Annotated in this window: 107 protein-coding genes, 3 tRNA genes and 1 pseudogene (2 of these 111 only partly in view); 70 read left to right on the forward strand and 41 right to left on the reverse strand. The window is 65.2% G+C overall.

All coding sequences use genetic code 11. From position 1 onward, the window contains the following. Both J0J06_RS04530 and purF read right to left on the reverse strand, forming a co-directional pair. Positions 1-241 carry the start of an SDR family NAD(P)-dependent oxidoreductase gene (locus tag J0J06_RS04530; RefSeq protein ID WP_294040146.1) on the reverse strand. The gene continues 461 nt to the left of window position 1, outside the view, so 241 of the gene's 702 nt are visible here — the first part of the coding sequence; its start codon is at positions 239-241; its stop codon lies beyond the left edge, outside the window. Positions 242-243: 2 nt separating this feature from the next. After that, positions 244-1,689, reverse strand: coding sequence for an amidophosphoribosyltransferase (gene purF / locus J0J06_RS04535; RefSeq protein ID WP_294040147.1), 1,446 nt, complete (start codon positions 1,687-1,689; stop codon positions 244-246). Between the two features lie 121 nt (positions 1,690-1,810). Between purF and hisI the strand changes: the two genes are divergently transcribed. From hisI to J0J06_RS04555, 4 genes are all read left to right on the forward strand, one after another. Next, positions 1,811-2,173 (forward strand): phosphoribosyl-AMP cyclohydrolase, encoded by a 363-nt coding sequence (hisI, locus tag J0J06_RS04540; protein WP_294040148.1) that lies wholly within the window; start codon positions 1,811-1,813, stop codon positions 2,171-2,173. Positions 2,174-2,376: 203 nt separating this feature from the next. Further along, positions 2,377-2,697, forward strand: a complete 321-nt coding sequence (locus tag J0J06_RS04545; protein WP_294040149.1) for a hypothetical protein — start codon at positions 2,377-2,379, stop codon at positions 2,695-2,697. Between the two features lie 37 nt (positions 2,698-2,734). Beyond that, a complete protein-coding gene (locus tag J0J06_RS04550) occupies positions 2,735-3,157 on the forward strand; it encodes a MerR family DNA-binding transcriptional regulator (protein ID WP_294040150.1) in 423 nt (140 codons plus the stop codon). Positions 3,158-3,159: 2 nt separating this feature from the next. After that, the gene (locus tag J0J06_RS04555; RefSeq protein WP_294040151.1) at positions 3,160-4,962 is read left to right on the forward strand and encodes an acyl-CoA dehydrogenase C-terminal domain-containing protein; all 1,803 of its coding nucleotides are present in this window, start codon (positions 3,160-3,162) and stop codon (positions 4,960-4,962) included. Here J0J06_RS04555 and J0J06_RS04560 read toward each other — a convergent pair. From J0J06_RS04560 to J0J06_RS04570, 3 genes are all read right to left on the reverse strand, one after another. Then, the gene (locus J0J06_RS04560; RefSeq protein WP_294040152.1) at positions 4,959-6,299 is read right to left on the reverse strand and encodes a cell wall hydrolase; all 1,341 of its coding nucleotides are present in this window, start codon (positions 6,297-6,299) and stop codon (positions 4,959-4,961) included. The genes J0J06_RS04555 and J0J06_RS04560 overlap by 4 nt on opposite strands. Before the next feature lie 102 nt (positions 6,300-6,401). Continuing rightward, complete coding sequence (cysK, locus tag J0J06_RS04565) at positions 6,402-7,322, reverse strand: cysteine synthase A (RefSeq protein WP_294040153.1); 921 nt, start codon at positions 7,320-7,322, stop codon at positions 6,402-6,404. Further along, entirely contained in the window at positions 7,319-8,599 is a 1,281-nt protein-coding gene (locus tag J0J06_RS04570) for an MFS transporter (RefSeq protein WP_294040154.1), read from the reverse strand. Before J0J06_RS04570 ends, cysK begins: the two co-directional genes overlap by 4 nt. Before the next feature lie 155 nt (positions 8,600-8,754). On the opposite strand from J0J06_RS04570, the gene pdhA reads away from it, so the two are divergent. The 11 genes from pdhA to J0J06_RS04625 all read left to right on the forward strand — a co-directional run bounded on the left by pdhA (position 8,755) and on the right by J0J06_RS04625 (position 23,623). After that, positions 8,755-9,804 carry a pyruvate dehydrogenase (acetyl-transferring) E1 component subunit alpha gene (gene pdhA, locus J0J06_RS04575; protein WP_294040155.1) on the forward strand — a complete coding sequence of 350 codons (1,050 nt, stop codon included), beginning with the start codon at positions 8,755-8,757 and terminating at the stop codon, positions 9,802-9,804. Further along, positions 9,804-11,210, forward strand: coding sequence for a pyruvate dehydrogenase complex E1 component subunit beta (locus tag J0J06_RS04580; protein WP_294040156.1), 1,407 nt, complete (start codon positions 9,804-9,806; stop codon positions 11,208-11,210). Before pdhA ends, J0J06_RS04580 begins: the two co-directional genes overlap by 1 nt. A gap of 195 nt (positions 11,211-11,405) precedes the next feature. After that, the gene (locus J0J06_RS04585) at positions 11,406-13,577 is read left to right on the forward strand and encodes a PAS domain-containing sensor histidine kinase (RefSeq protein ID WP_294040157.1); all 2,172 of its coding nucleotides are present in this window, start codon (positions 11,406-11,408) and stop codon (positions 13,575-13,577) included. Continuing rightward, a complete protein-coding gene (gene tsaE, locus J0J06_RS04590; RefSeq protein WP_294040158.1) occupies positions 13,577-14,017 on the forward strand; it encodes a tRNA (adenosine(37)-N6)-threonylcarbamoyltransferase complex ATPase subunit type 1 TsaE in 441 nt (146 codons plus the stop codon). The genes J0J06_RS04585 and tsaE overlap by 1 nt, the downstream gene beginning before the upstream one ends. Next, positions 14,014-14,997, forward strand: coding sequence for a phosphotransferase (locus tag J0J06_RS04595; RefSeq protein ID WP_294040834.1), 984 nt, complete (start codon positions 14,014-14,016; stop codon positions 14,995-14,997). Before tsaE ends, J0J06_RS04595 begins: the two co-directional genes overlap by 4 nt. Continuing rightward, complete coding sequence (locus J0J06_RS04600; protein ID WP_294040159.1) at positions 14,994-15,755, forward strand: nucleotidyltransferase family protein; 762 nt, start codon at positions 14,994-14,996, stop codon at positions 15,753-15,755. The genes J0J06_RS04595 and J0J06_RS04600 overlap by 4 nt, the downstream gene beginning before the upstream one ends. Further along, positions 15,748-18,702, forward strand: coding sequence for a double-strand break repair protein AddB (gene addB / locus J0J06_RS04605; protein WP_294040160.1), 2,955 nt, complete (start codon positions 15,748-15,750; stop codon positions 18,700-18,702). Before J0J06_RS04600 ends, addB begins: the two co-directional genes overlap by 8 nt. Next, positions 18,689-22,120, forward strand: a complete 3,432-nt coding sequence (addA, locus tag J0J06_RS04610) for a double-strand break repair helicase AddA (RefSeq protein WP_294040161.1) — start codon at positions 18,689-18,691, stop codon at positions 22,118-22,120. The genes addB and addA overlap by 14 nt, the downstream gene beginning before the upstream one ends. A gap of 48 nt (positions 22,121-22,168) precedes the next feature. Next, positions 22,169-22,492 carry a thioredoxin TrxA gene (gene trxA, locus J0J06_RS04615; protein WP_294040162.1) on the forward strand — a complete coding sequence of 108 codons (324 nt, stop codon included), beginning with the start codon at positions 22,169-22,171 and terminating at the stop codon, positions 22,490-22,492. Positions 22,493-22,539: 47 nt separating this feature from the next. Next, positions 22,540-23,217, forward strand: a complete 678-nt coding sequence (locus J0J06_RS04620; RefSeq protein WP_294040163.1) for a lysoplasmalogenase — start codon at positions 22,540-22,542, stop codon at positions 23,215-23,217. Continuing rightward, positions 23,192-23,623 (forward strand): DUF488 family protein, encoded by a 432-nt coding sequence (locus tag J0J06_RS04625; RefSeq protein WP_294040164.1) that lies wholly within the window; start codon positions 23,192-23,194, stop codon positions 23,621-23,623. Before J0J06_RS04620 ends, J0J06_RS04625 begins: the two co-directional genes overlap by 26 nt. Here J0J06_RS04625 and J0J06_RS04630 read toward each other — a convergent pair. Further along, positions 23,613-23,963, reverse strand: coding sequence for a DUF952 domain-containing protein (locus J0J06_RS04630; protein WP_294040165.1), 351 nt, complete (start codon positions 23,961-23,963; stop codon positions 23,613-23,615). The genes J0J06_RS04625 and J0J06_RS04630 overlap by 11 nt on opposite strands. Beyond that, complete coding sequence (gyrA, locus tag J0J06_RS04635) at positions 23,960-26,674, reverse strand: DNA gyrase subunit A (protein ID WP_294040166.1); 2,715 nt, start codon at positions 26,672-26,674, stop codon at positions 23,960-23,962. The genes J0J06_RS04630 and gyrA overlap by 4 nt, the downstream gene beginning before the upstream one ends. 236 nt (positions 26,675-26,910) lie before the next feature. On the opposite strand from gyrA, the gene J0J06_RS04640 reads away from it, so the two are divergent. Next, on the forward strand, positions 26,911-28,191 hold the full coding sequence (locus tag J0J06_RS04640) for a hypothetical protein (protein WP_294040167.1): 1,281 nt from the start codon (positions 26,911-26,913) through the stop codon (positions 28,189-28,191). Between the two features lie 51 nt (positions 28,192-28,242). Here the strand turns inward: J0J06_RS04640 and J0J06_RS04645 are convergent, their stop codons facing one another. Further along, positions 28,243-28,710, reverse strand: coding sequence for an Lrp/AsnC family transcriptional regulator (locus J0J06_RS04645; protein ID WP_294040168.1), 468 nt, complete (start codon positions 28,708-28,710; stop codon positions 28,243-28,245). Between the two features lie 178 nt (positions 28,711-28,888). Between J0J06_RS04645 and J0J06_RS04650 the strand changes: the two genes are divergently transcribed. Then, positions 28,889-30,523: a HAMP domain-containing sensor histidine kinase gene (locus J0J06_RS04650; RefSeq protein ID WP_294040169.1), complete on the forward strand. Its 1,635-nt coding sequence runs from the start codon at positions 28,889-28,891 to the stop codon at positions 30,521-30,523. A gap of 1 nt (position 30,524) precedes the next feature. Beyond that, the gene (locus tag J0J06_RS04655) at positions 30,525-31,544 is read left to right on the forward strand and encodes a polysaccharide deacetylase family protein (RefSeq protein WP_294040170.1); all 1,020 of its coding nucleotides are present in this window, start codon (positions 30,525-30,527) and stop codon (positions 31,542-31,544) included. Here the strand turns inward: J0J06_RS04655 and J0J06_RS04660 are convergent. Beyond that, positions 31,523-31,599, reverse strand: a tRNA-Ile gene (locus tag J0J06_RS04660). The two genes, J0J06_RS04655 and J0J06_RS04660, sit on opposite strands and share 22 nt — an antisense overlap. A gap of 171 nt (positions 31,600-31,770) precedes the next feature. On the opposite strand from J0J06_RS04660, the gene J0J06_RS04665 reads away from it, so the two are divergent. Next, positions 31,771-31,847: transfer RNA gene (locus tag J0J06_RS04665), tRNA-Pro, on the forward strand. A gap of 68 nt (positions 31,848-31,915) precedes the next feature. Here J0J06_RS04665 and J0J06_RS04670 read toward each other — a convergent pair. Together J0J06_RS04670 and J0J06_RS04675 are read right to left on the reverse strand one after the other, a co-directional pair. Continuing rightward, positions 31,916-32,170, reverse strand: coding sequence for a hypothetical protein (locus J0J06_RS04670; RefSeq protein ID WP_294040171.1), 255 nt, complete (start codon positions 32,168-32,170; stop codon positions 31,916-31,918). An 80-nt stretch (positions 32,171-32,250) separates the two neighbouring features. Further along, positions 32,251-33,654, reverse strand: a complete 1,404-nt coding sequence (locus J0J06_RS04675; RefSeq protein WP_294040172.1) for a M20/M25/M40 family metallo-hydrolase — start codon at positions 33,652-33,654, stop codon at positions 32,251-32,253. 187 nt (positions 33,655-33,841) lie between these two features. Between J0J06_RS04675 and ettA the strand changes: the two genes are divergently transcribed. Beyond that, positions 33,842-35,521, forward strand: a complete 1,680-nt coding sequence (gene ettA, locus J0J06_RS04680) for an energy-dependent translational throttle protein EttA (protein ID WP_294040173.1) — start codon at positions 33,842-33,844, stop codon at positions 35,519-35,521. 67 nt (positions 35,522-35,588) lie between these two features. After that, the gene (locus tag J0J06_RS04685) at positions 35,589-36,308 is read left to right on the forward strand and encodes a sterol desaturase family protein (protein WP_294040174.1); all 720 of its coding nucleotides are present in this window, start codon (positions 35,589-35,591) and stop codon (positions 36,306-36,308) included. A gap of 6 nt (positions 36,309-36,314) precedes the next feature. On the opposite strand, the gene J0J06_RS04690 is transcribed toward J0J06_RS04685, so the two are convergent. The 4 genes from J0J06_RS04690 to J0J06_RS04705 form a co-directional block, all read right to left on the reverse strand. Further along, positions 36,315-36,584 (reverse strand): acylphosphatase, encoded by a 270-nt coding sequence (locus J0J06_RS04690; RefSeq protein WP_294040175.1) that lies wholly within the window; start codon positions 36,582-36,584, stop codon positions 36,315-36,317. A 207-nt stretch (positions 36,585-36,791) separates the two neighbouring features. Beyond that, entirely contained in the window at positions 36,792-37,175 is a 384-nt protein-coding gene (locus J0J06_RS04695) for a DoxX family protein (protein WP_294040176.1), read from the reverse strand. Between the two features lie 76 nt (positions 37,176-37,251). After that, the gene (gene greB / locus J0J06_RS04700) at positions 37,252-37,737 is read right to left on the reverse strand and encodes a transcription elongation factor GreB (protein ID WP_294040835.1); all 486 of its coding nucleotides are present in this window, start codon (positions 37,735-37,737) and stop codon (positions 37,252-37,254) included. Positions 37,738-37,740: 3 nt separating this feature from the next. Beyond that, the gene (locus J0J06_RS04705; protein ID WP_294040177.1) at positions 37,741-39,723 is read right to left on the reverse strand and encodes a lytic transglycosylase domain-containing protein; all 1,983 of its coding nucleotides are present in this window, start codon (positions 39,721-39,723) and stop codon (positions 37,741-37,743) included. Between the two features lie 78 nt (positions 39,724-39,801). Here J0J06_RS04705 and dapA point away from each other — a divergent pair, with 78 nt between their 5' ends. The 5 genes from dapA (at position 39,802) to J0J06_RS04730 (ending at position 46,344) form a co-directional block, all read left to right on the forward strand. Then, positions 39,802-40,686, forward strand: a complete 885-nt coding sequence (dapA, locus tag J0J06_RS04710) for a 4-hydroxy-tetrahydrodipicolinate synthase (RefSeq protein ID WP_294040178.1) — start codon at positions 39,802-39,804, stop codon at positions 40,684-40,686. Between the two features lie 30 nt (positions 40,687-40,716). Then, on the forward strand, positions 40,717-41,202 hold the full coding sequence (smpB, locus tag J0J06_RS04715; RefSeq protein ID WP_146571008.1) for an SsrA-binding protein SmpB: 486 nt from the start codon (positions 40,717-40,719) through the stop codon (positions 41,200-41,202). 143 nt (positions 41,203-41,345) lie between these two features. Then, a complete protein-coding gene (locus J0J06_RS04720) occupies positions 41,346-43,376 on the forward strand; it encodes a M13 family metallopeptidase (protein ID WP_294040179.1) in 2,031 nt (676 codons plus the stop codon). A gap of 208 nt (positions 43,377-43,584) precedes the next feature. Next, the gene (locus J0J06_RS04725) at positions 43,585-45,987 is read left to right on the forward strand and encodes a response regulator (RefSeq protein ID WP_294040180.1); all 2,403 of its coding nucleotides are present in this window, start codon (positions 43,585-43,587) and stop codon (positions 45,985-45,987) included. A gap of 12 nt (positions 45,988-45,999) precedes the next feature. Next, positions 46,000-46,344, forward strand: a complete 345-nt coding sequence (locus tag J0J06_RS04730) for a response regulator (RefSeq protein WP_294040181.1) — start codon at positions 46,000-46,002, stop codon at positions 46,342-46,344. On the opposite strand, the gene J0J06_RS04735 is transcribed toward J0J06_RS04730, so the two are convergent. Then, positions 46,341-46,856, reverse strand: a complete 516-nt coding sequence (locus tag J0J06_RS04735) for a phosphoribosyltransferase (RefSeq protein WP_294040182.1) — start codon at positions 46,854-46,856, stop codon at positions 46,341-46,343. The genes J0J06_RS04730 and J0J06_RS04735 overlap by 4 nt on opposite strands. Then, on the reverse strand, positions 46,856-47,875 hold the full coding sequence (locus J0J06_RS04740) for an adenosine deaminase (RefSeq protein WP_294040183.1): 1,020 nt from the start codon (positions 47,873-47,875) through the stop codon (positions 46,856-46,858). Before J0J06_RS04740 ends, J0J06_RS04735 begins: the two co-directional genes overlap by 1 nt. Positions 47,876-48,056: 181 nt before the next feature. On the opposite strand from J0J06_RS04740, the gene recA reads away from it, so the two are divergent. The 3 genes from recA (at position 48,057) to J0J06_RS04755 (ending at position 50,877) form a co-directional block, all read left to right on the forward strand. Then, positions 48,057-49,142, forward strand: a complete 1,086-nt coding sequence (gene recA / locus J0J06_RS04745; RefSeq protein WP_294040184.1) for a recombinase RecA — start codon at positions 48,057-48,059, stop codon at positions 49,140-49,142. A gap of 281 nt (positions 49,143-49,423) precedes the next feature. Then, on the forward strand, positions 49,424-50,254 hold the full coding sequence (locus tag J0J06_RS04750) for a trans-aconitate 2-methyltransferase (RefSeq protein WP_294040185.1): 831 nt from the start codon (positions 49,424-49,426) through the stop codon (positions 50,252-50,254). Further along, complete coding sequence (locus tag J0J06_RS04755; protein ID WP_294040186.1) at positions 50,251-50,877, forward strand: glutathione S-transferase; 627 nt, start codon at positions 50,251-50,253, stop codon at positions 50,875-50,877. The genes J0J06_RS04750 and J0J06_RS04755 overlap by 4 nt, the downstream gene beginning before the upstream one ends. A gap of 3 nt (positions 50,878-50,880) precedes the next feature. On the opposite strand, the gene J0J06_RS04760 is transcribed toward J0J06_RS04755, so the two are convergent. Continuing rightward, positions 50,881-52,188, reverse strand: a complete 1,308-nt coding sequence (locus J0J06_RS04760) for a dicarboxylate/amino acid:cation symporter (RefSeq protein WP_294040187.1) — start codon at positions 52,186-52,188, stop codon at positions 50,881-50,883. Between the two features lie 77 nt (positions 52,189-52,265). On the opposite strand from J0J06_RS04760, the gene J0J06_RS04765 reads away from it, so the two are divergent. Both J0J06_RS04765 and alaS read left to right on the forward strand, forming a co-directional pair. Further along, positions 52,266-53,531, forward strand: coding sequence for a Xaa-Pro peptidase family protein (locus tag J0J06_RS04765; RefSeq protein WP_294040188.1), 1,266 nt, complete (start codon positions 52,266-52,268; stop codon positions 53,529-53,531). Positions 53,532-53,574: 43 nt separating this feature from the next. After that, positions 53,575-56,214 (forward strand): alanine--tRNA ligase, encoded by a 2,640-nt coding sequence (gene alaS / locus J0J06_RS04770; protein WP_294040189.1) that lies wholly within the window; start codon positions 53,575-53,577, stop codon positions 56,212-56,214. Here alaS and J0J06_RS04775 read toward each other — a convergent pair whose 3' ends face one another. Both J0J06_RS04775 and J0J06_RS04780 read right to left on the reverse strand, forming a co-directional pair. Next, positions 56,215-57,978, reverse strand: coding sequence for a cation:proton antiporter (locus tag J0J06_RS04775; protein ID WP_294040190.1), 1,764 nt, complete (start codon positions 57,976-57,978; stop codon positions 56,215-56,217). A 243-nt stretch (positions 57,979-58,221) separates the two neighbouring features. Beyond that, positions 58,222-59,445, reverse strand: a complete 1,224-nt coding sequence (locus tag J0J06_RS04780; protein WP_294040191.1) for an NADP-dependent isocitrate dehydrogenase — start codon at positions 59,443-59,445, stop codon at positions 58,222-58,224. 222 nt (positions 59,446-59,667) lie between these two features. Here J0J06_RS04780 and J0J06_RS04785 point away from each other — a divergent pair, with 222 nt between their 5' ends. Together J0J06_RS04785 and J0J06_RS04790 are read left to right on the forward strand one after the other, a co-directional pair. Beyond that, the gene (locus J0J06_RS04785; protein WP_294040192.1) at positions 59,668-60,387 is read left to right on the forward strand and encodes a phosphatidylserine decarboxylase; all 720 of its coding nucleotides are present in this window, start codon (positions 59,668-59,670) and stop codon (positions 60,385-60,387) included. Next, complete coding sequence (locus tag J0J06_RS04790) at positions 60,384-61,205, forward strand: phosphatidylcholine/phosphatidylserine synthase (protein WP_294040193.1); 822 nt, start codon at positions 60,384-60,386, stop codon at positions 61,203-61,205. The genes J0J06_RS04785 and J0J06_RS04790 overlap by 4 nt, the downstream gene beginning before the upstream one ends. Here J0J06_RS04790 and J0J06_RS04795 read toward each other — a convergent pair. After that, positions 61,162-61,455: a hypothetical protein gene (locus J0J06_RS04795; protein WP_294040194.1), complete on the reverse strand. Its 294-nt coding sequence runs from the start codon at positions 61,453-61,455 to the stop codon at positions 61,162-61,164. The two genes, J0J06_RS04790 and J0J06_RS04795, sit on opposite strands and share 44 nt — an antisense overlap. A gap of 273 nt (positions 61,456-61,728) precedes the next feature. On the opposite strand from J0J06_RS04795, the gene rpsB reads away from it, so the two are divergent. The 13 genes from rpsB (at position 61,729) to J0J06_RS04860 (ending at position 73,672) form a co-directional block, all read left to right on the forward strand. Beyond that, a complete protein-coding gene (gene rpsB / locus J0J06_RS04800) occupies positions 61,729-62,553 on the forward strand; it encodes a 30S ribosomal protein S2 (protein WP_294040195.1) in 825 nt (274 codons plus the stop codon). Positions 62,554-62,664: 111 nt separating this feature from the next. Continuing rightward, positions 62,665-63,597, forward strand: a complete 933-nt coding sequence (gene tsf / locus J0J06_RS04805) for a translation elongation factor Ts (protein ID WP_294040196.1) — start codon at positions 62,665-62,667, stop codon at positions 63,595-63,597. A gap of 203 nt (positions 63,598-63,800) precedes the next feature. Beyond that, positions 63,801-64,529: a UMP kinase gene (pyrH, locus tag J0J06_RS04810; protein WP_294040197.1), complete on the forward strand. Its 729-nt coding sequence runs from the start codon at positions 63,801-63,803 to the stop codon at positions 64,527-64,529. A gap of 3 nt (positions 64,530-64,532) precedes the next feature. Beyond that, positions 64,533-65,090, forward strand: a complete 558-nt coding sequence (gene frr / locus J0J06_RS04815; RefSeq protein ID WP_294040198.1) for a ribosome recycling factor — start codon at positions 64,533-64,535, stop codon at positions 65,088-65,090. 5 nt (positions 65,091-65,095) lie between these two features. Next, positions 65,096-65,830 carry an isoprenyl transferase gene (locus tag J0J06_RS04820; protein WP_294040836.1) on the forward strand — a complete coding sequence of 245 codons (735 nt, stop codon included), beginning with the start codon at positions 65,096-65,098 and terminating at the stop codon, positions 65,828-65,830. After that, positions 65,827-66,636 (forward strand): phosphatidate cytidylyltransferase, encoded by an 810-nt coding sequence (locus J0J06_RS04825; RefSeq protein WP_294040199.1) that lies wholly within the window; start codon positions 65,827-65,829, stop codon positions 66,634-66,636. Before J0J06_RS04820 ends, J0J06_RS04825 begins: the two co-directional genes overlap by 4 nt. Beyond that, entirely contained in the window at positions 66,633-67,799 is a 1,167-nt protein-coding gene (locus J0J06_RS04830; protein WP_294040200.1) for a 1-deoxy-D-xylulose-5-phosphate reductoisomerase, read from the forward strand. Before J0J06_RS04825 ends, J0J06_RS04830 begins: the two co-directional genes overlap by 4 nt. 1 nt (position 67,800) lies before the next feature. Then, positions 67,801-68,934, forward strand: a complete 1,134-nt coding sequence (rseP, locus tag J0J06_RS04835; protein ID WP_294040201.1) for an RIP metalloprotease RseP — start codon at positions 67,801-67,803, stop codon at positions 68,932-68,934. A 131-nt stretch (positions 68,935-69,065) separates the two neighbouring features. Continuing rightward, a complete protein-coding gene (gene bamA / locus J0J06_RS04840) occupies positions 69,066-71,771 on the forward strand; it encodes an outer membrane protein assembly factor BamA (protein WP_294040837.1) in 2,706 nt (901 codons plus the stop codon). After that, entirely contained in the window at positions 71,771-72,427 is a 657-nt protein-coding gene (locus J0J06_RS04845) for an OmpH family outer membrane protein (RefSeq protein WP_294040202.1), read from the forward strand. Before bamA ends, J0J06_RS04845 begins: the two co-directional genes overlap by 1 nt. Then, positions 72,424-72,900 (forward strand): 3-hydroxyacyl-ACP dehydratase FabZ, encoded by a 477-nt coding sequence (gene fabZ / locus J0J06_RS04850; RefSeq protein ID WP_294040203.1) that lies wholly within the window; start codon positions 72,424-72,426, stop codon positions 72,898-72,900. Before J0J06_RS04845 ends, fabZ begins: the two co-directional genes overlap by 4 nt. A 95-nt stretch (positions 72,901-72,995) precedes the next feature. Further along, a complete protein-coding gene (gene rpmE / locus J0J06_RS04855; protein ID WP_146571061.1) occupies positions 72,996-73,226 on the forward strand; it encodes a 50S ribosomal protein L31 in 231 nt (76 codons plus the stop codon). Between the two features lie 107 nt (positions 73,227-73,333). Continuing rightward, positions 73,334-73,672, forward strand: a complete 339-nt coding sequence (locus tag J0J06_RS04860; protein ID WP_294040204.1) for a PilZ domain-containing protein — start codon at positions 73,334-73,336, stop codon at positions 73,670-73,672. A 126-nt stretch (positions 73,673-73,798) separates the two neighbouring features. Here the strand turns inward: J0J06_RS04860 and J0J06_RS04865 are convergent. After that, positions 73,799-73,888, reverse strand: a tRNA-Ser gene (locus J0J06_RS04865). Between the two features lie 93 nt (positions 73,889-73,981). Here J0J06_RS04865 and J0J06_RS04870 point away from each other — a divergent pair. From J0J06_RS04870 to J0J06_RS04920, 11 genes are read left to right on the forward strand one after another with little or no spacing between them, the layout of a single operon-like run. Next, positions 73,982-75,016 (forward strand): lytic transglycosylase domain-containing protein, encoded by a 1,035-nt coding sequence (locus tag J0J06_RS04870; protein ID WP_294040205.1) that lies wholly within the window; start codon positions 73,982-73,984, stop codon positions 75,014-75,016. After that, positions 75,000-75,857: a septal ring lytic transglycosylase RlpA family protein gene (locus J0J06_RS04875; protein WP_294040206.1), complete on the forward strand. Its 858-nt coding sequence runs from the start codon at positions 75,000-75,002 to the stop codon at positions 75,855-75,857. The genes J0J06_RS04870 and J0J06_RS04875 overlap by 17 nt, the downstream gene beginning before the upstream one ends. A 31-nt stretch (positions 75,858-75,888) precedes the next feature. Then, complete coding sequence (locus J0J06_RS04880; RefSeq protein WP_294040207.1) at positions 75,889-77,052, forward strand: D-alanyl-D-alanine carboxypeptidase family protein; 1,164 nt, start codon at positions 75,889-75,891, stop codon at positions 77,050-77,052. Next, complete coding sequence (gene tmk, locus J0J06_RS04885) at positions 77,052-77,684, forward strand: dTMP kinase (protein WP_294040838.1); 633 nt, start codon at positions 77,052-77,054, stop codon at positions 77,682-77,684. Before J0J06_RS04880 ends, tmk begins: the two co-directional genes overlap by 1 nt. Further along, entirely contained in the window at positions 77,681-78,643 is a 963-nt protein-coding gene (locus J0J06_RS04890) for a DNA polymerase III subunit delta' (protein WP_294040208.1), read from the forward strand. The genes tmk and J0J06_RS04890 overlap by 4 nt, the downstream gene beginning before the upstream one ends. A 17-nt stretch (positions 78,644-78,660) precedes the next feature. Further along, complete coding sequence (gene metG, locus J0J06_RS04895; RefSeq protein ID WP_294040209.1) at positions 78,661-80,181, forward strand: methionine--tRNA ligase; 1,521 nt, start codon at positions 78,661-78,663, stop codon at positions 80,179-80,181. Next, the gene (locus J0J06_RS04900) at positions 80,178-80,969 is read left to right on the forward strand and encodes a TatD family hydrolase (protein WP_294040210.1); all 792 of its coding nucleotides are present in this window, start codon (positions 80,178-80,180) and stop codon (positions 80,967-80,969) included. Before metG ends, J0J06_RS04900 begins: the two co-directional genes overlap by 4 nt. Next, complete coding sequence (locus J0J06_RS04905) at positions 80,966-81,736, forward strand: MBL fold metallo-hydrolase (RefSeq protein WP_294040211.1); 771 nt, start codon at positions 80,966-80,968, stop codon at positions 81,734-81,736. Before J0J06_RS04900 ends, J0J06_RS04905 begins: the two co-directional genes overlap by 4 nt. After that, complete coding sequence (locus J0J06_RS04910; RefSeq protein WP_294040212.1) at positions 81,733-82,335, forward strand: TIGR02281 family clan AA aspartic protease; 603 nt, start codon at positions 81,733-81,735, stop codon at positions 82,333-82,335. Before J0J06_RS04905 ends, J0J06_RS04910 begins: the two co-directional genes overlap by 4 nt. Positions 82,336-82,395: 60 nt before the next feature. After that, positions 82,396-83,175: a nucleoside triphosphate pyrophosphohydrolase gene (gene mazG / locus J0J06_RS04915; protein ID WP_294040213.1), complete on the forward strand. Its 780-nt coding sequence runs from the start codon at positions 82,396-82,398 to the stop codon at positions 83,173-83,175. Between the two features lie 2 nt (positions 83,176-83,177). Next, positions 83,178-83,588: a hypothetical protein gene (locus tag J0J06_RS04920; protein WP_294040214.1), complete on the forward strand. Its 411-nt coding sequence runs from the start codon at positions 83,178-83,180 to the stop codon at positions 83,586-83,588. Here the strand turns inward: J0J06_RS04920 and hflX are convergent. From hflX to dusB, 7 genes and pseudogenes are all read right to left on the reverse strand, one after another. Further along, positions 83,585-84,871, reverse strand: a complete 1,287-nt coding sequence (gene hflX / locus J0J06_RS04925) for a GTPase HflX (protein ID WP_294040215.1) — start codon at positions 84,869-84,871, stop codon at positions 83,585-83,587. The genes J0J06_RS04920 and hflX overlap by 4 nt on opposite strands. After that, a pseudogene (gene hfq / locus J0J06_RS04930) lies at positions 84,868-85,371 on the reverse strand (RNA chaperone Hfq); the annotation flags it as partial. The gene hflX and the pseudogene hfq, both read right to left, overlap by 4 nt. Before the next feature lie 115 nt (positions 85,372-85,486). Continuing rightward, a complete protein-coding gene (locus J0J06_RS04935) occupies positions 85,487-86,857 on the reverse strand; it encodes a sigma-54 dependent transcriptional regulator (protein ID WP_294040216.1) in 1,371 nt (456 codons plus the stop codon). Further along, positions 86,854-89,013 carry an ATP-binding protein gene (locus J0J06_RS04940; RefSeq protein ID WP_294040217.1) on the reverse strand — a complete coding sequence of 720 codons (2,160 nt, stop codon included), beginning with the start codon at positions 89,011-89,013 and terminating at the stop codon, positions 86,854-86,856. The genes J0J06_RS04935 and J0J06_RS04940 overlap by 4 nt, the downstream gene beginning before the upstream one ends. Positions 89,014-89,139: 126 nt before the next feature. Then, on the reverse strand, positions 89,140-90,570 hold the full coding sequence (ntrC, locus tag J0J06_RS04945) for a nitrogen regulation protein NR(I) (protein ID WP_294040218.1): 1,431 nt from the start codon (positions 90,568-90,570) through the stop codon (positions 89,140-89,142). After that, positions 90,567-91,649, reverse strand: coding sequence for an ATP-binding protein (locus tag J0J06_RS04950; RefSeq protein ID WP_294040219.1), 1,083 nt, complete (start codon positions 91,647-91,649; stop codon positions 90,567-90,569). Before J0J06_RS04950 ends, ntrC begins: the two co-directional genes overlap by 4 nt. Continuing rightward, the gene (dusB, locus tag J0J06_RS04955) at positions 91,618-92,616 is read right to left on the reverse strand and encodes a tRNA dihydrouridine synthase DusB (RefSeq protein WP_294040220.1); all 999 of its coding nucleotides are present in this window, start codon (positions 92,614-92,616) and stop codon (positions 91,618-91,620) included. The genes J0J06_RS04950 and dusB overlap by 32 nt, the downstream gene beginning before the upstream one ends. A gap of 77 nt (positions 92,617-92,693) precedes the next feature. Between dusB and J0J06_RS04960 the strand changes: the two genes are divergently transcribed. From J0J06_RS04960 to J0J06_RS04970, 3 genes are read left to right on the forward strand one after another with little or no spacing between them, the layout of a single operon-like run. Beyond that, complete coding sequence (locus J0J06_RS04960) at positions 92,694-93,809, forward strand: bifunctional 2-C-methyl-D-erythritol 4-phosphate cytidylyltransferase/2-C-methyl-D-erythritol 2,4-cyclodiphosphate synthase (RefSeq protein WP_294040221.1); 1,116 nt, start codon at positions 92,694-92,696, stop codon at positions 93,807-93,809. Between the two features lie 10 nt (positions 93,810-93,819). Continuing rightward, the gene (locus J0J06_RS04965) at positions 93,820-94,377 is read left to right on the forward strand and encodes a hypothetical protein (RefSeq protein WP_294040222.1); all 558 of its coding nucleotides are present in this window, start codon (positions 93,820-93,822) and stop codon (positions 94,375-94,377) included. Next, on the forward strand, positions 94,374-94,895 hold the full coding sequence (locus J0J06_RS04970) for a CinA family protein (RefSeq protein ID WP_294040223.1): 522 nt from the start codon (positions 94,374-94,376) through the stop codon (positions 94,893-94,895). Before J0J06_RS04965 ends, J0J06_RS04970 begins: the two co-directional genes overlap by 4 nt. On the opposite strand, the gene J0J06_RS04975 is transcribed toward J0J06_RS04970, so the two are convergent. Together J0J06_RS04975 and lipA are read right to left on the reverse strand one after the other, a co-directional pair. Next, entirely contained in the window at positions 94,838-95,314 is a 477-nt protein-coding gene (locus tag J0J06_RS04975) for a type II toxin-antitoxin system RatA family toxin (RefSeq protein ID WP_294040224.1), read from the reverse strand. The two genes, J0J06_RS04970 and J0J06_RS04975, sit on opposite strands and share 58 nt — an antisense overlap. Beyond that, complete coding sequence (gene lipA, locus J0J06_RS04980) at positions 95,298-96,221, reverse strand: lipoyl synthase (RefSeq protein ID WP_294040225.1); 924 nt, start codon at positions 96,219-96,221, stop codon at positions 95,298-95,300. The genes J0J06_RS04975 and lipA overlap by 17 nt, the downstream gene beginning before the upstream one ends. A gap of 65 nt (positions 96,222-96,286) precedes the next feature. Here lipA and J0J06_RS04985 point away from each other — a divergent pair, with 65 nt between their 5' ends. Then, positions 96,287-96,916 carry a carbonic anhydrase gene (locus tag J0J06_RS04985; protein WP_294040226.1) on the forward strand — a complete coding sequence of 210 codons (630 nt, stop codon included), beginning with the start codon at positions 96,287-96,289 and terminating at the stop codon, positions 96,914-96,916. Then, complete coding sequence (locus J0J06_RS04990) at positions 96,913-97,230, forward strand: hypothetical protein (protein ID WP_294040227.1); 318 nt, start codon at positions 96,913-96,915, stop codon at positions 97,228-97,230. Before J0J06_RS04985 ends, J0J06_RS04990 begins: the two co-directional genes overlap by 4 nt. A 2-nt stretch (positions 97,231-97,232) precedes the next feature. Here the strand turns inward: J0J06_RS04990 and J0J06_RS04995 are convergent, their stop codons facing one another. Further along, the gene (locus tag J0J06_RS04995; RefSeq protein WP_294040228.1) at positions 97,233-98,585 is read right to left on the reverse strand and encodes an FAD/NAD(P)-binding protein; all 1,353 of its coding nucleotides are present in this window, start codon (positions 98,583-98,585) and stop codon (positions 97,233-97,235) included. Between the two features lies 1 nt (position 98,586). Then, the gene (locus tag J0J06_RS05000; protein WP_294040229.1) at positions 98,587-98,832 is read right to left on the reverse strand and encodes a DUF6356 family protein; all 246 of its coding nucleotides are present in this window, start codon (positions 98,830-98,832) and stop codon (positions 98,587-98,589) included. 107 nt (positions 98,833-98,939) lie between these two features. Between J0J06_RS05000 and J0J06_RS05005 the strand changes: the two genes are divergently transcribed. After that, positions 98,940-99,596 (forward strand): heme-binding beta-barrel domain-containing protein, encoded by a 657-nt coding sequence (locus J0J06_RS05005; RefSeq protein WP_294040230.1) that lies wholly within the window; start codon positions 98,940-98,942, stop codon positions 99,594-99,596. Here the strand turns inward: J0J06_RS05005 and aspS are convergent. Continuing rightward, the gene (gene aspS / locus J0J06_RS05010; protein WP_294040231.1) at positions 99,593-101,431 is read right to left on the reverse strand and encodes an aspartate--tRNA ligase; all 1,839 of its coding nucleotides are present in this window, start codon (positions 101,429-101,431) and stop codon (positions 99,593-99,595) included. The two genes, J0J06_RS05005 and aspS, sit on opposite strands and share 4 nt — an antisense overlap. A 104-nt stretch (positions 101,432-101,535) precedes the next feature. Between aspS and rnd the strand changes: the two genes are divergently transcribed. Both rnd and J0J06_RS05020 read left to right on the forward strand, forming a co-directional pair. Further along, entirely contained in the window at positions 101,536-102,711 is a 1,176-nt protein-coding gene (rnd, locus tag J0J06_RS05015; protein WP_294040232.1) for a ribonuclease D, read from the forward strand. Then, positions 102,708-102,989, forward strand: coding sequence for an I78 family peptidase inhibitor (locus J0J06_RS05020; RefSeq protein WP_294040233.1), 282 nt, complete (start codon positions 102,708-102,710; stop codon positions 102,987-102,989). Before rnd ends, J0J06_RS05020 begins: the two co-directional genes overlap by 4 nt. Position 102,990: 1 nt before the next feature. Here J0J06_RS05020 and J0J06_RS05025 read toward each other — a convergent pair whose 3' ends face one another. Genes J0J06_RS05025 through J0J06_RS05040 form a run of 4 tightly spaced genes read right to left on the reverse strand, consistent with a single transcriptional unit; the run spans position 102,991 to position 108,529 of the window. Further along, positions 102,991-104,493 carry a Ppx/GppA family phosphatase gene (locus tag J0J06_RS05025; RefSeq protein WP_294040234.1) on the reverse strand — a complete coding sequence of 501 codons (1,503 nt, stop codon included), beginning with the start codon at positions 104,491-104,493 and terminating at the stop codon, positions 102,991-102,993. A gap of 9 nt (positions 104,494-104,502) precedes the next feature. Continuing rightward, complete coding sequence (locus J0J06_RS05030; RefSeq protein ID WP_294040235.1) at positions 104,503-106,674, reverse strand: RNA degradosome polyphosphate kinase; 2,172 nt, start codon at positions 106,672-106,674, stop codon at positions 104,503-104,505. Then, on the reverse strand, positions 106,671-107,297 hold the full coding sequence (locus J0J06_RS05035) for a chromosomal replication initiator DnaA (RefSeq protein ID WP_294040236.1): 627 nt from the start codon (positions 107,295-107,297) through the stop codon (positions 106,671-106,673). The genes J0J06_RS05030 and J0J06_RS05035 overlap by 4 nt, the downstream gene beginning before the upstream one ends. Further along, positions 107,294-108,529: a heavy-metal-associated domain-containing protein gene (locus J0J06_RS05040; RefSeq protein WP_294040237.1), complete on the reverse strand. Its 1,236-nt coding sequence runs from the start codon at positions 108,527-108,529 to the stop codon at positions 107,294-107,296. The genes J0J06_RS05035 and J0J06_RS05040 overlap by 4 nt, the downstream gene beginning before the upstream one ends. A gap of 64 nt (positions 108,530-108,593) precedes the next feature. Between J0J06_RS05040 and purM the strand changes: the two genes are divergently transcribed. The 4 genes from purM to J0J06_RS05060 are packed head-to-tail and all read left to right on the forward strand — an operon-like array spanning position 108,594 to position 111,265. Beyond that, entirely contained in the window at positions 108,594-109,700 is a 1,107-nt protein-coding gene (gene purM / locus J0J06_RS05045) for a phosphoribosylformylglycinamidine cyclo-ligase (RefSeq protein WP_294040238.1), read from the forward strand. Continuing rightward, on the forward strand, positions 109,693-110,265 hold the full coding sequence (gene purN, locus J0J06_RS05050; RefSeq protein ID WP_294040239.1) for a phosphoribosylglycinamide formyltransferase: 573 nt from the start codon (positions 109,693-109,695) through the stop codon (positions 110,263-110,265). Before purM ends, purN begins: the two co-directional genes overlap by 8 nt. After that, a complete protein-coding gene (locus J0J06_RS05055; protein ID WP_294040240.1) occupies positions 110,262-110,639 on the forward strand; it encodes an MmcQ/YjbR family DNA-binding protein in 378 nt (125 codons plus the stop codon). The genes purN and J0J06_RS05055 overlap by 4 nt, the downstream gene beginning before the upstream one ends. Beyond that, positions 110,636-111,265, forward strand: coding sequence for a hypothetical protein (locus J0J06_RS05060; protein WP_294040241.1), 630 nt, complete (start codon positions 110,636-110,638; stop codon positions 111,263-111,265). The genes J0J06_RS05055 and J0J06_RS05060 overlap by 4 nt, the downstream gene beginning before the upstream one ends. Positions 111,266-111,282: 17 nt before the next feature. Here the strand turns inward: J0J06_RS05060 and ndk are convergent, their stop codons facing one another. From ndk to J0J06_RS05075, 3 genes are all read right to left on the reverse strand, one after another. Then, positions 111,283-111,705 carry a nucleoside-diphosphate kinase gene (ndk, locus tag J0J06_RS05065; protein WP_294040242.1) on the reverse strand — a complete coding sequence of 141 codons (423 nt, stop codon included), beginning with the start codon at positions 111,703-111,705 and terminating at the stop codon, positions 111,283-111,285. A 79-nt stretch (positions 111,706-111,784) separates the two neighbouring features. After that, positions 111,785-112,225, reverse strand: a complete 441-nt coding sequence (locus J0J06_RS05070; RefSeq protein WP_294040243.1) for a DNA polymerase III subunit chi — start codon at positions 112,223-112,225, stop codon at positions 111,785-111,787. Next, positions 112,225-113,682, reverse strand: coding sequence for a leucyl aminopeptidase (locus tag J0J06_RS05075; protein WP_294040244.1), 1,458 nt, complete (start codon positions 113,680-113,682; stop codon positions 112,225-112,227). Before J0J06_RS05075 ends, J0J06_RS05070 begins: the two co-directional genes overlap by 1 nt. 221 nt (positions 113,683-113,903) lie before the next feature. Here J0J06_RS05075 and lptD point away from each other — a divergent pair, with 221 nt between their 5' ends. Further along, positions 113,904-114,671: the beginning of an LPS assembly protein LptD gene (gene lptD, locus J0J06_RS05080; RefSeq protein WP_294040839.1), read on the forward strand. 1,419 nt of this gene lie beyond the right edge of the window; the window shows 768 of its 2,187 coding nt (coding positions 1-768); its start codon is at positions 113,904-113,906; its stop codon lies off the right edge, out of view.

Raw genomic sequence — 114,671 nt, forward strand, 5'->3', positions numbered from 1 at the left:
CCCAGCGCTCGCTCACCGCGGTCGCCAGGCGCGCGATGCTGTCGCTTTCGGCCAGGTCGAGCGGCGCGATCGTCGCGGTGCCGCCGGCGGCGTGGATCGCCTCCTCGACCTCCTCCAATGCACCAGCGGTGCGCGCGGTCAGGATGACGTGTGCGCCCTCTGCGGCGAGCGCCTTGGCGGTGGCGGCGCCAATGCCGCGGCTCGCGCCGGTCATCAGCGCGAGTTGTCCTGCAAATTTCATGATTATTCCGCGGCTTCGTGGAGGGCCAGTTGGTCGATCGCGTCGTGATCGGTCAGGCGGGTGGGGTAGTCACCGGTGAAACAGGCGTCGCAGTAACGCGGACTCATGTCGTTGCGCCCGGCCTCGCCGAGCGCCTTGTAGAGGCCGTCGATGCTGACGAAGGCCAGGCTGTCGGCGTGGATGAAGTCGGTCATCCCCTCGACGCTGAAACGCGACGCGAGCAGCTTTTCGCGCTCGGGCGTATCGACGCCGTAGAAGCAGGAGTTCGTCGTCGGCGGGCTGGCGATGCGCATATGGACTTCGCGGGCGCCGGCCTCGCGCATCATCTCGACGATCTTCAGACTGGTGGTGCCGCGCACGATCGAATCATCGACGAGGATGATCGACTTGCCCTCGATCAGCGCACGGTTGGCGTTGTGCTTGAGCTTGACTCCGAGCCGACGGATCTGATCGCCCGGCTGGATGAAGGTGCGCCCCACATAGTGTGAGCGGATGATGCCGAGTTCGAACGGAATGCCCGATTGCTGGGCGTAACCGATCGCTGCAGGGACGCCTGAATCGGGGACGGGGATCACCAGGTCGGCCTCGACCGGCGATTCGATCGCAAGTTGAGCGCCGATCGCTTTGCGTACCGAATAGACCGATTGGTCGCCCGCAATCGAATCGGGGCGGGAGAAATAGACCCATTCGAAGATGCAGGGTCGCGGCGCGTTATTGCCGAACGGGCGCAGCGACCGCAGCTTGCCGTCCTCGACGATCACCAATTCGCCGGGATCGATCGAGCGGACATACTCGGCCCCGACGACGTCGAGTGCGACCGTTTCGGACGCGAAGATATAGGCGCCGTCGAGCCGCCCCATCACCAGCGGGCGAATGCCGAGCGGGTCGCGGCACGCGATCATAGCCTGCGGGGTCATGACGATCAGCGAATAGGCGCCCTCAACCCGGCGTAGCGCGTCGATGAACTTGTCGAGCGGGTCGCGGTAGGAACTGGTCGCGACGAGATGGAGGATCACTTCGGTATCGCTGGTCGACTGGAAGATCGCGCCGCGCGCGACGAGATCCTCGCGCAGGAACATCGCATTCGAGATATTGCCGTTATGAGCGACCGCGAAACCGCCGGTTGCGAGGTCGGCGTAGAGCGGCTGGACGTTGCGTAAAGCCGTCTCGCCGGTGGTCGAATAGCGCACATGCCCGCACGCCACGTCACCGCGGAGCGCGCCCATCACTTCCTCGCGGTCGAAATTGCCGGCGACGTGGCCCATCGCACGGTGGCTGTGGAAGTGTGAGCCGTCCCAGCTGGTGATGCCGGCGGCTTCCTGCCCGCGATGCTGAAGCGCGTGGAGGCCGAGGGCGACCAGCGCCGACGCGCCGTCCGCGCCGGACACGCCGAATATACCGCATTCCTCGCGGAGCTTGTCGTCCTCGAACGGATTGGTCGTCAGCATGTCGGGTCCGGATGCGGTGGGCGCTCGGCCATATAGTGACGGCGATCTCATTTGTCGCGTGTTTGTCATCATTTCCGCGCGCATTTTGTCGGAGGCGCTTGGGCGGCTAGGGATACGAAGCATGACCGACTCGCGCGATACCGGGCTGACGCTCGACCCCAAATGGGATGCCAACGGGCTAGTGACGGCCGTCGTCACCGATGGCGATTCGGGCGAAGTGCTGATGGTCGCACATATGAACGCCGAAGCATTGCGAGCGACGATCGACAGCGGCGAGGCGGTGTTCTGGTCGCGCAGCCGCGGCGAATTGTGGCGCAAGGGCGCGACGTCGGGCAACACGATGCGCGTGCGCGAAGTTCGGATGGATTGCGATCAGGATGCGGTATGGCTGATCGTCGATGCGGCGGGTCCGGCATGCCATACGGGCGAGCGGTCGTGTTTCTATCGGCGGGTCGAGGGTGAAGGGCTGGAGCGGGTGGATTGACCTTCCCATCCCGCTTCTTCCGCCTGGGGAGTGCGCTATTATTGGCGGGCCTTCTCACAGCTTGCTCTAGCCAATCAAATCCCGACGCCCGACCGCCGCAATCAAGCCTAGAAGCTGCCGCGATCGAGGCGGGGGTAATTTCCGACCCCGCCAATACCGACCCGACCGGGCTATATTCGCGCGATCGCGACAAGATTTGCGTCGTGCCCAGCGCGACGGCGTTCCGGATCGGCGTCTATGTCGATTACGGCAACGATTACTTCTGCAGCGGATCGGGCGAGGCGACGCGGAGTGGCGAGACGCTGCGCGTCGACCTGACAAGCGCGCCGGGATGTAGTTTTGAGGCGAAGTTCGATGGCGACCGCATCGCGGTCCCGGGCGCCTTGCCCGATGCGTGCCAGAAGGCATGCTCGCGTCGGGCTTCCCTGGCTGGGCTCAATGTTGAACGGTTGAGTGATTCGCCATCGGAGGCCGCGGCGCTGCGCGACGGGCGCGGCAGGATGCTCTGCGACGTCGGCAAGTGAGGTTGACGTAAACGTAAGGCAAGCGTAACTGCTCGCTATGCCCTGGGTGCCGTCCAACGCCGCCATCGAGCCGCTCGCCGACCGGGAGGATTTCTCGATCTCCGATCTGTCGGCGGAATTCGGCGTCACCGCCCGGGCGTTGCGTTTCTACGAGGATGAAGGGCTGATCGCACCCGAGCGCCGCGGGACGCAGCGCATCTATTCGCACCGCGATCGCGCCAGGCTCGCGTGGATACTTCGCGGCAAGCGAGTCGGTTTCTCGCTAACCGACATTCGCGAGCTGATCGACCTTTACGACATCGGGGACGGTCGCCGCACGCAGCGCCAGCGTACGATCGACCGCTGCCATAGCAAGATCGACGCATTGATGGCGCAAAAGCACGACATTGACGCCGCCATCGCCGAACTGACCGAATTTACCGCGCTGCTCGAAACCGCACGCGACAACGACAAGGACTGAGGATGCCCCAATATACCCCCCCGGTGCGCGACACGCGCTTCGTGCTCGATCATGTGCTCGGCCTCGAGCGCTACGCCAACCTGCCCGGTTTCGCAAACGCCACGCCCGACACGGTCGATGCGGTGCTGGAGGAAGGCGGCAAGTTCGTTGCCGAAGTGCTGTTCCCGCTCAATCACTCGGGCGACCAGGAGGGTTGCACGCGCCACGACGATGGCAGCGTGACGACGCCCGCGGGGTTCAAGGAAGCCTATGCCAAGTTCGTCGAATCGGGCTGGGGCACGCTGAGCGCGCCCGCTGCGTTCGGCGGGCAGGAGATGCCGCACGTCATCTCGACCGCGTTCCAGGAATATATGATCTCCTCGAACATGGCGTTCGCGATGTATCCGGGGCTGACGCACGGCGCGATCGCCTCGCTGCTGGTGAAGGGCTCCCCGGAGCAGCAGCAAATGTATGTCCCCAAGATGGTGTCGGGCGAGTGGGGCGGCACCATGAACCTGACCGAGCCGCAGTGCGGCACTGATCTCGGCCTGATCCGCACCAAGGCCGAGCCGCAGGCGGACGGCTCCTACGCGATCACCGGCACCAAGATCTTCATTTCGGCGGGCGAGCACGACCTGACGAGCAACATCATCCACCTCGTACTGGCGAAGACGCCGGGCGCGCCCGACAGTTCAAAGGGAATTTCGCTGTTCGTGGTGCCGAAAATCCTGGTCAACGCGGACGGGTCGCTCGGCGAGCGCAACGCGGTCCAGTGCGGCTCGATCGAGCACAAGATGGGCATCCACGGCAACGCGACCTGTGTGATGAACTATGACGGCGCGAAGGGCTGGCTGGTCGGCGAGGAAATGAAGGGCCTCGCCGCGATGTTCATCATGATGAACGCCGCGCGGCTCGGCGTCGGGCTGCAGGGTTTGGCGGTTGCGGAGACGGCGTTCCAGAACGCCGTGCAATATGCCCATGATAGACGCCAGGGCCGCGCGCTAACCGGGGCGCAGGACCCGCAGGAGAAGGCCGACACGCTGTTCGTCCACCCCGACGTGCGGCGGATGCTGATGAACGCCAAGGCGCTGACCGAGGGGCTGCGCGCGCTCTGCCTGTGGGGCGCGCTGCAGGTCGATCTTGAACATGCCGCGGCGACCGAAGAAGAGCGCGAGCATGCCGCCGACCTAGTCGGGCTGCTGACCCCGGTGATCAAGGGCTACGGCACCGACAAGGGCTACGAGATCGCGACCGAGGCGCAGCAGGTCTATGGTGGGCACGGCTACATCGCCGAATGGGGCATGGAGCAGTACGTCCGCGATGCCCGGATCGCGATGATCTACGAAGGCACCAACGGCGTGCAGGCGATGGACCTGGTCGGGCGCAAGCTGGCGCAAAATGGTGGCCGCGCTGTGCAATTGCTGTTCAAGGTGGTGGCGGAAGAAGTCGCCGCGGCGAAGCAGAACGAGGCGACTGCGGCGTTCGCTACGGCGCTCGAAAAGGCCAATGGCGAGCTTCAGGCGGCGACGATGTGGTTCATGGCGAACGGCATGACCAATCCGAACAATGTCGGCGCGGGCGCGCATAGCTACATGCACCTGATGGGCATCGTCGCGGTCGGGCTGATGTGGCTGCGCATGGCCGAAGCGGCGGCGCGGTTGAAGGCGGCGGGCGAGGGCGATGCCGCGTTCCTCGACGCCAAGCTGACCACGGCGCGCTATTTCGCCGAGCGGATCATGCCCGATGCCGGCGCGCTTCGCCGTAAGATCGAGGGCGGGGCGGAGACGGTGATGGCTCTCCTGCCGGAGATGTTCGCGGCGGCTTAGGGCTTGGCGGGCGTTGGCGTCGCAACGGGTCTAGGCGCCGGTTCCTTGCGCCGCACGCCTTCCAGTCCGTCGGCGGCGACCGGCTTGAGCGTGAAACTGGCCGAGGTCGACGCGGCGGCGGATGTAGTCTGGGCGTTCGTCGCCGGCTTCGCGGGGGACGGCCCCAGGCTCGCCGTTGCGGTGCCCAACACTTGCAGCTTCATGCATTCGCCCTTGGTCGCGCGCTTGAATTCGGCGCAATTCCACAGCGCCTTTTCATAGCCGCGCGCCTTGTCGCGCAGATAGCTGAACGCCATCGTCGCGATCTGTCCCTGGCCGAGCGGCAGCGCCTTGGGCGTCTTGGCCTTGTCGGTCCACGCCATAAGCTTGCAATAATCGCGCGTGCCGCATGCCTTGGTGGCGACTTGCGGGAACGAATCCGCTCCCGCGCGCGGATCGAGCGTGACGAGGAAGCTGTTGGGATCGATCGAGGTCGCGCCGGGACCGCCAGCGCCGTCGTTCAGCGTCGCGGTATCGATCTCAGCCGGGTTGACCTCCGCCGTCGCCAGCGCAGCTCCACCATGCGCCGCCGAAAAGCCTTCGAGCGCGGCAATGCCCGGTTCGAAACCCGATACGATACGCAGGAACGCGGCAGGGGTGCCCCACCATCCGGTCCAGCGGAAGAACAGGTGTGTATTGACCGCCGTCACCTTGTCGAGGCTCGCGCTCCAGTACGGTACGACCCAGTCGGTGTGGTAGTGCGTCGACAGGCCGACCTTGGCGTAAACCGATCCGTTGAGCGCCGCCGCCGCCACGGCGCGTGCGCGCGTCCAGGCCGCGGGGCTGGGTCGCCAGCGGCTCATCGCGCCGTCGCACGCGAACGAGAACTGGCACCCGGTCGAGCGTTCGGATCCCTGGAAGATCACGCCGCACACCGACTTCGGAAAGGCAGGGTGGCGGACTCGGTTGAGCACGACCTGCGCCACCGCGCGTTCGCCCTCGGTATCATCGCCCGCTTCGTAGAGCACGCCGACCGCAAGGCAATCGATCGCCCGGGCCCGCGCATTGGCGTCGCCCGAAAAGACGAACGGCCGCGCGGGCGGGTTCGGTCCGGTGACAAAAGGCACGGCGTCGTTGAACGCCTTTGCGTCTTCCGGTGCGACAGCTTGTAATTCGACCGGTTCGACCGGGGGCAACTCGGTCTTCGGCACGACCCGTTCCGCGAGCTTCACACGCGGCACGGGACGGACATGCGGCGCAAAACGGACCACTAGCAACGGCCCCGCCACGACCACGAGCGCCAGCACCGCGAGAATCGCGCGCAGGACAAATGGAGTAGAGGTGGTAGAATCGGTCAAGGATCAGCCCGTCTGGGGATGCGCCGGAACGCGCGCACGGCTTTAGCGCAATCGTCGAGCGATCCCAAAACTCCCGAACGTCGCGATCGTTCCGCTAGCGAATCAGCTTTCCGGCAGGAAGTCTGGCACCGACAGATAGCGTTCGCCGGTGTCGTAGTTGAACCCAAGCACGCGACTGCCGGCGGGCAGCTCGGGCAATTTCTGCGCGATCGCAGCCAGCGTCGCGCCCGAACTGATGCCGACCAGCATTCCTTCCTCGGTAGCCGAACGGCGCGCCATGTCCTTGGCGACTGCCGCGTCGACCTTGATCACGCCGTCCAGGGCCTGGGTGTGGAGGTTTGCCGGGATGAAACCCGCGCCGATGCCCTGGATTGGGTGGGGGCCGGGCTGACCTCCGGAAATGACCGGCGACAGTTCGGGCTCCACCGCGAACACCTTCAGGTTCGGCCAGGCCTTCTTCAGCGTCTCAGCGACGCCCGTGATATGTCCGCCAGTCCCGACCCCGGTGATCAGCACGTCGATCGGCGAGTCGGCGAAGTCGGCGAGAATTTCCTGAGCTGTTATACGGTGATGCACCTCGATGTTCGCGGGATTTTCAAACTGTTGCGGCATCCACGAGCCCGGCGTCGCCTCGATCAGTTCGAGGGCGCGCTCGATAGCGCCCTTCATGCCCTTTTCGCGCGGGGTAAGGTCGAACGTCGCGCCGTAAGCTAGCATCAGCCGGCGACGCTCGATCGACATGCTTTCGGGCATGACGAGGATCAGCTTGTAACCCTTGACCGCGGCGACCATCGCCAGCCCGACGCCGGTATTGCCGCTGGTCGGTTCGATGATCGTGCCGCCGGGTTTCAGCTTGCCGTCGCGCTCCGCCGCTTCGACCATTGCCAACGCGATGCGGTCCTTGATCGATCCGCCGGGGTTCGATCGTTCGGACTTGATCCACACCTCAGCGTCGGGGAACAGCTTCGACACGCGAACGTGCGGGGTGTTGCCGATCGTTTCCAGGATAGTGTTGGCCTTCATGGCTGCGTGACTCCCTTGTCCGGCGTGAGATCGACCATTTCGGGCGGGTCGAATGTCTTTGCAAGCCTGAGTTCCGGAAACAGCCGAGACCAGACGAGCGTAATGACGATCGCCGCGATTCCCCCGAACGCTACCGCGCCGACCGGGCCCAACAGCGATGCCATCAGCCCGGTTTCCGCTTCGCCTAGTTCGTTGGAGGCGGAAATGGTCAGCTGGCTGACTGCGCCGACGCGGCCGCGCATCGAATCTGGCGTGTGCAACTGGATCAGCGAGGATCGGACATAGACCGACACCATGTCCGCAGCTCCGGCGACGACCAAGGCGGCCACGCTCAGCGGAAACCAGGTCGAAAAACCGAAGGTCAGGATCGCGATGGCGAAAACGATAACGGCGACCAGCATCTTGACGCCGACGTTCGACTTCAGCGGGCGAATCGAAAACCAGATCGACCCCGCCGACGCGCCGATGCCCATCCCGGCGGCGAGCAGCCCGAGCCCGCTAGCCCCGACGTGCAGGATGTCACGCGCGTACACGGGAAGCAGAGCGACCGCACCGGCGAGCAGCACCACGAACAGGTCGAGCGTGATCGCCGCGAGCACCAGCCGATTGTCACGCACATACGCGAACCCATCCAGGATCCGTTGCAGCGGATGGCGGTCCTTCTCAGCGGGCGGCTGCGGCACCTTGCCGATCAGGAAGATCGTGCCCAGCGCGACCATTAGCATCCCGGCGATCGCGCCATAGGCTAGATCGGGATGAAGCGCGTAGAGCACGCCGCCGAGGCTCGGGCCGGCGATCGTTCCGGTCTGCCACGCGATCGACGACACCGCGATCGCCGTCGGCAAGCTTTCGCGCGGGACCAGATTAGGGGCCAACGCGCCATACGCCGGACCGGAGAACGCACGCACCACACCGACCACCGAGGCGGCGGCGAATAGCACCGGCAGGCTCAACGCACCCGCGCTGGTCAGCAGTCCGAGCAATGCCGCGTTTGCGACGAGTACGGTTGTCGTGATGCGCACGATCCAACGGCGGTCGAACGTGTCCGCCGCTAGGCCGACAACTGGAGTCAGCACGAACAGCGGCACGAACTGCACCAGCCCGATCATGCCGAGCATGAACGCAGCCTGCTTGATGTCCATGGTCTCGCGGGCAAGGCCATAGACTTGCCAGCCGATCACCATACCTTGTGCGCTGACCGCGATCGTGCCGAGGAAACGCGACAGCCAATAGGCCCGGAAATTGGCGATCCTCAGGGGATGGTCGGCAGGAAGCATTGTCCGTGGCCTTAGGCGGCGGACGCCCCCTTGGGCAACCATGGCAAAGCTTCACGGGCGAATTGATCAGCTATGCCGCAGCGCACGATTGAAACCCGGCGCGCAACCAGCCTATAGCGCCGGCTTTCTCCTCCCCAAGGAAACGAGGTTTCGCCTTGGCCAAGCCAGCCGCCAAAAAGCCGTCCGCACCGCCCGCCACGCCCAACCGGGAACGCCCGGACGAGCCACAGCCATACAAGGCGTCGAAGGCCGAACTGCTCGATTTCTACAAGCAGATGCTGCTGATCCGCCGGTTCGAGGAAAAGGCCGGGCAGCTCTACGGCTTGGGATTCATCGGCGGCTTTTGCCACCTGTATATCGGGCAAGAGGCGGTCGCTGTCGGATTGCAGTCTGCGCTCGACGGCGAGAAGGATTCGGTGATCACCGGCTATCGCGACCATGGCCACATGCTCGCCTATGGCATCGATCCCAAGGTCATTATGGCCGAATTGACCGGGCGCGCCGCTGGCATTTCGAAGGGCAAGGGCGGGTCGATGCACATGTTCTCGACCGAGAAGAAGTTCTATGGCGGCCACGGCATCGTCGGCGCGCAGGTGTCGCTCGGCACCGGTCTGGCATTCAATCACAAGTACAGCGAGGATGGCGGCGTCTGCCTCGCGTATTTCGGCGATGGTGCGGCGAACCAGGGCCAGGTGTACGAATCGTTCAATATGGCGGAGCTGTGGAAGCTGCCGATCGTCTATGTGATCGAGAATAACCAGTACGCGATGGGCACCAGCGTGAATCGCGCGTCGTCGGAGGATCAGCTCTACCGCCGCGGCGAATCCTTCCGCATTCCGGGCATCCAGGTCGATGGCATGGACGTGCTGGCGTGTCGTGGTGCCGCCGAGGAAGCGTTGGCTTGGGTCCGGGCGGGCAAGGGTCCGATCATCCTGGAGATGAAGACCTATCGCTATCGCGGCCATTCGATGTCCGACCCGGCCAAGTATCGCAGCCGTGACGAAGTCCAGGCGGTGCGCGAAAAGTCCGATCCGATCGACCATGCGAAGAAGCTGCTCGAGGAAATGGGCGTCAAGGAGGACGAGTTGAAAGCCGTCGAGGCCGAAATCCGGAAGCAGGTCAACGAAGCGGCGGACTTCGCCGAGCAGACGCCCGAGCCGGAACCCGGTGAGCTGTATACCGACGTGCTGGTGGAGTCGTACTGATGCCGATCGAGATCAAGATGCCGGCGCTGTCGCCCACGATGGAAGAAGGCACGCTCGCCAAGTGGCTCGTCAAGGAAGGCGATACCGTCAAGTCCGGCGACATCATGGCCGAGATCGAGACCGACAAAGCGACGATGGAATTCGAAGCTGTCGACGAAGGCACGATCGCGCAGATCGTCGTGCCGGAAGGCACCGACAACGTGAAGGTCGGCGCGGTTATCGCGTTGCTCGCGGCTGAGGGTGAGGATGCCGCTGCGTCGGCGCCTGCCAAGGTCGAGAAAGCCGAGGAGCCTGAGGTCAAGGAACAGGCGGCAGAGAGCGGCGCGCCCGAACCGCACAAGGTCGAGACCGGTGCGCGGCAGATGTTCGAAGCGGCCAAGCGCGACGCCGAGGTCGTCGACCCCGCGATCCCGACGGGCACGGAGATGGTCAAGACGACCGTCCGCGAGGCTCTGCGCGATGCCATGGCCGAGGAGATGCGCAAGGACCCGCGCGTCTTCGTCATGGGCGAGGAAGTCGCGCAATATCAGGGCGCGTACAAGGTCACGCAGGGCCTGCTCGACGAATTCGGCGACAAGCGCGTAATCGACACGCCGATCACCGAATATGGTTTCGCCGGGGTCGGCACCGGCGCGGCGATGGGCGGTGCGCGACCGATCATCGAGTTCATGACGTTCAACTTCGCAATGCAGGCGATCGATCACATCATCAATTCGGCGGCCAAGACCAATTACATGTCCGGTGGCCAGATGCGCTGCCCGATCGTGTTCCGTGGTCCCAACGGCGCCGCGAGCCGCGTCGGTGCGCAGCATTCGCAGAATTACGGGCCGTGGTATGCCAGTGTCCCCGGCCTGATCGTGATCGCGCCCTACGATGCGGCGGATGCCAAGGGCCTGTTGAAGGCCGCGATCCGCAGCCAGGACCCGGTCGTCTTCCTCGAAAACGAACTGCTCTACGGCCGCAGCTTCGACGTGCCGGCGCTCGACGATTACGTCCTGCCGATCGGCAAGGCGCGGATCATGCGCGAGGGCAAGGACGTGACGATCGTCAGCTATTCGATCGGCGTCGGCGTCAGCCTGGAAGCGGCGGACGAGCTGGCGAAGGAGGGGATCGAAGCCGAGGTCATCGACCTGCGCACGCTCCGCCCGCTCGACAAGACGACGGTGCTTAAGTCACTCGCCAAGACCAACCGCCTGGTTGTCGCGGAGGAAGGCTGGCCGACCTGCTCGATCGCGTCCGAAGTCGCGGCGTTCGTGATGGAGGAGGGGTTCGACGACCTCGACGCCCCGGTTCTGCGCGTCACCGATGAGGACGTGCCGCTGCCTTATGCGGCGAACCTGGAGAAACTTGCGCTGATTTCCGCCGACAAGGTGGTGAGTACAGTGAAGAAGGTGTGCTACCGCTGATCCGACTTCGGTTCGGATAGGGAGGCGGCGCTGAGTTCTGGCGCATTAGGGCTAGTTGGAGCGGGTCTCGCGCTGGCGATCGTCGGCGCGTGCTGGATTCTCTATACCGGCCTGCGCGCGAAAGCGTCTGCGCGTGCGACGGCGGTCGGCAACGACAAGCTTGCGGCGTTACTGGAGTCGTCGCCCGCTCTGGCCATGATCGTGCGGCCTGATGGGCGGATCGACCTCTCCGATCGGCTGGTCGACTGGCTCGGTCTGTCATCGCCGCCGCGGTTCCTGGCGGACATGGCGGGTCCCGGCGCCGGATTGACGGGCGACGATGCCGGCGCGCTCGGCGATGCGGTCACGGCGGCGCAGAAGGCGGGCGAGCCGTTCGCCATGGCGATCCGGCCGCAGGGTTCGTCGCGCATGCTGACCGTACAGGGCCAGCGGGTGCCGCGCGAGGCCGGGGTCGATGGCGGGGTGGTCGTGTGGTTCTTCGACGCCACCGAAACCCAGGCGCGGATCGGCGAATTGCTGGGCCAGACCGCGCAACTGACCGATGCGTTCGCGGCGCTGAAGGGGCTGATCGAGGCCGCGCCCCTGCCGATGTGGTATCGCGGGCCGGATCTGCGGCTGGCGATGGTCAATTCGGCCTATGTTCGTGCGGTTGAGGGGCAGGATGCGCGCGATGTCGTGACGCGGGGGGTCGAACTGATCGAAGGGGCCGGCGCTGGCGGTCCCCTCGCCAATGCGGGTCGGGCACGCGATACCGACCGGCCGTCGATCGCCAATGCCCCCGCGACGATCGGCGGCGCGCGCAAGATGCTGCGCGTCCATGACGTGCCGCTGCCCACCCCGCCGGGCGGCGTCGCCGGTTTCGCGATCGACATCGACGAGCTCGAACAGGCGCGAAGCGGAATCAAGCGCTTCGCCGAGGCGCAAAGGGCGATGCTCGACCGCTTGTCCGCCGGAGTCGCGCAATTCGCCGCCGATCGCTCGCTCAGCTTCAGCAACGAACCCTTCATGCGCATGTTCGCGATGCGCGGCGAATGGCTGGCCGACCGGCCCGAATTCGATCGCGTGCTCGAGCGCATGCGCGAGGCCAAGCGCTTGCCGGAGGTGCGCGATTTTCCGGGCTGGAAAGCGGAGCGGCGCGACTGGTTCCTGGCCGCGACCGGCGCGATAGAGGAAAGCTGGACGCTGCCCGGTGGCGTGCACCTTCGTGTGGTCGGGCATCCGTTGCCCGATGGCGGGTTGCTGCTGATCTTCGAGGACCGCACCGAACAGGTCCAGCTAGCCAGCGCGCGCGACACCTTGCTTCGCGTGCGCACGGCGACGTTCGATAATCTGTTCGAGGCGATCGGCGTGTTCGCGGGCGACGGGCGGCTGCAGATCTGGAACGACAAGTTCCGCACGATCTGGGGGTTCGAAGAAGAGTTCCTGGCGACGCACCCGCGCATCGATTCGCTGGTCGCCGAAGGGTCAGGGCTGCTCGCGCAACCCAATCGGGCGGGCGTCATCGCCGAGCTGGTCCGGTCGGCGGCTGTAGGCCGGACGCAGCGGGCGGGTCGCGTCGCCTTTGCCGACGGGCGTCATTTCGAATTTGCCGGGGTGCCGCTGCCCGACGGCAACGCGCTGTTCACGATGCTCGATATTTCCGACAGCCGCCGCGCGGAACAGGCGCTGCGGGACCGCAACGAAGCGCTGGAGGCGGCAGATCGGATCAAGACCGCGTTCGTCGCCAGCATGAGCTACGAACTGCGCACCCCGCTGACCTCGATCCGCGGGTTCGCCGAGATGATGGGCGAGGGCTATGCCGGCAAATTGCCCAAACAGGCCGACGATTACGTCAACGCAATCCTCGAATCGGTCGCGCGTCTGTCGGCGTTGGTCGACGATGTCCTCGACCTGACCGAAGGCGAACAGAAGATCGATCGCGCGGATGTCGATCTCGAAACGCTCGCCGCCGCCGCGGCCGAAGCCGTTGCGCCCGCCGCCAAGCGCAAGTCGATCGACTTTGCCATCGAAGTCGCACCCTCGACGGGAACGGTGAACGGCGACGCGAAGAAGCTGCGCGAGATGATCGAACACTTGCTCCGTCACGCCGTCGCCGGGGTTGGCGAGCGGGGACGCGTGTTGCTGCACACCGACGGCGACGCGAAGGGCGCGCGGATCGTCGTGTCGGACGATGGCGCGGGGATGGACCAGGCCGCGGTCGATCGCGCGTTCGACCGTTTCGCCGAACCGGCTTTCCGCGATGAGTCGCGCGCACTGGGGCTTGGCCTGCCGATCGCCAGGCAAGTCGCGGAGGCGCACGGCGGCACGATCAAGCTGCTCTCCGAACCAGGATCAGGCACGCTGATCACGGTCGAGTTACCGCGATAGTGCGTCTCGCGACGCCGCAGGACAGCGAAAATTTGGGCGCGCAACTCGCCACCGTCGTTCGTGCCGGCGATGTCGTCACCTTGTCCGGACCGCTGGGTGCCGGGAAGACGAGCATTGCGCGCGGCCTGCTCGCGGCGCTGGGGCTGGCCGAGGAAGCGCCGTCGCCGACCTTCGCGATCGTCCAGCCCTATGCCCCGCCCGAGACGCGATTGCCGGTCATGCATGTCGACCTCTACCGGATCGAGGATGTGCAGGAGATCGACGAGCTAGGGCTGGACGAGGCGCGAGCGGACTCGGTCCTGCTGATCGAATGGCCGGAGCGCGCGCCGGGGCGCTGGCCCGACGCGCTGGCGCTGAGCCTGGACTTCGCACCGGATGGCGGTCGCGCCTTGACAGTTGAGGTGCCCGCGGCATGGGAAGGGCGATGGCCCCTGACATGAATCCGCCCGCTGGCGCCGCTGCTTTCCTCGCTGGTTTGGGGTGGGGCGACGCCGACGTTCTGCCGCTGGCGGGCGACGCGTCGTTCCGGCGCTATTTCCGCGTCGCCGACCATGGCCGCAGCGCGATCCTGATGGATGCGCCGCCGCCGCACGAGGATCCCAGGCCGTTCCTCGACGTGGCGGAGTGGCTTACGGCGCGCGGCTTTCCGGCACCCGCGATTATCGGCACCGATCTGGCGCAGGGGCTGGTGCTGCTCGAGGATTTCGGCGACGCCCGGATGCGCGAGACGGTCGATGCCGCGCCGGAATCGCTGTTGCGGCTCTACGAAGCGGCGGTCGATATTCTGATCCGCCTGCGCGGCGAACCGGCCGGGCCGTGGAAACCCTATGACCGCAGCGAGCTGCACCGCGAAGCCGACCTGCTGGTCGAATGGTATTGCCCGGCGGTCGGGCTCGACGTCAGTCTCGACGAATATCACGCGGCGTGGGACGCGGTGTTCGAAACGGCGCTGGCGTCCGAACCAGTGACGGTGCTGCGCGACTATCACGCCGAAAACCTGATGCTGATCGGCGGGACCGAGGCGCTCGGCTTGCTCGATTTTCAAGACGCGGCGGCGGGGCATCCGGCGTACGATCTCGTCTCGCTGCTGCAGGATGCGCGGCGCGACGTCGAACCCGCGATCGAGGCGGCGATGCTCGACCGCTATCGCCGGATCACCGGGGTCGGCGAGGATTTCGACGCGGCCTATCACGTACTCGGTGCGCAGCGGAACGCGAAGATCGTCGGCATCTTCACGCGGCTGTGGCAGCGTGACGGCAAGCCGCGCTACCCGGCGCTCTGCCCGCGCGTATGGCGCTATCTCAACGCCGACCTGCGCCATCCGGCGCTCGCCCCGGTCCAGGCTTGGTTCGACACCAACATCCCGCCCGACAAACGCGGCGACCCGATGGAGATCGGCGCGGAGAAAGCCGGAGCATGACCGCGAAGAGGACGCTCGCGATCCGGCCCGACCCCGGCGGCACGGTGCCTGACACCGCGATGGTGATGGCGGCGGGCCTCGGCAAGCGGATGCGTCCGCTGACTGCGACGCGGCCCAAGCCGCTGATCCCGGTCGCGGGCAAGGCCTTGCTCGACCATGTGTTCGACCGGCTGCGCGCGGCGGGAATCAAGCGCGCCGTCGTCAACGTCCATTACCTCGCCGACGCGCTCGAAGCGCATTTGAAGTCGCATGTGAAGGACGTCGAGATCATCGTGTCCGACGAGCGCGACCGGTTGATGGAGACTGGCGGCGGGCTGGTGAAGGCGCGTGAGATGATCGGCGACCAGCCGTTCCTGTGTGTCAACGCCGACAATCTGTGGATCGACGGGCCGGCCGACACGATCAAGCTGCTCGCGTCGCGCTGGGACGATGCGACGATGGACGCGCTGCTGCTGGTCGTGCCGTATGCCCGTGCGCACAACCATCCGGGACGCGGCGACTTTCATCTCGATGCGCAGGGGAAGATCACCGGCCGCCGCAAGCCCGGCCGTGTCGCGCCGTTCGTTTATACCGGGGTCCAGATCCTATCACCGCGCGTGATCCGCGACTGGCCGGAAGGGCCGTTCTCGACCAACCTGTTCTGGGACCGCGCGATCGAGGCGGGGCGCGCCTACGGCTTCGTTCATCAGGGGCTGTGGTTCGACGTCGGATCGCCACCCGCCATTGCGAAGACCGAGGCTCTCCTGATCGATGCCTGAGCGCGGCCTCGCGCTCTATACGATCCCCGCGCAGCGCGCGTTCGCGGACTCGCTGGTTGCGGGACTGATGAAGCGGTACGGCGACGACCCGTTGCGGCTGGCGCGCGGGACCGTGTTGTTGCCCAATAATCGCGGCCGGCGTGCCGTGCAGGACGCGTTCGTGCGCGCGAGCGGCGGCGGATTGCTGTTGCCGCGCCTGGTGACGATCGGCGATCCGTCGCTCGACGAGGCGGCGGGGGCGCTGCTCGATCCCGCCGATGACGATGCGCCGCTACCGCCGGCGGTCGATCCGCTCGCGCGGCGAATGATCCTGGCGCGACTGGTCGGGGAGGCGCGTGCGAAGGCGGGCGATCCGGTGACGACGGACGAAGCGGTGCGGTTGGCTGGTGCGCTCGCCCGGACGCTCGATCAGTTGCTGGTCGAGGAGGTCGATCCGCGCGCGCTTCGCGGCATCGACCTGGCCGAGGCACTGTCGGAGCATTGGGACCGCGCGCGCGAATTGTTCGAACTGGTGATCGAGCGCTGGCCCGTCGAACTCGCACGGATCGGCGCGATCGACGCGGCGGACCGGCGCGCGAAGATGCTGCGACGGCTGGCCGGCCGGTGGAAGAATTCGCCGCCGTCCGGGTTCGTGTGCGCGGCGGGAATCAGCGATCCGGCGCCGGCCGTCGCGTTGCTGCTGCGCCGTGTCGCCGAATTGCCCGAGGGTAGTGTGATTTTCCAGGACCTCGCGCTCGAGATACCCGACGAGGAATGGGACGCACTAGGCCCGCACGATCCCGATCCCGAAACCGGCTTGCGCAGGCGATCGATCGAGACGCACCCGCAATTCCAGCCGAAGCTGTTGCTCGACCGGATCGGCGCGGGGCGCGGCGAGGTGCGGCAGTGGCCAGCGGGATCGGGCCACGACGCGTCGCTGGCGCGTGGGCGGGCGATCGCCAATGCGCTGGCGCCCGCCGATTTCACCGGCAAGTGGACCACGCTGGACGCCGACCGGCGGCGGTTGGCGGGGATCCGCGCGGTGGAACTGGCGACCGCCGCCGACGAGGCGCAAGCCATCGCGCTGGCGCTGCGCGAGGTGCTGGAGACGCCGGGGAGGACGGCGGCGCTCGTTACGCCCGACCGCGCGCTGGCGGAACGCGTCGCCGCGCGTTGCGCCCGCTGGAAGATCGAGATCGACGATAGCGCGGGTCGGCCGCTGGCGACGCGCGCGCCGGGTACGTTGCTGACCGTGCTGGCGGAAGCGGCGGCGCAGGATTTCGCGCCCCAGGCGTTGCTCGCCTTGCTCAAGCATCCGCTCGTCCAGAGCGGTCCGCCGCGCACGCTGTGGCTGGACGGCGTGCGGGACCTGGATCGCGCGCTCCGGGGACCGCGCCCCGCGCCGGGCCTCGACGGGATCGATACGCACCTGCGCGACGGCGAAGAGCGTGAGGCGGAGATCCGTGCGGCGGCGCGCGAAGCGTGGCCCGACATGCGCGTCCTGCTCGAACCCATCGCCAGATGTTTCGGCGATGGCGAACAGCCGCTGGCGGCGATGATCGCGACGCTGCGCGAGACGGCGCAGGCATTGTGCGGCGACATGCTCTGGGCGGGGCCCGCCGGTCGCGCCGCGGCGGAACTGCTGGCCGATCTCGAGGTCGAGGCGGCGAACGGCCCGCCGACCGCCGACCCGGCCAGCGTCGCGCCGCTGCTTCGCACGCTGATGGAGGAAGTCGCGGTGCGGCCGCCGCAGGGTGGGCATCCGCGGCTCGCGATCTACGGCCTGATCGAGGCGCGGTCGCAGACCGCCGACCTGATGATCCTAGGCGGCCTCAACGAAGGCACCTGGCCCGCCATCGCCCAGCCCGACCCCTGGCTCGCACCCCGCATCCGCGCCGAACTCGGCTTGCCGGGGCTGGAGCGCAATATCGGCGTCGCGGCGCACGATTTCGCCAACGCACTCGGCGCGCCAAAGGTGCTGATCACGCGGGCGCGGCGCGATGGGCGTTCACCGACGTTGGCCTCGCGCTTCTGGCTGCGGCTGGAGGCGATGGCGGGCGACCGGTTCGAATACGCGCCCGAACTGGCCGACTGGGCGGCGGCGATCGACGATCCGGGCGAGCATAGTCCTCAACGCCGACCTGATCCGTCGCCTAGAGTGAAAGACCGGCCGCGGCAAATCTCCGTGACCGAAGTCGATCGCCTCAAGGCCGATCCCTATTCCTTCTACGCCCGCCGCATCCTGAAACTGTCGCCGATCGACCCCGTCGATGCAGAGCCGAGCGCGGCGTGGCGCGGGAGCCAGGTACATACCGTCCTGGAAAAATGGTTCGTCGAGGATGACGCCGCGCCGGGCACGCTGCAAATGCGGGCGGCGTCGTTGATCGGCGATGCGCGGACGCATCCCATGATCCGCGCGCTTTGGGGGCCGCGGCTTATGGAAGCGATCGATTGGATCGACGGCGAGGTGGCTGCGAAATCGGGCGAGCGGCGCATCCTGCGGGTCGAAGGGTCGGGCAAGATGCAGCTCGCCGGGATCGACCTGTCGGGCCGGTTCGACCGCATCGACCGCAATGCCGATGGCACGTTGACGGTGGTCGATTACAAGACCGGCCAGCCTCCCTCGACCGCCGCGGTGCGCGAAGGGTTCAGCCTGCAACTCGGGTTGCTCGGCCTGATGGCGCAGCAGGGGGCGTTCGACGGCGTCGGCGGGAGGGCGACCGGGTTCGAATATTGGTCGCTTGCGAAGAAGAACGGGCGGTTCGGCTTTGTCGCGTCGCCGTGCAAGGGGAAGGACCCGGTTCCGCCCGACGAGTTTGTGGATCTCGCACGGCGCAATTTCGTCGGCGCGGCGAAGCGATGGCTGACCGGCGGCGACGCGTTCGTCGCCAAGCTCAATCCTGACTACGCCAACTACGCCGATTACGACCAGTTGATGCGCCGAGACGAATGGTATGGCCGTGAGTAAGCCCGCCGGGAACTTGCCGCCTTTGGTCGCGGAGCAGAAGCGCGCGAGCGATCCGCGTGCGCACGTCTGGCTCGCAGCTTCGGCGGGGACGGGCAAGACGCAGGTACTGGCGGCGCGGGTCTATCGCCTGCTGCTCGGCGGGACCGATCCTGGCGCGATCCTGTGCCTGACCTTCACCAAGGCGGGCGCGGCGGAAATGGCGGGGCGGATCAACGCGCGGCTGGCGGCGTGGGTGCGGATGAAGGACGAGGCCTTGTTCGCCGACCTTCGCGCGCTCGGCGAGGAAGGCGGGCCGAAACAGCAAGCGCTAGCGCGGACCCTGTTCGCCAAGGTGCTCGACGCGCCGGGCGGCGGCATCCGCATCCAGACGATCCACGGTTTCTGCCAGTCGCTGCTTGCGGCGTTTCCCGTCGAGGCGGGGCTGGTGCCGGGATTCCGTCCGCTGGAGGGGCGCGAGGAAGCGCAACTGGCGCACGAAGCGCTGGCCGGCATGCTGGTTGATGCCGAGCGCGACGGCCGCGCCGGACCGACCACCGCGATCGGCGCGCTGAGCAAGGCGCTGGGCGAGGGCGGGGCGGAAGCGTTTCTCCACGCCTGCGCGAAGGCCCCGGATGCGCTGGCGGCGTTGCCGAGGGGGGAGGGGGTCCAGCCGTATATTCGCCGCGCGCTCGATCTGCCGCCCTGCGACGTTGAGGAGGTGATCGCCGAGGGCTGTGCGGCAATCGACGAGGAAGGATTGCGCGTCCTGCATGACTTCAACCTTGCCTGGGGCACGAAGGGTGGTCTTGAGCGCGCCGGGTTGATCCGTGACTGGCTCGAACTTCCGTCGGCCGAGCGTGTCGCCGGGCTGGAAACCCTTCATCGCGTCTGGGCCAAGGCCGACGGCGACATCCGCTCGTTCGCCAAGGGCCAGGCGCCGCAGGATCCCGATTATCCGCTGACCGCCACCGCCTTCTACGACGAATGCGCTGCCTTGCTCGCGCTCCGTACGCGGGCCGCCTATGCCGACCTGCTCGCACAAGGACTGAGCGTCGGGCGCGACTATGCCGAGGCGTATCGGACGGCCAAGCGGCGCGCGGGCGCGGTCGATTTTGACGATCTGATTCGCGCCACGGCCGACCTGCTCGGCCAACCCGGCATGGGCGACTGGGTGCGTTACAAGCTCGACCAGGCGACCGACCATGTCCTGATCGACGAGGCCCAGGATACCAACGCCAACCAATGGGCGATCGTCCGTTCGATCGTGGACGACTTCTTCGCCGGATCGGGCGCCAAGGACCGCAAGGTGCGGACGTTGTTCACGGTCGGCGATCACAAGCAGGCGATCTTCGGATTCCAGGGCACCGACCCGGCATTCTTCAACGCCGCCGAGCATCTGTTTCGCGGATTGGCCGACGTCGCGAGCGACCTGCCGGAATTCGAGCCGATTCCATTCGAGCGCCTGTCGCTTACCGCGTCGTTCCGCTCTACCCGGACCGTTCTGGAGTTCATCGACGCGGCGATCGGGGCGCTTCCCGGAGACGGGATGGGGGCGATCGACCTGGAACTGCACGCCAGCGAAGTGCGCGGCCCGGGCCAGGTCAATCTCTGGTCGCCGACGCTCGCCGAGCTAGGCGATGACGATGGCGAGGAAGGCTGGGTCGCCGACGCGGTGCGTGCGCATGCGACGCGGATCGCGCGGCAGGTGAAGGCTTGGATCGACGATGGCGTCATGCTGGAGAGCAAGGGGCGGCCGTTGCGGCCCGAGGATGTGATGATCCTGGTCAAGCGGCGCGGTGAACTCGCGTCGCTGATCGTCGCCCGGCTCTATGCCGAGGGCGTGCCGGTGGCGGGGGTGGACCGGCTGCGGCTGACCGCGCCGCTCGCGGTGCAGGACCTGCTCGCCGCGATCCGTTTCGTGCTGCAACCGCGCGACGACCTGTCGCTCGCCAGCCTGCTGGTGTCACCGCTGATCGGCTGGAGCCAGGACGAGCTGATGCACGCCGCGATGAAGCGGCGCGGCGGACTGTGGCAGCACCTTCAGGCGACGCAGCCGGCCGAACGGCTCGACTCGCTCAACGCGATGCTGCGCCGCGCCGATTTCACGACGCCCTATGTGTTTCTGGAGGAGTTGCTGACCGGCCCGCTCGACGGAAGACGCAAGTTGTTGCGGCGGCTTGGTCAGGAAGCGCGCGACCCGATCGACGAACTGCTCAACGCTGCGTTGGAGTTCGAACGCGTCGCGATTCCTTCGCTGCAACGCTTTCTCGACTGGTTCGATCGCGGCGATGTCGAGATCAAGCGCGAAATGGAGGAGGCGCGCGGCGCGGTGCGAGTAATGACGGCCCATGCGGCGAAGGGACTGCAAGCGCCCTTGGTCATCCTGGCCGACGCCACCGCTGATCCCGAATCGGGGCCGCGATCGACGATGAGCTGGGACGTGGAGGGAGCGAAACTGCCGATCTTCCGCCCGAGGAAGGACCAGCAATCCGGGCCGTTGGCCGAGGCGATCGAGGCGGCGGACCGGCGCGAACTCGCGGAGCATTGGCGGTTGTTTTACGTCGCCGCGACGAGGGCCGAGGAACGGCTGGAGATTGCCGGCGCGCTCGGTCCCAGGGCCAAGGGCGTGCCGTCCGAGAATAGCTGGTACACTGTCGCCGATACGGCGCTGGTGTCGCTCGGGGCGGGCGAGAGTGCGGCGGCGCGGCGGTCGTTCACAGGCACCGAACCGCAGCCGCCCGTCGCGGCTTCTCCGAAGGTCGAGACCGTCGCCACACGAACCGATTTGCCAGCGTGGGCGCGCGAACCTGCGCCGATCGAATCGCGCCCGCCGCGCCCGCTCGCCCCGTCCTCGATCGGCGAGGACGACGTGCCCGACCCGCCGCCCACGCCAGCGATGCGCGCCGCGGCCGAGCGCGGGCGGTTGATCCACGCGCTGTTCGAGCGCTTGCCCGCCGTCGCACCTGATGTTCGCGCAGCAGCCGCCGACAAATGGCTGGCGAATGTCGGCGCGGTGGGCGATCCCGCGATCCGCAAGGACATCGCCGCGATCGTCTGCGACGTCATCGCCGATCCCGAACATGCGGCCTTGTTCGGCCCCGATTCGCTTGGCGAAGCGCCGATCTCGGCAGTAGTTCCCGGCGGCCATGTCATCGCCGGGACGGTCGATCGCTTGCTGGTCGAACCCCACCGCGTCCGCATGGTCGATTTCAAAACCGGCCGCCGAGTGCCGCTCTCGCTCGACGAACTCCCCGATTTCCACTTGCGCCAGATGGCCGCTTATGCCGAGGCGCTGCGCGTGATTTTTCCCGGCCGCGCGATCGAGGCGGCGTTGCTCTACACCGCCGCGCCGCGTCTGTTCGACTTGCCCGCAGACCTGCTTGATCGCCACAAGCCCGGCTTGGCCGTGACGGAGCAAAGCTTGGCGCAAGGTCGTTGAGCAAGCCGCGCACCGATACTACATTCGGTGGCGAAGGAGATTCCCCCTATGGGTACCGTGGCGATTACCGACGACAGCTTTCAGAACGATGTGCTCAATGCCGACAAGCCGGTGCTGGTCGATTTCTGGGCCGAATGGTGCGGCCCATGCAAGATGATCGGCCCGAGCCTGGAGGAAATCGCCGACGAAATGGGCGATCAGGTGACGATCGCCAAGCTCAACATCGACGATTATCCCGATGCGCCCGCCAAATACGGCGTGCGCGGCATCCCGACGATGATCCTGTTCAAGGACGGCGCGCCCGCCGCGACCAAGGTCGGCGCCGAGCCCAAAGGTCGGATCAAGGCATGGCTCGAGGGCGAGCTGGCCTGAACTGATCGGGGGTTGCGGCGCACGGGGCAGTGGCTCATCGTGCGCCGATGACCTCGAACTTGCCCAGATATTCGTTGCTGTTCGCCGCCGCATTGATCGCGGGGGCGAGTTTCTGGATCGGCGACAAGCAGATCGCGCATGGCGCGGCGGCCATTGCCTGGAAGGGTAGCGGGGTCGCGTTGCTCGCCTTGTGGGCCGCGCTGAACGCGCGCAGCCGCGACGGATGGCAGATCGCACTGGTGCTGGCGCTGGGCGCGATCGGCGACGTGCTGCTCGAACTCAGCAGGGACGCGGGGGCGGCGGCGTTTCTTGCGGGGCACATTGTAGCGGCCGCACTCTATTGGCGGCACCGGCGTACAGTGCAGTCGGCCAGCCAGACCACGCTGGCCGTTCTGCTACTCATGGGCACCCCTTTCATCGCTTTCCTATTGCCTGCCGACCGCGCCGCCGCGCCCTTGTTCGCGATCTATGCCCTTGGCCTCGGCGCGATGGCGGGGAGCGCCTGGGCGAGCAGTTTTCCGCGTTACCGGGTCGGGCTCGGCGCAGCGATGTTCGCCGCGTCCGACTTGCTGATCTTCGCGAAACTGGGTCCGCTCGCCACGTCGCCGCTACCCGGCTGGCTGATCTGGCCGCTCTATTTCGCCGGTCAGGCGCTGATAGCCTGGGGTGCGGTCACGACAATATTACGCTGGAAAGCCGATGACGATCTTCACCATCGGTTATGAAGGCGCGACGATGGAGGCGTTCCTTGCCGCGTTGCAGGCGGCGGGGGTCGAACAGGTGATCGACGTCCGCGCCGTGCCATTGTCGCGCAAGCCGGGCTTTTCGAAGAATGGCCTCGCTGCGACGCTGAAAGATGCCGGGATCGGCTATGTCCATCTGAAGGCGCTCGGCACGCCCAAGCCGGGGCGCGACGCGGCGAAGAAGGGCGACTGGCGGACGATGGAGCGTATCTACGCGAGCCAGCTCGAACTCCCCGAAGCACAAGCGGAGGCGGCGCAGATGCGCGCGCTCGCAGCCGAGAAACGGTCGGCGGTGCTTTGCTTCGAACGCGACCCCCATCAGTGCCACCGCACGATGCTGTTGCGCGAAGAAGGCGAGGGCGTGGAGGTCGTCGACCTTATCCCGTAACAGGCAGCTTCACCGCACCGTCGTCGCTGCGTTCGAGCGGCCCATAGGCAAGCACCGTGTCGAGCGGCATCGCGCCGTAGATGTGCGGGAACAGCGCACCGCCGCGCGATACTTCCCATTTCAGGGTTTCGCCGAACGCGGTCAGGTCGATCGCCGCGACCCACAGGTCGGTTTGCCCGGCGAAATGCTTGTCGACCGTCTCGGTAAGTTGATCCGCGGTCGACAGGTGGATGTAACCGTCCGCCAGATCGACCGGCGCGCCTTCGAACACATCCGCCTCCAGCGCGCGCATCTGTTCGGCGGTCAGCACCTTGTAGGCGGTGGTGGGGCGGTCGCTCACGCTTCCGCCTCGCCATCCTCCATCGGCGCGTCGGTTTCGCCCTCGTCGTCGCTTTCCTCGATCTTCGCCGCCGATACGACATGCTCGTCGTCGGCGACGTTGAACAGCCGCACCCCCGCCGAGCCGCGTCCGATCACGCGGAGCGAGTCCAGACCCATGCGGATCAGTTTGGCCTGGTCGGTGACGAGCATGAGCTGATCGGCCCGCGTTGCCGGGAAGCTGGCGACGACGAGGCCGTTGCGCGCGATATTGTCGATATTGGTGATGCCCTGGCCGCCGCGACCGGTGCGGCGATATTCGTAGGCTGAGGACAGCTTGCCGTAGCCGTTGGCGCAGACGGTCAGGATGAACTGCTCCTTGTTGGCCAGATAGGCGAAGCGCTCGTCGTCCATCGCGCGCGGCTTGCGGGTGCCGTCGGCATCGTCCGGCTTCCAGTCGGCATGGCGCAGATAATCCTCGCGCTCATCCTGATCGGTCACGCCGACCTTGTGGAGGATCGACAGCGAGATCACCTCGTCGCCCTTGCCAAGGCGCATGCCGCGCACGCCCGTCGAGTTGCGCGACTGGAATTCGCGCACGTCGTCGCCGGCGAAGCGGATGGCCTTGCCCTGGCGCGTCGCGAGCAGGACGTCGTCCGATTCATCGAGCAAGGCGACGCCGATCAGCCGGTCGTCCTCGTCCTCGCCCTCGAACTTCATCGCGATCTTGCCGTTCGACGGCACGTTGGTGAACGCATCCATCGAGTTGCGGCGCACCGACCCCTTGGCGGTCGCGAACATAACGTGGAGCTTGGCCCATTCCGCTTCGTCCTCCGGCAGCGGCAGGACGGTGGAGATCGTCTCGCCCTCCGCCAGCGGCAGCAGGTTGATCATCGGCCGTCCGCGTGTGTTGGCGCCGCCTTCGGGCAAACGCCACACCTTCATCCGATAGACGCGGCCCAGCGTGGAGAAGAACAGCACCGGCGTGTGCGTGCTGGTCACGAACAGTTCGGTGACAGCATCCTCGTCCTTGGTCGCCATGCCGGCCCGGCCCTTACCCCCGCGGCCCTGCGCGCGGAAGGTGTCTAGGCTGGTGCGCTTGATGTAACCCTGCATGGTGACGGTGACGACCATCTCCTCGCGCTCGATCAGGTCCTCGTCCTCAATCCCGTCGGCGGCAGCGGCGATTTCGCTGCGGCGCGGCGTCGCGAACTGTTCGCGGACGTCGATCAACTCCTCGCGGAGCACTTCGTAGAGCCGCGCGCGATTGGCGAGGATTTCGAGCAGTTCGGCGATCGACGACGCCAGTTCCTGCAACTCGCCGCCGATCTCGTCGCGGCCGAGCGCGGTCAGGCGGTGGAGACGCAAGTCGAGGATCGCGCGGACCTGGAGGTCGGACAGGCGATACGTGTCCCCGGTAATCTCGGTTTCGACCGCTTCGACCAGCTTGATGTACTGTGCGATCTCGCCGATCGGCCATTCGCGCATGAGGAGCGCGTTGCGCGCTTCGACCGGGCTCGCCGAGCCCCGGATGATGCGGACGACCTCGTCGAGGTTGGTGACGGCGATGACCAGGCCGAGCAACAGGTGCGCGCGGTCGCGGGCCTTGGCCAGTTCGAACTTCGAGCGGCGCGTGATGACCTGTTCGCGGAACTGGATGAACGCCTGGATGAAGTCGCGCAGATTGAGCAGTTCGGGCCGTCCGCCGCGAATCGCCAGCATGTTGGCGGGGAACGATCCTTGCGCCGGGGTATGGCGCCAGAGCTGGTTGAGCACGACCTCGGGTGTCGCGTCGCGCTTCAGCTCGATGACGACGCGCACACCCTCGCGGTTCGATTCGTCGCGGACGTCGCTGATCCCCTCGATCCGCTTGTCCTTGGCGGCCTCGGCGATCTTTTCGACGAGGGCATTCTTGCCCTGCTGGAACGGGATTTCTGTCAGCACGATCGAGCGCTTGTCGCCGCGCCCTTCCTCGATCTTGTAGCGCGAGCGCAGGATGATCGAGCCGCGCCCGCTTTCGTAGGCGGCCCGCGCGCCGGAACGGCCAAGGATGATCGCGCCGGTCGGAAAGTCCGGCCCCGGCACGATCTCCATCAGTTCCTCGGTGGTGATCGCGCCATTGTCCATATAAGCAAGGCACGCGTCGATCACTTCGCCGAGGTTATGCGGCGGGATGTTGGTCGCCATGCCGACCGCGATGCCGCCGGCACCGTTGACCAGCAGGTTGGGGAAGCGGGCGGGGAGGACCGATGGTTCGTTTTCCGACCCGTCATAGTTGGGAATGAAATCGACTGTATCCTTGTCGAGATCCTCCATCAGGAAGCTGGCGGGCTTCGCCAGACGCGCTTCGGTGTAGCGCATTGCGGCGGGCGGATCGGGGTCCATCGAGCCGAAATTGCCCTGGCCGTCGATCAACGGCAGCCGCATCGACCAGTCCTGGGTCATGCGCGCCAAGGCGTCGTAGATCGCGGTGTCGCCGTGCGGGTGATACTTGCCGATCACGTCGCCGACGATGCGCGCCGACTTGCGATAAGGGCGGTTGTAGTAGAATCCACTTTCCTGCGCGGAGAACAGAATGCGGCGATGGACCGGCTTCAACCCGTCGCGCACGTCGGGCAGCGCGCGGGCGACGATCACGCTCATCGCATAGTCGAGATAACTCGTCTTCATCTCGTCGATGATCGAGATGGGGGTAATGTCCGAAGGGTCGGCGAGGATCGTCTCGTCGGTCAAATCTCTGTGCTTTCAGGTGACGTTGCAGTTCAATGACGATCTTAGCCGCTCGGGCGGCGGATGTCACGCGTACGCGCGCCCGCGCGCGGGGGACGACTGACGCACGTTCGCAATCACCCCATTCAATCCGCGTTCAGCCCCAGAACCCCAATTGCACGGCCGACGCGCCTTGAACGTGCCGCTTGCGCTTACTAGAGCGGTGCAGAAGGGCCGGGGCGCCCATGAGGAGAGTTTCGATGAAGAGGATTTCGACCGCTGTGCTGACCACGATGCTGGTCACCGGCGCGGCCGGCGTGACGATGGCGACGCCAGTTTTCGCCAAAAAGAAGGAAGAACCGGCCAAGGGCCCGGCCTACACGCAGGCAGTTGCGATCGCTGCACAGAAGGCGAAGGCCGCGTTTGCCGCGAAGGATATGGCTGCGGCCGAAGCAGCGACCGTGGAGGCGGAAGGTGCCGCCAAGACCGACGACGACCGGTATCTGGCGACGTTCCTGCGCTATGCGCTCGTGTCTCAGAAGATTGCCGATGCCTCGACCGGCACCAATGGGGCGTTTGACCCGACCCCGATGATCGCTCCGCTCGATTCGCTGATCGCTAATCCAGCGACGCCGGCCGATCTGCGCCCCCAGTTCGAATATAGCCGCGCGACTATCGCCTATGACCAGAAGAACTGGGCGCTCGCGACGCAATTGTTCACAGCGGCGCAGACGCACGGATCGACGCAGCAGAATCTGCCGCTCTACCTTGCGAAGGCTAAGATCCAGGGCGGCAATGCGGCGGGCGGCATGGCCGATCTCGATGCGCTCTATGCGAGCGGAAAGCCGCAGACCGAAGATCTCTTTAAATACGCGATCAACACGTCGTATCAGGCAGGGCTACGCGCTGACACACTGAAATGGATACAGCGCTGGGTAACGGCCTATCCAACCGAAAAGACTTGGCGGGACGCGATCGGTTTCTACGCTTTGAGCGCAAAGCCGATGGCTAAGCTCGACAAGCGGCAGCGCGTCGATTTGTTCCGTCTGATGCGCCAGACCAAGTCGCTCGCCGACCAGGCCTATTACGAGGAATATGCCCAGAGCGCCGGTGATATCGGCCTGCCCGATGAAGCCAAGGCGGTGATCGACGAAGGCAAGGCGAACGGGCGGATTCCGGCCGTTCCGAGTTCGGCGATCAAGGGGCTGGCGACCGACGCGGCGGCGCAGATAGCGGCGGAAGGGTCGTTCGATTCGCTCGAGAAGAAGGCTGCGGCGGCCCCGACCGGACCGCTGTCCGCTCAGACCGGCGATGCCTATTTCGGTCGCGGAAATTACGCCAAAGCGATCGCACTGTATAAGCAGGCGCTGTCGAAGGGGGGGGTGAATACGGACGAGGTGAACACGCACCTTGGCATGGCGTTGGCGATTTCGGGCGACAAGGAAGGGGCGAAGGCTGCTTTCACCGCAGTAACGGGCGCGCCGCGCAACGAGATCGCCGCGTTCTGGATGATCTGGCTCGACCATCCGCCGACGAGCTGATTCGTCCGGCTGGGTCCGAAACGGGGCGGTCAGCGATGGCCGCCCCTTTTTTCATTCGTCGCCGACCGGGATACCCGGCTGATGTTTCGACGTGCGAATCGTCAGCGACGTCTTGACGCTGGCGACGTTGGGAGCGGGGGTCAGGTGAGTCGTCAATATGTCCTGGAACGCCCGCAAGTCGCTGGCGACGATCTTCAGGATGAAGTCGATCTCACCGTTGAGCATGTGGCATTCGCGGATTTCGGGAATGGTCGCGACATGCGCCTCGAACGCGGCGAGGTCGCGTTCGGCCTGGCTCCTGAGGCTGACCATCGCGAACACGGTGATGGGATAGCCGAGCGTCGCCGCGTCGAGTTCGGCGTGATAGCCCTTGATCGCGCCGGTTTCTTCCAGCGCCCGGACTCGGCGCAGGCAGGGCGGCGCGGTCAACCCGACGCGGTCGGCGAGGTCCACATTGGTCATGCGGCCATCGTCCTGGAGCAAGGCCAGAATCTGCCGGTCAATGCGGTCCAATGCCATTCGCTTTCTCTCCGGTATTTTTCGGCGCACAGAGCCTTGCTCAAGCATAATAAAATTGCGGGCCGACGCAATCGTCCCACATTGCGACGCGCCAAAATGAACCGTTTAAACTGCGGCCCGACGAGGTTAAGCAATCGTTACGGTGCCGCACGAATAGCGGGCCGGAAGGTGGGGGTCCTTGCGCTTCGACGATAGCCTCGGCACGGTTCTGGGCGCGGACATTGCGACGCCGTTCGGCGCGCAATCGGCGTGGCGTCAGCTGACCGACCTGATCGGGCGCGGCCGAGCCGACGCGACGCCCGATGCATTGGCGCGACTGCGGGCGATCCGTGCTCAGGTACCCGCGACGGTGCGCGCCGCCAGCGCCCGCAACCTGGTCTTCGCCGAGCCGCCCGCCGCATTGGTGCGCCTGTTCGGCGAGGACGAGCCGTCGATCGCCGCGCCGGTGCTGTCGACGGCGCGACTCGATTCCGACGATTGGCTCGCGATCATTCCCGACCTGCCCCCCGCGTCGCGATCGTTGCTTCGCCACCGCCGCGACATGCCGGCGCAGGTGGTCCGCGCGCTCGCAAGCTACGGCGCGGCCGATTTCGCCTTGCCGCAGCCCGATGAACAGCGAGTCGCGATCGAAATCGACGAACCCGCGGCCGTCGTGCCCTTGCCGGCGAACGACGCCGCGCCGCTCGATCCGACGGGGCCGTTCGCCATTGCCGAACTGGTTGCGCGACTCGACGCCTATCAGCGCGATCATGGCGATCTCAACCGGCCGCCGCGACCGATCGCCGAAAGTCCATCGGCGGCGACCGATCGTTTCCGCTTCGAAACCGATGCCGCCGGTACGATTCGCTGGGTTGAAGGAGTACCCCGTGAGCCGTTGATCGGCGTGCGATTGGGTGCAGGGCCGATCCAGGTCGATGGCGTCGTCAGTGGCGCGTTCCGCCGCCGCGCGGCCTTCACCGACGCGCGTCTGGTGATTGCGGGGCAGTCGATCGTGTCGGGGGACTGGCAAATCTCGGCTACGCCGGCGTTCGATCGCGCCAATGGCCGGTTCGTCGGGTATCGTGGAGTCGCGCGCCGCCCGCGCGCTGACGAGCGGGCGGAGCCGATCCGGCGCGGACAAGCCACGGCCGAGGCGTTCCGTGCGCTGGTCCACGAGCTTCGCACGCCGACCAACGCCATTTCCGGCTTTGCCGAAATGATCGAGGCGCAAGTGCTCGGCCCCGCACCGGAGCCCTATCGCGAACGCGCGGCGGCGATCCGCAACAGCACGCGCGAACTGCTCGACGCGATCGACGATGTCGACACCGCGGCGCGACTCGACCAGCAAGCGCTGGTGTTGCGGCCCGGCACGGTTGCGATCGCGCCGTTGCTGTCGCGCGCCGCCGCCGACCTTGAACCGTTGATGCGGCTGCGCGGCGCCGTGGTCGAGGTCGATCGCGGGCCGCCCGGTCTTGGCATTCTGGGTGATGAGATGGCGGTCTCCCGCATCGTCAGTCGCTTGTTGGGCCTTGCCGTGTCGGCCAGCGCCCCCGGTGAGCGGCTGGTCGTCGTGGCGGGGCAGGAAGGCGAGATGGCGGCGCTCGCGATCGATCGTCCGCGTGCTTTCTCAGCGCTTCCCGGTGAGGCGCTGTTCGCGCTCGACAGCGAGGATCAGGGCGAAGGAGCCGCTTTGCTCGGCGCCGGTTTTGCGCTCAGGCTGGCGCGGAGGCTCGCCGTCGAGCTGGGCGGCGGGCTGACGATCGGTGAGGATCGCTTGACTTTGCGCCTGCCCGCGGCGTTGGATCACGACGTGGGGCAGCTTTCCTCCAAGTAACGTGACGGGCGAGTCCCCTTCGGCGCCGGGCTTTCGCCCGCATGCGCCCGCATCCGCGGATCTGATCGACTGGCCCGACGCGTTCGGCACGCGTTTCGTCGTGCTGGTCGATGTCGAGGAGGAGTTCGACTGGTCCCGGCCGTTGTCGCGCGACAACCGCTCCGTCGGCGCGACCGCCGCGCTGCCCGGTGCGCATGCCCGATTCGGCGCGGCTGGCGTTCAGCTGGCGATGATGGTGGATCATCCGGTCGCGACCGACCAGGCTGCGATCGACCGGATCGGCCCGTTGTTGACGGGCGGAAGTATGGTTGGAGCGCAGCTCCATCCCTGGGTCACGCCGCCGTTCGACGAAGCGCTGACGCCGCGCAACAGCTTTGCGGGCAATCTGCCGCTTGGCCTGGAAGCGGCCAAGATCGACCAGTTGACCGAGGCGATTGTCGCGGCGTTCGGGAGCCGCCCGGTCGCGTACCGCGCCGGTCGCTACGGAATCGGGCCGGCGACGTTCGATGTCCTTGCCGATCGCGGCTATCGCCTCGATTGCTCGATGCGTCCGGGGTTCGACTATAGCGCAGAAGGCGGTCCTGATTTCGGCGCGATCGGTAATCACGCGTTCCGGGCTGGGCAACTGATCGCGTTGCCGTCGACCACCGTCTTCACCGGAATGGTGCGACGGGGTGGCCTCGGACTCTACCGCTCGAGCGGCCACGTGCCCAAGGGTCGCGCCCTGCTGGCGCGCACAGGCTTGCTCGAGCGCATTCCGCTGACGCCCGAAGGCATCCCAGCCGCTGCGGCGCTGGAGGCTGTGCGCGTTGCGGTGGGCGAGGGGGTGAGGGTGCTCAGCTTCGCGTTCCACTCACCGTCACTGGCGCCGGGGCACACGCCCTATGTTCGTGACGAGGCCGACCTCGCCGCTTTCTGGCGCTGGTGGGATCGGGTGCTGGCCGAACTCGACCGGCTGGGCGTGCGGCCGTGCGGGCTGGCGGAGTTGATCGACGCGGCTGGTGGGCCCGGCAGGACTTGAACCCGCAACCTAGCCGTTATGAGCGGCCAGCTCTAACCAATTGAGCTACAGGCCCCACCCGCCGCGCGCACGAGAATAGCGTGAGCTATTTTCGAGACGCGCAAGGACGGCCAGCGCAGCGCCGCTGCGGCTGACGGCGCGGCTTTGCCGCGACGGATATCGAAACGCAAGTTTTCGGCGAGCCGCTTGCTATTGCCGGCCGAGCGCGGCAAAGCCCGCCCCGCGTCGGGGAGTGGCGCAGTCTGGTAGCGCGCCTGCTTTGGGAGCAGGATGTCGCAGGTTCGAATCCTGTCTCCCCGACCATCCCGCCTTTCGTCGCACGGCGAGCGTCCCCACAAATGGAAACGCCCGGTGCAATTTCAGATGGACGCTTACTTCTTCTTCGCCGCTTCAGCCTCGGCGCGAATGCTGTCGACGCTGCTGTTGTAGGTTACGGTCGCGGTGTTGGTCGCGTTGACGGCTGCGGCGTTGGCCGCCACGTCCGCTTCGTTGTCGAGCGCGGCGGCCTGATTGGACAGGTCGGTTTCCACCGCATTGGCGGCATTGTCCGTTGTCGGCGCGGGCTTGCTGCAAGCAGCGAGAGTTATCAGGCCGGCGGCGGCGATGGCGAAAGCGAACTTCTTCATACTATGCTCCCGTTGGAAACCAGGGTGCAGGGATTAGCCGCCCCGCGGTCGGGGTCAACTCCGATCAAGCGCAACCGCGCTCAACCGCCCTTGGGCGTCACCTTCTCCCAATTCTCGGGCGCGTTGGCGACGATCCACAGCATCGTCGTCCAGACTGCGACATTCTGGCGGAGCTGATCGCGGTCGATCTTGTCGAGCGTATCCTCCGGCGTGTGGTGCCAGTCGAAATAACGCGTGCCGTCCTGGCCGAGCGTGATCGATGGCCAGCCGAACTTCAGGATCGGTTCGACGTCCGTGCCGCCGCCTGCCGGGTCCTTGCCCCTGACGATTCCCAGCGGAGCGAGCGCCGCGCCGAGCCGGTCGCCGACCGCCTTCGCGCTGTCGGGCAGGTTGACGTTGAAGCGCCAGACATTGTCCGCGCCGAAATCGCTTTCGGAGGCCAGCGCGAATTTCTCGTTGGCGTGCGCCTTGGCATAGGCCTCTCCGCCATAGCCGCCGGGTTCCTCGGCCCCGAACCACACGACGCGGATCGTGCGGCGCGGGCGCGGGCCGTCGAGCAGTCGCTTGGCCGCCGCGGTGGTGATGGCGACACCCGCGCCGTCATCGATCGCGCCGGTGCCGATATCCCAGCTATCGAGATGCCCGCCGATCACGATGACACCGGCGCTCGGATCGGTGCCTGGCACCTCGGCGACGACATTACCCGATTCGGCGTCGGGCATCGTCTTGGGCGTCAGGACCAGCTTCAACGTCACTTTGTCGGTGCGCTTGAAGATGCGTTCGAGCTGTTCGGCGTCGGCGACCGACAGCGCGGCGGCGGGGATCGGCGTCACGCCGGGCGTCCAGTTGGTGCCGCCGGTGTGCGGCCAGCGTCCCTTGTCGCTGCCGATCGAGCGGATGACGATCGCCGCGGCGCCTTTCTTGGCGGCGACGTTCGGTCCGATGAAGCGCGCGGCACCGAAAGCGCCATAACCGCTGCCGTCCTGCGCCGCCTTCATTTGGTTGGAAACGAATGCGATCTTGCCGGTGAGACTCCCGTCAGGAGCGGCGAGCAGGTCGTTGAAGGTCGGGAAATAGACCACCGGGGCCGTGATCCCCTCCGGCGGCGTCGCGCCCGAGCGGCCGAGCGCGGCGAGCGTCAGTTTCTGCGGGTACGGGCCGACGACCTCGGCCGTTTCCACGCCACGCACCCAGACCGGCATCGTGTAGGTCTCGATGTGGACATTCTTGAAGCCGAGTGCCTTCAGCTTGACCACCGCCCAGGCCCGCGCGCGCGCCTCCGCTTCGGTCGCCGCCAGCCGCGGTCCGACTTCGGTCGTCAGCCCTTCCAGCACGTCCCACGCGACATCGTCCTTCAGCGCGGCGTCGCGTGCCTTTGCGACAGCAGGATCGACCGCGACCGATGTGGTGGGCATCGTGCGCTGGGCGATGGCGGGGACGGCGAGGGCCAGGGCGGCCACGGACAACATCAGGGCAGGGCGCATCTACTACCTCCGTTCGCCCTGAGCTTGTCGAAGGGCGTGTGACTATGCGGATGGCTTAGTAGCTGACCCCGTGCTTCGACAAGCTCAGCACGAACGGTTTTGTTTTGCGCGGGCGTTTGCGAATCCCGTATCCAATCGCTATCTGGCGCGCGACTTTCCGACAGCCAGATTCCAACCGGAGACCCCCGTGGCCGCCCAATACGCTTTTGTCATGAAGGACATGACCAAGACCTTCCCCGGCGCCCCCAAGCCGGTGCTGAGCAACATCAACATCCAGTTCTATCAGGGCGCCAAGATCGGCATCGTCGGCCCGAACGGCGCGGGCAAGTCGACGCTGATGAAGATCATGGCGGGCGTCGACAAGGATTTCACCGGCGAGGCGTGGCCCGGCGAGAACATCACCGTCGGTTATCTGGAGCAGGAGCCGGAGCTCGACCCGACCAAGACCGTGCTGGAAAACGTCAAGGACGGCGCGCGCGACGTGGCCGACATGGTCGATCGCTTCAACGCGATCTCGGCGGAGATGGGTGACCCGCAGGACGACACCGATTTCGACAAGTTGATGGAGGAAATGGGCGAGCTTCAGACCAAGATCGACGCGGTCGACGGCTGGACGCTCGACAACCAGCTCGAACTGGCGATGGAAGCACTGCGCTGCCCGCCGGGCGATAGCCCGGTCCAGAACCTGTCGGGCGGTGAAAAGCGCCGCGTCGCGCTTACCCGTCTGCTGATCCAGAAGCCGTCGATCCTGCTGCTCGACGAACCGACCAACCACCTCGACGCCGAAAGCGTCGAGTGGCTCGAAAATCACTTGAAGGAATACGCCGGCGCGGTGCTGATGATCACCCACGACCGCTATTTCCTCGACAATGTGGTCGGCTGGATCCTCGAAATCGATCGCGGCAAGTATTTCCCGTACGAGGGCAATTACTCGACCTATCTCGAGAAGAAGTCGAAGCGGCTGGAGCAGGAGGAGCGCGAGGAATCGGGTCGCCAGAAGGCGATCAAGGATGAACTCGAATGGATCCGACAGGGCGCAAAGGCGCGCCAGACCAAGTCGAAGGCGCGTATCGCGAAATTCGAGCAATTGGTCGAAGCGCAGCAGAATCGCACACCGGGAAAGGCGCAGATCGTCATCCAGGTGCCCGAGCGTCTGGGCGGGAAGGTGATCGAGGTCGAGAACCTGTCCAAGGCGTATGGCGATAAATTGTTGTTCGAGAATCTGTCGTTCACGCTGCCCGCGGGCGGGATCGTCGGCGTGATCGGCCCGAACGGCGCGGGCAAATCCACCCTGTTCAAGCTGATCACCGGGCAGGAACAGCCCGATAGCGGTACGATCGAGGTCGGCACCACCGTGCGGCTGGGATATGTCGACCAGAGCCGCGATCACCTCGATCCGACGAAGAACGTCTGGGAGGAGATTTCGGACGGGCTCGATTACATGAAGGTCAACGGCCACGACCAGTCGACGCGCGCGTACGTAGGCGCTTTCAACTTCAAGGGCGCCGACCAGCAGAAGAACGTCGGCAAGCTGTCGGGCGGCGAGCGCAACCGCGTCAACATCGCCAAGATGCTGAAGCGCGGCGGTAACGTCCTGCTGCTCGACGAACCGACCAACGACCTCGACGTCGAAACGCTGGGCGCGCTCGAGGAAGCGATTGAGAATTTCGCCGGCTGTGCGGTGGTCATCAGCCACGACCGCTTCTTCCTCGACCGCCTCGCGACGCACATCCTGGCGTTCGAGGGGAATTCGCACGTGGAGTGGTTCGAGGGGAATTTCGAGGCGTATGAGGAAGACAAGCGGCGTCGTCTGGGCGATGCGGCGGATCGGCCGACCGCGTTGGCATACAAGAAGCTGACGCGATAGCCCCAAGGGGTCGCCAGAAAGAATTCGATATGTTACTCCAATAGCCTCGGCTGTTGGGGAACTGTCGATGACGATCTATCACTATATCGTAATTGGCGTGTTCGCAGTGTTTGCGCTCGCCGACTGGTTGGGGCGGCGGACCGAATTTCCTGACGTGCGTTACTGGCGCGTGATGGGGATCGTTTCCGCGATCCTGTATTTCACGATCGCCACGCTCGCGCCGTTCGTGTGGGACGAATTCTTCGGCGCGCATCAGTTGATCGACGGGTCGAAGCTGCCGTTCTGGGCGCAGGTGGTCAGCGGTTTCCTGGTCCTCGAATTCGGTATCTATTTCTGGCACCGCGCGATGCACAGTTGGGACCCGTTGTGGCGCGTCACCCACCAGATGCATCACGCCGCCGAACGGATCGACGTGTGGGGAGCATACTATTTCCACCCGGTCGACATGGTGGGCTGGTCGCTGCTCGGGTCACTGTGTCTCGTCTGGATTTTCGGAATGGCGCCTGAGGCGGCGTTGGTCGTCGCGGTGCTGACGACGATCCCCGGCATTTTCCAGCACCTCAACATCCGCACGCCGCACTGGCTCGGCTATTTCATCCAGCGCCCCGAAAGCCACCTGATCCACCATCAGCGCGGGGTCCACGCGTTCAACTATGGCGATATTCCGCTGCCCGACATGATCTTCGGCACGTTCAAGAATCCGCGCGAATGGGAAGGGCAAAATGGCTTCCATCCGGGGTCCACGATGCAGATCCCGGAGATGCTAGCGTTCCGCAAGATTTCCTAACGGGATTCAGGCGGTGAACCGTTTCGTAAACCCCTTCACCGGCTGGCCCGCCTCCACGAACGCCTCGACATGGTCGATCCGCGCGAGCGGGGGGCCTTCGCGGACGGCCTCGACCAGGGCGGCGACGGCGTCCTCCTCGCCGGAAGCCAGGATTTCAACCGTTCCGTCCTGGCGATTGCGCACCCAGCCGGTGACGCCAAGCGCCTGCGCCTTGCGGATGGCATAGTCGCGAAAGCCGACCTGGTGAACCTTGCCCGACACCACGACCCGCTGCATCACGCCCATATACTTTGATCCCTTCACCCGACGACGGGATGACCCCGCTCGTCGCCGAAGGTGCTATCATCGTTCGCGAAAAGCCGAAGCGGCCCCGCACGACCATTCGCCGCGCCGATGGTGCGGTTCGGCGGGACCAGAGCAGGAAGCGCGCCGAACCGATCGGTTGCTAATTAACATCGCGGCCTTTTCAGCGCGATGTGCGACTTATGCCGCCTTGCCGCGTGCTGCATCGACACTCCACGGTCCGGCGCCCGCCGCGGCGATGAACAGGAAGATGAAGCAATAGAGCATCGCCGCTTCGCCCATATTCACAGCGGGGAAGAAGCTCTTGGGGGCGTGAACCATGAAATAGGCGGCCGCCGACATGCCCGACACGACGAACGCCGCCGGACGCGTGAACAGGCCGATCACCAGGAGCGCGCCGCCGACCAGTTCGATCGCGCCCGCGGTATAGAGCAACGGATTGAGCGGCATCGGAAAGGGCGGGATGCCGAAATATTTCGACACGCCATGCTGCAGGAAGCCGAGGCCGGCGACGATACGGAGCAGCGACAGCAATCGCGGCGACCAGCTTGCGGGAATGGGCATCAAACCTCCTGTTATTACAAGAGCAGACCTAGGGCATGTTTGGCCCGACAACCATCCAACGAACGGAAACGCTTCGTTACGCGGACGGATAGGTGATCGCGATCACCTCATATTCCTTCTCGCCAGCCGGTAGCAGGACGCGGCGCAGGTCGCCCACCGTGGAGCCGCGTAGCGCGCGGGCGAGAGGAGAACCCCAGCCGACGCGGCCTTGCCCGGCATCGCCCTCGTCGTCGCCGACCAGGGTCATCGTGCGGTGGTTGTCGTCCTCATCGGCGATGGTCACGGTCGCGCCGAAGAACACACGGGACCGGTCGGGCGCCGCGGCGGGATCGACGACCTTTGCCTCCTTCATCCGCTTCGCTAGCCAGCCGAGCCGCCGGTCGATCTGGCGCAGCCGTTGGCGGCCGTAGATGTAGTCGCCATTCTCCGACCGGTCGCCGTTCCCCGCCGCCCAGGAAATCACTTCGACCAGCTTGGGTCGCTCGTCGCCGAACAACTGGTCATATTCCGCGCGCAGCGCCGCAAAACCGGCGGGCGTGATATAGTTGGGACGATCGGAGATGGTTCAGCCTGGCCGCTTGTTGCCGAGATACCAGCTAAGCCGCGCATTCCCCGTCGAAGTCGCGCGCTGCGGGTTTATCAAGTCATAGACTACCGCGTTTTCGAGCACATGCTGGACGTACCGCTTGGTCTCATCGAACGGAATCGCCTCGATCCAGTCGATCCAGTCGACCGCGCCAGTCCGTGGATCGCCGTTCGCTGCGAGCCATTTATTCACGTTGCCGCCGCCAGCGTTGTAGGCGGCGATCGCCAGCGGATAGCTGCCGTAACTATTATACAGCCGCGCGAAATAGGCGGTGCCGATCTGAATGTTGTAATCGGTACTGCTCAGCAGCATGCCCGAATCCCAGGCAAGTCCGAGCTTGGTTGCCTGTTCGCGGCCCGTCCCCGGCATCAGCTGCATGACGCCGCGGGCGCCGGCGCGGCTAATGAGGGCGGGGTCGAACTGGGATTCCTGGCGCATGATGCCGTGCGCGACGCTCCAGCTGCCTGTCGCGCTGGCGGGAATGTTGACCGTCGGGAAGCCAGCCAGCGTATATTCGCTGACGCCGTTGAGCAGTGCGCTGCGCCCGACCATCACCGCCAAGTCGGGGCGGCTGAGCATCCGCGCGAGTTCGGCGGCGAGGACGTGGTCGGCCTCGGTCGTGGCGTTGTTGGCGATCTGGCGGACGAACGCCGATTGCTCCTCATGCGCGCCTATTGTGCCGAGGAACTGCGCAGCGCGGACGATTTCGCTCTTGTAGAAAGCGGTCCGCACGGCGGCATCGACCGGGCGGTTGATCGCGTCGGTCGGCGGGGTCATCGCCAGGCCGAGGCGCTCCGTCGCTAGCTGGCCGTAGAACTGGTCGCGATAGGCCGACGCACGAGTCAGGTAGGTCCTGGCGTCCTCCTTGCGACCCGCAGCCTCTGTCGCGCGGGCGGCCCAGTAAAAGCCCTTCGACTTGAGCGCGGTCGAGCGCGAGCCGCCGGTATAGCGGACGAACATCGGCGCGGCGTCGGCCGGGCGGCCCAGCCGCTTCATCGCGGCCTGCCCGGCGAGCCAGACGAGGTCGGTATAGGGATCGCGCTCGCCATAAGGGCGCAGCGACACGTCGGTGCCTGCGGGATAGGCGTCGTCGACCTGGCTCGCGATCGCATAGGCGGTGCCGGAATCGCCCGCCGCCAGCGCGGCGCGGGCATTCTTGAGCAGCAAGTCGAACCAGCGATCGGGGTCGGTCGGCAATTTGGCGAAATTGTGTGGCCGCGCGAGCAGGGAGCGCGCCGAGGACGCCGCGCCCGAATTGGTCAGCCAGATCGCCTTGTCGGCGAGATAGCCGGGATCGCCCGCGCCGATCGCGTCGGCCCCGCCCGCACCCGGCGCGCCGGTGCGCAGATCGAGCCGCGCCTGGAACAGCGGGCGAGCGGCGGGGCTGGTCAGCAGGATCTGGCGCGACGCCGCGCTCGTCTGACCCTGCCACAGCAACTGGTCCATCCGCGCATCGTGATCGGCCGGGGTCAGCGCGTCCGAGAAGGTCGTCAGCACGATAGATTCGTCGGCGGTCGACAGCGGTCCCGTCACCCAGCCGGTGCGCGCCGCGTTCTTCGCCTCGTCGCGCGCCCCGGTGTTGTTAAGGGCCTGCGCGAAACGCACCCATGCGGTCGCGTTCTGCGGCGGGTACCGGCGGAAAAAGGCGATGGCGGTCGACGCCGAGAAGTTCCCCTGGCCCAACGCCGCTTCGGCATTGCGGCGCATCACCGTCTCGCCCGGCCAGCCCGGATGCGCGAGCAGGAAGCGCGCATAGCTGTCGAACGGCGCGTTGTTGGTCTGGCTCAGCGACCGCCATTCGGTGATCGCTGCCGACAAGGCGGCGTTGGCCGTCGGATCGCCGCTGGTTCCCGCCAACCGCGCCTTCGCCCAGTCGAACTGATCCTGAAACGCATAGCTCGTCGCGGCCATGCCCGACAAAAAGGTGGCGGTGAGTGCGGTCTTGATCCAAGGCGCGATCATGTGGACAGCATATAGCGCAGCCTTCTATCTGTCAGGTGAATAAACCGCGATTTGGCCGCGGATAAGGAGCTTTTAGGCATGTTTTCGGGATCGATCCCGGCGCTGGTCACGCCGTTTGCGGCGGACGGAAGCTTCGTCGAAAGCGCGTTTCGCGAATTGGTGGAGTGGCAAATCGCCGAAGGATCGGCGGGGCTGGTTCCCGTCGGCACCACCGGCGAAGCGGCGACGCTGACGTTCGAGGAGCACTTCAACGTGGTCCGCGTCTGCGTCGATCAGGCGAGGGGCCGCGTGCCGATCCTGGCCGGGGCGGGGTCGAACGACACGCGCGTCGCGATCGGCAACGTCCGCGCCGCCAAGGAAGCCGGTGCCGACGCCGCGCTGATGGTGCCGCCTTATTACAACCGCCCGAGCCAGGAGGGCATCTTTCGTCATTTCGAGGCGATCGCGACCGAAACCTCGCTACCGATCGTGCTCTACAACGTGCCCGGCCGCACCGTGACCGACATTCAGCCAGCGACGATGGCGCGGATCGTCAAGGCGTTCCCGGGCACGTTCATCGGGGTGAAGGACGCCACCGGCAGCCTGGGGCGCGTGACCGAGCAGCGGCTCGGCTGCGGGCCGGATTTCATCCAGTTGTCGGGCAATGACGAGACAGCGCTGGCGTTTAACGCGATGGGTGGGACGGGGTGCATCTCCGTCACCGCGAACGTCGCGCCGCGGCTGTGCGCCGATTTCCAGGTTGCGTGGGCGGCGGGCGATGTCGCGAAGGCCCGGGCGTTGCACGACCGGCTCTATGCGCTGCACCTCGCGATGTTCACCGACGCCTCGCCCGGACCGGTCAAATATGCGCTAGGCAAGGTGAAGCCGGAGTGGCCGCTCCATTTGCGCCTGCCGATGACGCCTGCTGGCGAGGCGGCGCGGGCGGCAGTGGATGCGGCGATGGCGGGGGCAGGGCTGGCCTAACCGCCGCTTCGCGCCTACATGCGCGCTCCCATGTCTCGTCCCAAGCCTGCTACGTTCGATAAGAAGAAGATCGTCGCCGAGAACCGGCGCGCGCGGTTCGATTATTCGATCGACCAGACGTTCGAGGCCGGGATCGCGCTGACGGGGACCGAAGTGAAGTCGCTGCGGTTCGGCGAGGGGTCGATCGCGGAGAGCTATGCCGAGGTGTCGCCCGACGGCGGGGTATGGCTGATCAATTCAAACATTCCCGAATTCAGCCACGGCAATCGCTTCAACCACGAACCGAAGCGGCCGCGCAAACTGCTGATGCACGAGCGCGAGATCAACAAGTTGCATGGCGCCGTCGCGCGCGAGGGCATGACGCTGGTGCCGCTGATGATCTATTTCAACTCGCAAGGCCGCGCGAAGCTCGAACTGGCGCTCGCCAAGGGACGCAAAGCGCACGACAAGCGCGAGCATATCAAGGAACGCGACTGGAAGAAGGAAGCTGGTCGCATCATGCGTGAACGCGGCTGACGACGGGGTGTCGTCGCGCTGAAACATGCGCGATTCCGGGCGATTGACTGGGCGTATCACCGGCGTAAAACACGCCGCGTCATAACAAAGGGGCGCGGCCGTCCAACCGCTATCCCGACATGCCCCCAGTAAGGATTCGCTCCATGAAGCCCATTACCTTCGCGCTCCTCGCCGCCACCGCCTTGGGCGGAATAGCGGTCGCGCAGCAGACCGTCGCCGCCGCCCCCGCTGCCGCTGGGAAGCCGACCTTCGGTACGTTCGGTATGGACACCGCCGGCATGGACAAGTCGGTCGCGCCGGGCGACAATTTCTACGATTACGGCAATGGCCTATGGGCGAAGAACACGCCGATCCCCGCGGACAAATCGAACTACGGCTCGTTCAACCTGCTCAGCGACCTGTCTGAAGAGCGGACCAAGGGTATTCTGGAAGGCGTCGCGAGCGATTCTAAATCTAAGATCGGCGTTGCCTATTCTACCTATCTCGACCGCCCGGCGATCGATGCGAAGGGCATGGCGCCGATCGCGCCGTGGCTCGGCAAGATCAAGGCCGCGACCAAGGCGACCTACCCAGCCTTGCTCGCCGAGGCTGGGCGCGCGGGGATCGGCGGTCCGTTCGGCGCGTACGTCGGGCAGGATGACAAGAATCCCGAAGTCTATGCGCTCGGCCTCGTTCAGTCGGGCCTGGGTCTGCCCGACCGCGACTATTATCTGTCGACCGATGCAAAGCTTGCTCAGGCAAAGGCCGCGTATCAGGCGCATATCGCCAAGGTGCTGACGATGGCGGGCGAAAGCGATGCCGATGCGCGCGCCAAGGCGATCGTCGATTTCGAAACCGCGATCGCGCAGGTCAGCTGGACTCGCGTCGACAGCCGCGACGCGGACAAGACCTACAACAAGATGAGGGTCGCGGACTTGCTGAAGTCGGCGCCGGGCTTCGACTTCGCGACGTATTTCAAGGATCAGGGGGCGCCCGTCGATTCGGTCATCGTGGCGCAGCCGAGCGCGGTCGCCGGCATCGCGAAGCTGGTCGCCGACGCGCCGATCGGGGTGCTGCAGGACCAGTTGCTGGTGCGAAGCCTCGACAATTTCGCCGACGTGCTGCCCAAGCAGTTCGACGACGAGCAATTCGCTTTCTATGGCAAGACGCTGTCGGGCACGCCCGAGCAGGAGGCGCGTTGGAAGCGCGCGGTGCAGTTCACCACCGGCTCGCTCGATGACGAGGTCAGCAAGATCTACGTCCAGAAATATTTCCCGCCCGCGACCAAGGCGGCGGCGGACAAGCTGGTGAAGAACATCATCGCGGCGATGGGCGCGCGGATAGACAAGCTGACCTGGATGGCGCCCGAAACCAAGAAGAAGGCACACGAGAAGCTTGCCGCCTTCACGCCAAAGATCGGCTATCCGTCGAAGTGGAAGGATTATGCAGCGCTGACGATCACCAAGGGCGATGCGTTCGGCAATAACTGGCGCGCGAACGAGTGGCAGCACAATTACAATTTCGGCCATCTCGGCAAGCCGTTGCAGCGCTGGGAGTGGGGGATGACCCCGATGACGGTGAACGCCTACGCCAATTTCGGCATGGTCGAGATCGTGTTCCCCGCCGCGATCCTGCAGCCGCCCTTCTTCGATCCGAACGCCGACCCGGCGATCAACTATGGCGGGATCGGCGCGGTGATCGGCCACGAACTGTCGCACCATTTCGACGATCAGGGCGCGAAATACGACAAGACCGGCAAGCTGACTCAGTGGTGGACGGATGCCGATGTCGCCGCGTTCAACAAGCTCGAAGCGGCACTTTCCGCGCAATATGACGCATACGAACCGCTGCCGGGCAAGCACGTCAACGGAAAGCTCACGCTGGGCGAGAACTCGGCCGACCTGGCGGGGCTGTCGGTCGCGTATGACGCCTACAAGACATCGCTGGGCGGCAAGCCCGCGCCGGTGCTCGACGGTTTCAGCGGGGACCAGCGTTTCTATCTCGGCTGGGCGCAGGTGTGGCGCCGCAACTATCGCGAGCAGAACCTGCTCCAGCGGCTGCTGACCGACCCGCATAGCCCGAGCGAACAGCGCGCCAACATCGTGCGGAACATGGACCCGTGGTATGCGGCGTTCAATCCGACCGAGGGGCAGAAGCTCTATCTGTCGCCGGCCAACCGGGTACGAATCTGGTAATCTGGAACCAGTCGGAAAAGATAGCGCCGTCGGTGGAAAGCCCACCGGCGGCGTTTTCTTTTCCGTCATGCCGGACTTGTTCTGGCGTCCAAGGTGCCGCCAGCGCTGTCGCTTGAGGAGAGTTGGACCCCTGACTAAGTCCGGGGGTGACGATTGTGGGCCAGCGTCCCGCTTGACCTGTCCGCTCACCCCGCCACAAGGGTGGGCAATGGCCTCGCGTCCCGCTCCCCTGACAGCACCGACCGCCGGTCAGCGCCAGGCGTTGATTGTCGCCGCACTGTGCGGCGTCGCGGCAGCGGTGATCGCATTGTGGGTCTTGCACAGTATTCCGGTCGCGGGCGGTTTCGCCGCGGCCATGTTCGTGCTTACCGGAGCGGCTTTTGCGTTCAGCCGTTTCGCGCCGGCCGCTTCTGAGGCCCAATCCGATACCGACTGGAGCGTCGCGCGCACGCTGGCGGCGGCGAGCGGGGATGCGCTGGCCGTCACGGATCGCGCGGGCAAGCTTGTCTGCGCCAACGAGGCCTATCGAGCACGGTTCGACGGGTATCCGACGCCGCCCGGCCTGCCGCTCGATGGCGGCGGGGCGGCTGACCTGGCGAACGCTGGACGGATCGCCTGGCGCGACGGATCGGCTCGGATCGATCGCATCACCTCACGGGGACGCCCGATGGCGGTCGCGATTGAGCGAGCGGGCGACGCCGGCGACATGCTGGTGTGGCGCTTTCACGACGCGGCTGGGCTCGATCTCGCCGCCAATGTCCAATCGTTGATCGCGGGGACGACTGGCGACCGCCTAGCCGCCGCCGGGATCATGGCTGCACTGATCGCGCCGGACGGCAAGCTGCTCGCCGCCAACCGCGTGTTGCGCGAACGGTCGATGGGGCATGAGGAAAGCGTCGTCGTCGGCCGCGACTTCGCGCGTTTCCTCGCCGCCGACGCACAGGGCCAGGTGCGGTTCGAGCGGGAGGGCGAGAAGGGCAATTCCTTGCGCATCATCCAAATCCCGTTCCTGGAAGGTGACGACGCACCGATCCTGGTCGCGTTGCTCGACGAGGAGGATAGCGGCCGGCCCGCGATCGGCGCCAGTGCGGCGGCGCACGTCAAGAGCCTGATCTCGCTGCTGCCGGTCGGGTTGGCATTGGTCGATCGTGATGGGCGGTTCGTGCAGATGAATGATCCGTTCGTCCGGGCGGCGCAAGTCGATCCGAACCATCCGCCGCTCTACCCGGGCGACCTCGTCGTGCGCGAGGACAAGGCGGCGGTGGCGGACGCGGTGCGCAAGTTCGCGAACGGCGCGACGCATTCGACCGACATGGCGATCCGGCTGAAGGACCATCCGGACGAGCCCGTCGCGCTGACCATCGCGGGCGCGCGGGGGCTGGGCGACGCAGCGGTGCTGCTCAGCCTCAAGGACAATGGCGAGGAAACCCGGCTCAAACGCGAAGTGGCGCAGGCGACCAAGATGCAGGCAGTCGGCCAGCTCGCAGGCGGCGTCGCCCACGATTTCAACAATATCCTGACAGCGATCATCGGCCATTGCGACCTGATGCTGATGCGTCATTCGCCCGGCGACAGCGACTATGACGATATCCAGCAGGTCAAGGCCAACTCGAACCGCGCGGCCAGTCTGACGCGGCAATTGCTCGCTTTCTCACGCCAGCAGACGTTGCGGCCGCAAGTGCTGCAACTACCCGACGTGATTTCAGAAGTGTCGCAACTGCTCAAGCGGCTGATGGGCGAGACGGTTAAGCTGGAAGTGCATCACGGCCGCAACCTCGGCCCGGTCCGCGCCGATCCGGGGCAGCTCGAACAGGTTGTCGTCAATCTCGCGGTCAATGCCCGCGATGCCATGACCGCCAAGGACCCCACAGCCGGTGGGACGCTGACGATCGCCACGCGCGCCGTCACCGCGGCCGATGTCCGCAAGCTGGGCAACGACATCCTGCCCGTCGCCGATTATTCGCTGCTCGAGATTTCCGACACCGGCACCGGCATACCGCCCGAGATCGTCGGCAAGATTTTCGAGCCGTTCTTCACGACGAAGGAAGTGGGCAAGGGCACCGGCCTAGGCCTCTCCACCGTCTATGGCATCGTCAAGCAATCGGGCGGCTACATCTTCGCCGACAGCAAGCCGGGGCAGGGGGCGACCTTTTCGATCTATCTGCCGGTTCATACGGCCGGGACGCCAACCGCGACGAAGCGCGCCGAGGCTCGCGACAAGCCCGCCGATCTATGGGGCACCGGCACGATCCTGCTGGTCGAGGATGAGGACATGGTCCGCGTCGTCGCGGAACGTGCGCTGACGCGACAGGGCTATACCGTGATGACCGCCGAACATGGCGAGGCGGCGTTGGAACTGCTCGCGAGCGGCGAGCGGCCCGATCTGCTCATCTCCGACGTTGTCATGCCGACGATGGACGGCCCGACGATGGTCCGCCACGCGCGCGAGCGTTACCCCGACCTGCCGATCCTGTTCATGTCGGGCTATGCCGAGGAACAGCTGCGCAAGTCGATCGACCTCGACAACGTGTCCTTCCTGCCTAAGCCCTTTTCGGTACAGCAACTGGCGGAGGCCGCGCGCGACGTCCTTGCCGCCGCCGCAAATGGCTGACAAAGCGCGCCCGTGCCTATCCACCGTATTCTAATCGTCGAGGACGAACCCCTGATCGCAATGATGCTCGAGGATTTCCTCGATGCGCTCGGCAAGGAATGTGTCGGGACGTGCGACACCGTGCTGTCGGCGCGGGCGACGATCGCGGACGAGAATCCCGACGCAGTGATCCTCGACATCAACCTGTCGGGTGGCGAGAAAAGCTGGCCGGTCGCCGACGATCTGGCAGCGCGCGGCATCCCCTTCGTCCTGTCGAGTGGCGGTGAGGAAGTGGCAGAGGGGCATGCCGACCGCCCACGCCTGGGCAAACCCTATACAATGGACGGGGTGGAGCGGGCGCTGGCGGCGCTGGGCTAGGCGATCCGGTTGGGCACCTCGGCGGCATCGGCGTCGAGCGACGATTGCGGCGCGACGGCCTCCCACGGGAACACGAACCAGTCCTTGCGGTCGTTGCGGTCGATCACCTCGGCGCGATACTCGACTTGTTCTGCCGAGCGCCTGTTGTCGAGCAGGGTCGCAAACCGCACATGGTCGCGCGCCGCCCCCGCCGTCGCAAGCGCCGCGCGGAGCTTGCCGATCGTCGCGCCCGAATCGTTGATGTCGTCGACGAACAGCAGCCGCTCGCCCTTGCGCGTACGCTCCGCCAGCCGGATCAACGGCGCGTCGCTGAAATCCTCGACCTTGGACGAGTGATCGACCGACAGCATCGGCAACCCCGTCGCGTGGCTGAGATAGACTGCCGGCGCCAGTCCGCCGCGCCCGATCCCGATGATGAAGCTGGGCGTCCAGTCGTCCTTTTCCAATTCCGCGGCGAGGATATGGACTTGCTCCACGAACGTTTCGTGCAGGATCGGCGTGAAGAGGGGCATCAGGCGTTTTCCTCCACATAGGCGTCGAGCTGCGCGAGGTGTGCCGCGACCTCGTCGTCGCTCAGGAACGACCCCAGGAACGAATTGCGCGCCAGGGTCGCGAGTTCCTGCTTGCCAAGCCCGCGCGCTGCGGCGGCGGCGCGGTAATTCTCACCGATATAGCCGCCGAAATAGGCGGGGTCGTCCGAATTGATCGTTGCGCGCAGTCCTTCCCGCAGCATCCGGTCGATCGGATGCTCCTCGATCGAGGGAACGTTGCATAATTTGACGTTGGACAGCGGGCACACCGTCAGCGTCATACCCGTGCGTGCGAGACGTGCGGTCAGGACCGGATTCTCCAGGCTGCGATTGCCGTGGTCGAGCCGGTCGATATGGAGAATGTCTAGCGCCTGCATGACATATTCCGGCGGCCCTTCCTCGCCAGCATGCGCCACCAGCTTGAGCCCCTTGGCCCGCGCCGCCGTGAACACGCGGGCGAACTTTTCCGGCGGATGCCCGACTTCCGACGAATCGAGCCCGACGCCAGCGATCCGGTCGAGCCACGGTTCGGCCATCGCCAACGTCTCGAACGCCGATTCCTCGCTCAGGTGGCGCAGGAAACAGAGGATCAGCTTCGAGGTTAGACCATGCTTCGCCTCCGCCTCCGCCATCCCGGCGAGCAGTCCGTGCATCACCGTATCGAACGCGATCCCGCGATCGGTGTGAGTCTGCGGATCGAAGAATATCTCGGCATGGACCACGCCGTCCGCCGCCGCGCGATCGAAATAGGCGACCGCCATCTCGCGGAAATCGTTCTCGGTGATCAGCACGCTCGCCCCGGCATAATAGATGTCGAGAAAGTCCTGCAGGTTGGAGAAGGAATAGGCCGCACGGACCTCGTCGACCGTCGCGAACGGGATCGCTACCTTGTTGCGCTCGGCCAGCGCGAACATCAGTTCGGGTTCCAGGCTCCCCTCGATATGCAAATGCAACTCGGCCTTGGGCAGGCCGGCGATAAAGGGCGCGAGGTCGGTTTTCATGCAGTGCAGCATTGCCCGAGACGGGGGCGGGGGCAAGGGCTTCCAAGAGCCGGCGTGCAACGGCGCGGAACAAACCACGAAAATATTTTCGTTCCACTCTTGTTCCAATAGAACAAACGCGATACACGCTATCCAACAGCATTGACGCGGACGCGGTTCGCACTAGGCGGTGGAGGCTCAAATGGCGGCATCTTTGAAGGTCATCGACAATCCCATGGCATTGAGCAACGACAAGACTTCCGGCGAGCGCGCCAAGGCGCTCGAGGCGGCGCTGGCGCAGATCGACCGCGCGTTCGGCAAGGGCTCGGCGATGAAGCTGGGTTCGAAGGAAGCGATGCAGGTCGAGGCGATCTCGACCGGCAGCCTGGGACTCGACATCGCGCTCGGCGTCGGCGGCTTGCCGCGCGGCCGCGTGATCGAGGTCTACGGACCGGAAAGCTCGGGCAAGACGACGCTCGCGCTCCACGTCATCGCCGAAGCGCAGAAGAATGGCGGCACCGCCGCGTTCGTCGATGCCGAACACGCGCTCGACCCGGTCTATGCGAAGAAGCTCGGGGTCGACATCGACGAACTGATCGTGTCGCAGCCCGACACCGGCGAACAGGCACTCGAGATCGTCGACACGCTGGTGCGCTCGAATGCGATCGACGTGCTGGTGGTCGATTCGGTCGCGGCGCTCGTGCCGCGTGCGGAAATCGAAGGCGAGATGGGCGACAGCCATGTCGGCTTACAGGCGCGGCTGATGTCGCAGTCGCTGCGCAAGCTGACCGGCTCGATCAGCCGCTCGCGCTGCATGGTGATCTTCATCAACCAGCTGCGCATGAAGATCGGCGTGATGTACGGCAATCCCGAGACCACGACCGGGGGCAACGCGCTGAAATTCTACGCTTCGGTCCGTCTCGACATTCGCCGCACCGGCCAGATCAAGGACCGTGAAGACATTATCGGTAACGCGACGCGCGTGAAGGTCGTCAAGAACAAGGTAGCGCCGCCGTTCAAGCAGGTCGAATTCGACATCATGTATGGCGAGGGCATCTCGAAGATCGGCGAAGTGCTCGATCTCGGGGTCAAGGCCGGGCTGGTGGAGAAATCGGGCGCGTGGTTCTCTTACGACAGCGTGCGGATCGGCCAGGGCCGCGAGAACGCCAAGACGTTCCTCAAGGAAAATCCGGAAATGGCCGATCGCCTCGAAAAGGCGATCCGTACGCGCACCGACGCGGTTGCGGAGGAAATGATGGCCGGGCCGTCTGACGAAGACGATATTTAATTCGACGTTCGATCAGTCGTTTGGTCGGAAAAGACCCGCTGCAGCCTTGCTGCGGTGCAACCAAAAGTACTGATCGGCGTTAATACTTTGCCCCCGCGGCGTTCCCCCCGCCGCAACACCCGGAAAGGCCCGCCCGCGTCGGCGGGCCTTTCATATTCTGACCTCTTCGCTCGGCGTGACGCCCATTCGCCGTTTTGCGCACTTTGCCGCGCATGATGGCGGCGTTATCGCTACACGGGACTGTGCCGGAATCGGCAATCACATTGGGCAGAGGAAGGCGGATGTTCTCGACCGACGAATGGACCGGGCGCACCGGGGATGTCTGGGCCGACGAATGGCGCCGCACCGATCGCAGCTTCGCCGGACTCTCCGATCGCCTCAACGGCGCGATTCTCGATGTCGCCCCGCCCCATGGCCATGCGGTCGATCTGGGGTGCGGCGCGGGTCAGACATCGATGGCGCTGGCAGTCGCGCGCCCGGATCTGGGGGTGACGGGTCTCGATATTTCACCTGGCCTGATCGCCGTCGCCCGGCGGCGCGCCGAGGGCATCGAAAATCTAGGCTTCGACGTCGCCGACACATCCGCGCTCGATCCCGCCGTCAGCGCCGACCTGTTCGTCTCGCGGCATGGCGTGATGTTCTTTCCCGATCCGGTTGCTGCCTTCATGACGATCAGGAAGGCGGCGCGTCCGGGCGCAAGGCTGGTCTTTTCCTGCTTTCGCGAGCGTCGCGCGAACGAATGGTCGTTGCTGAGCGATTCGCTGGTCGGCGCTCAGGCGGCGCCACCGGGCTACGTTCCCGGTCCCTTTGCGTTCGCCGACCGCGCGTTCGTAGGGGGCATGCTAGCGCGAAGCGGCTGGGTCGGCGCCGCGGCCGAAGCGGTCGATTACCACTACGTCGCCGGACAGGGCGAAGACCCGATCGCCGACGCCGCCGATTTCTTCACTCGGATTGGCCCCGTTGCGCGTACAATCGCCGAGCAGCCTGCCGATCGCCGCGGCGGTTTGGTCGAACGCCTCAAGGATTTGCTCGCGCCGCACGTCGCCCGCGACACCGTTGCGTTTCCGGCGGCGGCCTGGATCTGGACCGCGACCAATGGAGACGCCGCATGATGCTGATCGTCCATCACCTCAACAATTCGCGTTCGCAACGCATCCTGTGGATGCTCGAGGAGCTCGGGCTGCCCTATGAGATCAAGCATTATCAGCGCGACGCCAAGACGATGCTCGCCCCGCCCGAGCTCCGCAAAGTCCATCCGCTCGGCAAGTCGCCCGTGCTTGAGGACGAGGGCCGCATAATCGTCGAAACGGGCGCCATCTGCGAATATCTCGTCGAACAGGCCGACGGCAGGTTGGGGCCACCCGCGCATCGCGACGACACGCTGCGCTATCGCCAGTTCCTGCATTATGCCGAAGGGTCGGTCATGCCGCCGTTGCTGGTGCTGCTCATCGTCAATCGCATTCCGGTATTCGGCAAGAAGGCGGCGAAGCGCATTCAGCCGATGATCGACGTGCATCTCGATTACGTCGAAAGCGAACTGGCGCAGCGTCCGTGGTTCGCCGGTGAGGAGATGACCGCGGCCGACATCATGATGAGCTTCCCGCTCGAAGCCGCGATGAGCCGTGCCGGGCTCGGCGGTTCGCGACCCGCAACGATCGCCTGGATCGAAAAAATCCACGCTCGCCCAGCCTATCAGACAGCGCTGGCGAAGGGTGGACCCTATGCCTACGCGTAACGCCTAGCTCTTGCCGCTGAGTCCGTGGCTCGGCGCGTGCTGCGGCTCGATCTCGGCGGGTTCGCTCGGGTCGAGCTGCCCCTCCCAGCGCGCCACCACGCTCGCCGCGACCGCATTGCCGACGACGTTGGTCGCCGACCGCCCCATGTCGAGGAAGTGATCGACCGCCAGCACCAGCAGCAACCCCGCCTCGGGCAGGTTGAACTGGCCGAGCGTCGCGGCGATCACCACCAGGCTGGCGCGGGGTACACCGGCAATGCCTTTCGACGTTATCATCAGCGTCAGCAGCATCGCGACCTGCGTGCCGAGATCGAGGTGGATGCCATAGGCCTGGGCGATGAACATCGACGCGAACGTCATGTACATCATCGACCCGTCGAGGTTGAACGAATAGCCGAGTGGCAGGACGAAGCTCGAAATCTTGTTGGGCACGCCGAACCGGTCGAGCGCTTCCAGCGTGCGCGGGAACGCCGCTTCGGAAGAGGCAGCGGAAAACGCCACCAGCACCGGCTCGCGGATGTAGCGAAACAGCGACGTAGCCCGGCGCCCGACGAACAGCCAGGCCAGCAGCCCGAGCATCAGCCACAGCAACGCCAGCCCGATATAGACGCAGAGCATGAAGTAGCCGAGCTTGCCGATCACGCCCGGACCTCGCTCCACCAACGTCGCCGCCACCGCCGCAAACACCGCGAACGGCGCGAACCGCATGACGTAATCGGTGACTTGCAGCATCACCTTGGTCAGCGCCTCGGCCGCCTTGACCAGCGGCGCGGCGCGTTCCCCGATGGCCGTGATCGCGACGCCGAAGAACACCGAGAAGACGACGATCTGAAGGATGTCGTTCTTCGCCATGGCGTCGATGATCGATGTCGGGAAGATATGCTCGATGATCTTGATCGGATCGAACGCACTTTTGTCGATGCCGGTCGTCGCCGTGGTAGCGGGCAGCGGCAGGTTAAGTCCGACGCCCGGATTGAGGATGTGGACAAGAACGAGGCCGAGCGTCAGCGACAACAGGCTGGCCGTGACGAACCACAGCAGCGACTTGAGCCCGACGCGGCCCAGCGCGCCCGTATCCCCCATATGCGCGATGCCGACGACGAGCGTGCCGAACACCAGGGGCGCGATGATCATCTTGATGAAGTGCAGGAAGATCGTGGTGACGAGGCCGAGCCACTTGGCGATCGTCGTCAGCGTCGCGGCCTGATCGGGCGTGGGATTCTCGCCGCCCAACGCAGCGTTGGTCGCCCATCCCGCGATCAGGCCGAGCACCAGCCCGATCAGGATGTAGGTCGTCAGCCGCTTCGCCAAGATACGCACTCCCCGTTTTAGTGCACAGCAGGGAAGGGGATTGTCGCGGCCGGGTCAAGCACCCTATCGTCGCGGCCATGCCCAATCCCCGCTTTTCGCCTGGTCGTCGCGCGATCCTCGCTGCGGCCGCCGTCGCGCCGTTCGCCGTATCCGCCGCCGCTCGTGCCGTCGAACCCGACCTGTCAGCGCTGAAGGATATGACCGGCGGCGCAACGCCGATCGGGCCGGAGGAACGCGCGCTGCGGCTTACACGCGCGCAGGCCTTGATGAAGGCGAACGGCATCGGCGCGGTGCTGGTCGAGCCGGGGTCGAGCCTACTCTATTTCACCGGCATCCGCTGGGGCCGCAGCGAGCGTGCGATGCTAGCGGTGCTGCCGGTCGAGGGCGCACCGTGCATCGTCTCGCCCTATTTCGAGGAACCCCGGATGCGCGAGACTCTCGCGATCCCCGCCGAGGTGCGCGTGTGGCAGGAGGATGAGGATCCGCTCAGGGTCGTCGCGGGCTTCCTGCGCGATCGCAAGCTGGCGGCGCGCCCTGTCGGGATTGAGGAGACCGTGCGTTTCTTCATCCCGGACATGCTCGCCCGCGCGCTGCCCGGCGCGAAGATCGTGACCGCCAACCCGGTCGTGCGCGGATGCCGGATGATCAAGACGCCCGCCGAGCTCGCGCTGATGCAGCTTGCGACCGACGTCACCATCGCCGCCTATCGCTGGACCTATCCGCGGATCGAAAAGGGGATGGCCGGGCGAGACATCGGCGCGCTGATGGATGCGGCGACCGTCAAACTGGGCGGGGACCCCGAATTTTCGCTGATCCTGATCGGCGAGGCCGCCGCCTACCCGCACGGGACGAAGGCAGTACACAAGGTCGCCGAGGGTGAGATCGTGCTGATGGACTGCGGTTGTACGGTCCAGGGCTATCAGTCCGACGTGTCGCGGACGTTCGTGTTCGGCGCGGCCAGCAAGGAGCAGCGGACCGTGTGGGACCAGGTGCATCAGGGCCAGCAGGCCGCGCTGGCCGCGGCGAAGATCGGCGCGCCGGCGGGCAGCGTCGATGACGCGGTGCGACGGCTCTACGACGGGTTCGGCTACGGCCCCGGCTACAAGCTGCCCGGCTGTTCGCATCGCACAGGGCACGGTATCGGCATGGATGGGCACGAGCCGGTCAATCTGGTGCGCGGCGAGACGACGAAGCTCGCGCCCGGCATGTGCTTTTCGAACGAGCCGGGCATCTACATTCCGGGCCAGTTCGGCGTGCGGCTGGAGGATTGCTTCCACATGACGGAAACCGGCCCGAAATGGTTCAGCACGCCGCCGCCATCCATCGACCAGCCGTTCCATTGATGCCTTGCTTGGCAAGGCGCGCGACCTTGCCTAAGTCGCCACCATGACATCGACCAACGACATCCGCCGCGGCTTCCTCGATTATTTCGGTAAGGAGGGGCACAGCATCGTCCCGTCGGCGCCGCTGGTGCCGCAGAACGACCCGACCTTGATGTTCGTCAATGCGGGCATGGTGCCGTTCAAGAACGTCTTCACCGGCTTGGAAACGCGGCCCTATTCGACCGCGACGTCGAGCCAGAAATGCGTCCGCGCGGGGGGCAAGCACAACGATCTCGACAATGTCGGCTATACCGCGCGGCATCATACGTTCTTCGAAATGCTCGGGAATTTCTCGTTCGGCGATTATTTCAAGGACCGCGCGATCAATCTCGCGTGGAACCTGCTGACGAAGGAATGGGGCCTCGCCAAGGATCGGCTGACCGTCACCGTCTATCACACCGACGACGAAGCGTTCGACCTGTGGAAGAAGATTTCGGGCCTTCCCGAAGAGCGCATCATCCGCATCGCGACAAAGGACAATTTCTGGGCGATGGGATCGGACGGGCCGTGCGGCCCGTGTTCTGAAATCTTCTTCGACCATGGCGACCACCTCCCCGGCGGCCCGCCGGGCAGTCCCGACGAGGACGGCGACCGTTTCGTCGAGATTTGGAACCTGGTGTTCATGCAGTTCCTGCAGGAAGCCGACGAGATCATCGGTGGGCTGCCCAAGCCGTCGATCGACACCGGCATGGGGCTGGAGCGCATTGCCGCGGTGATGCAGGGCGTCCACGACAATTACGACACCGACACGTTCAAGGCGCTGATCGCGGCGTCGGGCGCGTTGACGCAAACCGCGACGACCGGCGACAACCAGGCGAGCCATCGCGTGATCGCGGACCATTTGCGCACGTCTGGGTTCCTCGTCGCAGACGGCGTGTTGCCGGCGAACGAAGGGCGCGGCTATGTGCTCCGCAGGATCATGCGTCGCGCGATGCGGCATGCGCACCTTCTGGGCGCAAAGGACCCGTTGATGCACCGGCTGGTTCCGGCCTTGGTCGCTGAGATGGGGGCTGCCTACCCCGAACTTGTCCGCGCGCAGCCGTTGATCGAGGCGACGCTGGCGCAGGAAGAGACACAGTTCCGCAAGACGTTGGACAAAGGCCTGAAGCTGCTCGACGAAGCGACTGCCGGGATGGCGCCGGGCACGACGCTGTCGGGCGAGACCGCGTTCAAGCTCTACGACACATATGGCTTCCCGTACGACCTAACCGAAGATGCCTTGCGCGCGCAGGGGCTGCAGGTTGATCGCGAGGCGTTCGACGCCGCGATGGCCGAGCAGAAGCGGGCTGCCCGCGCCGCATGGAAAGGCTCCGGCGACAAGGGTTCTGACGAACTCTGGTTCGACCTTGCCGAGGAAAAGGGCGGTACCGAATTCACCGGCTACACCTCCGAACAGGGCGAGGGCGAGGTGGTCGCCCTGGTCAAGGATGGCGCACGGGTGGACCGCGCGGGGGAGGGCGACGAGGTCGACATCATCCTGAACCAGACGCCGTTCTATGCCGAAAGCGGTGGCCAGGTCGGCGATGCGGGCGTCGCGAGTAACGACAAGGTCAAGGCACGCGTGTTCGACACGCACAAGCATCTCGGCCGCCTGTGGGCGCATCGCGCCAAGATAGAGAGTGGCGAGTTGAAGGTCGGCGACGCGCTGCACCTGACCGTAGATGGCGAGCGCCGCAACGCAATCCGCGCCAATCACTCGGCGACGCACTTGCTGCACGCGGCTCTGCGGGAACGGCTCGGCACGCATGTCGCGCAGAAGGGCTCCCTCGTTGCGCCCGACCGGCTGCGCTTCGACTTTTCGCAGCCGGTGGCGGTCGACGGTGATGCGCTCGCCGCGGTCGAGGCCGATGTGAACGCCTATATCCGCCAGAACGATGCGGTTTCGACGCGGCTAATGACGCCGGACGAGGCAATCGCCGAGGGCGCGATGGCGCTGTTCGGGGAGAAATATGGCGACGAGGTGCGCGTCGTGTCGATGGGGCGTGACGGCCAGAAGATTTATAGCCTCGAGCTATGCGGCGGCACGCATGTCAACGCCACGGGCGACATCGGGTTGTTCAAGGTCGTGAGCGAAGGCGCGGTGTCGTCAGGCGTGCGGCGCGTCGAGGCGCTGACTGGCGAGGCGGCGCGGACATATCTCGCGAGCCGCGACGAGAAATTGCGCGAGGCGGCGGCGGCCCTGAAGTCGTCGCCCGACGAGGTGCCAGCGCGCGTCGCGCAACTGGTCGAGGATCGCCGCCGGCTCGAACGCGAACTGGCGGAGGCCAAGAAGGCGTTGGCGCTTGGCGGGGGCGGGGGAGCGGCGGTCGGACCCGAACAGGTCAACGGCGTCAATTTCGTCGGGCAGGTCGTCGATGGACTCGACCCCAAAGGCCTGCGCGGCGCGGTCGACGAGGCGAAGCAGCGAATCGGTTCGGGTGTCGCGATGATCGTCGCGGTCAATGACGGCCGCGCGTCGGTGGCGGTCGGAGTGACCGACGATTTGACCGCGAAACTAAACGCCGTTGACCTGCTCAAGCAGGCGGTTGCGGTGCTTGGCGGGCAGGGCGGCGGCGGCCGTCCCGACATGGCCCAGGGCGGTGGACCCGAGGGCGAGAAGGGCGAGAATGCGGTCGCGGCTGTTAGGGCGGTGCTGGCCAGCTAGCTAGACCACCGGGTCGCGTCGCACCCGCCTGATCCGTGGCTCGCGCTCCAGGCTGGCGGCTTCCTTGATCGCCTTGCGCAATATGTCGCGCTTTTCGTGGATCGAGGCGATTACGGGCCCCATTGCGACGCCAAGGTCGACCAGCACCGCCTCCGACAATTGTAGCGAGCTTTCGAGCGTTTCTGGCACCGCGTCGGTGACGCCGGCCTTGTACAGTTCGGCGGCATGGGCGCCGTCGCGGGCACGGGCTACGATCGTGAGGCCCGGCACCCAACCGCGCACCCGCTTGGTCAGCCGGACGGTCAGCACGGGGTCATCCATCGTCAGCACGAGCGCCTTTGCGCGGCCGAGATTGAGGCGATCGAGCAGTTCGCTCCGCGCGACGTCGCCGAACACGACCGAATAGCCGTCCCGGCGCGCAGCCGTTACCGCGTCGATATCGGCCTCGACCGCCAAATAGGGCTGGCCATGTCCCTTGAGCATGTCGGCGACCATCTTGCCGACCCGGCCGAAGCCGAGCACGACGGTGCCCGGGCCCTCGTCGGGTAGTTCGAGGTCGTCGGCTGCTGCGGCTTCGCGTGCTTCGATACGCCGCGACGCGAGGCGGCCGATTTCCGCTAGCGCCGGGGTTATCGTCAACCCGAGCGCGGTCACGGTCTGCCAGAAGGCCGCATCGCCCCGCGCGATCAGCCCAGCCGCCGCCGCGGTGCCGAGCACGATCAGCGTCGTTTCGGACGGGCTGGACATCAGGACGCTGGTTTCCGCCGCCGTACCGGTACGCGCGCCCGACAGTTTCAACAGGCCGAACGTCACCAGCGATTTGGCGGCGACAACGCCAGCCAATGCAAGCACGAAATCGGACCAGTTCGCTAACAGGGTCTCCAGGTTCAGGCTCATGCCGACGGTGATCAGGAACACGCCGAGCGCGAGTCCCTTGAACGGGGCGGTGATGACCTCGACCTCGCTGTGATACTCCGTCTCGGCAATCAGCAGCCCGGCGAGCAGGGCCCCGACGATCGGCGAAAGCCCCGCCGCAGAGGTGGCGAGGCTGGCGACGATCACCACCAGCAGTGAAATGGCGAGGAACAGTTCGGGACTCTTGGTGCGCGCGGCCTGGGCGAACAGCCTGGGCAACAGGAAGCGCCCCGCCAGGAAGATCGCCGCAATGCTGATGGCGCCCCACAGCAAGGTGTTGAGCACGCCGCTCGCCGCACCGCCGCCGAGCGCAGCCAGCACGAAGATGATCGGAACCAGCGCCAGATCCTCGAACAGCAGCATCGCAAACGCGCTGCGCCCCACCGGGCTTTCGGTGCCGGCGATTGGCAGCACCAAAGCGGTGGAGGACAAGGCAAGCGCAAGGCCGAGGCCAAGGCCGGCGGTCCAACTGCTCCCGCCGAGCAGCAGTGCTCCGCCGATCACGGCGGCGCATCCGAACAGCTCCGCGGCGCCGACGCCGAACACCGCGCCGCGCATCCCCCATAACCGCTTCAGCGACAGTTCGAGGCCGATCGAGAACAGCAACAGGGTGATGCCGAACTCGGCGAACGGCTCGATCGAATGCGGGTTGGAGATGGTGACGTGGTAGAGCCACGGATATTTCGTATCGAGCGCGCCTAGCCCCGCCGGACCCACCAGGATGCCGACCAGGATGAAGCCGATCACCGGGCTGACCTTGAAACGCGCGAACGCAGGGATCACGATGCCCGCCGCACCGAGGATCACCAGCCCGTCGCTGAAACCTGTATTTTCGAGACCGATCGACATGGCGGTATCTAAAGCAGGCCGGGAGGCGTTTGTCAGGCGATGATTGCCGCCGACATCTGCGTTCATCTGCGTTATTGGCGGTGAGTGACTGGAATAGTCGCCGCGTTCCTGCTCGTGCGCGCCGGGTTCTACCGGACGCGATCTACAGGTTAAGGGTTCCGCTGCATCTCGGCGCGAACAGTCGGTACGGGCTTTCGGCAGGAAATGTCCGGTCACCGAAAGCCCGGTTACTGAACCGTCAGATCAGGCCCAGGTCGCCATCTTGGCTTCGAGATTCTCGCGGATCGCCTCGAAGAATTGTTCGGTGGTCATCCACGCCTGATCGGGGCCGATCAGGAGCGCGAGGTCCTTCGTCATCTTGCCGCTCTCGACGGTCTCGATGCAGACCTTTTCGAGTTCCTCGGCGAAGCGCGTCACGTCGGGCGTGTCGTCGAACTTGCCGCGGAATTTAAGGCCGCCGGTCCAGGCGAAGATGGAAGCGATCGGGTTGGTCGACGTCTGCTTGCCCTGCTGGTGCTGGCGATAGTGGCGGGTGACCGTGCCGTGCGCGGCTTCCGCCTCAACCGTCTTGCCGTCCGGCGAGAGCAGGACCGAGGTCATCAGGCCCAGCGAGCCGAAGCCTTGCGCGACCTGGTCCGACTGGACGTCGCCGTCATAGTTCTTGCACGCCCACACGAACTCGCCGCTCCACTTGAGCGCCGACGCGACCATGTCGTCGATCAGGCGGTGTTCGTAGACGATACCGGCTTCCTTGAACTTCTCGGCAAAGCCCTCATTGTCGAAAACCTCCTGGAATAGGTCCTTGAAGCGGCCGTCATACGCTTTGAGGATGGTGTTCTTGGTCGACAGATAGACCGGCCATTTCAGGTTCAGGCCGTAATTGAACGAGGCGCGGGCGAAATCGCGGATCGAATCGTCGAGGTTATACATCCCCATCGCGACGCCCGACGAGGGGAAGTCGAACACTTCCTTCTCGATCTTCTCGCCGTCCTTGCCTTCCCAGATCATGCGCAGCTTGCCGGGGCCGGGGACGCGGAAGTCGGTCGCGCGATACTGGTCGCCGAACGCGTGACGGCCGACGACGATCGGCTTGGTCCAGCCGGGGATCAGGCGCGGGACGTTGGAGATGACGATCGGCTCGCGGAAGACGACGCCGCCCAGGATGTTGCGGATCGTGCCGTTGGGCGACTTCCACATTTCCTTCAGGCCGAATTCCTCGACGCGCGCTTCGTCGGGGGTGATCGTCGCGCACTTCACGCCGACGCCATATTGCTGGATCGCCTTGGCGCAGTCGATCGTGATCTGGTCGTTGGTCTCGTCGCGCTTTTCGATGCCGAGGTCGTAATATTTCAGGTCGATGTCGAGATACGGCTTGATCAGGCGTTCGCGGATCCATTCCCAGATGATCCGCGTCATTTCGTCGCCGTCGATTTCCACGACGGGCGTCTTCACCTTGATCTTGGCCATGCTCTGTTTCCTGATTGGGGGGTTTGGCTGCGCTCTAGGAGGAAGCAAGGAGAGGGGTCAAGCGGGGTGGCCAACGCCCAAGGCACGGTCATACCGGCGCGTTGCCCTTGGATCGTCGCGACACCATATGAAATACGAAAGCCGACTGAGCCGAACGTAGCGAACAAGCATTGTATGAAAGCGTCACGTTGTCTTGGCCCGTCAAGGCGGTTAGATGGGCGGATGCCTTCGATTGATCCGCCGGAAACGGCCCCGCCCACGGTGAAATGGCAATTTCCCGCCATGCATCCGGAAGGGCGACGTTATGTCGTTATCGTCGCCGTCGCGGCAGTGCTCAGCCTGCTCATCTGGAACGTCCTGTTCTGGCCGCTGGTCTTTCTCGCGCTGGGGGTCGCGGCGTTCTTTCGCGATCCAATCCGCGTTACGCCGAAGAATGACGGGTTGGTCATCGCGCCCGCCGATGGCCTCATCACGATGATACAGCCGGTGACGCCGCCGCCGGAACTCGCGATCCTCGGCAACTCGCCGCTGATCCGCGTGTCGATCTTCATGAGCGTGTTCGACGTGCACGTGAACCGCACGCCGATCGCGGGCACGATCCGCCAGGTCGTCTATATTTCAGGCAAGTTCCTGAACGCCGATCTCGACAAGGCGAGCGAGGAGAATGAGCGACAGCATATCGTTGTCGAGGGGAAGGACGGTCGGCTGATCGGCTTCACACAGATTGCGGGCCTCGTCGCGCGGCGCATCGTCGCGTTCGTCAAGGAAGGCGATATGCTCGCGGTGGGGCAGCGTGTCGGTTTGATCCGCTTTGGGAGCCGGGTCGACGTGTTCCTGCCCGCCGATACCGTGCCGCAGGTCGTGCTCGGCCAACGCGCGGTTGCGGGTGAAACGATCCTGGGCAAGATCGGTGGCGATACGATGAGCGGCGTCACGCAATGAGGCCGCCCAGCCCGTTGCGCCGGCGTCCGCCGCAGGGGCTTCCGCTTCGAACCATCGCGCCCAATGCGCTGACGGCGCTGGCGCTGTGTTCGGGGCTGACCGGCGTGCGGTTCGCGATCGCGGCGTCAGGCGCGCCGATCGGTTTGGGCGACAGCAGCCAATGGCAATTGGCGGTGATCATGATCCTGGTCGCGAGTGCGCTGGACGGCGTCGACGGGCAAGTCGCGCGGATGCTGCGCGGCACGAGCCGGTTCGGTGCAGAACTCGATTCGCTCAGCGATGCGATTTCGTTCGGCGTCGCGCCCGCACTGATCCTGTATCTATGGGCGCTGAATACGTCGCCCAAGTTCGGCTGGGCGTGCGCGCTGTTGTTCGCGGTGTTCTGCGCGCTCCGTCTCGCGCGGTTCAATGCAGCGATCGATGCGACCGACCAGCCGCGAAAGTCCGCCGGCTATCTGACCGGTATCCCGGCGCCTGCCGGGGCAATCGGCGCGATGCTGCCGATGTATCTGTGGTTCATCACCGACGACAGCCGGTTCCGCTCGCCTTGGCTGGTCGCGCCGTGGGTGGCGTTCATGGCAGTACTCATGGTGTCGAGCGTCGCGACCTTCGGCTGGGCGTCGATAAGGTTGCGCCGCCGCATAAGGTTCGAGGCTCTGGTGGTAATCGTCGCGATTGGCGCGGCACTGATCTCCGCGCCCTGGCCGACCTTGGCGGTGATATGCGTCGCCTATCTCGTGACGATCCCGTTCAGCGTCGCCGGCTACGCGCGGATCAGGCGGCTGCGCGCCAATATATCGGTTGCGCCGCCGGCCTGACCGACACGCGCAGCGTCGAGGGGCGGCAGACGGGGAGAGGCGGTAAGCTGGATGCGCCGCCATTGCCAGCCAGCGCGGCTTGGATATTGCCGAGCGACGGCGCGACCGTCGCATAGATGGCGAACCCGGCAGCGCCCAAGGCGCCCGCAAACGTCAGAACAGCGACCAGCGTCATCATCGCGACTATCCTTTGTTCGGACTTGAACCGACCCGAAACCAACGGCTCGTCGATTCCGAAAGTTCCCGTCATTTGAATAGTCGCTGTATGTTCCACTGATGTTCCAGGCGTCAAGCGAATAATGAGAACAAACAGAGAATATATATGGCGACTGCCTATTCAGAATGACCGACTCGCGCGATTACTCCGGTGTGGCGGACCGCACGGAGGGGTTGCATCATATGCGGCATTCGACTAACGGCGCGCCCTCAACCCGCATGGGAAGCAACATAACCCGGTGCGCCGGCGAGTTCGCTCGTTCGCGTCATCCGCTTCCCAGAGGCTCAACCGGAAGGAGTTATCCCTATGGCGGCACCTGTCGTCTCCATGCAGCAGCTCATTGAGACTGGTGCGCACTTCGGACACCAGACCCACCGCTGGAACCCGAAGATGAAACCCTACATCTTTGGCGACCGCAACGGTGTCCACATCCTGGACCTGTCGCAGACCGTGCCGCTGTTCGCGCGCGCGCTCGAATTCGTCAGCTCGTCGGTCGCCTCCGGCGGCAAGGTGCTGTTCGTCGGCACCAAGCGCCAGGCGCAGGATCCGATCGCCGACGCCGCGCGCCGTTCGGGCCAGCATTTCGTCAACCATCGTTGGCTGGGCGGTATGCTCACCAACTGGAAAACGATCTCGAACTCGATCAAGCGTCTCAAGACGCTCGAAGAGCAGCTGTCGGGCGACACGCACGGCCTGACCAAGAAGGAAGTCCTTCAGCTGACGCGCGAGAAGGACAAGCTCGAACTGTCGCTCGGCGGCATCCGCGACATGGGCGGCGTGCCCGACGTGATGTTCGTGATCGACGCCAACAAGGAAGAGCTGGCCATCAAGGAAGCCAACACGCTGGGTATCCCGGTCGTGGCGATCCTCGATTCGAACGTCTCGCCGGACGGCATCGCGTTCCCGGTGCCGGCAAATGATGACGCCGCGCGCGCCATCCGCCTGTATTGCGAGGCCGTGGCGATCGCCGCGACCCGTGGTGGCCAGGAGCGCCAGGCGAAGTCGGGCGTTGATCTCGGCGCGCAGGTCGAAGCGCCCGTCGAGGAAGCGCTGAACGCCGAGCCGGTGGTCGCTGACGAAGCGCAGCAGGCCGAAATGGCCGTCGAGGCCGAGCGTCAGCTCGACGCATAATTGTCACGGAGGCTTCTTACGGGAAGCCTCCCACCCCCGTTCGTGCTGCGAAGCACGTAAGCACGCCCTTCGACAAGGTCGGGGCGAACGGATCTGATAAAGGATAGTAAGATGGCCGACATCACGGCAGCAATGGTCAAGGAGCTTCGCGAAAAGAGCGGGGCGGGCATGATGGATTGCCAGAAGGCGCTGAAGGAATCGAACGGTGACATGAACGCCGCGGTCGACTGGCTGCGCGCTAAGGGTCTTGCGGCCGCCGCCAAGAAGTCGAGCCGCACCGCGGCCGAGGGCCTGGTCGGCGTTGAAGTGTCGGGCACGAAGGGCGCGGCGGTCGAGGTTAACTCGGAAACCGATTTCGTCGCGAAGAACGATCAGTTCCAAAGCTTCGTCCGCGACGTAACGTCGGTCGCGCTCGAACTCGGCGACGATCTGGCGGTTATCAAGGCAGCGTCGCTCGGCGAGAAGACCGTCGAGGAAACGCTGACCAATAACATCGCCACGATCGGCGAGAATCAGAACCTGCGTCGCGCCAAGCGGCTCGAAGTGTCGCAGGGCGCGATCGTGCCCTACGTCCACAACGCTCAGGCGCCGGGCCTCGGCAAGATCGGCGTGCTGGTCGCGCTAGAGAGCGAGGCGCCGGTAGAGACACTCAACGCGCTGGGCAAGCAGCTTGCGATGCACATAGCGGCGGCCTTCCCGCTGGCGCTGGACGAGAGCGGCCTCGACCAGGAGCTGATCGAGCGTGAGCGCGCCATCGCAACCGAAAAGGCGGCCGAAAGCGGCAAGCCGGCCGACATCATCGCCAAGATGGTCGAGGGCGGTATCGCCAAGTACCGCAAGGAAAACGCGTTGGTCAGCCAGCTGTTCGTGATGGACGGCAAGACGCCAATCGCTCAGGTCGTCGCCAATGCCGCCAAGGAAGCGGGTTCGCCGATCGTGCTGAAGGACTATGTCCGCTTCCAGCTCGGCGAAGGCATCGAGAAGGAAGAGAGCGACTTCGCCGCCGAAGTCGCCGCCGCCTCGGGCGTGCCGCAGCCGGCGTAAGCCTGTCTGCGATTCGAGAAATAAAGGGGGCGGGGCAACTCGTTCCCTTTTTTCGTCATGCCGGACGTGATCCGGCATCCCGCTTCTACTCTTACGCCGGAACGAGTAGCGGGACCCCGGATCAAGTCGGGGGTGACGGAGGTGTTGTCTGATACACCCACCCCGCCTAAGGTCTGCGCCGCCTCCAAACCGCATGAGAATCGATGACCGCGCCAGCCTATAAACGCATCCTGCTGAAACTGTCGGGCGAGGTCCTGATGGGCGACGGGGAGAGCGGCCTCGCGATCGATCCGGGCGTCACGGCACGCGTCGCGGGGGAAATCAAGGATGCGCGGGACGCCGGGCACGAACTTTGCGTCGTCGTCGGTGGCGGCAACATCTTCCGCGGCATCTCGGCGGCGGCCAAGGGCATCGAGCGTGCGACGGCCGATTACATGGGCATGCTCGCCACGGTGATGAACGCGCTGGCGGTGCAGAACGCGCTGGAGCAGATCGGCGTCGAAACGCGCGTCCAGTCGGCGATCCCGATGGCCAGCGTGTGCGAACCCTTCATCCGCCGCCGCGCCGAGCGCCATCTGGAAAAGGGCCGCGTCGTGGTGTTCGCGGCGGGCGTTGGATCGCCGTTCTTCACCACAGACAGTGGCGCCGCTTTGCGCGCCGCCGAAATGAAGTGCGATGCGCTGTTCAAGGGCACCTCGGTCGACGGAGTCTACAACGCCGACCCGAAGAAGGACCCGTCGGCGAAACGCTACGACACCGTGAGTTACGACACGGTCCTCTCAGACAATCTGAAGGTCATGGACGCTAGTGCCATCGCCTTGTGCCGCGACAACAACATTCCGATCGTTGTCTTCAACATCCGCGAACCGGGCAATCTCGCTTCGGTGCTGCGGGGCGAGGGCGTCTCGACGGTCGTGCAAAAGGAAGGATGACCCATGGCCGCCTATAACAAGGCCGATCTCGAACGCCGCATGGCCGGCAGCGTCGAGGCGTTGAAGAGCGATCTGGCGGGACTCCGTACGGGCCGCGCGTCGACCGCGTTGCTCGATCCGGTGACGGTCGAGGTCTATGGATCGCACATGCCACTGAACCAGGTCGCGACCGTGTCTGCGCCCGAACCGCGCATGCTGTCGGTGCAGGTGTGGGACAAGTCGAACATTGGGCCGGTCGAAAAGGCGATACGCTCGGCGGGGCTGGGTCTCAACCCGATCAACGACGGCAACACGCTGCGTCTGCCGATCCCGGATTTGACCGAGGAACGCCGCAAGGAACTGGCGAAGCTCGCCGGCAAATATGCCGAAGACGCCCGCATCGCCGCACGCAATGTGCGCCGCGACGGGATGGATTCGCTCAAGGCCGACGAGAAGAAGGGCGAGTTCGGCGAGGACGAGCGCAAGCGCTTGGAAACCGAAGTCCAGAAGCTCACTGACAAGACGATCGCCGAGATCGATGCCGCGGCGGGCGCCAAGGAAAAGGAAATCCTGGGCCAGTGAAGCCCATGGCCGCCAGCGACACGGCACATGCCGTGGCGGCGGCCGCTATGCCGCGCCACGTCGCGATCATCATGGACGGCAACGGGCGCTGGGCGAAGAAGCGCCACTTGCCGCGCCTTGCCGGTCACAAGGTGGGCGTGGAGGCGGTACGCAAGGTCACGCGCGCCGCGCGCGCGATGGGGATCGAGGCGCTGACGCTATACGCCTTCTCGTCGGAAAACTGGCGACGCCCCGAGGAGGAAGTCGGCGACCTGATGGGTCTGCTCCGCCATTTCATCAAGAGCGACCTCGCCGAACTGGTCAGTGAAAATGTGCGGTTGCGCGTGATCGGCGATTATCGGCGCTTCTCGGCCGATACTGTCGCGTTGATCGATGATGCGATGGCACGGACGGCGGGCAATACCGGTCCATTGCTGGTGATCGCGCTCAATTACGGATCGCAGGCCGAGCTGGCGCGCGCGGCGCAGGAACTCGCGCGGCGCGTGCGCGACAACGAGATGGCGGTCGAGGCGATCGATGCCGACGCGATCGACGGGCTGCTCGAAACCCACGACCTGCCGCCGCTCGACCTCCTGATCCGGACCTCGGGCGAGCAACGCCTGTCCAACTTCCTGCTGTGGCAGGCGGCCTATGCCGAATTGCTGTTCGTCGACACGCTATGGCCCGATTTCGACGCCGGGACGTTGGCGGAGGCGATCGCCGCGTTCGGGCGGCGTCAGCGACGTTTCGGAGGCCTGTGAGCGACACTTCCGCGCCCAAGCGACCACCCGAACTGGCGGTCCGCATCGTTACTGCCCTCGGTCTGATTGCGATGGCGCTGGCCGCGATCATGTTCGGTGGGCTGTTGTTCTGGTTGCTCGCGGTCGCGCTGGGCATGGTGATGATGGCCGAATGGGCCGATCTGGTTTCCGCCTCGCCCAATCATAAGCGTCTCGCGCTCTATGCGCTGGTCGTGCCGCTGGCGATCATGGCGCCGACGGTCGGCGCTGGTCCGGGGTTCGTCGCGGTTGGGCTGATCGGCGCGGCATTCTTCTTCGTCGGCGCGACCACGAAGCGCGCGTGGCTGTCGTGGGGGATCGTCTACGTCGCCATCCCGATCCTCTCGCTGCTGCTGATCCGGCAGCAGAAGGATATCGGGCTGGTCTATACGTTGTGGACGCTGGCCCTGGTCTGGGCGTGCGACATCGGCGCGTATTTCGCCGGGCGCATGATCGGCGGTCCGAAGCTGGCGCCGGTCGTCAGCCCCAACAAGACATGGGCCGGGTTGGTCGGCGGGATGATCGCCGCGACGTTGTTCGCGGTCGCGATGCATTACGGTTACGGCCTCGGGAAGGCCGCCGTGCTGGCGACGCCCTTCCTCGCGGTGCTCGCGCAATGCGGCGATTTGTTCGAAAGCTGGCTCAAGCGGCGCGCGGGGGCGAAGGACAGCGGCACGCTGTTTCCCGGGCATGGCGGCGTGCTCGACCGGCTCGACGGCGTCGTACCCGTTGCGCCCGCGGCGGCATTGCTGGTGGTCGTGCTGCCCAAGCTGTTCGGCTTGTCGTGAAGACCGTCACGATATTGGGCGCGACCGGGTCGGTCGGTACCTCGACGCTCGACTTGATCGAGCGCGCGCCCGAGGCATTTCGAGTAAAGGCGCTTACCGCCAATTGCGATGTCGATCGACTGGTGGCGGCGGCGATCCGCACCGAGGCCGAACTGGCGGTGGTTGCCGATGAACGCTGCCTGCCCGCGCTGCGCGAGGCGCTTCATGACACCGGCATCGCCGCTGCGGGTGGATACAAGGCCGTGTGCGATGCGGCCCGGAGCGGCGCGGACCTCACCATGGCAGCGATCGTCGGCTGTGCGGGTCTACGGCCGGTCATGGCGGCGGTCGAACAGGGCGGGACGGTCGTGCTTGCAAACAAGGAGCCGCTGGTGTCGGCGGGCGACGTGATCCTCGCCGCGGCCAAGGCGAGCGGCGCGACGCTGCTGCCCGCCGATTCCGAGCACAACGCGATCTTCCAGTGCTTCGCGCCGGAGCAGGCCGGCCGGGTGCGCCGCATCGTGCTGACCGCGAGCGGCGGCCCGTTCCGCGACTGGACGATCGAGCGGATGCGCGCCGTCACGCCAGAACAGGCCGTCGCGCACCCCAATTGGTCGATGGGCGCCAAGATTTCGGTCGATTCGGCGACGCTGATGAACAAGGGCCTCGAACTGATCGAGGCGGCACGGCTGTTCCCGGTCGATCCGGACCGGATCGAGATCGTGGTCCATCCGCAATCGGTGATCCATTCGATGGTCGAATATATGGACGGATCGACGCTGGCGCAGCTCGGCCCGCCCGACATGCGCGTGCCGATCGCGCATTGCCTCGCCTGGCCCGACCGCATGGAAACGCCGATGGCCCCGCTCGATCTGGTTGCGATCGGACGGCTCGATTTCGAAGCGCCGGACGAAGAGCGCTTTCCCGCTCTGGGGCTGGCGCGGCGTGCGCTCGACGCTGGCGGGGCGCGGCCGGCCATCCTCAATGCGGCGAACGAAGTCGCCGTTGCCGCGTTTCTCGACCGCAAGATCGGCTTCCTCGAAATTGCCGCAATCGTCGCCGATACGCTCGATCGCTACGACCCGCCGGCGCCGGAGACGCTGGACGACGTACTGGCTATCGATGCCGAAGCGCGTACCATGGCGGGGGCGATGGTTGGGTCTGGCGAGTTGAGGATTGCTTGAGTTGATGCAGAGCCCCGGTTTCCTTCTGACGATCGCCGCGTTCCTGCTGATGCTGGGGCCGCTCGTGTTCATTCACGAGCTTGGGCACTATTTCGTCGGTCGCTGGTGCGGCATCAAGGCGGACGTGTTCTCGATCGGGTTCGGGCGCGAGATCGCCGGCTGGACCGACAAGCGCGGTACACGGTGGAAGCTGAGCCTGTTGCCGCTGGGCGGCTATGTTCGTTTCGCCGGGGACATGAGTCCGGCCGGGCTGAGCGATCCGGCATGGCTGGCGCTGCCGCCCGAGGAACGCGCCAAGACCTTCCAGTCCAAGCCAGTGTGGCAGCGTGCGCTGGTTGTGCTGGCCGGGCCGTTCGCCAACTTCCTGCTGGCATTCCTGATTCTGCTCGGGTTCGTCGTGGCCTATGGCCAAAGCACGACAACGACTGAAGTGGGCACGATTCAACCCAACAGCGCCGCGGCGACTGCCGGGTTGCAGCCCGGTGACCGCATCACCGCCCTCAATGGCCGGTCGATGGATAAGTTCGATGACATGGTCTTCTACATCGTCATCCGTGCCGGCCAGCAGGTCCGGGTGGATTTCGATCGTGACGGACAGAAATTGTCGCGTAACGTCGTGATCGGCACGGATCGTAGCAAGGACAAGTTCGGCAACGTCCAGGAACGCGGACTGCTGGGCGTCGGGCCGGCGGCGCCGAGCGCCGCCCCGGTCAGCTTGCTCGATGCACCGGGCGTCGCGTTTCGGTACGCCAGCGACATTGTCGGTGTAACTGCGACGACGCTGGGTCAGCTTGTCATCGGGCAACGTTCGGTCAAAGACATGTCGGGCATTGTCGGCATGGCTAAGACGTCCGGCGAACAACTGACCCTCGGCTGGGTCGCATTTGTCTATTTGGCTGTGTTCATCTCGATTAACTTGGGGTTCATCAACCTCTTGCCAATCCCGATGCTGGATGGAGGACATTTGCTGTTCTACGCGATCGAGGCGGTACGACGGCGCCCGGTAAGTCCGGAAATACAGGAATGGGCGTTTCGCGGCGGATTGGCGGCAATTCTGATGCTGTTTCTGGTCGTTACCTTCAACGATCTCGGGAAGATCGGTTTGTGGCAGCATCTGGCCGGGTTGATCGGCTGACCCGGTTAGGGCAGGGCGGGCGCGCCCGAATTTACGCGACGGCAAATGTCTCCGGCTGGGGTGGTAGAGTGAAGGTTATCAAGGTTACGACGTTCGGAGCGCGCGCCGCCGCGACTTTGCTGGCCGGCACCATGCTGTCGGGCGTGCCGCTGGCGAACGCACAGACTGCGCCGAACACGGCTGCACCAAAGACCAAGACGCCGGCCCTGGCGGCGACCCCTGCGCCGGCGCCTGTTCCGGCCCCCGCGCCGCAACACGTCATCAAGTCGCTCCGCGTCGAGGGATCGCAGCGCATCGAGCCGGAAACGGTGCTCAGCTATACCAAACTGCGGACCGGCCAAGTCTATACCAACGAAATCCTCGACCAGGCGCTGCGCGACCTGCTCGCGAGCGATTTGTTCGCCGACGTGTCTATCGCCGGCGTCGAAACCGGCGACATCACGATCCGCATCCGCGAAAACCCGATCATCAACCGCGTTTTGCTGGAGGGTAACAAGACGCTCAAATCGGACAAGATCACCAAGGAAATCAAGCTCGCCCCGCGGCAGATCTTCACCCGCACCGCGGTTCGCCAGGACGTCGCGCGCATCATCGAGCTGTATCGCCGCCAGGGCCGTTTTGCCGCGCGGATCGAGCCCAAGATGGTCAGCCTCGACCAGAACCGCGTCGACATCGTGTTCGAGATCAGCGAGGGCCCGAAGTCCAAGGTCCGCGCGATCAACATCATCGGCAACACCGTCTTTTCCGATTCAAAGCTGCGCGAACAGATGGTGACGAAGCAGGCTCGGCTGACGCGCTTCTTCTCGTCCAACACGTCCTACGATCAGGATCGGCTCGCGTATGACCAGCAGAAGCTGCGCCAATTCTATCTGACCGAGGGATACGCCGATTTCCGTGTCACCTCGGCGGTCGCCGAACTGACGCCGGACAAGAAGGACTTCATCATCACTTATGTGGTGGAAGAAGGGCCGCGTTATAAGTTCGGCGACATAACCGTCGACAGCGACATTCGCGACTTCGACAATAACAAGCTGGCTGCCACGCTGGTCGCCAAAAAGGGCGAGTGGTTCAACGCCAAGAAGGTCGAGGATTCGGTCACGTCGTTGAACGAGTCGGCCGGGTTGTTCGGCTATGCCTTTACGGACGTGAACCCTGATTATCAGCGTGACGCCGACAACCTGACCATGTCGGTCAATTTCCACATCGCCGAGGCGAAGCGGACCTATGTCGAGCGGATCGAGGTCACCGGTAACCGCAACACGCAGGACAAGGTGATCCGGCGCGAGATCCGCATGGCGGAAGGCGACGCGTTCAACAGCTTCCAGATCAAGCGGTCGCAGGACCGTATCAACAGCCTGGGGTTCTTCCAGGACAAATTCGAGATCAAGAATGAGCAGGGATCAGCGCCTGATCGCGTGATCCTGAACGCCAACGTCGAGGAAAAGCCGACCGGCGAACTGTCGCTGTCGGCAGGCTATTCGAGCCTTGAGCGCTTCATCATCCAGGCTGGCATCACCCAGCGCAACTTCCGCGGCAAAGGCCAGGAGTTGCGCGCCAACGTCGATTATTCGGTCTATTCGAAGTCGATCCAGCTCGGCTTTACCGAGCCCTACCTGTTCGACAAGAACATCGCGCTCGGCGTCGATGTGTTCCGCCGCGACTATAATTCGTTCAACTACCTCGGCGATCAGCGCCAGACCACTTACTCACAGGTGTCGACCGGCTTCCAGGTCCGCTTCGGCGTGCCGTTGACCGAATATTGGTCCCTGTCGGGCCGATATGGACTTACCTACGACCAGGTCGGCCTCGATAAGGCTACCTATTATTCCGACACCAACAGCGACGGAATCGTCGATACGTGCGATCCACTCAAGGCCGGACGCTATCTCTGCGAGGCGATCGGCAATCGCGTGACATCGGCGGTGGGTTATTCGCTGGTGTTCAACAGCCTCAACAGCGGCTTGCGGCCGACCGCGGGTCAGCGCTTGGTGTTCAGCCAGGACTTTGCGGGACTGGGTGGCGACGTGCGGTATATCCGTTCGCGGATCGAGGGCTCCAAATACTGGAATCTGGGCAAGGGATTCATCTTCTCGATCAACGCGGAAGGCGGCTATATCAAGTCGCTGGAAAAGAGCCGCGGCCCGGGTATCGACCCCGTGCGGATCACTGATCGCTTCTATCTTGGTGAACCGCAGATTCGCGGCTTCGACATTCGCGGCGTCGGCCCGCGCGTCCAGCGTATTCCGTACATTACCGACAGCAACGGCGACCAGATCCTGCAGACCGATCGTAACCAGATCGTCGATGACGCGTTGGGCGGCCGGGCTTATTACATGGTGCGTTTCGAGATCGAGCCTCCATTGTCGGGCGGTGTGCGTGAACTGGGCCTGCGTCCGTCGATCTTCATGGATGTCGGTGCAGTGTTCGGCATCAAGCGTCCGTTGCCGACGGCGACTTTCCCGACTCACGTCGACCCGACCACCGGCAAGACCATCGTCGACCCGATCATCACGCCGATTACCGACAGCAGCGGTCATCCGCTTTACGGCTACACGCTGCCCGATGGCACCGGGTCGACGACGACGTGCCCGGCCGGCCTGCCCGACGGCAATGGCGGCTGTAACGGCGTGACGCCCAACTCGGCGCTCACCAACACGATCTCGCCGTTCCTCGAGCGCTTCCTGGGCGATTCACCCAAGCCGCGCCTGTCGATCGGGTTCGGCGTCAATTGGAACTCGCCGTTCGGGCCGCTCCGCATCGATATCGCAAAAGCGCTGCTCCACCAGAAGGGCGACGACACCAAGCTTGTTACTTTCAACGTAGGGACTCAATTCTGATGAAGACCAAATTCACCTATCTCGGGCTCGGCGCGATTGCGCTGACCGCCGCGCTCGCCGCTGCGCCGGCACAGGCTCAGACGGTCGCGACCGCCGATTTCGACGGCGCCGTCGTGAAGACCAAGGCGTTCACCACCGCAAACACCACGATTACCACGACCTACAAGACGCAGATCACCGCGATCGAAGGGTATCAGAAGGAGCTGCAGGCACTGCTGGCGCCGTTCGACACCAACAAGGACAACCAGATCGACGACAACGAGCTGCGCGCGGCGCAGGCGAGCCCGTCCTGGGCGACCGTTGTAGCAAAGCAGCAGCAGATCAACACCACGCAGGCGCCGATCTCCCGTGCTCAGGCCTATGTGTTCGAGCAGGTCTCGGCCAAGCTTAATCAGGCGGTTCAGGCCGTAATCACCGCTCGCGGTCTTTCTTTGATCGTCAAGCCGGACGCCGTGGTCTGGGCTAATCAGGTCGGCAACATCACGCCGGCGATCACCGCCGAGCTCGACAAGCTGGTGCCGACGGCCAACGCCGTGCCGCCCGCCACCTGGCAGCCGGGCGGTCAGCCCGCGCCGGCTACGGGCGCGGCTCCCACGACGCCGGCTCCGGCGACCGCGGCTCCGGCTCCCACTGGTGGTAAGAAGCCGGGCCGTTGACCGAGGAAGCGGCAGCGACGTCGATCGGCCCGCTTGATATTAAGCGGGTGATGGCGGCGTTGCCGCATCGCTATCCGATGCTGCTGGTCGATCGGGTCGAGGAACTCGTCGTCGATCAGCGCATCACCGCCATCAAGGCAGTGAGCATGAACGAGGAGTTCTTTCAGGGGCATTTCCCGGGAAGGCCGATCATGCCCGGCGTGCTTCAGATCGAGGCGCTCGCGCAGGCGGCGGGTGTGCTCGCTGTCGAGAGTCTCGGCCTCGCGGGGTCGGGCAAGCTCGTCTATTTCATGTCGATCGACGGAGTGAAGTTCAGGAAGCCGGTCGAACCCGGTGTCCTGCTCAAGCTCGAGGTCGAGTTCGTCCAGAAGCGCAGCCGTGTGTGCAAGTTCGCGGGCAAGGCGACGCTGAATGGCGAAATCGCGACCGAATGCGAATTCACGGCGATGATCGCGGACCCGCCGAGCGACTGACGTTCCAACCAATGTTGAAAATGCGTCGCGCCTCTGCTAGGCGCGCGCCCTTCGCTGCCGGTCGGAAACCGGCGGCACTATCCAAGGAATTTGCTGTGAAAGCCGATACGCACCCCGATTACCACATGATCAAGGTCCAGATGACTGACGGCACCGTGTACGAGACTCGCTCCACCTGGGGTAAGGAAGGCGACACGATGACGCTCGAGATCGATCCATTGTCGCACCCGGCCTGGACCGGCGGCCGCGGCCAGATGCTCGATGCGGGTGGTCAGGTGGCGCGCTTCAACAAGCGCTTCGGCGGGCTGAATCTCGGCAAGAAATAAGCCGCATTTTAGCTGAGTCATTCGACGCCGCGTTCCCTTGTCGGGAGCGCGGCGTTGTCGTTTGTGCTTAACGCGTCGTTAGGTATCGTCGGGCTAGCATTTCCGTCATGGAAGCTTTGCAAACCGATATTCGCGCCGAATTCGAACCCGCGTTTGCCGGGGGAAAGCAGCGCAGCCGTCGCTCGCCGGTATCGCTGGATGCCAAGCTGGGCAGGGGCGGCCTGGACCGCACGCTATGCCGGGTCACCGACCTGTCGCGTCAGGGTGCACGAATCAGCAGTTATTCGGCGATGAAGAAGGACGCGTCGATCTGGCTGACGTTGCCCGGTATCGGCCAGATCGCCGCGACGGTCCGGTGGGCGGACGACTTCTGCGCCGGGTGTCAGTTCGACGAGCCGTTACCCGACTATCAGTTCGATATGCTGGTGGCGGTCGGGAGGGCGTAACGCCGCAGTCTTTGAAATCGCGAGTATAACGCGGAAGTGAATTCGGCGTCGTTGGACGTCGCTGGCGCGAAGCCGCCGCGCTTGCGCGTGGGGCGTTGAGCTTCGCTGACTTCCCAAGCTGCGCGGTGGCGGAGAGGGTGGGATTCGAACCCACGGTAGGCTTGCACCCACGGCGGTTTTCAAGACCGCTGCCTTAAACCACTCGGCCACCTCTCCGCGCTGGCGGGCTTTTGGGGAAGGGCGGCGATTTGTGCAAGTCGTGCGACGACAGGGATTCCCGTAAGCCCGCGACTGTGGCACGCTAACGTCATGCGTAAACGGGGCTTGTTCGGGATATTGCTGGCGGCGGTTGCGTTCGCCGGCGCGGCGGTGGCGCAGGATGACGCGGGGTTCCAGTCCTATCTGCAGGATGTGCGCGGCCGCGCCATCGCGCAGGGCGTGCGTCCCGCGACCGCCGATCAAGTGCTCGCCGGGCTGACTTACAACCAGCGCGTCATCGACCTCGACCGGAACCAGCCGGGGGGAAATCCCGCCAATTCGACCAACACCGCCAGCCCGCCCTTTGCCCCCTATCTGCGCAGTCATGTCGATGCCGCACGCATCGCGCAGGGCCGCGCCAAATATCTCGCAGAGCGCGCGCATCTTGCCGGGATCGAGCGGCAGACCGGGGTGCCCGAATCGATCATGGTTGCGATCTGGGGGCACGAGACCAATTACGGCCGCGTGATGGGTAATTTCGATTTGCCGCGTTCGATCGCCACGCTCGCCTATGAAGGGCGCCGACGCGCGCTGTTCGAGGGCGAATTGATCGCGATGATGAAGATGGTCGATCGCGGTGTGCCGCGTAGCCAGTTGGTCGGCAGCTGGGCGGGGGCGATGGGCGGCCCGCAGTTCCTGCCCTCAGTCTATCTCCGCCTCGCACGCGACGGCGATGGCGACGGCCGGGCCGATATCTGGAACAGCGATGCCGACACGCTCGCGTCGATCGGCAATTATTTCTACAACGCCGGGTGGCGGCGCGGGCAGACCTGGGGGCTGGCGGTATCGCTGCCGTCGGGGTTCGATCGGGCGGGCACGACCAACCGGCTGATCTCGCCCAGATGCCCGCGTGTCTTCGCGCGGCAAAGCGCGTGGCGGACGATCGGCGAATGGCGCGCGATGGGCGTGCTGTCGCAGGGCAAGCCATGGCCGGCGGACGATGTCCAGGCGACGCTGATCGAGCCCGACGGGCCGGGCCAGACGGCATATCTGCTGACCGGCAATTACCGCGTCATCCTCGATTATAATTGTTCGAATTTCTATGCGCTGAGCGTGGGGCTGCTCGCCGATGCCGTCGAACGCTAGACTGGCTTTTCTCACGGGCCTGGCGCTCGCTGTCCCGGCATCGGCGCAGGATGCGCCGCCGCAATCGGACGGCCCGCAAGCGACGTCCGACCGCTCGCCGGATCGTTATGACGAGGTCGGCTATGCGACGTGGTACGGGGCCGAACTGTCCGGCAATCCGACCGCTTCCGGCGCGCCGTTCGATCCCAAGGCGTTCACCGCCGCGCATCGCACCTTGCCGCTTGGAACCTATGTCGAGGTGACGTCGCTCGAAACCGGGCGAACCGTCCTGGTCCTGATCAACGATCGCGGCCCGTTCACGCCCGGCCTGTTGATCGACCTGTCGCAGGCAGCGGCGCAGGCGATCGGGATTTCCAGCCGCAAGCCGGTGCGGATTCGCCGCGTGACGCCGACGCCCGCGGATCAGAATGCATTGAAGAATGGTCGGGCCGCGGCGTCGATCCTCGATACGCCCCCCGCCTTGCTTGCCGGGCTGCGCGCCAAGCTGACAGGCAACAGCGCCGCAGCTAATCCTAAACCTCCGGCAGGTAGCTCGCTGCGCATGCCGCCTCCATCGCTCAAGCCGTCGCCGGTAGCTAAAGAATCGCTCACGAAATCGCCTCCTGCAACGGTGCGGCCACCCGTGGCCGTCACGGGTGGTTACTACGTCCAGGTCGCGGCGTTCGGTAGCCGCGAACGGGCCGACGCGGTCGCGCGCGGCCTCGGCGGCGCTGCGACGCCGTTCAACAAATTGTGGCGAGTCCGCACCGGACCTTATGCCGATGCGAAATCGGCGTCGAGGGCGCGTGACGCGGCGGCGGCGCGCGGCTATGGCGATGCTCGTGTCGTCCGCGACGACTGAATCACCGCTTGCTTACGGACTTGTATTTCCCATGAAGAAGATCGCTGCCCTGCTCGCCGCCGTCGCGCTGACGACGCCCGCCGTCGCCAACCCCGAATTCAACACGCCCGCGCCGGTCGCCTATATGGTCGACCTGTCGTCCAACGCTGTGCTCTATTCGAAGGACGCCGACCGCCGTATGCCGCCAGCGTCGTTGGCGAAGATGATGACGGTCTATGTCGTGTTCGACATGATCAAGAAAGGCCAATTGAGCGCCGACAAGCAGTTCACCGTGCGCCCCGAAACATGGCGGCAATGGCATGGTCCGCAGGCAGGTTCGACCATGTTCCTGTCGGCGAACGAGAATGTCAGCGTCGACAATCTGTTGAAAGGCATCGTCACGCTTTCGGGCAACGACGCGTGCGTGGTGATGGCGGAGGGGATTTCGGGCACTGAACAGGCCTTTACCGACCGCATGAATGACGCCGCGAAGAAGCTCGGCCTGACCAACAGCCATTTCGGGACCTCAAACGGATGGCCGGACAACGGCCGAACCTATGTCACGGCGCGTGATCTCGCGACGCTGGCGGCGGCGACGATCCGTGACTTCCCGGATCTCTACAAAAGATATTACGCGCTCCCCAGCTTCACCTGGGGCAAGACGCTGGGCGCGGGCAAGGACATTGATCAGGCCAATCGCGATCCGCTGCTTGGCAACGTCAATGGCGCAGACGGGCTCAAGACCGGGCATACCGAAGAAGCGGGGTACAGCTTCACCGGGTCGGCGATGCAGAACGGCCGTCGCTTGATCATGGTGATCGCGGGACTCGACAGCTTCAATGGGCGCAAGGAAGAGTCGATCAAGTTCATGAATTGGGGCTTCGGCGCGTGGAGCGCGAAGCCGATCGTGTCGAAGGGTAAGGAAGTCGCGACCGCCGAGGTTCAGCTCGGCTCGTCGAGCACAGTCGGCCTGGTCGCTGCCGACAATCTGGCGGTGACGGTGCCGTCGGGCAGCAACCCGGCCATGACCGCCAGCGTCGTGTACGATGGCCCGATCAAGGCGCCGATCAAGGCGGGTGATCACATCGCTGACCTGATCGTCAAGACGCCTGGTATGAACGACCAGCGCTTCCCGCTTGTCGCAGCGAAGGATGTGGCCGAAGCCGGATTCTTCGGTCGCGCCTGGGCCGGGCTGATGCAGTTGTTCGGCGGCTGATCGTGACGCGCGGGCGCTTCCTGTCGATCGAAGGGGGCGAAGGGGCCGGCAAGTCGACCCAGGTGCGCCGCCTGGCCGATGCGCTCCGTGCGCGCGACATCGAATTGATCGTTACGCGCGAACCGGGCGGCAGTGACGGGGCGGAGGCGATCCGCGACCTGTTGATGCAGGGAACGGTCAACCGCTGGAGCGCGCATACCGAGGCGTTGCTGTTCGCCGCCGCCCGCGCGGATCACGTCGAGAAGGTGATCCAGCCGGCCATCGGCGTCGGGACATGGGTGATTTCGGATCGCTACATCGATTCGTCGCGTGCCTATCAGGGGATGGCTGGCGGGATCGACGATGCGGCGGTGCTGGCGCTGCACGGGTTCGGGTCGCGCGGATTGATGCCGGATCGAACGCTGGTGCTCGAGGTGCCGCCGGAACTGGGGGCGGCGCGCGCATCCTCGCGCGACGGGGCGGGCGCGGATCGCTTTGCCGCGCGCGAGCGGGCCTTCCACGAGGATGTGGCGGCCGCCTTTCGTCGCTTCGCCCAGGCGGAACCGGATCGCGTGCGGCTCATCGACGCAAGTGGCGATGCGGATACGGTGGCTGCGGCCCTGCTGGCTGAGATAGCCGACCTGCTGCCATGACGTCACTCTATGGCAACACGCTGGCAAAACAGGCTTTTGCTGCCGCACTCGATGGCGGATCGCTCCATCACGCCTGGCTGTTCGCCGGGCCGGAAGGCGTAGGCAAGGCGAGCTTCGCGATGCTCGCCGCGCGGCGCGTGCTGGCGGGGCCGGGGCAATCCGACGACTTTTCTATCCCGTCCGACGACCGCACGCAGCATCTGATCGACTCGGGCGCGCATCCCGATTTCCGCAAGCTCGAACGCTTGCCGAAGGACGATAAGAAGCCGGATCAAGGCTTGGCGCGCAGTATAACCGTGGCGCAGGTCCGCGCGCTCGAACCGTTCCTAGGCGTCAAGCCGACCTATTCCGATCGCCGCGTAGTACTGATCGATTCAGCCGACGATCTCGAACGCAATGGCGCCAATGCGCTGCTCAAGAATTTGGAAGAGCCACCGCCGGGCACGGTGTTCCTGCTGGTCAGCCATGCGCCGGGCCGGTTGCTGCCGACGATCCGCTCGCGGTGCCGGTTGCTGCGGTTCGAGGCGCTTGGCGATGCCGATATGCGTAGCGCGCTGACAGATGCGGGAGCAGCACCGGGCGAGATCGATGAACTGGTGCGCGTGGGGCAGGGATCGCCTGCCCAGGCGCTGGCGATGGCGGGGCTCGATGTTGCGGGGCTCGACAAGGCGCTGGACGCGCTGGCGAAGGGCGACCCTTCCAATGCCGTGCGCGCGCAACTGGCGAGTTCGCTGTCGCTCAAGGCCGCACAGCCGCGGTACGAAGCGTTCCTGGACCGAGCGCCGCGCTTTATCGCCGCACAGGCGCGCAACCGCACCGGGGAGGCGCTGCGGTCGGCGCTCGACGCCTATGACGCTGCGCGCAACCTCGCTGCCAGCGCGCTCGGCCTGTCGCTCGACGAGCAGGGCACGGTGTTCGAAATGGGCGGGATCGTCGCCTCGCTGGCGAACCGCCGCTGACCGCGCTAGGGCGGGGCATGGCCGACCCCTATTACATCACCACCGCGATCAGTTATCCCAACGGCCGTCCGCATATCGGGCATGCTTATGAGGCGATCGCCGCCGACGCGATCGCGCGCTACCATCGCCAGGACGGGCGCGACGTGCGGTTCCAGACCGGGACCGACGAACATGGGCTCAAGATGGTCCAGACCGCGCGCGACCGTGGCGTGGAAACGCGCGCGCTGGCCGATGAAATGTCAGGATATTTCAAGGCGATGGATGATCTTCTAAATATTTCTTATGATCGTTTTATCCGTACTGTCGAAGCGGATCATCACGCCGCCAGCCAGGCGATCTGGGAAGCAATGGCAGCAGCGGGCGACCTTTACCTAGACCGATACGAGGGCTGGTATTCGGTCCGGGACGAAGCGTTCTACGACGAGAAGGAACTGGTCGACGGGGAAGGGGGCAACAAGCTCTCTCCGCAGGGCACGCCGGTCGAATGGACCGCCGAGGAGACCTGGTTCTTCCGTCTGTCGAAATACCAACAGCCGCTGCTCAAATATTATGCCGAGCACCCCGAATTCATCCAGCCGGATGCGCGCCGCAACGAGATCCTGCGCTTCGTCGAAGGCGGGCTGAGCGACCTCTCGGTGTCGCGCACCAGTTTCGACTGGGGCGTAAAGGTCCCGGGTAGCGACGGGCACGTCATGTATGTGTGGGTCGATGCGCTGACCAATTATCTGACCGGGATCGGCTATCCCGACCTCGACGGGCCGCTCGGCAAATACTGGCCGGCTGATCTGCACTTGATCGGCAAGGACATTGTGCGTTTTCATACGGTTTACTGGCCGGCCTTCCTGATGAGCGCGAACATCGCCTTGCCGAAGCAGGTGTTCGGTCACGGCTTCCTGCTCAACCGTGGGGAGAAAATGTCGAAGTCGGTCGGCAATGTGACCGACCCGATCGAGCTGGTCGACCGCTTCGGCGTCGATCCGCTTCGCTATTTCCTGCTCCGCGAAGTGTCGTTCGGCCAGGACGGCAGCTATTCGGAGGAGGCCATCGTGACGCGCTGCAATGCCGATCTCAGTAACGGACTAGGTAACCTTGCCCAACGGTGCCTTGCGATGATCGCGAAAAATTGCGGCGGCGTAGTTCCTCCGAACGACTCTGATACTAGGCCTGTGCACTTTGGCGATCCGATGGGGGAAGTCGCTGAGCTTATGGTTGATCTCAAGATCAACGAAGCGCTGGAAGCAATTTGGGAGCGCGTCCGGATCGCTAACGGCTATTTCGCCGAAATGGCGCCTTGGGCACTCCGAAAAACCGATCCGAAAATGGCCGACGCTGTTCTTTATCAAACCGCCGAAGCGATCCGTCAGCTGGCGATCTTGGTTCGTTGGGCAATTCCCGAAAGCGCCGACAAATTGCTCGATTTGCTGGGGCAGGGGGCGGACGCGCGTAATTTCGACGCGCTCAATCGCCCGATCGCCAGCGGCACGCCGTTGCCGGCGCCGAGCGGCGTGTTCCCCCGCCTGGAGATGGAAGCGGCATGAGGCTCGCCGACAGCCATTGCCACCTCAATTACAAGGGTCTCGCCGAGCAACAGGACGTGGTGCTGGCGCGCGCGCGGGCGAGCGGCGTGGTCGCGATGCTCAACATCTCGACTCGCGAGCGTGAATGGGACGACGTCATCGCGGTGGCCGAGCGCGAGGACGATGTCTGGGCGACCATCGGCATTCACCCGCACGAAGCCGACCAGCACGCGCATGTCGATACCGCCAAACTCGTCGCCCGCGCCGCGCACCCGCGCGTGGTCGGGATCGGGGAATCGGGTCTCGATTATTATTACGATCATTCCGACCGCGACCGACAGCGCGCCAGTTTCCGCGCACATATCGCCGCGTGCCGCGAAACAGGCCTGCCGATCGTCGTCCATACTCGCGATGCCGAGGACGATACGATCGACATCCTGCGCGACGAGATGGGGAAGGGGGCCTATCGCGGCGTCATCCATTGTTTCACGGCGAGCGGCGATTTCGCCGACAATGCGCTGGATCTGGGTCTCTATATCTCGATCTCCGGCATCGTGACGTTCAAGAACGCCAGGGATTTGCAGGAAACCGCCGCGCGCCTACCTCTCGACCGCTTGTTGATCGAGACGGATGCCCCCTTCCTCGCGCCGGTCCCTAACCGCGGCAAGACGGGTGAGCCGGCCTTTGTCGCCGATACTTGCCGTTTCCTGGCCGAGTTGCGCGGCCAGGACGCCGAGCAACTCGCAGACGCGACACGCGCCAACTTCCACGAGCTATTCACCAAGACGCTCGATAAAACCGGCGCATGAAAGTCCGCATTCTCGGCTGCGGGACGTCGTCGGGAGTGCCGCGGATCGGCAACGATTGGGGCGCTTGCGATCCGGCCGAGCCGAAGAACCGGCGTACGCGTGCGTCGATCCTGGTCGAAACCGCCACGACGCGCATCCTGGTCGATACGGGACCCGACATGCGGGAACAGTTGCTGGCGGCGGGCGTCGACCGGATCGACGCGGTGATCTGGACGCACGACCACGCCGATCACACGCACGGCATCGACGATCTGCGCCAGATCTATCACGTGATACGTGCTCCGGTGCGGGGGTTAGCCCGGCCCGCGACGTCGGCGATCCTGCGCGATCGGTTCGCCTATGTCTTTGCGGGAATAAGCGGGTATCCTTCGATCGCCACGCTGGAGGAATTGCCGGATCGGCTGACGATCGGCGATATTGCGATAACTGTCGTCGATCAGCCGCACGCGGACATCACTTCGGCGGGATTGCGGTTCGACGGCGACGGCGGATCGATCGGATATGCCACCGATTTCAATATAATGACGTCCGATATGCGAATATTGTATGAAGGCCTCGACCTCTGGATCGTCGATGTCCTGCGCCGCCATCCGCACCCCAGCCACCCGCATCTCGCCGAAGCATTGCCATGGATCGCCGAACTCGCGCCGAAACGCGCAATGCTGACGCATCTCGACCAGTCGATGGACTATCGTTCACTGCTAAGCGAACTGCCATTGGGGGTCGAACCCGGCTATGACGGGTTCGAATTCGAGGTTGGGCGATGAGCGGTCAAACCGGAAACGCGATCTTCTATGCGTTGTTGCTGATCCTGCCGCTGTCGGCGCTGGTCGCCCGCCGTATGCCGCTTAGGCGCGTCGCGGTGATGGCGCTGGCGTGGGTCGGCATCTTCGCCACCGGGCTGCTGATCGTCGCATTGGTCAATCGCAATGAGTGGCTGGTGTCCGGCGCGCGCGAGCTGTTTTACGACCGCGATCAGTCGGTGGTCGGCAACGAAGTGCGCATCCAGATGGCGGAGGACGGCCATTTCTATGCGCGCGCCGCGATAAACGGGACCGAGCGCGTGCTGCTGGTCGATAGCGGCGCGAGCTTCACGAGCCTGTCGGCGGATACGGCGGCGGCTGCAAGCGTCGCCGTCGATACGGTAGAGCCGAGGATTCCGCTCGATACCGCCAACGGCCAGGTCATGGCGCAGCCCGCGACGATCGGTGAATTGCGCGTCGGCGGCATCACCGCGCGCGATGCGCCGGCGGTCGTGTCCGAAGCGTTCGGCGACCAGAACGTGCTGGGCATGAGTTTCCTGTCCAGGCTCAAGTCTTGGCGAGTCGAGGGTAAGACCCTGATCCTCACCCCTACGCAGGAATAGATTTTACATAATGTATATTATCAATCTTGAGGATGGCCAGCTGAGGGGGCTCCCCCGCCAATGAGCGCGACCGGAATCGCCCCGAACAATATTGAGCGTCTCGTCGCGATCATGGCGCGGCTGCGCGATCCCGAGCGCGGCTGCGAATGGGACACGGTCCAGACGTTCGCGACGATCGCGCCATACACGATCGAGGAAGCCTATGAGGTGGCCGACGCGATCGAGCGCGCCGACATGGCCGACCTCAAGGATGAACTCGGCGATCTGTTGCTCCAGGTCGTGTTCCACGCCCGCATGGCCGAGGAAGCCGGCGATTTCGCGCTGGCCGACGTCGTCACCGCGATCTGCGACAAGATGGAGCGCCGCCACCCGCATATCTTCGGCGATGCAGTTCAGGGCGGCCATCACCTGTGGGAGCAGATCAAGGCCGCCGAGCGTGGCGCCAAGGGTGCCGACAGCGCGCTGGACGGCGTTGCGATCGGCCTACCGGCGTTGGTCCGCGCCGAAAAGCTCCAGAAACGCGCCGCACGCACCGGGTTCGACTGGCCCGATCCGAGCGACGCGCGCGCCAAGATCGACGAGGAGCTTGTCGAGGTAGAAGCCGCCACGAACGACGCGGACCGCGCCGAGGAAATCGGCGATTTGCTGTTCGCGGTGGTCAACTGGGCGCGCAAGCTCGACATAGATCCCGAAGCCGCGCTTCGCGCCGCCAACGCCAAGTTCGAACGGCGGTTTCGGGCAATGGAAGCCGCCGACGCGCGTTTCGCAGAGCGCAGCCTCGACGAGCAGGAAGCTCTGTGGAGGCTAGTTAAGACGATGATGCGCCCATGTGCCGGATAAAGTTGACCAGGCAAGCAACGCAGTGGACGGCACAATTCGCCGTCGCGGCGGAGCTTTGCAAGCGCGGTTGCGAAGTGTCTTTCACGATGGGCAATTGTACGCCGCTGGCCGATCTTATGGTGCTGGCGCCCAATGGCCGCATGTTCTTGGTCGACGTCAAAGGGCAATCAACCCCGAATTTTTGGCGCATCAAGGCCAAGGCCGAGCGTGACGATCTATTTTATGTGCTTTGTTACGTTGGCGAGGCGGAACGAAACAGATTTTTCCCGATGTCTCAGCGTACACTGCACGACTTGATGGAGCGATACCGGTGGAGCGGCGTCAAATTTGACGAGAATTTCTCCGGCTTTAACTGGGGTGATGCCAAGCCCTTCGAAAATCTCTGGGACGAGCTGCCTCTGGCCAACCTCTAGTTGGTCTTGAACCGTTCATAGTCGCGCTCGGCCATGCGCACGTCATAGACGACAATGTCGCCGTCCGCGTCGCTGCTCAGCACTTCGCCATGTTGGTGCAGCCAGGCCGCGCCTGCTCCGTCCCCGGCATCGAGCCGGATCGTATAGCGGCGATGCCCCGCCGTCAGCTTGGCGGCGACTTTGCGGATTAGGTCGTCCACCCCTTCCCCGCTGATCGCCGAGATCGTGACCACGTCGTCGCGGCGGCTCGCATCCGCCAGCGCGTCCGCGCGCGCATCGCTTTCGAGCAAGTCGAGCTTGTTCCACGCCTCGAACCGTGGCGTGGTATCCGCGACGCCGATCTCGTGCAGAACCGCCTCGACATCGGCGCGCTGCGCCTCGCTGTCGGGATGCGCGATGTCGCGGACGTGAATCAGCAGGTCGGCCGACACCACTTCCTCGAGCGTCGCCTTGAACGCCGCGACCAGTTGCGTCGGCAGTTCGGAGACGAAGCCCACCGTGTCAGACAGGATCGCCTTGTCGATGCCGGGCAGCGAAATTTGCCGCAGCGTCGGGTCGAGCGTCGCGAACAACAGGTCTTCCGCCATGACGTCAGAGCCGGTCAGGCGATTGAAAAGCGTGGATTTTCCGGCGTTGGTATAGCCGACCAGCGCGATCACGGGCCATGGCGCGCGCTGGCGGCGGTCGCGGTGCAAGCCGCGTGTGCGGCTGACCTGATCGAGTTCCTTGCGCAGCCGCGCCATGCGATCGCGGATCAAGCGGCGGTCGGCCTCGATCTGGGTTTCGCCGGGACCGCCGAGAAAGCCGAACCCGCCGCGCTGGCGCTCGAGGTGGGTCCAGCTCCGCACGAGCCTGCCGGCCTGATAGTCGAGATGTGCGAGTTCGACCTGCAACCGCCCTTCCGCGGTCGCCGCGCGCTCGCCGAAGATTTCGAGGATCAGCCCGGTGCGATCGATCACCTTGCATTCGAGCGCGGTTTCCAGATTACGCTGCTGCACCGGGGTCAGGCTCGCGTCGAACACGACGAGCCCCGCCTCCTCCATCCGCACCTGCGCAGCGAGTTGATCGACCTGCCCCGATCCGATCAGGGTAGCCGGCTTCGGCGCGCGTACGCGGAAAGCGATCTTCTCGACCACCTCCACGCCGATCGCCAGCGCGAGGCCAGCCGTCTCCGCTAGCCGCGCCTCGGCGTCGCGACTCCCCTTGCCCTGGTCGGGCAACACGACGATCGCCTTCGCCCCACGGGCGAAGTCGTCGCGATCACGTTCGAATCCGGTGGTCAATCTTCCGCGTTATCCGTTGAATCTTCAGCCAAATTAAGCGGTCGGGCGGGTTGGATGGTCGATACCGCATGCTTGTAGACCAACTGCGCCATCCCTTCGCGTTCAAGCAGCATGCAGAACAGGTCGAACGAGGCGATCTGACCTTGTAGCATGACGCCGTTGACCAGGAACATGGTCACGCTGTCCTCAGACTTGCGCACGGCGTTCAGGAAGATTTCCTGGAGCAACGGCGCTTTCTTCTGCGCCTCGCCCACGGCGTCGACGATCGCGCCGATGTCGATCGGGTTCGACGGCATGATCGTCGAGATGGCGTGCTTGTAGATCAGCTGCGACTGACCGTCGCGGCGCAGCAGCACGCTGAAATTGTCGAACCAGGTGACGATTCCCTGCAACTTGACACCCTTGACGAGGAACATCGTCACCGGAGTCTTCGATTTGCGCAGGGCGTTGAGGAAAAGATCCTGAAGCGAAGTCTGCTTTTCGGCCATTATCGGTCCTTGCTCTTGGCGGGATGTAGCCCGCTAGGCGCCGTTCTCCGGCGTCGAATACGCGTACCCGTTCGGTTCACGCGCTACCAATGTATGGTGACGATGCCGTTACGTCCAGCGCGACAAATCAATCGTCGCGACTGTCGGTGATGCCGAGCAGCTTGAGCTTGCGGTGCAACGCCGAGCGCTCCATCCCGATAAAGGTCGCGGTGCGAGATATATTGCCCGAGAAACGCCGGATTTGGACGCGGAGATATTCGCGTTCGAACGTCTCGCGCGCCTCCCGCAACGGCGCACCCATCATCGCCGAGGCACCCGCCCCGTCGCCATTGCCGCCGAGCACTTCCGCCGGAAGCAAATCGACATCGATGCGACCGATACGATCGCCTGGGGCAAGAATGATCGTGCGCTCGACGACGTTGCGGAGCTGGCGGACATTGCCGGGCCATTCGTAGCTTTGTAGCGCCACCATCGCGTCTTCGGCCACTTCCGGCGTCGGTACGCGGCGTTCGCTGGCATAGTGGGCAACGAAATGCTCGACCAGCGACGGAATATCCTCGCGGCGATCGGTCAGCGGCGGGATCGCGACCGGCACGACGTTGAGGCGATAATACAGATCCTCGCGGAACCGCCCTGCCGCGATTTCCTCAGTCAGGTCGCGTGCGGTGGCAGAGACAACGCGGACGTCTACCTTTACGGTGCGCTGCCCGCCGACTCGCGTGAAGCTCTGGTCGGTCAGCACGCGGAGGATCCGGCCCTGTGTTGCGACCGGCATGTCTGCGATCTCGTCGAGGAACAAGGTCCCCCCATGCGCCTGTTCGAGCAGACCGGTGCGGACCAGATCCCCACCCTCCTCGACGCCGAACAATTCCTCTTCGACGCGTTCGGGCGTCATCCGCGCCGCGCTGACGATGACGAAGGGTCCTTGCGCGCGCTGGCTCCAGCTATGCAGCAGCCGCGCCGCGACTTCCTTGCCGACGCCCGCTGCGCCCATGATGAGCACTCGGCTGCCGGTGCCGGCGACTCGCTTGAGGGTCGCGCGCACGCCGTTGATCGGGCCTGAACTGCCGGTCAGGTCGGTGTCGCGCCCGGTTGCGGCGCGGAGCGATGCCACCTCCTGACGCAAGCGTTCAGTTTCGGTCGCGCGGTCCACCATCAACAGCAGGCGGTCGGCGTTGAACGGCTTTTCGATGAAATCGACGGCCCCTCGCCGGATGGCGGCCACCGCCGTGTCGATATTGCCGTGGCCGGAAATCACCAGCACCGGGATCGACGAGTCGCGCCGCTTGATCTCGTCGAGCAAGTCGAGGCCATCGAGCCGCGAGCCCTGCAGCCACACGTCGAGCAGCACGAGGCTCGGGCGGCGCATCGCGATCGCCTCCAGCGCGGCGTCGCTGTCGCCCGCGGCGCGTGTCTCATATCCTTCGTCCTGAAGGACGCCGGCGACGAGTTCGCGAATGTCCTGTTCGTCGTCGACGACGAGAATGTCGAGGCTCATGATTTGGTCCTGGTCAGTATGGCGAGCGCGCCGTCGCCCGTGCTCGTGGTGGGTTCCGAAATGTCGTCGAGCATCGTCGCCAGCGCGGCGGTGTCGAACACGATCGTGACGATGGTGCCGCCCCCCGGCCGATCGGAGAAGGCGATCGTGCCGCAATGTTCCTCGATGATCTTCTTCACGATCGCGAGACCCAGCCCCGTGCCTCGGGCGCGCGTCGTCATATAGGGCTCGACAATCCGGTCGCGCTCAAGCGGCAGTCCGATGCCGTTATCGGCAATCTCGACCGCCGTTTCGTGGTCGGCGAGCGAAAGCGACATTGCGATGACGCCCGCGACGCCATCCTCACGCGCCTCGATCGCTTCGACCGCGTTCTTGACGATGTTCGTAAGGGCCTGGCCGATCTGGCGGCGGTCGCAGATCAGCGGCAAGGCATCCGGCGCATCGAGCGAGAAGTTGATCGCCGGATGGGCGACCTCGTGCAGAAACAGCGCCTGGCGCGAGAGGTCGATCAGCGACTCGCGGTGGAATACCGGCTTCGGCATGCGTGCGAAGGACGAGAATTCATCGACCATCCGGCGCAGATCGCCGACCTGGCGCACGATCGTATCGGTCAACTGGCCGAATATTGTGTCGCCCGCCTCGACCGTATTGCCGTAGCGACGCTGGAGGCGTTCAGCGGCGAGCTGGATTGGGGTCAGCGGGTTCTTGATCTCATGCGCGATGCGCCGAGCGACATCGGACCACGCGGCGCGGCGCTGGTCGAGCAATTGCTGGGTTATGTCGTCGAAGGTCAGGACACGGCCGTCCTCGTCCGCGGTGATCCGAACCGCAAGCGTGCGCTTTTCCCCAGCGGCGGTGAGTTCGACGATTGCTTCGCGCGCGTCGCCGGTCAGCATCGCCGCAAGGTCCGGCGACACGTCACTTAGCGGCGCCCCGACCGCACCCTCGCCATCCAGCTTGAGCAGCGTTGCGGCCGACGCGTTCATCAGCCGGATCGCACCATCGTCGCCGACCGAAATGACTCCGGCGCTGACGCCCGACATCACCGCCTCGATCAGCGCGCGGCGGCTTTCGAGCGCGCCGGTCTGTTCCTGAAGGCGGCTTGTCATCGCGTTGAAGGCTCGGGCGAGCGTGCCGACTTCGTCCTCCGCGCGGGGATCAGGAACGCGCGCCGACAGATCGCCATCAGCGACGCGCCGCGCCGCGCCGACCAGTTGATTGACCGGACGGACCAGCCGGTCCGCGACGACCAGCGCTATCCACACCGCGATGGCTATGATCAGTAGAGATATTACGAGCAGCGCCGCGTTGAATTGAAGCTGGATCGCCCGCGACCTTTTGCGCAGGCTGTTATAGTCGCCGACCGTGCGGTTGGCCAAGCCGAGCCGTTTCGCCATTTCCGCCGCCCCGCCCTCGCGCGTCGAATAAAGCAGCATGTCGGTGCCGGGGATGACCGTCAGCGAATAGGTGCGCTTGCTGTTGGTGCCGCGCACTGGTTGGCCAGAGGCAACCTTCTTCACGTCCTCGGGCAGGATTTTGTCCTCGAACTGCTCCGAATTGATCACCCGGTCGCGAAACATGATCTTGCCGTCGGGATCGACCGAGAAGATCAGCGAGTTGGACAGGCTGCGCTGATAGACGTCCTGCAAATATCGCATGTGGAAATCGGTGCTGCCGACCGGCCATTTGTAGGTGAAGATCATCTGGTTGATGTCGTTCGCCATCGCGACATTCTCTTTGTCGACATAGCTGATCAGCTCTTCGTACGACGCCTGGGCCAGGGTCTTGCTGTTCTCAATCACGTCGCGGACGCGGCCCGACGACCAGAATTCGGCGCCGTATTGGAATAGGACCGAGGCAGTCACTGCGAGCAGGATGGTGGGAACGCTGGCGAGGATAGAGAAGATCGCGACCAGCCGGACGTGTAGTTGCGCACGCCCCCCGGCCGGCGATTTCGCGGCGCGGCTGCGCGCCACGCGGCGGCCGAGCAACACGATAAGGCTGCCGCCGCACACCAGATTCGCGACGAGCAGGCTGGCGACCAGCGGGGGCGTAAGCAAAGGTTGCGGTGATTGCCCGCCCCGGACGATGAAATAGGTGGTAATGGCGACAGTCACGGCCAGCGCCAGCAATCCCAGCTCCACCGCCAGGTTCACTTGCAGGCGCCGTCCCCAAATACGCTGGGGATCGGCCTGTGTCGCCTCACCATTCATCGTTGCAGGATTACAACGGGTTTGTGGCCGCGAAAACACATAATTAAGGCTAGATGTCGCGCTTTGGCCTCATTCCACCGCGCCGTCGATCTCAATGCCCAAGGTGTCGAGACGTTTTCGCAGCGTGTTGCGATTGATCCCCATCGCTCGCGCGGCGCGTAGCTGATTGCCGCCATGACGTGCGAGCATCGCTTCGATTAGCGGCCGCTCGACCTCCGCGATAATGCGTTCGTAGAGCGTGCCGTCGTCCATTCCGCGGGGATCATCGCGCGCAAGCCGGTCGATCCGCGCGCGCACCGCCGAGTCGAGGCTGATGTCGCCGGGCGCGATCACGTCCGCCGGCGTGCCGAGGATCACCGCCAGTTCGGGCGCGCCGATCACTTCGTCCCGGCTCAACACCGCCAGTCGCCGCATGATGTTTTCGAGCTGCCGGACGTTGCCCGGCCAGTCGTGCGCCTCGATCGTGCGGATGGCCGCTTCATCGAGACGTTTGCGCGGCAAACCATGCTCCGCTGCGCGATCCAAAAAATGGCGAGCGAGCAACGCGATGTCCTGACGGCGTTCGCGCAGCGCGGGCAGCGCGATCGGCACGACGTTGAGGCGATAGAACAGGTCTTCGCGGAACTGGCCCGATTGGACGAGCGAATCGAGATTGCGATTGGTCGCCGCGACGATCCGCACGTCCGCCTTGATCGTCCGCGCGCCGCCGACCGTGGTAAACTCGCCGGACTGGAGGACGCGCAGCAGCCGCGTCTGCGCTTCGATCGGCATGTCACCGATTTCGTCAAGGAATAGCGTACCCCCGGCGGCTTGCTCGAAGCGACCGGCGGTTCTCGCCTGCGCGCCGGTAAACGCGCCGCGCTCGTGACCGAACAGTTCGGCCTCGATCAACTCGCGCGGGATCGCCGCCATGTTGATCGCGAGAAACGCCGCGTCCCTGCGCGGACCGAGGTCGTGGATCGCTCGCGCGACCAATTCCTTGCCGGTGCCCGATTCGCCCGAGATCAGCACGGTGAGATCGTTCGAGATCACGCGTGCGATGACGCGGTAGACATCCTGCATCGCCGGCGACCGCCCGATCAGCGGCAGCGCACGGTCCTCGGCATCGACGGGATCGCTTGCGCCCTCACCCTTCCGCTGCAGCGCGGCGTCGATCGCGCGCGTCAGATCATCGAGATCGAACGGCTTTGGAAGATACTCGTACGCGCCGACCTCGGTGGCGCGCACCGCAGTGGTCAGCGTGTTTTGCGCGGACAGCACGATTACGGGAATCTGTGGATAGGCCTCCGCCAACCCCGCGACCATGTCGAGCCCGTTACCGTCGGGCAGCACGACGTCGCTGACCACGACGTCGGGGACCGCGGCACGCAACTCGCGGTTGAATTCGGCGAGGGTGGCCGTCGTCGTGACATGATGCCCCGTTCGGCGCAGCGCGTGCGCCACGACGGTGCGGATGGCCTTGTCGTCGTCTAGGACGAGAATGTTGGCGACCCGGCTCATTCGGCCCTCGCCAGCAGAATGCGGAACACCGTCATTTCGGGCGCACCCTCCCGAGAATATTGCACCACCCCGCCCATGTCGCGGACCAGTTTGTCGACCAGCGCGAGTCCCAGCCCCTGCCCTTCGGGCTTCCCCGACACGAACGGATTGAAGAGGTGGTCGGCAATGTCGGCCGGTGCGCCGGGTCCGTTGTCGATGACGCACAATTCGATCGGCAGCCGGCGGCGGGGCCGGCCGGGGCCGGCATCGACCGCCAGGCCGTGGCGGTATGCCGTGCTCAACAGGATACGTGGCGCCTTGACGTCATCGAGCGCTTCAGCGGCGTTTTTCATCAGGTTTATCAGGACCTGCAGCAATGCGTCGCGATCGACCAGCACGGGCGGCAGGGAGGGATCGAAGCTTTCCTCGATGCTGATGTCGCGCGCGAAGCCGCTCTGCGCAACGCGGCGCGCATGGTTGAGCAACGGGTAGATATTGGCAGGCTGCGGGCTGAGCGGCCGGTTGTCGGTGAAGTCCTGCATACGATCGATCAGCGCGGCGATGCGATCGACTTCCGCCGTGATGAGCGACGTCAGTTCCTCCCCCGCACCCTCGCCGGCCAGCAACTGCGCCGCGCCACGTATCCCCGACAGCGGGTTCTTGATTTCGTGCGCCAGCATCGCCGCGGCGCCGATCGCCGCCCGTCTGCCGCCGCGCTCCGCCGACTGGCCGACTCGACGCGAGCCGCTCGACGGGTGCAACGCGATCACGCGCCAGCCGTCTCGGTCGGCGATTGCGGTTTCGTAATAGTCGACCCGCAGCCTGCCGGTGCGTTCGGTGCCGATATCGAAATCGAACGCCGAGACGGCGCGCCCTTCCCCGTCGCGTGCTCTTGGCGGCGGCGTCATCACATTGGCGAGCGGCAGCCCGCGCATCGCCCGTTCGGACAGGTTGAGCAGCAGTTCGCACTCGCCATTCGCATTGCGGACGAGACCGTCGGGGTCGATCACCAGGATCGCGATCGGCAACCCGGCGAAAAGCTCGGCAAAGGTCGGCGCGGTCAGCGCCTCAGGCAGCAGCGCGGGTTCGCCAGGGGGCATAGAATTCGGCCAGCATCGCCTTGACGCGGTTGGGGTCAGCTTCCTGGTTGACGGCGTTGCGGAACGCCGCCGATCCGTCGAGTCCCTTGGTGTACCAGCCAATATGTTTGCGCATCATGTTGACGCCGACTTCGTTGCCGTAATGCTGGAGCATTTCTTCATAATGCCCTGAGATTACGTCGTATTGATCGCCGACCGTCGGATCGTCGATGGCGCGTCCCGACGACAAATGCGCCATCACCTGGTTAAGTAACCACGGCCGTCCGTAGGATCCGCGCCCGATCATCACTCCGTCCGCACCCGATTTCTCGAGCGCGCGGTCGGCGTCCTCGGGCGAGCAGATGTCGCCATTGACGATCACCGGGATCGACACCGCGTCTTTGACCGATCGGACGAACGCCCAATCGGCCTCGCCCTTGTACATCTGATTGCGTGTGCGGCCATGGACCGTCACCATCTGTACGCCCAGATCCTGCGCGATCCGCGCGAGCTCGGGCGCGTTGAGGCTGGCATGATCCCAGCCCATGCGCATCTTGAGCGTGACCGGGACCTTCACCGCCTTCACGCACGCATCCACGATCGCGCTGGCGAGCTTCAGGTCGCGCATCAGCGCTGACCCGGCCTCGCCGTTGGTCACCTTGCGCACGGGACAGCCCATGTTGATGTCGACGATTGCCGCACCCTTGTCCTCGGCCAGCTTGGCCGCCTCACCCATCTCATAGGGTGTGCAGCCGACCAGCTGCATCGACACCGGCTCCTCGATCGCGTCCCACATCGCCTTCTGGATCGACTGGCGGGTCTCGCGAATCGCGGCTTGGCTGGCGATCATCTCGGTCACGTTGAGCCCCGAGCCGAAGCGGCGCACGAGGCGACGGAACGGCAAGTCACTCACGCCGGTCATCGGCGCGAGGATCACGGGGGTCTCGATCCTGACCGGACCGACCTGGATGGGGGCCAGCTTGCTCATGTGCCTAAAAATCAGGCAGCGCCTACAGGATCGGGTTGGCGCTGGCAAGGTTCGGGCTGGTCGGCTAGGCGCGCGGCATGGCAAGTTCAGACACCGTCGCGCTGATCGTCGCCGCCGGCAAGGGCGAGCGCGCAGGCGGCGATCTCCCCAAACAGTTCCAATTGCTCGACGGCATCCCGCTGGTCGAACACGCGCGGCGCGCGTTCGAGAGGCATGCCGGCATCGACCGGATCGTCACCGTTCTCGGCGAAGGGCAGTCGGCCATCGGGGAAACGGTGGCAGGTGGCGAGATGCGGCGCGATTCCGTTCGTAACGGGCTGGAGGCGATCGGTGACGCCGCGCGCGTACTGATCCATGATGCCGCGCGGCCGATCGTGCCGGCCTCAGTCGTCGATCGCCTGTTGGGCGCATTGGACGAGGCCAAGGGCGCCGTCCCTGTATTGCCCGTCGCCGACACACTCGCCGCAAAGGACGAGGCGCTGGGCGACACGATCGACCGCTCGGCGCTTGTTCGTGTCCAGACGCCGCAGGCATTCGACTTTGCCGCAATCCTCGCGGCCCATCGCGTATGGCCCGCGAGCGAGGAGGCGACCGACGACGCGCAGATCCTGCGCCGCGCCGGCCATGAAGTCGCGACCGTTGCGGGCGATGGGTTGCTCGACAAGATCACCTATCCCGGCGACCTCGCGCTCGCCGAGGCGCATTTGGGAGCTGCCATGCGAGTGCGAACGGCAATCGGGTTCGATGTCCACCGCCTCGTCGCGGGCGAGAAATTGTGGCTGGGCGGCGTCCTGATCCCACACGATAAGGGTCTGTCGGGGCATAGCGACGCAGACGTTGCACTTCACGCGATCACCGATGCGGTGCTGGGGACGATCGCGGCTGGTGACATCGGGATGCATTTCCCGCCGACCGATCCGCGATGGCGCGGCGCGGAGTCGGGGCAGTTCCTCCAACACGCCGCGTCGCTGGTCGCCGCCGAGGGCGGCGTGATCGATTTCGTCGACCTGACGATCATGTGCGAGGCGCCCAAGATCGGACCGTGGCGTGCGCCGATTCGGGATCGCGTGGCCGGCCTCTTGGGGCTTGCGCCGGGGCAAATTAGCGTCAAGGCCACGACGACCGAAAGACTCGGCTTTACCGGGCGCGGCGAAGGAATTGCGGCACAGGCGATTGTGACCGTCAGAATATAGGGGCGCAGAAATGAAACCGACGATGGGCGCGGCGATCGCGCTGTGGATGGGGATGGCCGCGACCACGGCGCAGGCCGCGACCCCTGCCAAGTGCGTAACGCGTGATGAAGCGACGACGTTGTTCGCGGCGATATTGCCCGATATGCTGGAGGGGATCGGCAAATCGTGCACCGGATCATTGCCCGAGAAGGCGACGCTTCGCGCAGGTCTGCCGCCGCTGCTCGCCACCTATCGCGCCCCCGCGGATGTGGCCTGGCCTCAGGCGATGGCCGTGTTCGGAAAGTTGGCCGGTGCCAGTCTGAAGGGCGTCGATCCCAAATTGATGCGTCCGTTGATGGGTCAGATCATGGCGTCGGCCATAGCTGAAGACATTAAACCAGCTGATTGTCCCAGTATCGACCGCGTCGTTGCGTTGCTGGCTCCGCTACCGCCGGGCAACACTTCGGAGCTTGTCGTGCTGCTCGCCGAGATCGGCATGAAAAACGAAAAGAACCCGCCTTTCGCTGTATGCAAATCCGATCCCGGAGCGTCGGCCGATGCCACGACGACGATCGCGCCGCACAAATGATCGAAACCGTCCTCCCCGCCGAACTCGTCGATGCCGCGCGCCGCGTGGTGGAGGCGAACCGCGCGCTCGGCCGCCGCTTCGCGCTTGCCGAAAGCTGCACCGGTGGGTTGGTCGCGGCGGCGATTACGGAGATACCGGGATCGTCGGACGTGTTGCTCGGCGGGTTGGTGACCTATTCCAACGAGGCGAAGCACGATCTGCTGAAGGTCAGCAACGACGTGCTCGACACGTTTGGCGCGGTGTCGATTGCGACCGCGTGGTCGATGGCGCAGGGCGCGCTGGAAGCGACCGGGGCGGATATCGCCGTGGCGATCACCGGGATCGCCGGGCCGGGAGGCGGCAGCGAGAAGAAGCCGGTGGGCACCGTCGTCTTCGCCCGCGCGGAGCACAATGCCGATCCGTCGGACGTGGTCGCCGATCGGAAGGATTTCGGCGATCTGGGGCGCGGCGGGGTGCGGCTTCAGGCCGCGCTGGTCGCGCTCGAACTGTTGATGCCGCGCGAATCGGACGGCGAATAGAGTGCGGCCGCACGATCCTCGAAGGCGCCGATCATTTTCCTGAGCGCCTGGCCGAAGACTTGCCCGGCCAGCATTTCGAACATCTTGTTCTTGAACGCGAAATCGACCGCGAAATCGACCTCGCACCCGCCCGGCGCAGGCCGGAACGCCCAGTCGTTGGTCAGATATTTGAGCGGGCCGTCGAGATAGTCGACGTGGATCGTGGTCGGTCGAACCTTCTGCACTTTCGATGTGAAGGTTTCGCGCAAGCCCTTGAACCCGACGATCAGGTCGGCGACCATTTCGGTCGGGCTGTTCGACCGGATGCGGACCGCGCTGACCCAGGGCAGGAATTCGGCGTAACTGCCTACGTCCGCCACCAGATCGAACATCTGCTCCGGTGTATAGGGGAGCCGTCTCGTCTCAGCGTGCCTGGGCAAGTTTGGCCTCCCGGGCCGCGCGCATTTTCTCGAAGTCGTCACCCGCGTGATAGCTCGACCGCGTCAGCGGCGACGACGCTACCAGCAGGAATCCCTTCGCCCGCGCGATCGCGGCGTAAGCGTCGAACGCCTGCGGTGTCACGAAATCCTGCACCTTGGCATGACGCGGGGTCGGCTGGAGATATTGGCCCATCGTCAGGAAATCGACGTCGGCGGAACGCATATCGTCCATCACCTGATGCACCTCCAGCCGTTCCTCGCCGAGGCCCAGCATCACGCCCGACTTGGTGAAGATCGATGGATCCAGCTTTTTCACCGATTCGAGCAGCCGCAGCGATGCATAATAGCGCGCGCCCGGACGGATCGTTGGGTAGAGCCGCGGGACGGTCTCCAGATTGTGGTTGTACACGTCGGGCCGCGCCGCGACGATCGCCTCGACCGCCGCTTCGTGCTTGTTGCGGAAGTCGGGCGTCAGGATTTCGATCGTGGTGGCCGGGTTGGACGCGCGGATCGCCTCGATCACCTTTACGAACTGCTTCGCGCCGCCATCGGGCAGATCGTCGCGATCGACCGATGTCACCACGATATGCGCCAGCCCCATTTGTGCGGCGGCGTCGGCGACGTTCTGCGGCTCCATCGGATCGACCGCGCGCGGCATGCCGGTCTTGACGTTGCAGAAGGCGCAGGCCCGCGTGCACGTGTCGCCCAGGATCATCACCGTGGCGTGCTTCTTCGACCAGCATTCGCCGATGTTCGGGCACGCCGCCTCCTCGCACACCGTCGTCAGGCTCTTCGAGCGCATCAACGCGCGGGTTGCCGCGAACCCGGCCGACGTCGGCGCCTTGACGCGGATCCAGTCGGGCTTGCGCTGGCGCGGTTCGCGCGCGACGGGCGAAATCTCGTTCATGACGGCGCAGATAGCGATCCTGCGCCGCCCTTGCCACCCCCTCACGGCCTTGGCAGAGAAGCGCCATGACCGATTTCAGCGACCTCGTCGACGGCTATCACCGCTTCCGCACGAGCGAGTATCGCCGACACCGCGATCGCTGGTCGCAATTGAGCGGAGGGCAGAACCCCCAGGTCATGGTGATCGCCTGTTCCGACAGCCGAGTCGATCCCGCGCAGATTTTCGACACGGTGCCGGGCGAAATCTTCGTCGTGCGCAACGTCGCGAACCTGGTGCCACCGTTCGAGAATGACGGCGGGCGGCACGGCGTGTCGGCGGCACTGGAATTCGCGGTGACCCAGCTGCAAGTGCCCGAGGTGGTCGTGCTCGGCCACGGATCGTGCGGCGGCGTGATGGCGTCGCTGACCGGCGTGTTCGACGGTGCGGCGCCGGGCGCCGGCGGGTTTGTCGCGCATTGGGTCGACATGCTGCAGGAGGCGCGGGCCGGGATCGTGGCGGAACATGGTACAGGCGAGGAGGCAGCGCACCAGCTCGAGCTCGAGACGGTGCGGGTGTCGATCGCCAATCTGCGCACCTTCCCGTTCGTCGCCGAGCGCGAGGCGGCAGGGCTGCTATCGTTGCGCGGGGCCTATTTCGCGATCCGCGACGGCGTGCTGCACGTCATGAACCGCGCCGGCGAGTTCGCGCCTGCGTGAACGACGGCGCCGTCTGGGATGGCCGTAAAGCGGCCTCGTTGGACGGTGCGCTGGTTCTTGTGGGCATCACACAGATCGGCCCTGAGGACACTGAGCAGTCGCAATTCTACGGCACGGTGATCGAGGTAAGTCAGCAAGACGGCGTGCTAATGTGGCTTGAGGGTAAACGAGCAGGAGAAACCTTTCGGTTGCCTCCTGACCTCGACGCCTTCGAACCGGCCCCGCCCGGAGAATACCGGCTACGAACGACGGGTGAGACGGTAAGCGACCCCGACTATACCACATCCTGGACGATTACGCCGCCGGCCAATTGAACCTAAAGGCCTTCGCCGCCCACCCATTGTGCGTTCGACAGGCGACGTGCGAGGTTCCAAGTCTGCTGGCGAATATCGGGCACGGCGACGATCTCCCAGAACGCGCCGCGCGTCATCGGACCCAGCGCGTAGAGCCACTCGTTCGGCTCGCCGTCCGCCGCGATCGTACGCGCACAACCATCGACATCGAGGCCAAGCTTCGCCGGGTCGGCGCGCACCACACCGCGCTGCTGGAGGTCCGCCAGCAACGGCTCGGTGTTGCGCGTGAGGTCGCCCTGCGGTCCCGTGCAGTTGATGATGCGTTGCGCCATTAAAGTCTCCGATGAGTCGCTGCCGCGCCGCCGCCACGTCACAGCGATGCCGTCGGTGGTTTCCTCGGCGGCGATCGTTTTGCCTGCCACGACCTCCAACTGACCCCGCGCCTGCATCGCGGCGAGGCGGTCGGCGACTTGCGGCGCGAGGCGATGACGATGGACGTCCCACCACGGGCGCAAGTGGCGCAGGAACCGCTGGCGTTCGACGTCGGTGCCGTTCGCCCACATCGCTTGGGTATAGGGGCGCAGTTCATCGACGGCATTACGCCAACCGATCGCTTCGCCGCGTTTGCGCACCGCAGCTACCAATTGTGACGGTGGCAGGACCGGGCGCTCGGCCAGCTTCGCGAACATCGGCCCCGGCGCATCGTGACGATGCGGCAGCAGGCCGCGCCGAGACAGCGCAACGATTCGCCCCTTGAACCCGCTCGATTCGAGCAACAGCGCGATATCGACCATCGTCAGCCCGGTGCCGATCAGCAGTACGGTGTCCTCGTCGCTCAGCCCCAGCGGTACGCTGCGGTCCCAGGGATCGCTCTTGTAGCGTTCGGTCGATAGCGAATCGCCGAAGCCGGGCGGGTCGTGGGGCGGCAAATTGCCGACCGCCAGCACGGCGGTGTCCGCGGCGATGGTGCGGCCGTTGGTCAGCACAACCTCCGCCCCCTCTCCCGCTTGCCGCACGTCGCGCACATCGGCCTGCACCAGCGTCAGCCGGTCGCCCGAACTCGCCAACGCCTGCTCCAACTGGTCGCGCAGATAGGCGCCATAAGTCACGCGCTGGACGAACGTCGCCCCGGCATCCTCGCGCCCGTTCGCGGCCAGCCAGCGCACGAAATGGTCGGGATCGTCGGGCAGCGCGCTCATGTTCGACGCACGGACGTTCAGCACATGGTCCGGATAAGCCGCGCCATAGGCCAGCCCCTTGCCCGGTTCCGGCGCGCGTTCGACCAACGTTGCGCGCGGACCGTCGTGGCGTAACAGGTTGATCGCCTGGAGCGTGCCCGAGAAGCCCGCGCCGATGATCGCGACATGGCGGATCATGTCAGATCTGGAAATCTGCCTGGCGGAACGTCTCGTTGGCGTCGGCCTCGCGATTGTCGAGACGAGCGTAGAGCGACTTGATCGTGCGGCTGCCGGTCTTTTCGAACAATGCCGGCACCAGTCCATGAATCATCGCAGCGACGCCGCCCGCGATCATGCGCGCGCCGACTCCGAGGGCAGTGGCGGCATGATGCGGATAGCTCTCGCCGATATTGCGAGGATGGCGGAGGAAGAGGCGGTCGATCATGGTTCGGCATCTTACAGCCGCAAGCGACCAAGCGCCACCTTTCCAATGCAGGGTTGATCCCGCCGATTCTTCCCGCGAAACATTGCGATACCGAAAGGAATCGTCCGATGCCCGTCTTCCCCGCCGACATCTTCACTGAACCGCAGGACGTCGATCCGGACACGCTCGCCAATCTGGGGCCGCTGCGGCGGCTGGCGGGGACGTGGCAGGCGGAAAAGGGCGTCGACATCAATCCCAAGGCCGACGCGCCCGAACGTCGCGTGTTCATCGAGCATATCGACATGCAACCGATCGATCCGCAAGCTAACGGACCTCAGCTATTCTACGGTCTTCGCTACCATATCCACATCAATACGGCCGAAGAGCAGATCACCTTTCACGATCAGGTCGGGTACTGGCTGTGGGAACCGGCGACCGGGCTGGTGCTCCAGACCGTCGCCATTCCGCGCGGGCAAGTTGCGATCGCATCGGGTCAGGCCGCGGCCGACGCGGACAAACTGGTGCTGACGGCGACGCGCGGACAGACCGAATACGGCATCTGTTCGACCGCCTTCCTGGAATACGCCTTTCGGACCGACGCCTATCGGATCGAGGTGGATTTCAACGCTGACGGTTCATGGAGCTACACGACCGACACCACATTGATGGTGCACGGGCGCAACGAGCCGTTCGCGCATCGCGACCAGAATACGCTGCGCAAAATCGCGGAACCGCAGCCCAATCCATGGGCCGCGATCATCGCCGCGCAGAAGAAACCGGCCTAGCCCGCGGCGGGATCGACCGCCGCGGCGACTGGCGCCGATGCCTTGGCGGCGCCGGGTTGCTCGACCAGGCGGATGTTGAGTTCGCGCAACTGCTTGTTGGTCGCAAAGTTCGGCGCGCCCATCATCAAATCCTCGGCCTTCTGGGTCATCGGGAAGACGATGACCTCGCGGATGTTCGGCTCGTCGGCGAGCAGCATCACGATGCGATCGACGCCCGGCGCCGAGCCACCGTGGGGCGGCGCGCCGAACTTGAAGGCGTTGATCATGCCGGCGAAGTTGGTGTCGACATCGGCCTGCGTGTATCCGGCGATCTCGAACGCCTTGTACATGATTTCCGGTCGATGGTTCCGGATCGCGCCCGACGACAGCTCCACGCCGTTGCAGACGATGTCGTACTGGTAGGCGAGAATGTCGAGCGGGTCCTTGGTGTTCAACGCTTCCAGCTCGCCCTGCGGCATCGAGAAGGGGTTGTGGCTGAAATCGAGCTTCTTCGCGTCCTCGTCATATTCGAACATCGGGAAGTCGACGATCCAGCAGAATTCGAAGCGCTTCTGGTCGATCAGGTCGAGCTGCTCCGCGACGCGGGTGCGCGCGAGGCCGGCGAGCTTGGCCGCCTGCGCTTCCTTGCCGGCGGCAAAGAAGATGCCGTCGTTGGGGCCGAGGCCGAGCGCGTCGGCGATCGCCTTCATGCCCTCCTGCCCGTGGTTGTTCGCGATCGGTCCGCCGAACACGCCGTCCTTCTGCGTCGCATAACCCAGGCCTGGGAAGCCCTCGCTCTGTGCCCAGCTGTTCATGTCGTCGAAGAATTTGCGCGATTTCTCGGCGGTGTTCGGCGCGGGGAGCGCGCGCACGACGTCGCCCGCCTCGACCATCGACGCAAAGCGGCCGAAGCCCGAGCCTTTGAAATGTTCGCTGACGTCGGTGATCAGGATCGGGTTGCGCAAGTCGGGCTTGTCATTGCCGTATTTGAGCATCGATTCCTTGTACGGAATGCGCTTGAACGGCAGCGCGCTGACCGTACGGCCCTTGCCCTGCCAGTTCGCGAATTCCTCGAATACACCGTGCAGCACGGGCTCGATCGCGGCGAACACGTCGTCCTGCGTGACGTAGCTCATCTCGAAATCGAGCTGGTAGAATTCGCCCGGGCTACGGTCGGCGCGCGCATCCTCGTCGCGGAAGCACGGCGCGATCTGGAAATAGCGGTCGAAGCCCGCGACCATCAGCAACTGCTTGAACATCTGCGGCGCCTGGGGGAGCGCGTAGAACTTGCCCGGATGGACGCGGCTGGGGACGAGATAGTCGCGCGCGCCCTCGGGGGACGATGCGGTAAGGATCGGCGTCTGGAACTCGGTGAACCCCTGATCGACCATGCGGCGGCGCAGGCTCGAAATGACGTTCGAGCGCAGCATGATGTTGGCGTGGAGCTTTTCCCGCCGCAAATCGAGGAAGCGGTAACGGAGACGGATATCCTCGGGATAATCGGCCTCGCCCGCCACCGGCAGCGGCAGTTCCTGCGCCGCCGACTGGATCGTGACGCCCTTCGCGAACACTTCGATCTCGCCGGTAGCGAGGTTCGGATTCGCCGTGCCCTCGGCCCGCGCCTTGACCGTGCCGTCGATGGTCACGACCGATTCCGCGCGGAGGGATTCCAGGATCGGCAGCGCCGGGGAGTCGCTGTCCGCCACCACCTGCGTGATCCCGTAATGGTCGCGCAGATCGACAAACAGGACGCCGCCATGGTCGCGCTTGCGGTGCACCCAACCCGACAGGCGGACGTCCTGCCCGACCTCTGCAGCGGTCAAGGCGGCGCAAGTGTGCGAACGATAGGCGTGCATTTTCTCTACTCTGTCTCTGGAAACGGCGCGAAACGCCGGAAGGCGTTGCGCTTTGTCGCCATACCACCCTTTGTCAAGCGCGCGCACCTCGCTATGGGACCAAGATGCATATCCATGGCCTGATCGAGGACAACGCCGCCCTCGCCAATCTCTGCACCCGCCTCGCCCAATCGCCGTTCGTGTGTGTCGACACCGAGTTCATGCGCGAAAGCACGTTCTGGCCGGAATTGTGCCTGATCCAGATCGCCGACACGAACGAGGCGGCGGCGATCGACCCGATGATGCCGGGCATCGACTTGCAGCCGCTGCTCGACCTGCTGGTCGAGAACGAGGAGGTGCTGAAGGTTTTCCATGCCGGCGGGCAGGACATCGAAATCATCTACAACCTTACCGCGAAAACGCCGCATCCCCTGTTCGACACGCAGATCGCGGCGATGGCGCTCGGGCAAGGCGAGCAGATCGGGTACTCGAACCTGGTCGACAGCTGGCTCGGCATCCAGATCGACAAGGGCGCTCGGTTCACCGACTGGGCGCGGCGGCCGCTGGAAACCCGTCAGGTCGATTACGCGATCGGCGACGTCACGCACCTGGCGAAGATTTTCCCGAAGATGCTCGACCGACTCAGGGTCACCGGGCGCGGCGCGTGGCTGGATCAGGAGATGGAGCGGATCGCCGATCCGGCGAACTATGCCAACGATCCCGACAATGCGTGGAAGCGAGTGCGGATCGCGGGGCGCAAGCCCGACGTGCTCGGGCGGCTGAAGGCGTTGGCGCGGTGGCGCGAAATGGAGGCGCGGGGTAAGAATTTGCCGCGCGGGCGCATCGTCAAGGACGAGACGCTTGCCGATCTCGCCAGCCACCCGCCCAAGAAGCAGGCCGATCTCTCGCGTGTGCGCGGGCTGACCGCGACATGGGCAGGGAACGACATTGGCGCGCGGTTGATGGCGGCGCTGGCCGACGCAAAGCCGATGACCGCGGCCGAGATGCCGCCACGCGACGACCGTAAGCCGGGGCTCGGCAAGGACGGTGCGCTGGTCGCCGACTTGCTCAAGCTGCTGCTCAAGATTCGCTCGCGCGACATCGACGTGGCGGCCCGGCTATTGGCTCGGTCGGAGGAGCTGGAGGCGCTCGCCGCTGGGCAGCGCGACGGGCTGTCGATCCTCGAAGGTTGGCGCTACGATCAGTTCGGGCATGAAGCGCTCGATCTGGTCGAAGGACGCCTGGCGTTCGCCGTCGTCAACGGCAAGCTGCGCATGACCCGGACGGAGGATGCGGCATGATGAAGGCGTTTCCACTGGTTGCGCTGACGCTGTTGGCCTGCGCACCGCAGCCTCCGCTTCCTGGGCCAGCGGGCAAGGCTTGTTCGACGGCGCGGCTCGGCAAGCTGACCGGCAAAGTGGCGACGGTCGGCCTCGCCAATGAGGCATTAAAGCGCTCGGGCGCGACCACCTCACGCGCCATCGGTCCGGGCGACGCGGTGACGATGGACTATCGCGCGGATCGACTGAACATCCATCTCGACGCCAAAGGCAACGTCGATCATTTCACTTGCGGCTGAGCTAGCTGGTCAGCACCGGTTCGCGATCGCACACGGCCGCCAGCGCGGCGTGGCGCCGCTGCACGGCCTCCCCGTAAAGCGCGGCGTCGGCGCCCGCGAGGTGCAGCGTCAGCGCCGCGCCGTCCTCCCCCAGCTTCGATCGCTCGAGCGGACCCGCCACGCCGCCCGATAGCCGCTGGCCGAGCCGCATCGCCAGCCCCCATTGCACCGCGCGCTTGACGTCGGCCGGCGACGCAAGTTGCTCGATCCCGGCCGGCGGACCCGTACCGCCGCCTAGCGACGTCCATAGCGCCTGTGCGATGATCGCCCGTCCCCGCGCATCGACCGCGACCCAATTGCCATGCAACGCTATCTCGGTCCCGCGTTCGGCGCGGAATTCCGGGTTGGCGTGCCAGCCCACGTCCGCCAACAGGCAGGCTGCGTGGCGCAGCCGCTGCATCGCAGGGGCGTCCTCGAACAACGGCGAAATCCAGCGATCCAGCAAATCGCCATGTTCGGGAAACCGCCCCAGCCGCTGGCCGTCGGCGCGCGCGGCGACGATCAGGGGGTCCTGCCGCCGTGTCTCGGCGTCGAGCGCTTCGTAGAGCAGGCCTTCGCGCAGGCCGAAGCTCGAAACGATCGTGCGCTCGCTCTTCAGGTGGCGAAGCAGCGACGCAAGCAACGCCGCCGCGTCGTTGAGCATCGGCGCGCGTTGTGACGAAATCCCGGGAATTTCCTTCAGCGATCCCTTCTCAACATGGCTGACCGTGCGCACCAGCCGCGTGATCGTTGCCGGCGACATGGCGTAATGCTGGATGATCGGCAGCGGATAGTGGTTCAGGTTCATATCGAGCCGCGCCAGGCTGCGCCACGATCCGCCTACAAGGTAGAGCGGCAGCCCCTTCCCCTTGCCCGACCAGCCTGCCTGATCGAGCAGCTTCGCGACGCGCCGATCGATCGCGCCCTTGCCCTTTTCGCGCAACGCGGCGACGCGCAGCACGCCGAGCGGGAATGAGACCCGGTCGCGGATCTCGCCTTTCTTGACGCGCACCAGCTCCAAACTGCCGCCGCCCAGGTCGCCGACGATGCCGTCGGCATCGGGGATCGCGGACAACACGCCCATGCCCGCGGCCATCGCCTCCTGCTCGCCCGACAGCAATTCGACCGTGAGACCGATCTTGGTCGCGGCGTCGAGCAGGATGTGGCCGTTGGCGGCATCGCGCACGGCGGCGGTGGCGACGGTGCGCAGGCTCGTTACCTCCATCGCGTGCGCCAGCGCGGCGAAGCGTTCGAGCGTTTCGATCGCGAGCTTGATCGATTCCGGCGTAAGCTTGCCGTTCTGGGCGAGGCCCTTGCCCAGCCCCGCCATGACCTTTTCGTTGAACAACGTCGCGGGGAGTCGCGCCGGACCCTGATAGACGACGAGGCGGATCGAGTTCGAGCCGATGTCGATGATCGCCGTGCGGGGCGGCGTATCTACCACGGCGGGCGCCGCCCGCGGCTTCGAAAACGGGAGCGTCGCCATCAGTAAAGGCTAACGCCGCCGCGCCAGCGACAGTTTCGGAACCGCCCCGCCCTCCAGCGCCGCGCCGCGCCCGCTGAGCGACGGATTGGTCATGAAATAGCGATGGAGGTTGAAGGGCTTGGCACCCGATTCGAGCCGATCATAGCTGCCGTCGGGGTTGAGCGCCCAGCTTTGCTCGGTGTCGATCAGGTTCGCGACCATGACCTGGTCGAGGATCTGATCGTGGACGGTCGGGTTGAGGATCGGCAGCATGTATTCGACGCGCCGGTCGAAATTGCGCGGCATCCAGTCGGCGGACGAAATGTAAATCTTCGCGCCGTCATTGGGCAACGCCTTGCCGTTGCCGAAGCACCAAATGCGGCTGTGTTCGAGGAAGCGGCCGACGACCGACTTCACCCGGATATTCTCCGACATGCCCGGCACCCCGGGGCGTAGGCAACAGATACCACGGATGATCAGGTCGATCTCCACGCCGGCGTTCGATGCTTCGTACAGTTTCTCGATAATGGCGGGATCGACCACCGAATTCATCTTTGCCCAGATCGCGGCGGGCTTGCCCTCATTCGCGTTGGCTATCTCGGCGTCGATCAGCGCGGTCAGCCGCCGGCGCAGGTCGCGCGGCGAAATGCCGACATATTTCAGCGTCGGTTCGACATAGCCGGTCACGTAGTTGAAGATCTGCGCGGCGTCGCGGCCGATGTCGGGATCGGCGGTGAAGAAGCTGAGGTCGGTATAGATGCGCGCGGTGATCGGGTGGTAATTACCCGTCCCGAAATGGCAGTAGGTGCGATATTCCCCGCCCTCGCGCCGAACCACCATCGACACCTTGGCGTGGGTCTTCCAGTCGAAGAAGCCATAGACGACCTGCACCCCGGCGCGTTCGAGCGCGGAGGCCCAGAGGAGGTTCTGCTCCTCGTCGAAGCGCGCCTTCAACTCGACCACCGCCGTCACCGACTTGCCCGATTCGGCAGCGGCGATCAGGGCATTGATGACCGCCGATTGTTTGCCCGCGCGGTACAGCGTCTGCTTGATCGCGACGACATCGGGGTCGGCGGCGGCTTGCTTGAGGAATTCGATCACCACTTCGAACGTCTCGTAGGGGTGATGGACGACGATGTCCTTGGCCTTGATCGCCGCGAAGCAATCGCCGCCGAACTCGCGGATGCGTTCGGGGAAGCGGGGGGCGAACGGCACGAACTTCAGGTCGGGCCGGTTCTCGTCGATGATCGCTTCGAGATCGTGAACGCCCAGGAACGCGCCGCTTTCGGTGACGAACGCATCACCGCCCGCCAGTTCGTCGCGCAACACCGCGCCGAGCGCCTCGGGCATCCCCGATTCGAGCTCCAGCCGGATCACCCTGCCCCGCCGCCGCCGCTTGATCGCATTGGCGAAGTAGCGCACCAGGTCCTCCGCCTCCTCCTCGATCTCGATGTCGCTGTCACGCAGTACGCGGAACTCGGCGGCGCCAGCGACGGCGTAGCCGGGGAAGATGATCGACGAGAATCGCTTCACCAGCGATTCGACCGCGACGTAGCGCGCCGGTTCACCGGGCAAGCGGACGAAACGCGCCATCGGCGCGGGCAGCATCACGAGTTCGCGGATTTCCTCGCCGTCCGACCCACGGATCAGGTCGAAGATCACCGCGAGCCCCTTGTTGGGCATGAACGGAAACGGGTGCGCCGGATCAAGTGCTTGTGGGGTCAGGATGGGGAAGATCTGATCACGGAAATGGCTTTCGAGCCACGCGGCGTCTTCCGCGCTGACCGCTTCGTCGATCTGGCGCGAACCGAGGACGTGGATGCCGACCTCCGCCAGATCGCGGCGCAAGTCGCGCCAGACGCTGCGCTGGTCCTCGACCAGGGTATCCGCGCTGGCGATGATCGCGGCGAGCTGTTCGCGCGTTGTCAGCCCGTCGGCCGATCGCCGGTCCACGTCCTGCTTCTGCTGGCCCATCAGCCCCGCGACGCGGACCATGAAGAATTCGTCGAGGTTCGACCCCGAAATCGACAGGAAGCGGACGCGTTCCAGCAAGGGATGCGCGGGGTTGCACGCCTCCTCCAGCACGCGGCGATTGAACGCCAGCCAGCTCAGTTCGCGGTTGAAATAGCGCTCCCCGCTATCGACGTGGTCGAACTCCTCGTCGTCGTTGGCGAGACGAGCGATATGCGCGGGCCGGCTCATGGGTCATCCTGTGTGGGCGGCAGGGCGATGATTCCCGCCGCCGCCAATGTGGCGCGTGCGCGCGGAATCGACAAGCGCTTACGGCGCTCGAGCACGTCCTGATCGAGGACGTCGACGGCGCGTTCCACCGCGACGAAACTCCGTTCGAGGCGCGTGATCAACCAGTCGATCAGGTCGGGCCGCGCATCGAGGTGGCGGCGCAGGAACTGGCGTTCGAGTAACGAGCGCATCAGATCGTCGTCGGGCGGACCTATTAGCGCCACCGGGCTGGCGGCGAGACGCGAGCGGAGATCGGGCAGCGTGACCCTCCACTCGGGCGGCGCGCTTTCGGCGACGAACAGTTGCGGCCGGCGATCCGCCTGCGCGGCGTTCCAGGCGTGGAACAGGTCCTTTTCCGCGCGGCGATCGGCATCGTCGATGAACGTGCCGCCGCTCCGGCTCGCGAACACACGCGCCAGCAGGCTGCGCCCCGACTTGCGTGGACCGACCAGCAACGCGGTCATCACCGGCCAGGTCGCCCAGCGTTCGAGCAAGTGAAAGGCGTGCGCGTTCGACGCCGTCACCAGGAATTCGTCATCGCCGGGACCGGGCGGCCAGGCCAGCGGCAGGCCGAGCTGGCTCATTCGCCCGGCGCTGGCTCCGCGCGGCGGATGCGGAGCGTGGTGCCGTTTCGCCCGACCTGGAACCCGCGCGACTGGAGCGAGGTCCGCAGCACTTCCGGATCCCCGTTATAGTTGAGCCGCATCACCGACACACCGCCGATCGCCATGCTGGTCGTCGTCGCGCCGCTTACGCCGGGCACGCCGCGCACGCTCGCCTCGATCGAGGAGACCGAAGCGGCCGTCGGCGTGTCGAACTGGATCGTGAACGACGCGCCGCTCGCGACCGGCGTCTCGGTGGTGATGACGGTGTCGGACGGCGTGTCGGTCGCTTCCGGCGTCGCGGTCGGCGTCGGCATCGGCGGTGGGATATAGGCGAGGCTGGGATCGTACGCGATCGTACCGCTCTTCAGCGCGTCCTGATAGATCGTGTCGATCCGCTTGACCCCGGCGTCGAGCAACGCGGATAGCCCGTCCTCGCTTTCGACGCGCAACGTAAAACGCGCGATCAACCGGTTGTCGGCGCCATACCGGGCCTCGAACACACCGACGACGGGACCGCCGGGCCATTGCCGCGTCAGCGTGACGACCGGCGTCAGGACGTCGGACGCGGCATATTGATCGAGCACGCTTCGCCACCAGCCGCGGTCGCGCCGTCCGATCTGCCCTTCGTTGAGCAGCAGCGAATCGGGACCTGTGCCGGTCGGACGGACGTAATCGACCGTGCTGTCGCCTGCGCGGAAGCGCACCCAGGCGTCGGTCCAGGCGGTCTTCTGTTCGAACGAGACGCCCGCGCCGCCCGACCATTGGATCGGGATCAGCACCATCGGCGACGATCGCGTTCCCTCTCCGCCCACGCCGAGAATGCCGCCGATCTTGCCGCGGCTGAACTGCACGCCCAGCCGCGCGATGTAACGATTGGGGCCGATCTGCTCATTCTCGACGACGATCGCGGTCACCATCGAATCGAGCACGCTGTCCGACGGCACGCCGCCCCCGACGCCCATCTTCTTGGCGAGCATCTGATAGCCCTTGCGCTGCGCGACTCGCCAGCCGGCATAGCGCGCCGCTTCCGCATTGGGGCCGGTCACGTCGACCATCACGCCGTCGATCTGATAGGTGCCCGATGCGTCGAACGGCGCGTTGGTGTCGATCGTATCGCTCGGTGTCGATTGCGCCGCGACCATTCCGGCCGCTCCGGCAAGCGCGAGAGCCGCGACGACGGCGGAAGCGTGGAATAAACGGGCGCGGAGCATGTTGGGCGCCCTTTTGGCGAAGCAGGCGTGGAAATCCAAGCGTGTTGTCGCTAGTCGCCGTCGCATGAGCGAGACCGACCGCCGCAACAGCCCCTACACCTATGCCGATGCCGGCGTGTCCATCGAAGCCGGCAACGCGCTGGTCCGCGCGATCGGCCCGCTCGCCAAGGCAACACGACGACCGGGGGCCGATGCCGATCTCGGCGGGTTCGGCGGCTTTTTCGACCTGAAGGCTGCCGGGTTCGTCGATCCCCTGCTCGTCGCGGCGAATGATGGGGTCGGCACCAAGCTGAAACTCGCGATTGACAGCGGGAGGCACGACGGGGTCGGAATCGACTTGGTCGCGATGTGCGTCAACGACCTTATCGTCCAGGGCGCGGAGCCTTTGTTCTTCCTCGACTACTACGCGACCGGGAAGCTCGACAACGATGTTGCGACCCGCGTCGTGGCGGGGATCGCCGAGGGGTGTCGCATCGCCGGTTGCGCGTTGATTGGCGGCGAGACGGCGGAAATGCCGGGCATGTACGCGGCGGGCGACTACGACCTTGCCGGTTTCTGCGTCGGGGCGGTCGAGCGCGACCGCGTGCTGACGGGGAAGGATATTGCGGCGGGCGATGTCGTGCTGGGGCTGGCGTCGTCTGGGGTGCATTCGAACGGCTATTCGCTCGTGCGGCGGCTGGCTACGGACAATGGCTGGAAGCTCGACCGCCCGGCCCTGTTCGATGCCGATGTGCTGTTGATCGACGCGCTGATGGCCCCGACGCAGATATATGTGAATAGTTTGCTGCCGCTCATTGCCGAAGGGCTAATCAAGGGGCTGGCGCACATCACTGGCGGTGGGCTGCTCGAGAATATCCCGCGCGTCTTGCCCGAGGGCGCGCATGCCAGGATCGACGCCGACGCATGGCCGCAGCCGCGGCTGATGGCGTTCCTGCAGGCGCAGGGCGCGATCGAACCCGAGGAAATGGCGCGGACGTTCAATTGCGGTGTCGGCATGGCGGTGGTCGTCGCGGCGGACCAGGCCGACGCGGTGACGGCCGCGCTCGCCGATGCGGGTGAGACTGCGCTTCGCATCGGCGAGATCGTCGCGGGTCAGCGCGGTTGTACGGTGTTCGGATCGGCCGAAACGTGGAGCGCGCGCGCCGACTGGTCCGCCACGCACAATGCCTGAACGGGTTGGGCCCAAACGCGTCGGCATCCTGATTTCGGGCCGCGGATCGAACATGATGGCGCTCGTCGAGGCGGCGGGCGACGCCTATGAGGTTGCGGTCGTCGCGTCGGACAAGCCCGAAGCGCCCGGCCTGACCTGGGCGCTCGAACACGGCATCCCGATCTTCGCGCTTTCGCCCAAGGGCATCGGCAAGCCCGCCTACGAAGCCGCGCTGACCGCCGCCTTGCGCGAGGCGGGTGTCGAGATCGTGGCGCTCGCAGGTTATATGCGATTGCTGTCCGATGAGTTCGTCGCCGACTGGCGCGGGCGGATCGTCAATATCCACCCCTCCTTGCTGCCCAAATATAAGGGCCTCGACACGCACCAGCGCGCGATCGACGCGGGCGACGCCGAAGCGGGCTGCTCGGTTCATGTCGTCACCGAGGAACTCGACGCCGGCGAGTTGCTCGGCCAGGCGCGCGTGCCGATCCTGCCCGGCGACGACGCCGACACGGTGGCCGCACGCGTCCTCGCCGAGGAGCATCGCCTTTATCCGCGCGTTCTGGCAGAATTCGCGGCGCGATGAGCCCCGATTACGAGTCCGACCTCGCCCGCGTCCGCGCGATCTGCATGGCCTATCCCGAGGCCGCCGAGAAACTCTCGCACGGCTCCCCCGCCTTCTTCATCGAGAAGGGCAAGGCGTATGCCTATGTCTGGCACAACCACCACAACGATGGGCACACCGCGGTGATGGTCAAGACGTCTGGGCGTGAGGAACAGGCAATGCTGGTCGAGATGGACCCCGATTTATATCACGTGCCCCCGTATCTCGGCCCCGGTGGCTGGGTCGGCATGGAACTGAACGGCTACGCGACCGACTGGGACCGGATCGAGGACCGCATCGCGATAAGCTGGGAAATGGTCGCGCCGCGGCGCTTGCTGGAGGCCTGCGGACGATGAGCGAGCAGGATAAGATCGATGTCGCGCCGACCGAGGCGGTGGCCAAGGCGGAAGCGGCTGCCACGCGCCGCCGCTGGATCAACCTGGGCGAGTTCGTCGCGGTCGCCGGGCTCCTGATTGCGGCCGTCAGCCTCTGGATGACGTGGCACGATCGGAAGACGGATGAGGCCGATAAACAGGCGGAGAAGCAGGCCGAGGCTAGCGACAAGGCGCGTTACGAGGTCAAGGCTGTGGTCGCCGACAACAACGACCTGCTGATCGTGCGAGATGACCGGCACGATCTGGGCGACATACAGGTCGTATTTCCCACGGCGCTCGGCGTCGCGCCGCAGACCAGTTCGGGACAGACGATATCCGAACGCTGGTTCAAGAGCGCACTGCTCAAGGCCACGGATGGCGGCCCGGACTATCAGGAGGGCAAACTGCCCGTGCTACTGACCGTGAATTATATGGACGATGACCAGCAGCGTTCGACGACCGGCGTGTACGACATCGTGTGGCGGACGAAGGGCGGCGGGCTGCCGCTGGAAGGCCGGTCGCTCAAGGTGATAGGCCTGCGCCTTCACGAACGCAGCGGATCGCAAAAGCGCCTGGATGCGCTGTGGACGGTGAGGCCGGCGGGCTAGCCGCCGGCCTCGGCACCTCAGCCGACGATTTCTTCCGGCTTGAAGAAGTAGGCGATCTCGATCGCGGCATTCTCGTCCGAGTCCGAACCGTGGACCGAATTCGCTTCGATCGATTCGGCCAGTTCCTTGCGGATCGTGCCGGGTTCGGCGTTCGCCGGGTTGGTCGCGCCCATGATGTCACGGTTGCGCTTCACGGCTTCCTCGCCCTCAAGCACCTGCACCACGACCGGGCCGGAGATCATGAATTCGACCAGCTCGCCGAAGAAGGGGCGCTCCTTGTGGACCGCGTAGAAGCCCTCGGCCTGTTCGCGGGTCATGTGGATGCGCTTCGACGCGACGACGCGCAGCCCGGCTTCCTCCAGCATCTTGGTGACCGCGCCGGTCAGGTTGCGGCGGGTGGCGTCGGGCTTGATGATCGAAAACGTGCGGTTGGCGGCCATGGCGGTCGCTCGCTCCTTTTTTTGCTGAGACTGTGGAAAACTGCGCGCCCTCTAGTCAGGCTGGGCGAAAGGCGCAAGCCTAGGTGGCCTGCTCCCACTTCCCGGCGTCGTCCTGCTTCCAGTAGCGCCGCTCGACACCGTCGCGGTCGGCGAGCGCTTTCCATGCCAATCGCGCCTCGGCGATGCGCTCGGCGTCGAAGAAGTGGAAGGCGCGGTCGAACCCTAGTGCCGCGTCGCGCCATTCGCCGTCGACCAGCGCGATGTTCGCCGCTTCATTGGCCGGCGCAACATCGGCGGCGATCAGCACCGGTTGCGATCCATCGTCACCGCCGCCCGCCTGGCCATGCGGCAGGAAGCTGTCCGGCGAATAGCTCCACAACAGCTTGTCGATCGCGCCGCGCTGCGCGGCATCGGCGCTGACGATCAGTAGACGCCCCCCGCCCGCTACCACCCGCTGCGCGATGCTGGGCAGCGCGCGTTCCAACGGAGTGACGGTCAGGTGGTAGAAATCGACCTGCATTACTTCTCGAAATTGTCCGCGACGAAGCGGTCGAGCAAGCGCACGCCATAGCCCGTTGCGCCCTTGTCGTGGCTTGCCCCGGGCTTGTCGGCCCACACCATCCCGGCAATGTCGAGGTGCGCCCATTTGACGCCCGGATCGACGAAGCGGCCGATGAATTGCGCCGCGGTGATCGACCCCGCGCCGCGCGGTCCGACATTCTTCATGTCGGCGATCGGGCTGTCGATCAGCTTGTTGTAGGCGTCCGACATGGGGAAGCGCCACAACAGGTCGCCTGACGCCTTGCCTGCAGCGAGCAATTCATCGGCAAGCCCGTCGTCGTTCGAAAACAGCCCGCCATGCTCGCTGCCCAGGCTGATGATCATAGCGCCCGTCAGCGTCGCGAGATCGACGATCACCTTGGGATGATGCGTCTTCTGCACCCAGGTCACGCAATCGCACAGCACCAGCCGCCCTTCGGCATCGGTGTTGAGCACCTCGATCGTCTGGCCCGACATGCTGGTCAGAATGTCGCCGGGACGAATGGCGTTGCCGTCGGGCATATTCTCGACCAACCCACACACGCCGATCACATTCGCTTTCGCCTTACGCGTGGCTAGCGCCTTCATCGCGCCGACAACGGCGCCGGCGCCGCCCATGTCCCATTTCATGTCCTCCATGCCCGCGCCGGGCTTGAGGCTGATGCCGCCGGTGTCGAAGGTTACGCCCTTGCCGACGAGGGCGAGGTCGGGATCACCCGCGCCCTTTCCGCTCCATTTGAGCGCGAGCAACCGGCCTTCGCGCGCCGATCCCTGTGCGACGCCGAGAAGCGCGCCCATGCCGAGTTTGCCCATCTCGTCGGGGCCGAGCACGGTGATTTCGAGGCCGAGGCCCTCCACCGACGCCTTGACGCGGTCGACGAAGCTCGCGGGATAGATGACGTTCGGCGGTTCCGACACGAGCGTTCGCGTCAAATCGAGGCCGGTCGTCACCGCATCCTGGTCGACCCAGGCGGCGTCGGTACCGTCGGGCGCGCCAGCAATCGTGACTTCGGCGAGTTGCGGCTTCTGCTTTTCCGGCAGCTTGGTGCGATACGTGTCGATGCGCCAGCCGCGCTGCACGATCGCACCGGCGAACCCGGCGGCGGCGGCGGGCGATGGTTTGGCGCCCGACAGATCGACCGACGCGCTTTTCGCGTTGGTGAGCAGCCGCGCGGTGACCGCACCTCCGGCCTTTTCCCAATCGGCATCATTATTGTCACCGACGCCGACCAGCAAGGTGCGCTGAACGGCGTCGCCGTCCCCGACGAACGCTTCCACCAGCCCTCCGGCCTCGCCGTCGAATTTCGCGGACGACGCTGCGGCGGCGAGCGTCGGCTTGCCCGCACGCCCATCGATCGCCGCGTCGAGCGTTCCCTTCGCGACGGGCAGCACGAGCGCGTCGGTAACGGACGGAAGGGCAGCGAATTCGATCTTCATGGGGAACCAAACCTCAATCAATAAGCGCTAATCGGCGCTGGACGCGCCTCTCTAGGCCGCTATTGGCGCACAGGCAAAGCGCCGATTGCGGTTGTGCGGCGGCGGTGCGATACGGTCGACAGGCACGCTCCGTTCAGGGCGGGCGGCCGCGAAAAGGGTGTTTGGTGAACTTCACGCGTTCCGCTTTCCTGACCGGCCCTGCGGCGCTGTTCACGCTGGCGATGGTGAGCCCGGCGGGCGCGCAGGACTTGCAGGATCGCGCGACGACGCCCCCGCCACCGCTCGAAACTCCGGGGCCGTCCGATCCCGACCAAGTGCAGTTTTCCTCTGGAACGCTCGAATACGACCAGGATGCCGACACTGTCACCGCTAAAGGCGACGTGCGCATGTATCGCGAGGGCAACAAGCTGCGCGCCGATCAGGTCGTGTGGGACCGCAAGACCGGAAAAGTCGTCGCGACCGGCAACATTGCGGTGACCAACCCGCAGGGCGATGTCGCTTATGGCGACCGGATCGACCTTACCGACTCGCTGAAGGACGGCGTGGTCGAAAACATGCTGGTCGTGCTCGAACAGGGCGGAAGACTGGCGGCGGTCAAGGGCATCCGCGACGCGGACGGCGTCATCACGCTGCGCACCGCAGCCTATACGCCCTGCTCGGTGACCGATTCGAACGGCTGTCCCAAGAATCCGTCGTGGAAAATCACGGCCGTAAAGGTCGTCTATCGTCCCGATCGCGACCTCATCTATTTTACACGCGCACGGTTCCACCTGTTCGGGTTCGCCACGATTCCTCTGCCCAAGCTGTCCACGCCGGTCGGCGACGGCGCCTATTCCGGCGTGTTGAGTCCGGAAATCCGGTACAGCCGAACCAACGGGTTCGAAGTGGCGGCGCCCTATTACATCCGCCTCGCGCCGAACCGCGCGCTGACCGTGACGCCGCACCTCTACAGCAGCGTCGCACCGATGGTGAAGGCGCAGTACGACGCG

The sequence above is a fragment of the Sphingomonas sp. genome (genome assembly GCF_017304615.1).
Classification (GTDB): Bacteria; Pseudomonadota; Alphaproteobacteria; order Sphingomonadales; family Sphingomonadaceae; genus Sphingomonas.

Bases quoted from the DNA above. Each gene is read 5' to 3' on its own strand.
- purF (WP_294040147.1), bottom strand. From the start codon at position 1,689: ATGCTGACGACCAATCCGTTCGAGGACGACAAGCTCCGCGAGGAATGC.
- hisI (WP_294040148.1), top strand. From the start codon at position 1,811: ATGACCGACTCGCGCGATACCGGGCTGACGCTCGACCCCAAATGGGAT.
- J0J06_RS04550 (WP_294040150.1), top strand. From the start codon at position 2,735: ATGCCCTGGGTGCCGTCCAACGCCGCCATCGAGCCGCTCGCCGACCGG.
- J0J06_RS04555 (WP_294040151.1), top strand. From the start codon at position 3,160: ATGCCCCAATATACCCCCCCGGTGCGCGACACGCGCTTCGTGCTCGAT.
- cysK (WP_294040153.1), bottom strand. From the start codon at position 7,322: ATGAAGGCCAACACTATCCTGGAAACGATCGGCAACACCCCGCACGTT.
- J0J06_RS04570 (WP_294040154.1), bottom strand. From the start codon at position 8,599: ATGCTTCCTGCCGACCATCCCCTGAGGATCGCCAATTTCCGGGCCTAT.
- J0J06_RS04580 (WP_294040156.1), top strand. From the start codon at position 9,804: ATGCCGATCGAGATCAAGATGCCGGCGCTGTCGCCCACGATGGAAGAA.
- J0J06_RS04585 (WP_294040157.1), top strand. From the start codon at position 11,406: ATGATCGTGCGGCCTGATGGGCGGATCGACCTCTCCGATCGGCTGGTC.
- J0J06_RS04595 (WP_294040834.1), top strand. From the start codon at position 14,014: ATGAATCCGCCCGCTGGCGCCGCTGCTTTCCTCGCTGGTTTGGGGTGG.
- J0J06_RS04600 (WP_294040159.1), top strand. From the start codon at position 14,994: ATGACCGCGAAGAGGACGCTCGCGATCCGGCCCGACCCCGGCGGCACG.
- addB (WP_294040160.1), top strand. From the start codon at position 15,748: ATGCCTGAGCGCGGCCTCGCGCTCTATACGATCCCCGCGCAGCGCGCG.
- addA (WP_294040161.1), top strand. From the start codon at position 18,689: ATGGCCGTGAGTAAGCCCGCCGGGAACTTGCCGCCTTTGGTCGCGGAG.
- trxA (WP_294040162.1), top strand. From the start codon at position 22,169: ATGGGTACCGTGGCGATTACCGACGACAGCTTTCAGAACGATGTGCTC.
- J0J06_RS04620 (WP_294040163.1), top strand. From the start codon at position 22,540: ATGACCTCGAACTTGCCCAGATATTCGTTGCTGTTCGCCGCCGCATTG.
- J0J06_RS04625 (WP_294040164.1), top strand. From the start codon at position 23,192: ATGACGATCTTCACCATCGGTTATGAAGGCGCGACGATGGAGGCGTTC.
- J0J06_RS04640 (WP_294040167.1), top strand. From the start codon at position 26,911: ATGAAGAGGATTTCGACCGCTGTGCTGACCACGATGCTGGTCACCGGC.
- J0J06_RS04645 (WP_294040168.1), bottom strand. From the start codon at position 28,710: ATGGCATTGGACCGCATTGACCGGCAGATTCTGGCCTTGCTCCAGGAC.
- J0J06_RS04670 (WP_294040171.1), bottom strand. From the start codon at position 32,170: ATGAAGAAGTTCGCTTTCGCCATCGCCGCCGCCGGCCTGATAACTCTC.
- J0J06_RS04675 (WP_294040172.1), bottom strand. From the start codon at position 33,654: ATGCGCCCTGCCCTGATGTTGTCCGTGGCCGCCCTGGCCCTCGCCGTC.
- J0J06_RS04685 (WP_294040174.1), top strand. From the start codon at position 35,589: ATGACGATCTATCACTATATCGTAATTGGCGTGTTCGCAGTGTTTGCG.
- J0J06_RS04690 (WP_294040175.1), bottom strand. From the start codon at position 36,584: ATGCAGCGGGTCGTGGTGTCGGGCAAGGTTCACCAGGTCGGCTTTCGC.
- J0J06_RS04695 (WP_294040176.1), bottom strand. From the start codon at position 37,175: ATGCCCATTCCCGCAAGCTGGTCGCCGCGATTGCTGTCGCTGCTCCGT.
- J0J06_RS04705 (WP_294040177.1), bottom strand. From the start codon at position 39,723: ATGATCGCGCCTTGGATCAAGACCGCACTCACCGCCACCTTTTTGTCG.
- dapA (WP_294040178.1), top strand. From the start codon at position 39,802: ATGTTTTCGGGATCGATCCCGGCGCTGGTCACGCCGTTTGCGGCGGAC.
- smpB (WP_146571008.1), top strand. From the start codon at position 40,717: ATGTCTCGTCCCAAGCCTGCTACGTTCGATAAGAAGAAGATCGTCGCC.
- J0J06_RS04720 (WP_294040179.1), top strand. From the start codon at position 41,346: ATGAAGCCCATTACCTTCGCGCTCCTCGCCGCCACCGCCTTGGGCGGA.
- J0J06_RS04725 (WP_294040180.1), top strand. From the start codon at position 43,585: ATGGCCTCGCGTCCCGCTCCCCTGACAGCACCGACCGCCGGTCAGCGC.
- J0J06_RS04735 (WP_294040182.1), bottom strand. From the start codon at position 46,856: ATGCCCCTCTTCACGCCGATCCTGCACGAAACGTTCGTGGAGCAAGTC.
- J0J06_RS04740 (WP_294040183.1), bottom strand. From the start codon at position 47,875: ATGAAAACCGACCTCGCGCCCTTTATCGCCGGCCTGCCCAAGGCCGAG.
- recA (WP_294040184.1), top strand. From the start codon at position 48,057: ATGGCGGCATCTTTGAAGGTCATCGACAATCCCATGGCATTGAGCAAC.
- J0J06_RS04750 (WP_294040185.1), top strand. From the start codon at position 49,424: ATGTTCTCGACCGACGAATGGACCGGGCGCACCGGGGATGTCTGGGCC.
- J0J06_RS04755 (WP_294040186.1), top strand. From the start codon at position 50,251: ATGATGCTGATCGTCCATCACCTCAACAATTCGCGTTCGCAACGCATC.
- J0J06_RS04765 (WP_294040188.1), top strand. From the start codon at position 52,266: ATGCCCAATCCCCGCTTTTCGCCTGGTCGTCGCGCGATCCTCGCTGCG.
- alaS (WP_294040189.1), top strand. From the start codon at position 53,575: ATGACATCGACCAACGACATCCGCCGCGGCTTCCTCGATTATTTCGGT.
- J0J06_RS04775 (WP_294040190.1), bottom strand. From the start codon at position 57,978: ATGTCGATCGGTCTCGAAAATACAGGTTTCAGCGACGGGCTGGTGATC.
- J0J06_RS04780 (WP_294040191.1), bottom strand. From the start codon at position 59,445: ATGGCCAAGATCAAGGTGAAGACGCCCGTCGTGGAAATCGACGGCGAC.
- J0J06_RS04785 (WP_294040192.1), top strand. From the start codon at position 59,668: ATGCCTTCGATTGATCCGCCGGAAACGGCCCCGCCCACGGTGAAATGG.
- J0J06_RS04790 (WP_294040193.1), top strand. From the start codon at position 60,384: ATGAGGCCGCCCAGCCCGTTGCGCCGGCGTCCGCCGCAGGGGCTTCCG.
- J0J06_RS04795 (WP_294040194.1), bottom strand. From the start codon at position 61,455: ATGACGGGAACTTTCGGAATCGACGAGCCGTTGGTTTCGGGTCGGTTC.
- rpsB (WP_294040195.1), top strand. From the start codon at position 61,729: ATGGCGGCACCTGTCGTCTCCATGCAGCAGCTCATTGAGACTGGTGCG.
- tsf (WP_294040196.1), top strand. From the start codon at position 62,665: ATGGCCGACATCACGGCAGCAATGGTCAAGGAGCTTCGCGAAAAGAGC.
- pyrH (WP_294040197.1), top strand. From the start codon at position 63,801: ATGACCGCGCCAGCCTATAAACGCATCCTGCTGAAACTGTCGGGCGAG.
- frr (WP_294040198.1), top strand. From the start codon at position 64,533: ATGGCCGCCTATAACAAGGCCGATCTCGAACGCCGCATGGCCGGCAGC.
- J0J06_RS04820 (WP_294040836.1), top strand. From the start codon at position 65,096: ATGGCCGCCAGCGACACGGCACATGCCGTGGCGGCGGCCGCTATGCCG.
- bamA (WP_294040837.1), top strand. From the start codon at position 69,066: ATGCTGTCGGGCGTGCCGCTGGCGAACGCACAGACTGCGCCGAACACG.
- J0J06_RS04845 (WP_294040202.1), top strand. From the start codon at position 71,771: ATGAAGACCAAATTCACCTATCTCGGGCTCGGCGCGATTGCGCTGACC.
- J0J06_RS04860 (WP_294040204.1), top strand. From the start codon at position 73,334: ATGGAAGCTTTGCAAACCGATATTCGCGCCGAATTCGAACCCGCGTTT.
- J0J06_RS04870 (WP_294040205.1), top strand. From the start codon at position 73,982: ATGCGTAAACGGGGCTTGTTCGGGATATTGCTGGCGGCGGTTGCGTTC.
- J0J06_RS04875 (WP_294040206.1), top strand. From the start codon at position 75,000: ATGCCGTCGAACGCTAGACTGGCTTTTCTCACGGGCCTGGCGCTCGCT.
- J0J06_RS04880 (WP_294040207.1), top strand. From the start codon at position 75,889: ATGAAGAAGATCGCTGCCCTGCTCGCCGCCGTCGCGCTGACGACGCCC.
- J0J06_RS04890 (WP_294040208.1), top strand. From the start codon at position 77,681: ATGACGTCACTCTATGGCAACACGCTGGCAAAACAGGCTTTTGCTGCC.
- metG (WP_294040209.1), top strand. From the start codon at position 78,661: ATGGCCGACCCCTATTACATCACCACCGCGATCAGTTATCCCAACGGC.
- J0J06_RS04900 (WP_294040210.1), top strand. From the start codon at position 80,178: ATGAGGCTCGCCGACAGCCATTGCCACCTCAATTACAAGGGTCTCGCC.
- J0J06_RS04905 (WP_294040211.1), top strand. From the start codon at position 80,966: ATGAAAGTCCGCATTCTCGGCTGCGGGACGTCGTCGGGAGTGCCGCGG.
- J0J06_RS04910 (WP_294040212.1), top strand. From the start codon at position 81,733: ATGAGCGGTCAAACCGGAAACGCGATCTTCTATGCGTTGTTGCTGATC.
- mazG (WP_294040213.1), top strand. From the start codon at position 82,396: ATGAGCGCGACCGGAATCGCCCCGAACAATATTGAGCGTCTCGTCGCG.
- J0J06_RS04935 (WP_294040216.1), bottom strand. From the start codon at position 86,857: ATGAGCCTCGACATTCTCGTCGTCGACGACGAACAGGACATTCGCGAA.
- ntrC (WP_294040218.1), bottom strand. From the start codon at position 90,570: ATGAGCCGGGTCGCCAACATTCTCGTCCTAGACGACGACAAGGCCATC.
- J0J06_RS04950 (WP_294040219.1), bottom strand. From the start codon at position 91,649: ATGCCCCCTGGCGAACCCGCGCTGCTGCCTGAGGCGCTGACCGCGCCG.
- dusB (WP_294040220.1), bottom strand. From the start codon at position 92,616: ATGAGCAAGCTGGCCCCCATCCAGGTCGGTCCGGTCAGGATCGAGACC.
- J0J06_RS04960 (WP_294040221.1), top strand. From the start codon at position 92,694: ATGGCAAGTTCAGACACCGTCGCGCTGATCGTCGCCGCCGGCAAGGGC.
- J0J06_RS04965 (WP_294040222.1), top strand. From the start codon at position 93,820: ATGAAACCGACGATGGGCGCGGCGATCGCGCTGTGGATGGGGATGGCC.
- J0J06_RS04970 (WP_294040223.1), top strand. From the start codon at position 94,374: ATGATCGAAACCGTCCTCCCCGCCGAACTCGTCGATGCCGCGCGCCGC.
- lipA (WP_294040225.1), bottom strand. From the start codon at position 96,221: ATGAACGAGATTTCGCCCGTCGCGCGCGAACCGCGCCAGCGCAAGCCC.
- J0J06_RS04985 (WP_294040226.1), top strand. From the start codon at position 96,287: ATGACCGATTTCAGCGACCTCGTCGACGGCTATCACCGCTTCCGCACG.
- J0J06_RS04995 (WP_294040228.1), bottom strand. From the start codon at position 98,585: ATGATCCGCCATGTCGCGATCATCGGCGCGGGCTTCTCGGGCACGCTC.
- J0J06_RS05000 (WP_294040229.1), bottom strand. From the start codon at position 98,832: ATGATCGACCGCCTCTTCCTCCGCCATCCTCGCAATATCGGCGAGAGC.
- J0J06_RS05005 (WP_294040230.1), top strand. From the start codon at position 98,940: ATGCCCGTCTTCCCCGCCGACATCTTCACTGAACCGCAGGACGTCGAT.
- aspS (WP_294040231.1), bottom strand. From the start codon at position 101,431: ATGCACGCCTATCGTTCGCACACTTGCGCCGCCTTGACCGCTGCAGAG.
- rnd (WP_294040232.1), top strand. From the start codon at position 101,536: ATGCATATCCATGGCCTGATCGAGGACAACGCCGCCCTCGCCAATCTC.
- J0J06_RS05020 (WP_294040233.1), top strand. From the start codon at position 102,708: ATGATGAAGGCGTTTCCACTGGTTGCGCTGACGCTGTTGGCCTGCGCA.
- J0J06_RS05025 (WP_294040234.1), bottom strand. From the start codon at position 104,493: ATGGCGACGCTCCCGTTTTCGAAGCCGCGGGCGGCGCCCGCCGTGGTA.
- J0J06_RS05030 (WP_294040235.1), bottom strand. From the start codon at position 106,674: ATGAGCCGGCCCGCGCATATCGCTCGTCTCGCCAACGACGACGAGGAG.
- J0J06_RS05035 (WP_294040236.1), bottom strand. From the start codon at position 107,297: ATGAGCCAGCTCGGCCTGCCGCTGGCCTGGCCGCCCGGTCCCGGCGAT.
- J0J06_RS05040 (WP_294040237.1), bottom strand. From the start codon at position 108,529: ATGCTCCGCGCCCGTTTATTCCACGCTTCCGCCGTCGTCGCGGCTCTC.
- purM (WP_294040238.1), top strand. From the start codon at position 108,594: ATGAGCGAGACCGACCGCCGCAACAGCCCCTACACCTATGCCGATGCC.
- purN (WP_294040239.1), top strand. From the start codon at position 109,693: ATGCCTGAACGGGTTGGGCCCAAACGCGTCGGCATCCTGATTTCGGGC.
- J0J06_RS05055 (WP_294040240.1), top strand. From the start codon at position 110,262: ATGAGCCCCGATTACGAGTCCGACCTCGCCCGCGTCCGCGCGATCTGC.
- J0J06_RS05060 (WP_294040241.1), top strand. From the start codon at position 110,636: ATGAGCGAGCAGGATAAGATCGATGTCGCGCCGACCGAGGCGGTGGCC.
- ndk (WP_294040242.1), bottom strand. From the start codon at position 111,705: ATGGCCGCCAACCGCACGTTTTCGATCATCAAGCCCGACGCCACCCGC.
- J0J06_RS05070 (WP_294040243.1), bottom strand. From the start codon at position 112,225: ATGCAGGTCGATTTCTACCACCTGACCGTCACTCCGTTGGAACGCGCG.
- J0J06_RS05075 (WP_294040244.1), bottom strand. From the start codon at position 113,682: ATGAAGATCGAATTCGCTGCCCTTCCGTCCGTTACCGACGCGCTCGTG.